Origin of the sequence: Yoonia sp. (assembly GCF_017854565.1) — a bacterium.
GTDB lineage: Bacteria > Pseudomonadota > Alphaproteobacteria > Rhodobacterales > Rhodobacteraceae > Yoonia.
The window spans coordinates 112,929-227,233 of record NZ_JAFMHJ010000001.1; the positions used below are offsets into that span (position 1 = coordinate 112,929).

Sequence of the window (114,305 nt, forward strand, 5' to 3'; positions counted from 1 at the left end):
CTGCCACGCCGCTTCCGCAGCAGCCTCCCGCTGCCCAAGTATCGCATCTTCGGCCTTCTGCGCATCTACTTTGCTGTTATGCGGTACAAGGCTGGCTTCGGTCGTGATCCACTTGCCCTTGGTCGGCCCCCAAGGTGCCTCACTCAGCTTCACCACCCGCTGAACAGGCGCGCTGCCGTTCGCCGCGTCATAAAGCGCCCGCAACTGCCTGACCTGCGGGCTGCTGTCGGCCCTATTTGCCAACTGCATCAACCGCGCCTCGCCGGGGCCCATTGTTGCCGAGCGTTCCCGCGCGACATGGCCGCCACTGCCAACAGGCCCGCGTCTTGCCGGTTGTGCCGCTCTGGGCTCGTTCGCCATCGTTGCGCGGCTCGCCATATCAACGCCACCCGTTTTCCGGTTGAAATTTCAAAATCAGTCACCGATCATTAAGCAATGCCCCATCTGCTGTTGCAACCAAATTTTCTGAAATTTCATCGCTCAAACACCGGTTTGACCCTGTTGCCCCCAGCCGCTGATTGCATTTCATTCCCCAGCGGCATATCTCAAAGGCGTTAACGCAAAAGGCATCCCATGAACTGGATTACCAACTACGTCCGTCCCACGATCAACTCGCTGTTTTCGCGACGCGAAGTGCCCGACAACCTGTGGACCAAATGTGGCGAATGCGGCACCATGCTGTTTCACCGCGAACTGGCGGACAATCTGAATGTCTGCACCAATTGCGATCACCACATGGCGATCGGCGCCCGCGACCGGCTGACCTCCATCTTCGACGGTGGCGTTTTTGTCGATGTGGCCGTGCCGGAACCTGTCCTCGACCCGCTGCATTTCCGCGACCAGAAACGGTACACCGACCGGATCAAGGACGCCCGCAAGAAAACCGGTGAAAAAGACGCGATGCTGGTTGCCGAAGGCGACATGGGCCGCACCCCGGTCGTCGTCGCGGTTCAGGATTTTTCCTTCATGGGCGGCTCGATGTCGATGTATGTCGGCAACGCCATCATCGCCGCCGCCCAGCGCGCGATCAAACTGAAACGCCCGCTGATCCTGTTTTCCGCCGCAGGTGGCGCACGCATGCAAGAAGGTATCTTGGGCCTGATGCAAATGCCGCGCACCACCATCGCGGTGCAGATGCTCAAAGAAGCGGGGCTGCCCTATATCGTCGTGCTGACCCACCCCACGACCGGCGGCGTCACCGCATCTTATGCGATGCTGGGCGATGTGCAGATCGCGGAACCCAACGCGCTGATCGGCTTTGCCGGTGCCCGCGTGATCGAACAGACCATCGGTGAAAAACTGCCCGAAGGCTTCCAGCGCGCCGAATACCTGCTTGATCACGGCATGTTGGACCGAGTGACCAAGCGGACCAACCTCAAGGACGAGCTGGTCACCATCATCCGCATGCTGACCAAGCAAAACGCCCCGATCAAAGGCGACCTGCCTGCGCCTGCAATCAAATCGGACGCCGCCGGCGAGATCGCCGCAACGGACAAAGCCAAGTGACAGCGCGCTCTGATGTGATCCTTGAAAGGATGATGGCCCTGCACCCCAAGGTCATTGACCTGACGCTGGATCGGGTCTGGCGGTTGCTTGCCGCGCTGGACAATCCGCAAAACCGCCTGCCCCCGGTGATCCACATCGCCGGCACGAATGGCAAAGGCTCGACTCAGGCGATGATCCGCGCGGGCCTTGAACAGACCGGCGCAGGCGTCCACGCCTATACCTCCCCGCATCTGGCACGGTTCCACGAACGGATCAGGCTGGCGGGCGACCTGATATCAGAGGACGCGCTGACCGAAGTCCTTGATCGCTGCTACCGCGCCAACGGCACCGACCCGATCACATATTTCGAAATCACCACCGTCGCCGCGTTGCTGGCCTTTGCCGAAACCCCCGCCGATCATACCTTGCTCGAAGTCGGGCTTGGCGGGCGTCTCGACGCGACCAACGTGATCAGCGCACCCGCCGTGACCGTGATCACCCCCGTTGATCTGGACCACCAGCAATACCTTGGCGATACCCTGCGCGAAATCGCGCGCGAAAAGGCCGGGATCATCAAACGCGGCGTGCCCTGCGTTGTCGGCCCGCAGCACGACGAATCCATGGACGTCATCGCAGATATCGCCGCACGTCTGGGCGCGCCACTGCACGCCTACGGGCAGCAATGGCATGTCACGACCGAACGCGAACGGCTGATCTTTCAGGACGAACGTGGCCTGCTGGACCTGCCGTTGCCCGCCCTGCGCGGCCCGCATCAGATCATGAACGCCGGTGCCGCCATCGCCACCCTGCGCCTGCTGCACAAAGACGAAGCCGCCTGCGACGCCGCCGTCACCGCCCCCTACTGGCCCGCCCGCATGGAGCATCTGAAAACCGGCGTGCTGGCTGATCTGGCCGCCCCCGCCGATCTCTGGCTTGATGGCGGCCACAACCCCGCCGCCGGGCACGCGCTGGCCGCCACCCTCAAACAGCTACCTGCCCGCCCGATCCACCTGATCTGCGGCATGCTGAACACCAAAGACATCGGCGGCTATCTGGCCCCCCTGGCTGCCGTCGCCCAAAGCCTGACCGCCGTCTCGATCCCCGGCGAGGCGAACACAATCCCCGCCAGCGAAACCGCCGCCGCCGCACAAAAGGTCGGGCTCACCGCCCATAGCGCCGACAGCGTGCAGACCGCGATCACCCGCATCACCGCAACGACCCCCAACGCACGCATCCTGATCTGCGGATCACTGTATCTGGCCGGGCACGTCATCCGGGAAAACGGCGGATGATCCGGGGGCTGTCCATCATCATGATGCTTTCCGCCAACCCGACGCAAGCGGCGGACTACTATTTCTGCTGGACCGGATCGAACAACTATACAATGACCGGCCAAATGACAGTCCCCGACGCGGCCCTGTCCAAACCAATCGTGACGGCCGATGACGTCACCCGCTTTAAAATCGCCGGATACCGCGATGGCAAACTGCTTGGCAAATGGGACATGGCAGCGCGGGGGCCGGACGACACATGGGTCCTGAATTTCGACCCCGCCACCAACAGCTTTCTGCCCGGCGATACCCCCCTGCTCGGCTACTCTCAGGGCTGGAACGCAAACGGCGACACCGACAACTGCGGACCGGGCGGCTTTGGCTTCAACTCCGGCGGCTACGCTCAGGATTTCTGCGTGAACAATGTCTGGATCGAAGAAAGCGGGATTGATCCGCCCACGCCCTTTCTGGTCAGCCCGACGCCCGTTGACCCATTCTGCCGGATCATCGCACCCCTAAGCTAACGATTGCCGAATCATGGGATTGACTGCGAATCACTTCATGACGTAGGGTCACAGGCAACGCGAAGCGCCGACGCAAAAGGCGCCGCTGGGCAGTCTTGGCAGGGCGAGTGGGCAGGCGTTAAGCCTGTCTTCTTGTGCGCGACGACAGGCGCCCCCCACCATAAACCTTAACACTACCTTCACATTTGCAGCGCACGGTCGATTTACCGGCGCGGGAACGTACATATGTACATACGCGCCCTGCACGGGTTCCCTACGGGATATTTACGCGCTTTTGGCCAAATAAACCTGCATTAACGCATGATTCGCGATGGCCATCGCCGCATCCGGTACACCGGGGCACCGAACGTTGCCCGTTACGCCACGTTGGGGGTGACGGACGGGTGCGTTTTGGCCATTCTCAACCAGCAACCTGGGAGGCGCGCAATGACCCGATATCCACATCTTCTGGCCCCGCTTGATCTGGGATTTACGACGCTGAAAAACCGGGTTTTGATGGGGTCGATGCACACCGGGCTTGAGGAAACGAAAGACTGGAACCGCGTCGCCGAATTCTACGCCGCGCGCGCGCGTGGCGGTGTCGCGCTGATGGTCACCGGCGGCATGGCCCCCAACCCCGAAGGCGGTGTTTTTCCAGGCGCCGCAGGGCTTTACACCGACGACGACATCACAAACCACCGCATCGTCACCGACCGCGTGCATGCCGCCGACGGCAAGATTGCGATGCAGATTTTGCACGCCGGACGCTATGCATATTCGCCCGATTGCGTCGCCCCCTCCGCCATAAAATCCCCAATCTCGCCGTTTGCGCCCAACGCGTTGGACGAGGCCGGAATCGAGAAGCAAATCAGCGATATGGTCACCGCCGCCACCCGCGCCCGACAGGCCGGTTACGACGGCGTCGAGGTGATGGGATCAGAGGGTTATTTCCTCAACCAGTTCCTTGTCACCCATACCAACAAACGCACGGATCGCTGGGGCGGCAGCTACGAAAACCGCATGCGCCTTCCCGTCGAAGTGGTGCGCCGCGTCCGCGCAGCCTTAGGCCCTGATTTCATTGTGATTTATCGGCTTTCGATGATTGATCTCGTGCCTGATGGATCGACCTGGCAAGAGGTCGTGCAGCTTGCCAAAGCCATCGAAAATGCGGGCGCGACGATCCTCAACACCGGCATCGGCTGGCACGAGGCGCGCATCCCCACCATCGCCACCTCCGTCCCCCGCCGCGCCTTCACATGGGTCACGAAAAAGCTGATGGGCCAGGTCGGAATTCCAGTCATCACCTCCAACCGGATCAACATGCCAGACGTCGCCGAAGCCGTCCTTTCGGATGGTTGCGCCGACATGGTCAGCATGGCGCGTCCGTTCCTTGCCGACGCTGATTTCGTCGCGAAAGCCATGGCCGGCACAGCCGCCGAAATCGCCCCCTGCATCGCCTGCAATCAGGCCTGTCTGGACCACACCTTCGGCGGCAAACTATCGTCATGTCTGGTCAATCCACGCGCCTGCCATGAAACCGAGCTGACCGTAGAAGCCGCTGTAACAAAAAAGAAAATCGCGATCATCGGCGCCGGGCCGGCAGGTCTTTCTGCGGCGCTGACGGCTGCGGAACGCGGCCACCATGTCACGATATTCGACAAGACGCACGAACTTGGCGGCCAACTCAATATGGCCAAACAAGTGCCCGGCAAAGAAGAGTTTTGGGGCCTCGTCGAGTACTATAAAACCATGGTCGCAAAGGCAGGGATCACCCAGCGGCTTGGCACCACGGCAACCCCCGATGACCTGACCGATTTCGACGACATCATCATCGCAACCGGCGTCGCCCCCCGCGATCCCGCGATTCCCGGCCAAGACGGCCCCAACGTGCTGTCCTACATCGACGTCCTGCGCGGCAAAGCCAAGGTCGGCCAGACCGTCGCCGTCATTGGGGCAGGTGGCATCGGGTTCGACGTGGCCGAATATCTGGTGACCGACGAAAGCCCGACCGAAAACCTGGACGAATGGTTGCAGGAATGGGGCGTCGGTGACCCCGAAGCAACACGCGGCGGCCTGCGCCCAGAGGGGCCAAAGCCAGACGCGCCAATGCGCCAAGTCACTCTGCTACAACGCAAATCCGAAAAGCTGGGCAAGCGTCTGGGCAAAACGACCGGCTGGATTCACCGCGCGGGCCTACAGATGAAAAACGTCCGGATGGTGGGTGGTGTGAGCTACGAAAAGATCGACGCCTACGGCCTGTACGTCACCTACGGCCCGGACCATGGCAGCCCGACCCTCATTCCAGCCGACACCATCGTGCTTTGCGCCGGGCAGGTTCCGGAACGGTCACTTGCCGATGCGCTGATCGCCGCCGGGCGCGCGGTTCATATCATTGGCGGGGCAGATGTCGCCGCCGAGCTGGACGCGAAACGCGCCATCGACCAGGGAACACGACTGGCCGCAACCCTGTGACGCCACAAAAAACCGCTGAATTATGGCAGGGGCCGCACGGCACGAAATGCCAACCGGGCACCGCTTCCACGCTGTGACTCCATAGAAACAAGGTGGCCAGCGGACCACCCCGCTGTTTCCGCAACCGCACCAAAGCCGACAGATACCCCGGTATTGTCAGGCATTCGTCCCATTCCTGCCTGAATTCACGCCCAATAAAGAAGGCGAACTGATTGGTTGTAGGGAACGGGTATGGATCGTCTGACGGAAATGGAAGCCTTCGCTACGGTTGTTGACCAAGGCGGGTTCACGGACGCCGCAAAAAAGATGGGGATTTCAAAGTCTGCCGTCTCGAAACACGTTTCCTCTCTTGAGGCGCGGCTGGGTGCCCGTCTTCTTAACCGTACCACCCGACGCGTCAGCCCGACCGAAATCGGCCTTGCCTACTACGACCGCGCGCGCCGCGTTCTTAACGATGCCGGCGAGGCAGACGCGCTGGTCACGTCGATGCAGTCCGCGCCGTCCGGCCTGCTGCGGATCAGCGTGGCAACCGATTTCGGGGTCAATCATCTATCGCCAGTTCTGGGCGATTTTCTTTCGGAATTCCCTGATATCACGGTAAATATGGTCCTGAATAACCGTTATGTTGAACTGATCTCCGAAGGGTTTGATATGGCCGTTCGGATCGGAGAACTGGAAGACAGTACCCTGCGCGCCCGCAAGCTGACGGAAACAACAAAGCGGATGATTGCCAGCCCCGGCTACTTTCAGGCATATGGCCGACCCGAAAAGATCGACGATCTGAACGGGCACAAATTGCTGCACTATTCCAATCAGGCGAACTCTGCCGTGTGGAAACTGACCGCGCCTTCGGGCGAGAAACGACAGGTCCGGACGGCGGGCTGGCTGACGGTGAATGATGGCCAGTCATTGCTGAACGCCTGCGTCGGCGGCCTTGGCATCGCGTATTTGCCCAGCTTTCTTTACGCGGATGCAATGCGCAACGGTCTGGTCGAAGAAGCAATTCCCGATCTGCCGGTCGAAACCCAAGGCATCTATGCTGTGTACCCTCCGGGGCGTTTTACCCAACCCAAGGTACGGGCCTTCATTGATTTTCTTGCGCATGCCTTTGCCGAAAAAGGGCCTGACATCTGGTAGGCATCCGCGACATTCCCAAGGTGCAACAACACCTCACTGGCGCGGCCCGCACTGGCCGCGCTTTTTTTTCGTAGGATGCCGCACAAGTGCCCCCCTGATCCGTTCATTCCGACGTTGATGTGATAATAACTTCGACACGCCGGTTCGCCTCGCGGCCGGCGTCCGTCAGGTTGGATGCGATAGGCGACAGATAGCCCATGCCCTCGGCCCCCAGCTGCCGGCGGCTGACACCGTAGTTGCTGATCAAGCGTTCAAGCACGGACCCGGCCCGCCGTTTGGACAGCGCAATATTTGCAACAAGCGATCCAGAAGAATCGGTGTGCCCCACCAGCGCGACCGTGCGATCCGGAAAAGCGGCCAGATAATCGGCCAGCGCCTGCAACGATGCAAACGGCCCTTCACCCAACTGCGAGGACCCCGTGTCAAATGTCAGATCGCCAAGCACCGCGTGCCCCGTCGTATCAAGACGATCAGCCAGCCCCCCAGACGCCGGTTCACTGCCCGACGCCCGCAGCGGCGGCGCCCCCGAGGTGGCCAGCCGTTCTGGCTCTTGCTGGGGTGGGCCGACGCGCGTGACCTGCACAAAACCCGCCTGCGTGGTGCGGCTTACAAACAGGCTGATGTATTCGGGGCCATCCGCGCCCATCCGTTCGGCCGACAAGAACCGAAAGTCGCCAACGTTGATTTGCATCTGTGGCGGCGGCAATGTTTCAACACCAAAACGGAAGTCAAAGCCGCCGCAGGCCTCTGTCTGGCATTCAAAAATGATCCGGAACCTGTCATTGCGCAGCTGTTCACGCAAAGGCCGCAAAAGCTGCAAGGTGGTCAACCCAGACGCCGCGATCCGCCACGCCTGCCGCGTCAACTGACCTTCGATCACCTGCGCAGGCAAGGCCCCGTTCGCCCAGATTCCGACCGGCATGGCATAGCTATCAAGATCGCTGGATGTTGCGTCCTCAAGGCTGGCGTTACTGGGGAAATCCAGCGTTTGCGCATGCGCGGCACCCGCCATGGACAAAAAAAGGCCGAGCAGCAAAAAAATCATCGCGCCTGCGCGTGGTAGCCGTCGTTGGGCCGCATGTCCGTGGCTGAGGCAATGCGGTTGCTCATGTTATAGAAACCGGCCACGGCGGCGATGTCCCAGATATCGCGGTCAGAAAAGCCGACTTGCCGCAGGGAATCGCGGTGCCTTTCTTCAATGGTGGCACTGGCCACGGTCATCAGTTCTGCAAATTCCAGCATCGCGCATTGTCGCGCATCCAATGGCGCCACCCGCCAGTTCATGACCAGCATCTCGCCCAGCTTTGGATTGCCAGACAACTGCCGCACCGCCGCGCCATGAGCGGTCAGGCAATAGTAGCATTTGTTGATTGACGATACGGCCACTGCGATCATCTCGCGCTCTAACTTTGACAGGCCGGACGCTGCCAGCATCACATCATTATAAAGCGCGGTGAACGCATTCAGCTTGCCCACGTCAAAGGCATAGGCCTGCAGCACATTTGGAATCATCCCCAATTTTTCCTGACAGACGTCAAAGTATTTCTGCGTATCGGCAGGCAGCGGATCGGCCATGGGCAGATCAAGGGCTGTGGGTTTCTCGGTCAAGGGTTCACTCCTTCAAGGTCCGATAGTGATAGTGTCCCACAACCATCATCCCGAGGGAAGCATAGAGAGTATTGGCCGCCGCATTCGCCGTTGTCGTGACAAGCGTCAGATATTCCGCGCCATGGTCACGCCCCCAAAACGCCGCCGCGCGCGTCAGGTGTTGGGCAAGCCCCTGCCGCCGGTGTCCCGGTGCGATTTCCAATGCGTGGATCATCGCGCAACCCTGCGCGATGCCGACATAGACCGTACCGGCGGGCCGGTCATTCAGCCGCCCAAGCAAGGTGGTCTTGGGATGCGGCGCGCGATCCATCACGCTGATCCGCCCCGGCCCGATGCCGCCCTGCGCCCAGACCTCTGCCTGAACGGCAAGCGGTGGCCAGACTTGAAACGTGGTCACAGCGGGCGGGCGTTGGGTCGCGATCACATCCACCGGGGCCGCATACATCGTGACCGGATCTTTGATGACATAGCCCGCGTCATCCAGCATCTGATCAAGTGCCGTATCACTTTCGCGGATCATGAACAGGGGTGTTTGCCCAAGCGCGCGCATCGCACCGGCGGCCATGTCGATGGCGTCAGGCGTCACCGGCCTGGCGGCAGTTGCCGCACTGACCCGGCTTCCGCCGCCCTGCCCATCACGGATGATCCACGGCCCGACAGTCTGCTTTGCGGCCGCTGGCCATGTCGCATCAACGACCGCATATAGCGTTGTGGGGTCAGGTCGCGTCATGCTGGAAACAGGGCGGCGAGCACGCCCATCGCGGCATCCAGCCGGGCGGCATCACTTCCACGCACCACTAGATTGGACCCATAAACACCGTCTTTTTGGAACGGATAGGACCCAACGGACAAATCGCCGAACTGCGCTGCAAAGTCCCCCAAGGGACCGGCAATATCACCTTCACCGCGCACAACCCGCAAAGTGCGCGATATCAGCGGCGCACCACCCGTAAGCGTTGGCAATATGCTTGCGACCATCGCCTGAAACACTGATGGCACACCGGCCATGACATGGACATTCTGCAGGGTGAAACCGGGTGCCGTACTGACCGGATTGTCGATCAGCGTGGCCCCCTGAGGGATTCGCGCCATCCGCAACCGCGCCGCATTCATCTCCTGTCCGGATCGGTCGTAATGCGCCTGAAGCAAGGCGCGGGCATCGCTGCGGATGTCGATAGGCGTGTCAAAAGCGGCGGCGATGCAGTCAGCGGTGATATCATCATGCGTTGGCCCAATCCCGCCGCTGGTGAACACGTGATCATAAGCCGCAGAAAGCGACTGCACGGCGGCAATAATCGCAGGGGCATCGTCGCTGACGACCCGTACCTCCTTCAGGTCGATCCCCGCCTCCGTCAGCCGTCCTGCCAGATGGTGCATATTCGCGTCGCGGGTCCGGCCCGACAGTATCTCATCCCCGATGACAAGCATGGCGGCGGTGGGGTTAGGCATGGGTGGTTCTCCTGTGCGTTTGAATGGGTTATAGGCTGCCCCTATGCTCTTTTCCACGCCCCTTGTGCCCGCCCGGCTGATCCGCCGCTACAAACGGTTTCTGGCCGACATCCGGCTTGAGGACGGGCGTGATGTGACCGCGCACTGCCCGAATCCCGGGTCCATGATGGGACTGGCGGAACCGGGCATGAGAATCTGGCTGGAACCCAACGATGACCCCCGCAAAAAGCTGAAATTCGGCTGGCGCTTGGTGGATCATGAAAACGGGCATTTCACCGGGGTTGATACATCCGTACCCAACAAGGCACTGAAGGCGGCGCTCATGGCGCGTCAGGTGCCCGGCCTGCCCGATTACACTCTGGTCCGGCCCGAGGTGAAATACGGGCAAAACAGCCGCATTGATTTCCTGCTGTCAGGCAACGGACCGGACACCTATGTCGAGGTGAAAAGCGTGACACTGTCGCGCCAACCCGGCCTTGCAGAATTCCCCGACAGCGTGACCGCACGCGGTGCCAAGCATTTGTCAGAGATGGCGAATATGGTCCGCGCGGGGCACCGCGCGGTGATGTTTTATCTGGTCCAACGCACAGATTGCAGCGCGATGACCCTCGCCACCGATCTTGACCCGACATATGCCCGCGCATTTGCGGATGCACGCGCGTCAGGGGTCACTGTTCTCGCCCAATCCTGCCAGATCACCCCACAAGAAATAACACTTGGGTCATCAATCCCGTTACGAGACTAGAACTTCACCCCCGTTTCGCTTATGCCGCTGGGGAAACACGACTAAGGAAAACCAACGTGCAGACCAACACCGGCCGCCTGACCAAAGACGGCATCCGCATTCATGAAGCCACTGATTTTGCCGGCATGCGGACCGCAGGCGCCCTTGCGGCGCAGATTCTCGATGATATCGCCGAACATGTTTTCCCCGGTCAGACAACCGGAGAGATCGACCGCCTGATCACCCAATGGGTGCAAGATGCCGGCGCGACGTCCGCCACGATTGGCTACAGGGGATATCAGCACGCCAGTTGCATTTCGGTGAACCATGTCGTCTGCCATGGTATTCCGGGCGACAAGATACTCAAGGATGGGGACATCCTGAATATTGACGTGACCGTGATCGTGGATGGCTGGTTCGGCGATACCAGCCGGATGTATGTGGCAGGCACCCTGTCACGCAAATCCGAGCGGCTGATCGAGGTCACGCATGACGCCCTGATGAAAGGGATCGAGGCCGCAAAGCCCGGCAATACCTTCGGCGACATCGGCCATGCGATCCAGCTTTATGCGGAAAGCAACCGCATGTCGGTTGTGCGCGACTTTTGCGGGCACGGGCTTGGCCGGGTTTTCCATGCGCCACCCAATGTCCTGCACTACGGGCGCCCCGGAACCGGCCCGATCCTGGAAGAGGGCATGTTCTTTACCATCGAACCGATGATCAATATCGGTCGCCCGGAAACCAAGGTACTTGCCGACGACTGGACTGCCGTAACGCGCGACAAATCGCTGTCGGCACAGTTTGAACATTCCATCGGGATCACGGCAGACGGCTGTGAGATTTTTACGCTTTCACCAGGCAACAAGTTTCACCCAACCTACCAGATCTGAAAACTGCACGCGCCGGGCGTAATTGGATTTCACGTGCTCTTTGGGTTTCGCCCACGCTCAGAAACGGGCGCGCCTTATCAGGAAGTGCATCTGTCTGTGGAAAATGCGCCAGCACAGCCAGCTTGTGGCGGACGGGCAATGCATCAAGCGCCTGTTCGCCCGGGTACAGGCTTTCGCTGGGAACGCCATTGGCGTAAATCACCGCATGTACCGACAGCAAAAGGTGGTGATAGGTCACGGCCTTTACGCCCTTCTTGACCCGAACATAGCGGCGGTCGGTCAGGCCGATGGCAGGGGCCAAAACCTCGGTGCCGTGGGCATCAATCATCAGCATCCGGTGCTGCGGTGACACCACAAGCGTTGCGGCTGGCATCGCAGGACCCATGCTACCGGGCTTAAAGGCAACCGGTTTCTGATCGGGATCTGCTCCTTTGGAGAAATCAAGCATCGTGCTGCCTGTCCACAACACCGGCTGCGGCCCATGATCAGCAGTCAGAATCTGGTCACCGACCCGCAGGGTTTCGATCAAACACGGTCCGTCTATCGTATCAATCATAGTCCCGCTGGCATAGCAGGGCACAAAGGCCGGGCCGTAGATATAACCATCGGTTGCCGCATCATATTGGTAGGAAAAACCGGCGCCCGGGTCATCCTGCACCGCATCCCCGTCGATCACACCCAACAATGTCGTCCCTGTAAAACCCGATATACCTGCGACATTGGGGGTGTTGGTCGACATGTTGAACACGATATATTCACCGGTAGCAGGGTTCACCAGCGCAATTGATTCGCGTGCGCCGCCGGAACTGCCTTCAGTCAGCAGGTTCGTGTTGGGGCTACCCGTACCGGATTCCAGCCCCCCCTCCGACGCCTCTTGCGCAAACCCCAGCGTGCCGGTAATTTCGTTGATGACCCAGAGCGTCTGACCCGGTGCCAGGATCGTTCCCGGCGGAAATGTATGGAACAGCCCGTCCTGTGGCGGGTCATCCGCGCCGCTCCCCGTCGAGTCAGACCAGGTTTGCCAGCCCGAAATATCCAGGGGGGCGCCGGTCGTATTGGTGACCGACACGAACTCATCCTCTTGGCTCGCAGCCCCATCACCGTCTGTATCAAATTCCGTGCCACCGGAATTGTCGGGCATGATCTGACCGAAAATCAATCCATCAAGACTGAGAGGCATTCACAATCTCCCTTTGAAACGCGGCACTGGCCACTATGTACCTCACTTAAACACGGCCCTGGAATGGCAAATTCGCGTCAATTGCCATCTGGGGCTAAATATCACGTCTGCCGTGCGTTGGCGATTCTTCTCGTTTCCTCATGCGAATGACTTGCAACTAATCTGCCATTCGCCCATATGGATGTTGTCGCTAGCGGTGGCGCCCTCCCACATGAAACAAAGGATGCACAATATGCACCTCATCAAGCAAGCGGCGTTTGCTGCCGCTGTTACCTTGTCCGCAACCTCTGCCTTTGGTCAGGAAGTGACCCTGCGTTTTCAGCACTTCGTCTCACCGGCAAGCGCGAATCCGACCTACTTCATGCAGCCTTGGGCCGACATGATCGAAGAACAGTCGAACGGTCGCATCAAGGTGGAACTGTACCCCTTTATGCAACTGGGTGGTGCCGCCCCCAGCCAATATGACCTGATCCGCGATGGCGCGATTGATGGCGGCTGGGTGATCCCCGGCTATCAGCCCAATCGCTTTCCCGAAGCCGAAGCGATGGAGCTGCCCTTCATGACGACCAAGTCGGGTGAAGAGGCAAGCGCCGCCGCATGGGAATTCACCCAACAATTTCTGATGGATGACTTTGCCGATGTTCACGTCATTGCCGCCCACATGCATGGCCCTGGCATTGTGCACAAACGCGGACCGGCTGTCGAAACAGTCGAGGATTTCGCCGGTCTGAAGCTGCGTGGCCCATCCCGCCCCGCGACGCTATTGCTGGAGCAATTGGGCGCCACGCCGATCGGCATGCCTGTGCCCCAATTCCCCGAGGCGCTGTCCAAAGGTGTGGTCGATGGCGGTGTCATCACATGGGAAATGTCGCCGTCTCTGAAACTGAATGAGCTGACAGACAGCCACACTGACGTGGCCGGCGACCGGGCGCTTTATAACCTCTACTTCATCTGGGCGATGAACAAGGACGTCTACGAAGGGATGCCCGACGACTTGCGCGCGATCATCGACGCCAACTCTGGCCTGATGGCCAGCATGTGGGCGGGCCGGGCACATGACACGGGCGATGTCGTCGGGCGTGACCTGATGGCAGCCGATGGCAACCAGATTGCCGCGCTGTCAGTGGCCGAAACCGACCGTATCAAGGCGCATGGTGACACTGTGACTGCAAATTGGATCGCGGAAATGGACGCCAAAGGCTATGATGGCGCCGCATTGGTTTCCGCAGCCCAAGCGGTGGTTGCTGCGAACATCGGCATCGCGAACTAGAGCCAACCAAGCGCCCATCGCGATTGCGGTGGGCGCACTTTGGATTACGTGATCCGCGCGACCACGTAATCAGCCAAGTCGATCAGCATGGTTTTCAACGGGTGGTCAGGGACCCGGCCAAGGGACACCTTGGCTTTGTCGGCCCAGCGGATCGCGTCGTCTCGCGTGCTTTCCATCGTGCCGTGTTTGGCCAACAAGGCAATCGCGTGATCAAGATCGCCATCCTCCTGCCGCCCCTTCTGAATGGTCCGCACCCAGAACGCATGTTCGTCGGCATCGGCCTGCGCGACGGCCCGGATCACTGGCAGTGTCAGTTTGCGTTCCCGAAAATCATCGCCGACGTTCTTGCCCGTGGCTTTGGTCCCGCCATAATCCAATAGGTCATCAACGATCTGGAACGCGATACCAAGCGCATCACCATAGTCATATAGCGCCCGCACGGTGGCCTTGTCCTGCCCTGCAATTTCGCCGCCCACTTCCATCGCCGCAGAAAACAGCGCGGCCGTTTTACCACGCACCACCTGCAGATAGATATCCTCGGTCGTGGCAAGATCGCTGGCCGCCGTCAGTTGAAGCACTTCGCCTTCGGCGATCGTGGCCGAGGCATTGGCGAGGATATCAAGAACCCGCATCGACCCAGTTTCAACCATAAGCTGGAATGACCGCGCAAACAGGTAATCCCCGACCAGAACGCTTGATGTATTGTCCCAAAGCAGGTTCGCAGTGGGCCTGCCGCGCCGCTGGCTACTTTCATCAACCACATCATCATGCAGCAATGTGGCGGTATGAATAAACTCAACCGTGGCGGCCAGATGGATGTGATATGGCCCGTCATACCCACAAATCCGCGCCGCCGCGAGGGTCAGCATCGGGCGCAGACGTTTGCCGCCCGCTTCGATAAGGTGGGCCGTCACCTCGGGGATGCGCGGGGCGTGTTCGGAAGCCATGCGCGCCCGAATCATGTCGTTCACGCGGGTCAGATCATCGGCCAATGCCGCAGCAAGCTGTTCGTGCGGTTTAGTGGCAGCGGCATCAAGGCTCATTAACAATTCCGTCATGTGATAGACAACGGCACGCCGTCGCCTTAGGTCTTGGATATGAAAGAGCTTTTGCGCACCAACGACCCGACTGTCATCGCCTTTGCAACCGCCCTGTTGGACAGCGAAGGTATAGACTGGTTCACCTTCGACGTAAATATGAGCGTCCTTGAGGGCAGCATTGGCATAATGCCGCGCAGGCTGATGGTATTGGACCGCGATTTGTTCATGGCCGAGGCCGTGATGCGCGACGGTGAGATTGATTTAGGCCGGTGACGACAGAACTGACAACCGACGCATTTTTGGGTGGAAAGTTGCAGATATTGCAGCCCCGCCGGGGCTACCGCGCCGGGGTGGACCCTGTGTTGTTGGCCGCGTCCATAGCTGCAAAACCCGGACAATCAGTGTTGGAGCTGGGTTGCGGCGTGGGCGTCGCATCGCTGTGTTTGGCGGCACGTCTGCCGGGGCTGACCCTGACCGGGGTGGAATTGCAGGTCGATTATGCCGCGTTGGCGCGCCGCAATGCCATGGCCAATGACGCCCCGCTGACTGTCATTACGGCTGACTTACGCGCACTGCCTGCAAAGTTGCGGCAGAAACGGTTTGATCATGTGATCATGAACCCGCCGTATTTTGACCGCGCCATGGGCACTGCGGCAACGGATCAGGGCCGCGATATGGCGCTGGGAGGCGATACGCCGCTGGCGTCATGGCTGGACATCGGCGCGCGGCGGCTCGGACCAAAAGGGTACCTTAGCATGATCCAGCGGATCGAGCGCCTGCCCGAAGTGCTTGCCGCGCTGGACGGACGGCTTGGATCGCTGATCGTCAGGCCCATTGCCGGGCGCGAAGGCCGACCGCCAGAGCTGTTCTTGCTGCGGGCCCGGCAGGAAGGGCGCGCAGCGTTTCAGATGGCCCCGGCGTTGGTCATGCACCAAGGGGCCGTGCATCTGGGCGACGCCGAAAGTTACACCGCTGCGGTCGGCAATGTTCTGCGAAACGGCGCCGCTTTGGACATTCTGCCTTAATCATTTGACAACTTTTTTGGCAGAACCTGAAAAAGTCGGAAAATTGCTGTCATGCGGCGTGACAGACCGCGCCAGATATGTTGCAATACTTTTACAAACCAACCCTGAGGAGGACCACCATGAGCTTGAGTTCGCATTTGCAGGAACTGAAGAAGAAGCACCAACACCTCTCGGAATCGGTCGAGGTGATGCAGCGCAATCCTGCGACTGATGACCTCGCCATTGCGCGGCTGAAAAAACAAAAGCTGATGCTGAAAGAAGAAATTACGCGCCTCAGCACGCATTAAGCCTCCAGACCTTGGCGCTGGCGCCAGACGCCAGTGCCGCTAACCCCGCCTGTCGGCAGGCAAACTCCGCACACAGCCGCGTAGCTGTCAGCGTAATTCGACAGAAACAAATACGCGCGCAAAACTCCGGGTTTGATGTGCAACGCGTTGTATAGGCCGGTTATGGAAAAGGGCCACGCGGTATTCGCGCAGCCCTTGCCCTGTGATCGACGCCAAGCGGATCAGATCATATATTGGCCACCATTGGCCGAGATGGTCGAGCCGGTGACAAACCCAGCATCGTCGGACGCAAGGAACAACACAACCCGCGCGATCTCGGATGCTTCGCCAAGACGCCCAACGGGGATCTGTGGCAGAATCACTTCGTTCATCACCTTCTCGGGAATCGTGCTCATCATCTCGGTGTTGATATAGCCGGGCGCGACGACGTTCACGGTGATGCCAGCGCGCGCACCTTCTTGGGCCAGCGATTTGGTAAAGCCAATATCACCGGCCTTGGCGGCGGCATAGTTGGTTTGGGCGAATTGGCCCTTTTGCCCATTGATTGAACTGATCGTGATAACCCGACCGAATTTGCGTTCGCGCATACCGGGCCAGACAGGATGCGTCATGTTGAAAACACCGGACAGGTTGGTGTCGATCACTTCTTTCCACTGCTGCGGGGTCATCTTGTGGAATGGCGCATCGCGGGTGATGCCGGCGTTGTTGACAAGAACCTCAATCGGGCCCATATCGGCCTCGACCTGCGCGATGCCTGCGGCGCAAGCGTCATAGCTGCCGACATCCCATTTATAGGTCTTGATGCCGGTTTCAGCGGTAAAGGCTGCGGCCTTTTCATCATTTCCCGCATAGGTCGCAGCAACGGAATAGCCAGCGTCCTTTAGTGCGGTTGAAATTGCGGCGCCTATTCCGCGCGAACCGCCAGTAACAATTGCAACACGTCCCATAGTCATCTCCCTGTTATTTTCGTCTGTAAAGTCTGGCGGCGCCTGCGCGGCACCGCCGTTGTCTGGATCAAGGACGTTCGACGCACATTGCAACGCCCATGCCGCCACCGATGCACAGTGTCGCAAGGCCACGCTTGGCGCCGCGACGCTTCATTTCGAACAGCAGTGTGTTCAGCACCCGGCATCCCGACGCGCCGATCGGATGGCCGATCGCAATCGCGCCGCCATTCACGTTCACGATCGCTGGGTCCCAGCCCATCTCTTTGTTCACCGCACAGGCCTGCGCGGCGAAAGCTTCGTTCGCTTCGACAAGATCAAGGTCGGCAACCGTCCAGCCAGCTTTTTCCAGCGCCTTGCGGCTGGCCATCACCGGGCCCACGCCCATGATTGACGGGTCAAGCCCTGCGGTGGCATAAGACGCGATACGGGCCAAATGCTCGATTCCGCGCTTTTCAGCGTCGGCGGCTGTCATCAAAAGGGTTGCAGCAGCACCATCATTCAGGCCCGATGCGTTGGCAGCAGTGACAGAACCATCTTTGGCAAACGCCGGGCGCAGTTTTTGCATCGCGGCCATCGTGGCGCCGTGACGAATGTATTCATCCTGATCGATGATGATATCACCTTTGCGCGTTTTCACCGTGAATGCGGCGATTTCATCAGCAAAGCGGCCAGCCTTCTGTGCAGCCTCTGCCTTGTTCTGCGAGGCAACAGCGAATTCATCCTGCATATCGCGGGTGATCTGCCACTGGTTCGCGACATTTTCGGCCGTCTGCCCCATGTGGTAGTTGTTGAATGCATCCCAAAGACCGTCGCGGATCATCGTGTCGATATAGGTCATATCGCCCATTTTATGACCCGCACGCAGGTTGGCGGCATGGGGGCTGAGCGTCATGTTTTCCTGGCCACCGGCCGCAACAATTGCCGCATCGCCCAATTGGATGTGCTGCGCCCCAAGCGCAACGGCGCGCAGGCCGGACCCACACACCTGATTAATGCTCCACGCGGCGCTTTCAATCGGAAGACCTGCGTTAATGTGCGCCTGACGGGCCGGATTTTGGCCTTGGGCGGCGGTCAGAACCTGACCAAGAATAGTTTCACTGACTTCAGATTTATCGATGCCAGCACGCGCTACCACCTCTTCCAGAATAGCCGCGCCGAGGTCATGTGCCGGGGTGTTGGCAAATGCCCCACCAAAGCTACCCACGGCGGTGCGGGCGGCGGATGCGATAACAACATTGGTCATGGATTGATCCCTTCAGGTTTATTCCCATGGCAAGGCGGCACCATATGCCCAACGGGCACGAGCAGAACCCCCTGCCGCTCACCCACTTGTTTATTGGGTTGAATGGCCTAGGGCAATGTGATTCACCCCAAATGTATAGGTTGCAATGCTGTTAGAGTTCGAACTTGGGCACGCCATAGTGATAGCCCTGCAGGCAATCGACACCAATCTGTTTCAGGAACGCCGCCTCTGCCTCGGTTTCGACGCCATCGGCAATGGCGAACATCTCGAACTGGTGCGCGACAGTAATCAAAGCTTCGGCCAACACCTGATTATCGGGGTCGTTGTGAATATTGCGGATAAAACTTTTGTCAATTTTCACCAGATCAAAGAAGAAATCCTTTAGATGGCGAAATGCCGTCAGGCCCGCCCCAAAACCGTCCAACGCAAAAGCAACACCTTTAGGTTGCATTTCCGTCATGAACCGAATGACGATTTCATGCAGCATCATCGCCGATGTCTCGCTAATCTCAAATATTAGGCGATCACCAAGATCGGCCCGATCACGCAGTCCCCGATCCAATATGCGCCGCCATTCGCCATCCCCAACCGACCGCGCTGACAGGTTGATCGACAGCCGCAAGCCCGGTTTTTGCCTAAGCAGTTTCAGCGCAAGGGCCAGCGTGACACAGTCAATCTGCCGGCCCATCCCGGTTTCTTCGATAAGCGGCATGAAATGGGCGGCGGGAATGATCCGGCCAGCATCGTCCATCAGCCGTACCAGACCCTCGTAAAAGGCAATCCGCGGTTGCGCGTCGGCGGTGATGATCGGATAGAACGCCAGCTTGGCCCGTCCGGCAGCCAGCGCATCGCGGACCAAATTCATGACATCCGCGTCGCGGCTGGCCATCGCATAGTGCAACGGATCCAAAAGGGCTTGTTCTTCGATTTCGGCGCGGCTTAGCGTGGCGTTTGACATTTGCAGGTCCCATAAAGCCCCCGCAGGATGGCGCATATCCTGCTAATAACTGATTAAGCCCCGATGGAGAAACCAATGACAGAACGCTGCGGCTGGGCTGGGCCTGAACAAATTTACATTGATTATCACGACACTGAATGGGGTGTGCCTGAATATGACAGCCGGGCATTGTGGGAAAAACTGATTTTGGATGGCTTTCAGGCGGGCCTAAGCTGGATCACGATTCTGAAAAAACGCGACAATTTTCGCGCGGCTTTTGCGAACTTCGACCCTAATACAATCGCGAATTGGGATCAGGATGACGTGGCACGGCTGCTTGCCAACCCCGGCATTATCCGCCATCGCGGCAAAATAGAAGCGACAATCAGCAATGCGCGCGCATGGCAAAATATAGAAGCAGACCAAAGGTTTGATCGGTTTCTCTGGCGATACGTCGATGGCACCCCGCTGCAAACCCGCCTGGCCGACCGGACGGAAATGCCGACACAATCGCCACTCTCTGCGCAAATTTCAAAAGACCTCAAGCAAGCCGGGTTCAAATTCTGCGGCCCGACAATCGTCTATGCCTTCATGGAGGCGACGGGCCTGATCAACAATCACCTGACCACCTGCCCGCGTCATGCCCCATGTGCGGCTCTGGCCCGGTCACCAGCGGTTTAGCGCGTCTTCGTCTGCATCCTTGGCGGCGACCCATTCGGCACCATTGACCGTCACTTCTTTTTTCCAGAACGGCGCGCGGGATTTCAGGTAATCCATCAGAAAATCTGCCGCCTCGAACGCCGCGACCCGGTGCGCAGCTGCGGTCGCAACCATCATGATCGGCGCACCCACCGCCAACGGGCCATGGCGGTGGATGACCAATGCATCCGCCAGCGACCAGCGTTCACACGCCTGCGCCACGATCCCGGCAATCGCCGCCTCGGTCATGCCGGGATAGTGTTCGATTTGCATTTCGCGCAGGCCGCCGTCCACGTCGCGGACAACACCGGTGAAACTGACAATCGCACCAACATCACTGCGACCTTGCGCAAAACCATTCAGTTCCGCGCCGGCATCGAACGGCTCTGGCTGGACGCGTACGGTCATTCAACCACCAGTCATCGGTGGAAAAAACGCCACTTCGCGCACACCTGCCAACGGCGCGTCAAACGCCGCCAGTTCTTGGTCCAGTGCAACGCGCAATGCGCTGACATCAGCAAACGCGGCAGCATAACGATCTTCGCGCGCAACAAGCTCGGCCACCAAATCAGCCACGGTTGCCGCATCGCTGTCCACCGTTTCATGCGGGATACCAATCCGTTCCCGGACCCACGCAAAATACATCACATTCATCAGCCAACATCCTTCAGATAGGGGCGCGCCTTGCTGAAATAATCCCAACCGGTCACCAGCGTCAAAATGGCCGCGACCCACAATACCGTGATCCCGGCCCACCAACTGCCCACCATACCATAGTACTTCCACAAGAGCCCCATTTCGTCGGGGATGGTCCGGCCCAATACCCCTTCGACAATCTCGGCGTTCATACCAATGGCCTGCATCCCAAAATAGTGTTCAAAAGCGCCAGTCGCAAAAAGCAGCGCAATGGCGACCATCTGCGCCGTCGTCTTCCATTTTGCCATCACGGTGACCTTCAGCGTACCAGCCGTATCACCCAAAAATTCCCGCAGGCCAGACACAAAGACTTCGCGGAACATGATCAGTGTCGCAGGCAACAGAATAAGCGGGTTCATACCCGAAAACCCGGTGATGACAAGCAGTGCAATCACAACCATCGCCTTGTCCGCAATCGGGTCGAGCATCGCACCAAGGCGGCTTTCCTGTTTCCACGCGCGCGCCAGATACCCATCCAGAAAATCCGTCAGCGCGGCCGTCACGAACAAGACCAGCGCGAACCAATCCGCCAAAGGCCGATTAAAGTATAAAAACATGATCACAAGACCCGGCGCAGCGGCCAAGCGAAGGATTGTCAAGATATTCGGCACATTCATTCTCATGTTCTTTACCTAACCCGCTTCTGCGGCGCTGACTATAACGGACATGCTACCCGCTTCTTCCGAGCACAAATATCCCCGCCGGAGGCAAATTTCTTTTCCAACTCAACCGTTTTCATGAAAATAGTCATAAATGGTCTGGGCCATGTTCCCCGATATGCCGTCAACCGCCTTGAGATCGGCAAGATCGGCACGCGCCACAGCCTTGGCCGACCCAAAATGCACCAGTAGCGCGCGTTTTCGGGTGCCACCCACGCCCGGCACGTCGTCCAACGGGGTCGCGCCAATTGCCTTTGATCGCTTCGCCCGGTGCGTCCCAATGGCAAAGCGATGCACCTCGTCCCGCATACGCTGCACAAAATACAACACAGGATCATTGTGCCGCAGCGCCATCACGGGTTTGCCGGTGCGGTGAAACTCTTCTTTTCCCGCGTCGCGGTCTTCGCCCTTGGCAATACCAACCATCGGGATATCGCCGACACCCAGTGCCTCCATGATCTCGCGCACCGCACTCACCTGCCCGGCCCCGCCATCAATCAGCAAAAGGTCAGGCCACGTGCCAAGCGTTCGTTCAGGGTCTTCTTTCAAAAGACGTTGGAACCGGCGGGTCAGCACCTCTTTCATCATGCCAAAGTCATCGCCGGGGGTCAGGTCATCGCCACGGATGTTGAATTTGCGGTACTGGTTCTTGTCAAAACCGTCAGGTCCGGCCACGATCATCGCGCCGACGGCATGGGAGCCTTGAATGTGCGAATTGTCGTAAACCTCGATCCTCTGGGGTACCTTGGGCAGATCGAACGCCTCTGTCAGCCCTTTCAGTAGGCGGCCCTGCGTCGCGGTTTCGGACATCTTGCGCGCCAGACTTTCACGGGCGTTGCGCAGCGCGCCTTGCACCAGTTCCGCCTTTTCACCCCGCTGCGGCACTATAATATCAACCTTGCGGCCCAGCTTTTCGGCCAGCGCATCGGCCATCAGATCGTCATTATCAAGACCATGCGAAAGGATCAGCATGCGGGGTGGCTCGCGGGTCGCGTAGAACTGCCCGACAAAGGCTTCCATCACCTCGCTGATATCCTCATCGCCGCTGATACGGGGATAATAATCGTGATTGCCCCAGTTCTGGTGGGCCCGGATAAAAAAGACCTGCACGCAGGCCTGCCCGCCATCCATATGCAGCGCGATCACATCGGCCTCGGGCGTGTTCTGCGGATTGATGCCTTGGACACCCTGCACCTGCGTCAGCGCCTTGATCCGATCACGCAGCGCAGCGGCCCGTTCGAATTCCATGCCATCCGAGGCGGCCTGCATCTGCGCTGCCAGCGTCTCTTGTATCGCTTTGGTACGGCCCTGCAGGAAACGCTCTGCATCGCGAACGGTTATGGCGTAATCTTCCTCTGAGATCAGGCCGACGCAGGGGCCGGAACAGCGTTTGATCTGGTATTGCAGACACGGGCGTGTGCGTGTCTCAAAATCGTTATCGGTACAGTTGCGCAGCATAAACACGCGCTGCAATTGGTTCAGCGTACGATTGACCGCACCGGCCCCCGCGAAGGGGCCATAGTAGTCGCCTTTTTCCTTTTTGGCGCCACGATGCTTTTTGATCTGCGCAAAAGCGTGCCCTTTGGCGACCAGTATATTCGGGAACGATTTATCGTCACGCAGCAGCACATTATAGCGCGGCTTCAACTGCTTGATCAGGTTCTGCTCCAGCAGCAGCGCCTCGGTCTCGGTGCGTGTGGTCAGGAACATCATTGATGCGGTTTCGCGGATCATGCGCGCAATCCGCGGCGCATGATTGCCGGGCCGGGAATAGTTGCTGACGCGCGCCTTCAGGTTGCGCGCCTTGCCCACGTACAGTACCCGACTGTCCGCATCTAGCATCCGGTAAACCCCCGGTGACGCATCAAGTGTGCGCAAATACCCCTGTATCCGGTCATAACCTGTCGTGGGTGCGGTGGTTGGCTGCTCTGTCATACGCACGCTTCTGTGATTCTAAGTTGGCTGCAATGGTAACGCAGCGGGGACAAGAGAAAAGGCATCCACTTTTTCTGTGGATAAGTCGGTGGGTTAATCTTGCAGATCGCGAAATTTCCCTTGCATTTGGCAGGGTTCAGCACTTTGCACAAAAAAAAGGCACATTTTCAAGCCGTTGAATTTGCTGTATATTTTTATTTACAGGCAGTTAACTCATTGAAAAACCGGCTAATTGTAAAGGTTTCGTGAACAACACCCCGACACGTGCACAACTTTGCCCCTGCGTCATTCCACCCCGAGCACATCGGGCGTTTCCCATGCCAGATGCTGCCCCCCGTCAACAGCGATCATTTGCCCTGTGACGGCTGGCGCATCCAGAAAATACCCCAGTGCGGCGGTGATATCGGCAATGTTCGCACCGCGCTTCAGGACAGTCGCAGACCGCTGTCGGGCAAAGTGGTCTGCGCTCTGCCGATGCCCCTGCAATGTTGGCCCCGGACCTATCCCATTGACACGCACACGGGGTGCCAGTGCCTGTGCGGTGGTACGGGTCATGGCCCATAGACCCATCTTGGCGATCGTATAGCTCATGAATTCAGGGGTCAGTTTATGTACCCGCTGATCCAGCATATTGATGACCAGCCCGCGCGCTACCGGTTCGCCGATGTCGTCAGTCAGCGGGTCAGGGACCTGTGCGGCAAACCCTTGGGTCAGCGCGAAGGGCGCGCGCAGGTTGGACTCCATATGCCGATCCCAACTGGCCCGCGTCGCCGTCGCCACCGTGTCATGCTCGAAGATGGACGCATTGTTGATCAGGCAGGTCAGCGGCCCACCCAGCGCATCGGCAGCGCGCCCGATCAAGGTTTGTGTGGCGTCTTCGTGCAGCAGATCCGCCTGAAGTGGCACTGCCTTGCGGCCCATTTTCTGCAACGCTTCTACCGTCTCGGCGGCACCGGCGGCGGAATCCGCGTAATGCACGGCAACATCATAGCCGCGCTGCCCCAGATAAAGCGCCATCGCCCGGCCCAGCCGGGCACCTGCGCCGGTCACAAGTGCCTTCATGGTCGGCCCTTTTCACACTGGCATGGCCCCTTGCCAATTCGGTAACGCTGGCATTTCGGGCATTTCGCGTCGGCCAGCCGCTGCTGTCCAGGGAACCGCCATTTCCCGAAAATGCCAAGCACGCCGATGAAGGCGAGGAACAGAAAGACCGACTTGATAATCACAGGCCATACCTTGCGAAGGCCGCACGTTCATCAATACCGGCAACTGTATTACCCACAATCTGCGCACCGAAACGGGCCAGCAGCGGGCGTTTCTGGTCGTAGCGACGGAACCGCACATTGTCGCCAAAGCGTTGTTTCATGGTCGGGACAAGATGACCGATCCCATCGACAAGGCCCGCATCAATGCCTCTTTGTCCTATAAACACCTCTCCCGTGAACAAGTCAGGGTTGTCGGCCAGTTTCAGACCGCGCCGCGATTGTACGTAGGCGATGAAAGTGGCGTGCAAATCCTCTAGCCAGCCTTTGAGCTTGGTCACGTCGGCCGGATCTTGCTTTTTAAACGGGTCGAGCATTGATTTGGATTTGCCCGACGTATGCACACGGCGTTCGATACCATAGTTGGCAATCGCCTCATGCGCGCCAAAACCAGAGCTGATCACACCGATGGAGCCTGTGATGGAACACGCATCGACAAAAATCTCGTCTGCGGCGCAGGCCAGCCAGTAACCGCCCGATGCCGCGACATCTTCGACGAAGGCGAAAACGGGGATTTTCTTTTCGTCGGCTAGCCGCCTGATCCGAGAGGCTATCAGTGACGATTGCACAGGCGATCCACCGGGGCAGTTTATTTCAAGTGCGACAGCGGCAGGTTTGCCGCGGCTAAATGCCTTTTCAATCACCGGCGCAAGGCCGGGGTTATCAAGGCCACGACCACTGTTGGCAATCGCGCCTTGCAGGCGGATCACGGCGACGACGGGGTCAGAGGTGACGAAGGGAATAAAGCGTTTCATTTTCTACCATTTAGGCCGTGCTGCGCTGGGCACAAGGTGCGTTATTGCCGGATGCGCCAGCCGGTGCGGAATATCCACCAGATTGCCGTCAGACAAATACCAGTGAACAAGGCAATAGCGCACAAGGAGAGGCCGATTGATACGTCGGCGGTACCAAAGAACGCCCAGCGGAACCCGCTGATCAAATAGACGACCGGATTGAACAATGTGATCGTTTGCCAGACTGGCGGCAGCATCGAGATTGAGTAGAAGGATCCACCCAAGAAGACCAGCGGCGTGATGATCAGCAGCGGGATAAGCTGCAGCTGTTCGAAATTCCCGGCCCAGATACCGATGATGAACCCCAGCAGTGAAAAGCTGATGCAGGTCAGCGTCAAAAAGGCGAACATTGCAAACGGATGCGCGATTTGGATGTCCACAAAAAAGTAGGCGGTGGTCAGGATGACCAGTCCGATGAACATCGCCTTCGTCGCGGCGGCACCCACGTAACCCATTGTGATTTCAAGAAAGTTTACCGGAGCCGAGAGGAGTTCGTAGATCGTCCCGATGAACTTGGGAAAGTAGATGCCAAAGCTTGCGTTGGTGGTGGCCTGCGTCATCACCGACAGCATGATCAGGCCCGGCACGATAAAGGCGCCATAGCTGACGCCTTCGACCTGTTCGATCCGGCTGCCGATGGCCGCGCCAAAGACGACAAAATACAGCGATGTGGACAAGACCGGAGAGATCAAGCTTTGCATGATTGTTCGGAAAAAGCGTGCCATTTCAAAGATATAAATGGACTTTACGGCGGTATAGTTCATGCCTGTTCCTTTACGAGACCGACAAAGATGTCTTCGAGGCTGCTTTGCTTGGTCTGGAGGTCTTTCATTTTCAACCCGCTGGCCGCGAGGTCATTGAGCAGGGTTGTGATGCCTGTCCGCTCGCCTTTGGTGTCGTAGCTGTAGGTCAGGTGTAAACCGTCGTTAGCGCGTGCTAAATCATATGATTTCAATCCCTTAGGGATTTCGTCAATGGCTTCGGCCAATTCGATCTGCAACTGCTTGCGGCCCATTTGGGCCATCAACTCGGCCTTGTCTTGCACCAACAAAATCTCGCCTTTGTTGATGACGCCGACGCGGTCGGCGATGGCTTCGGCCTCTTCGATGTAATGCGTCGTCAAAATTATCGTTACACCAGAAGCCTTTAGCCCGGCGACGACTTCCCACATATCTTTGCGCAGCTCGACGTCGACACCGGCGGTGGGTTCGTCGAGAAACAGCACGCGGGGTTCGTGGGATAGCGCCTTGGCGATCAGCACCCGCCGCTTCATTCCACCAGACAAGGTCATGATTTTACTATGTTTTTTGTCGATCAGGGACAGCTGGTCCAGCACTTTGTCGATATAGGCGTCATTGCGCGGCTTGCCGAACAGGCCACGCGAAAAGCGAACAGAGTTAAAGACGGTTTCGAACGGTTCAAGGTTGATTTCCTGCGGCACCAGCCCGATCAGATTGCGCGCTGCGCGAAACGCGGTCCGGGTGTCGTGGCCACCGACGGTGACGCTGCCAGAGGTCGGCACAGTGATGCCGCAAATGGTTGATATCAAAGTAGTTTTCCCGGCACCATTGGGACCTAGAAGCGCAAGTATTTCGCCTTCTTCGATCTCAAGGTTGACACCTTTGAGAGCCTCAAAACCCGAGGCGTAGGCTTTGCGCAGGTTTTGGACGGAAACGATTGTGGGCATGGGGGGGGACCTTTGGCTTGTTGGCGCGAACCTAGTCCGCGGGACCGCAAAGGGAAAGGGCACGTCGCAAGCGGGCGTACGCAAGCCGTACAGACAGCGTACGTACACGATATGCCCAAACCGGCGCGGGCGATGTGTCGCGGGAACACATCAGCGGTCAGGGCGCGGCACCCTAGGCGAACCCTGCGCAATGGCGTAGTATAACGTATGCGCGCGCCCCGCGCCCTGGAGTCGCGATGACACAGTCCCTTTTGCAAAACGAACCCACCGTGCGGCTGGCCGTGTTTTTCGGCCTGCTGATCGCGATGGCCGTCTGGGAGGTGATCGCCCCACGCCGTCGCATGGAAATCCCACGGTTTATTCGCTGGTCGAATAATCTGGCGCTGGTCGTGATCGACACGATGCTGGTGCGGCTGGCCTTTCCGACGCTGGCGGTCGGTCTTGCCGTGATCGCGCAGGACAAGGGCTGGGGCCTGTTTCAGATTGTCACCCTGCCCGGCTGGGTCAAGGTTGTGCTGGCGATACTGGTGCTTGATCTGGCGATTTACCTGCAACATGTGATGTTTCATGCGGTTCCGGGCCTGTGGCGCCTGCACCGGATGCACCATGCGGATCTGGAATTTGACGTCACAACGGGACTGCGGTTTCATCCCGTTGAAATACTTGCGTCGATGGCGATCAAGCTGGGCGTTGTTGCCGCGCTTGGCCCGCCCGCGATTGCGGTGTTGCTGTTCGAGGTTTTGCTGAACGGCACATCGCTGTTCAATCATGCCAACATCCGGTTGCCGGGTCGGGTTGATGCGGTGCTGCGCCTGTTTCTGGTGACGCCGGATATGCACCGGGTCCATCATTCGATCTATCGCGACGAGACAAACAGCAACTTTGGATTCAGCGTGCCGTGGTGGGACAGGTTGCTGGGCACATATATTGCCCAGCCCCGCGACGGGCACGATGATATGGTGATCGGAATCGAACAGTTTCGCACGCCGCGCGATCTTTGGCTTGATAAGATGCTGATCCAGCCGGTCATAGGCCCCGCGTCGGGCGACCCTGTGAAACCCGCCCCGCGCTAGGCCATCATGCGGGCCACATCCAGCATCCGGCACGAAAAGCCCCATTCGTTGTCGTACCAGCCGAACACCCGCACCAAGCCGCCCTGCGTGACGCGTGTTTCAGGCAGCGAGACGATCAGGCTTTCGGGCCGCGCGCGCAGGTCCGAGGACACCAGCAGTTTGTCGGTATGGCCGATGACGCCGGATTGTTGACGGATCACGTGGTGCAAGGCGTCCAACGTCGGCGCGGCGTTTAGCATCACGGTCAGATCCACCGCCGAGACGGAGGCAACAGGGACACGCACCGCTGCCGCCTCGATCCGGCCCGCGATGCCGGGCAGGACCAGATTCAGCAATTGTTGCGCCGATGTGGTCGTGGGCACCATCGACAGGGCCGCAGCCCGACTGCGCAGCATGTCGCCACGGGGTGCGTCAATCGTGGGCTGGCTGCCGGTATAGCAGTGGATCGTCGTCATCCAGCCGGTTTGCAGGCCCCATGTATCGTCCAGCAACCGGACCAGAGGGGCCAGCGCATTGGTGGTGCAGGACGCATTGGACACGATGGTCTGATCGGCAAGCAGGACTTCGTTGGCACCCAGCACCATGGTCAGATCGGCCGCGTCGGACGGGCCGGAAATAAGGATACGTCTGGCCCCCGCGCGCAGGCCACGTTCCGCGATGTCGCGGCTGTTGGCCTTGCCGGTGCATTCCAGCACCAGATCAACGCCGGACAGGTCCAGCGTGCTTGCGTCTTCGCTGCGGTAAAAAGGGATTGCATGGCCGTCGATCACCAGCGCGCCGTTTTCGTGTTCGGCGCTGCCGGGAAATGGCCCGAAGACGCTGTCATATGCGAACAGATGCGCGCACAGGTCGGGGGCGGCGATGTCATTTATGCCCACGATGTCAATCTCTGGCCACGCGCCTTTTGTCCATGCCCGCAAGACGGTACGACCGATCCGGCCAAACCCGTTGATGAATACCCGTGTCATAATTGCCCTCTGCCCTGCGGACGCGATGCTGCACCTTAATGCAGGCGGCGACAAGCCGGGTTTCAAACCGGGCTCTGAAACCGTTATATGCACCGCAACGTCGGGAATCAGGGGGCCGGAACGATCCATAAACGAGAGAATCGGTACCGACGCGGGTTAAGATAGTGTGAGTCTGATCCGGCTCCTGCGGCCGCAACCGAATTTTTCATGTTCATGATCAAATGCTTGCCTACGCAAGATGCACAAACGCAATTTGACGGTGAAAGCATCGGTTATCACTGGTAATCAGCCAAAAAATGCCTAGCACTGTTTCGGCATTAGGCGGTAATGGTGGTGAATAATCGGGATTAACGGCCACTAAACAACAAGTTGGCGTCACTTTTTGGCCCAATTTTGATGAGACTAGAAAACGTGGGCAGGCGGAAATCCGTTGAGCCACCAAGAGTTTGAGAGCTGGATGTTGAGATGGCTAAGCCACAGGTGACCGAAAACACAGACGAGGGGGAAGGCTTTGTCGATGAGCTGAAGCCGGGCACAAAGTTGATGCACGGGCAGTACACGATTGAAAGCTTCCTGAACGCGGGCGGTTTTGGTATTACATACCTTGCCCGTGACAGTCTTGACCGCAAGATCGTGATCAAGGAATGTTTTCCCGGCGCCTTTTGTCGCCGCAGCCGGTACATTGTGCAGGCCCGGTCGCGTGCCCACCAGAATGAGCTGAAGTCGATTGTCCGCCTGTTCGTCCAGGAGGCCCGCAGCCTGTCCAAGCTGAGCCACCCCAATATCGTTGGCGTGCATCAGGTATTCGAGGATAACGACACCGCTTATATGGCGCTCGACTTTGTCGAGGGGCGCGATTTGCTGGATACGATCGAAGATCCGAACCACGGCCTGACACCGACGCAGATCAAGGCCATCTTGAAGGAAGTTCTGGGTGCGATTGGTTTCATCCACGATCAGGGCATTCTGCACCGTGATATTTCGCCCGATAACATTTTGATCAACAAGTCGTTCCACCCGGTTCTGATCGACTTTGGCGCCGCGCGTGAAGAAGCGACGAAGCAAAGCCGCGTTCTGTCGGCGCTGCGGGTGGTCAAGGACGGTTATTCCCCGCAGGAATTCTATATTGCCGGCAGCGCGCAAAGCCCCAGCAGTGATCTTTATGCGTTGGCCGCGTCATTCCACCATCTGATCGCGATGGAGGTGCCGCCAAACAGTCAGGCGCGTCTGGCCGCCATCGCATCGGCCGAGCCCGATCCCTACGTGCCGCTTGCCGGTCGGTTCCCAGAGTACGAAGATGATTTTCTGGCCGCCATCGACAAGGCGCTGTGCGTCTTGCCGAAGGATCGCCTGCAGTCCGCCAAAGAGTGGCTGGACATGATGGATGGCAATCAGGGCAATGTGACGCCACTGAATGTTGGCGGCGCTGTGCCGACTGCGGCTGTCCATGCTGAAGCGCCGAAATCCAAGATGCCGTTGTTGCTTGGCTCCGCCGCGGCGGTTGCACTGTTGATCGGCGTCGGCGTGATGACCATGACCGGCGGCCAAGATGCCGCCACACCGGCACCAGCCGTTGCGACAAGCACCGCACCAACCACTGCACCAACCGCTGCACCAACCACTGCGGCACTGCCAGAGCCATCCATCGCCGCAACGGATGATGTTGCAGTCGCCATAGCAGAGCCGGAAGCCGTTGTGCCTGCGCCCGTTATCATTGCGGAACCGGCGCCTGTTGAAACACCGCCCGCGCCTGTCATCGTTGAAGATGCCGCGCCGGTCATCGTGGATGCCCCAGCGCCCGTGATCGTCGGCGGCCCGGTAATTGTTGACGACGTCGCGCCAGAGCAATTGCGCCCGACCACGCGCCCACAAAACATCGAGGTTGCCGCCCTTCCAGAGCCGGTTGCACCGCCCCTGCCAGAGCCTGTGGAAACTCCACGCCCCGTTGTGGCAGAACCTGTCGCGGGTGCGGATTTCCCCGATCAGACCGGGAACGGTCCGTCTGCGGATACGCAAACGGCTGATCTGGATTTTCCAGCGACACCAGACGCGATTGCGGCGGTGGGCACCGGTCCAGAGGTTGACATTGCCGCGATTACCCCCGGCAATGAGCTGCCGACCGCAGATGTCGCGAAAAGGTGGGCGGTGTTACTGCCGTTTGACGCAGCCTCTGCAGAGTCCAACACGATCGGTCAGGTTGGCGCCGTTTCCCCGGTATGGGTGAGCGAAGGTTTGATGATCACCTCCGTCAACGGCATACCGATTGAGAATATCGCGGAAATCTCAGCGATATTGCGCAACACCGTTTCACCCGCTCCGACGGACACAATCGAAGTGACGTTCGGCACGCTGGACCCGGCATCGGGCGCAACCGGCGCACATAGCTGGAGGCTGCAAGTTGTCGATGAAATCGCATTGTCGAGCGGTGTACGCTTCCAAACCACAAGATCCGGGTCGGATTGGCAGACGTCGGTCGTGGCTGTGCCGGCAGATGCGGCTGGTGATCTGCGGATCGGTGACGTGATGACATCGTACATCCCCACATCGGAAAACATCGCACAGCGTGAGTCACTGTTTGACATCCTCAATCGCGAAATCGACAACGGGACGGAACAGTTCATGTTTGCCGTACAGCGCGAGGGCAGCATGTGGGTTGCGTCGCTGAGCTATGCAGGCAGCGAAAACTAAACAACGGCGACAACGGCATATGAGGCCGCATCTGTGCCGTAAACTGGAAGGTAGGTAACATGAATTTCATTCGTGCAATCTTTGGTAGAAAGCGCCGCGTTTCGGACGCGCGCGCGATAAGCAGCCAAGACGCTTTAGAGCAATCGTATCGCGATACGATTGGCGCCCTGGCCGATGATCAGCAGGCCATACAGCGCCGGGCAGGGACCGCCGAAAAAGGCGTCAGCGACATCCTGACCAATATCAGCGCCAAGGTGAATGCCCAGGAAGCGCCGGCACCGGCGATGAACATCTGGGACATGGACGACGATGGCACATCAAGCGAGTTGCCGGAGATCGCGCCCGAACTGCCTTCGGCCTCGCCAGCGGCGGCATCTGCTGCGGCGTCCCGGTCGGCGGCACGGTCACGTCGGACCAAGACCCGGCTGATTGGTTTTGAAAAGTCGGACGGTGATGTTGTCGACCTGTTCAACGATGCCCCCAAGGCGGCCCCAACGCAGCGCGTCAAGTTCCCAGTGGGCTGGATCGTTGTGATCGAGGGTCCGGGCCGTGGCGAGACTTTCTCGCTCATGACAGGCATGTCGCAGATCGGTCGCGGCGAAGATCAGGCCATTCAGCTTGATTTTGGCGATAATTCGATTTCGCGCACGAACCATGCGGCCATCGTTTACGACCCCGAAAGCAAGGAATTCTTGCTGGGGCATGGCGGCAAGTCGAATATCGTGCGTCTGAACAAGAAGCCGCTGATCAGCAACGAGCCGATCAAGACCGGCGATCTTATTCGCATCGGTGAAACGGTGCTGCACTTTGTCGCGCTATGTGACCAGACATTCAGCTGGACCGATGGTTCGACCGGGGAGGACGAAGATGTGGCGATCGCCTGAACCGCGTTTTGATGTCGCTTCGGCGATCTGTCAGGGTGGACGTGATTATCAAGAAGACGCAATTGTCACCGATTTTCCCTTTGGGTCGGACAGTGGCGTGGTGGTTTTAGCCGATGGCATGGGCGGCCATGCTGCGGGCGACGTGGCCAGCAAGATCGTGGTCACCGAAGTCTATAGCGAGCTGAAGTTTCAAAGCGCGAACTTTACGGATTTCGAAATGGAAATCCCGCAGTTCCTGACGGCGGCAGCGGTCAATGCAAACAACTGTGTCCGCCAACACGTCAAGGAAAACCCTGACACACGCGGCATGGGTGCGACCCTTGTTTCGCTGGTGTTGATCGAAAACCGGATGTTCTGGATGTCGGTTGGCGACTCGCCGCTTTATCACTTCCGCGGAGGCAAGCTGAAGCAGTTGAACGAAGACCATTCGATGGCACCGCAGATCGACTTTATGGTAAAGTCCGGTTTGCTGGACCCGATTGCAGGCAAGAACCACCCGGACCGGAACTGTCTGACCTCGGTGATCCTGGGCGAACGCGTGGCCAAGTCTGACTGCCCACGGACCCCGTTCGAGTTGCAGGTCGGTGATATTGTCGTGGTGTCCAGTGACGGGCTTCAATATCTCGAAGAGCCGCATATCCAGAAGATCCTGCACCGGTATCGCCGCCGCAAGAGTGCTGAAATCGCCGGATATCTGCTTGAGGCGATTGAGGCATTGGCCGACCCCGATCAGGATAACTGCACGTTTTCGGTCATCAAGCTGAACCACAACAAGCCGGTCATCCGCGCCATCCGCGCCAAGCCTGTGGGACATATTGAAACCCACACATCGACCATTACCCGTGTGGTCAAGCAGGAAGATTTTGCGAATGACGACAGGATCGTTGCCGAGGATGCAGCCATGTACAGAGGCACTGTCGATCCGGCACAGCGCGGAAAGTTGCCGCCAGCGATCAAGGAAGTGCGGCCAGTCAAGTCAGTTGGCCCGCGCGATGACATGAACACAAGGACACAGGAGGTTGATGAGGCAGCGCCGCCGGCTAAGATAGCCGCCGGAGGTAAGTAATGTCGAATCAGTCGGTGGGGAACAAAGTTCAAGAAAAACTTGAGCAGGCAGTGGCGTCACGCCAGCTGCCTGCCAACGTGCAGGACCGTGCGGAACAACTGCTTGCGCGGCTCAAGAAACCCGTGCGCATTGGCCTGATGGGCATGCCGGGGTCCGGAAAATCAACGCTGATGAACCTGTTGGTCGGCGCAAATGTGCTGCCCGAGGGTGTACGGCTGCCGACGCTGGAGCTGTCGCATGGCGACACACCGCAGACGATCTGCACGTTGGCCGACGGGTCCAAGGTGACGTTGCCCCATGCGGATGGCGAACAGATCGCGGCGCTTGCGCCGGCGTTTGTCGAAATGCACCTGCCATTGCCCGCCCTGGGCAAGATTTCCGTGCTTGAGGTCGTTGCACCGGCGGAGGCCACGGCGATGCATCGCGCCAGCCAATGGGCCGCCAAGCGCAGTGACGTCGCATTGTGGTGTACCCAGACATTCAACGTGACAGAGCAAACGCTGTGGGCGCAGATGCCCGACATCATCAAGGACCACGGGTTCCTGATGTTGACAAAGGCGGACCTGTCGAAGGCTGATGGCCAATTGGAGACGACACTGCAAGCCGTGCAGGGTGTCGCCAAGCATGAGTTCAAACAGATATTGCCCATTGCGACCGCCGACGCGCTGGCCGCCCGCAAGCCCGATGGGACGGTGGACAAAACCAAGATGCGCAACAGTGGCGGTCTTGCCCTGATCTCGGCGGTGCTGAAGCAGGTTGATCAGGGCCGTCAGTCCGCCTTGGATATGGCCGAAATGCTGCTGCGACAGCATGCCGATGTGCTGACCCCCGCAACCAGCAGCGCACCGCCGCCAGCGGCACCCGTTGCAGAGCCTGCGCAGCCGGTCAAGAAACCAGCGATCACAATCGTTCCAACGGCCAAATCGCCGCCGCCGAAACCGCAGGTCCAGGCGGCACGGCCTGCCCCGGTGGCCGCGCCAATCAATGTGACCGGCTTGCAGCCCGCGACACGCGATGCTTATGAGCAGGTTCTGGCCTATATCGCGACGCAAAGCCTTGCCATGGTTGCGCTGGCCGAGAAAGAGGGCGACGCAGCCCCGGCGCGGATCATGGCGGAATCTGTCGCGCATATACTCTGGCTTAGCGATTACCTGAATGAACACGGCCATGAGGGCGACCCCGCGCTGGACCGCGCGCGCGCCGCTGCGATGGACGCATCGGATCTGGTGCAACTGATGCAGATGGAAAAAAGCGACAGCGCCGCTGTCGAGGCGGTAAGTTTGATGATACAGATCAAACATGAGTTGCAGGCGGAGTTGGCGGCGTAACCTTTGGCAACAGCATAAGAACTTGTGAACACAGCGCCACATTTTTGCCGTGCTGCTCTGTTCCGATAATCGCAATAAACCCAGTGTATGTCTCTCATTTGTCGAAGGGGCAGACAGATGATAAGGGTAGTACCAATAAGAATTGAGGACGGACAAGAATGAAGATGGAAGAGCTGACCAAAGGGGACGGCTACAAAGTTCCTGCAGCGCACCACCCATTCATGCGGCTTGGCCTTGAAAAGCTTGACGAGTTTCATGATGAAATCAGCGATCTGGAGCTGACGCTGGCTGATGTCGTGAAACTTGGCGGGGCCGATGCCGAAAAGAAAGCTGTGAAGCTTATCAAGCAGTTACGATCATTTGAGCCAAGCATCACCATGATTGGGCAGATCAAGTCGGGCAAGACATCGCTGGTCAATGCGATGGTCGGGCGCCCCGAACTGTTGCCTGCGGACGTGAACCCGTGGACGTCTGTTGTGACGTCGCTGCACCTGAACGCGCCGCTGCCAGTGGATGCGCCGACGGCGACGTTTCAGTTTTTCAGCCAGAACGAATGGGATCATCTGGTCGAAAATGGTGGCCGAATCGGAGAGCTTTCCAGCCGCGCGGGTGCCGACGATGAACTGCGCAAAGTCCGCGAACAGATTGCCGAAATGCGCGAAAAGACCAAACAACGGCTTGGGCGCAAGTTCGAGCTGCTTTTAGGCCAAAAACACAATTACGCCGATATCAACGACGATCTGGTCCAGCGCTATGTCTGTATGGGCGATGATTTCGAGGATCTGGATGAAGAGACCCAGCAGGGCCGCTTTGCCGATATTACCAAATCCGCCGATCTGTATCTGAGCGCCGACGCCATTCCGATGCCGATGTGCCTGCGCGACACGCCCGGCGTCAACGACACCTTTATGATGCGCGAACAGATCACGATCAACGCGCTGCGCGACAGCCGCATCTGCGTGGTGGTTCTGTCGGCGCATCAGGCGCTTAGTTCCATGGACATGGGCCTGATCCGGCTGATCGCAAACGTGAAATCGCGTGAGGTTGTCATCTTTGTGAACCGGATCGACGAATTGTCGAACCCCGCCGAACAGGTCCCCGAAATCCGCGAAAGCATTCTGGCAACCCTGGCCACGCACAACGGCCCCGAGAACCCGCAAGTCATTTTCGGCAGTGCCTATTGGGCCAACATTGCATTGTCGAAAAACCTGGACGATATCGTCGCGGAAAGCGCAGAAGCGATGTTCAACTGGGCCGAGGCATCGTTGAATGCAGAAACCGCAGGCATGGAAACCAATGAACTGGTTTGGCATTTGTCCGGCCTGCCACAGCTATTTGCGGCATTGGCCGTGCGGATCACCGAAGGCCCCGGTGCCGAGATTTTGACAGCGTCGCGCAAACGCGCGCTGAACCTCGTGGGCGGTGTGCGTGCGTCAAATTCCGTCGTATCCATGCGCCTTGAAGGCGACAAGGTCGAGGTCATGCCACATGCAGAGCTGATCACGCATCTGGACAAACTGGAAGCTGACAATCTGAAGTTCCTGAATGATCGTCTGGATATCGTGTTCCAACAATTCGGGTCCCGGGTCGATCAATCGCACAAACGGTTTCTGGACCGCGCGCTGGAATCGCTGCTGCAACATCTGGAAACGAACGGCGAAGATCAGGTTTGGCAATACAGTCCGGACGGGCTGCGGATGCTGCTGCGCACCAGCTATCAGGTGATGCGGCGCAACGTGACATCGACCTGTGAACAGGTTTTCGCAAGTGCGGCGGCAGATCTGGCGAACACCTATCGCACTGCCTTTGGTGTGTCGGTCGAGAATTTCTCGATCACGCCGCCCGCAGCTCCGGAAGTCCCGGCACCGGTGTCACTGGGGCAGACGATCGCGCTTGATCTTCAAAATTCATGGTGGAAGGGCTGGTGGAAGCGCCGAAAAGGCTATCGCGCGTTTGCCAGCGGGTTCTATGACCTGATCGAAGCGGAAACAGCACCGATTGTGGATGAACTGAAGGTCCGGCAGGCCGGTGATATCCGCGCCATGGCCGAAAACGAATTGCGCGAATTTCTGGCAGAACAGCGCGGGTTCCTGACCGATATCAGCGATAAATCCAACATTGGCGTGGATGATTTAAAGGATATTTTCGGCATCACGGCCCAGCAGGAACGCGAAGAGCTGTTCGATTTTATCTTTGAGGAACTCAGCGATGGCGCCGCTGCGGCAGAACGAGGAGCAGCGTAATGTCCGCCGAGGGTCCACGCAAACCACGCATCGCCCTGATGGGCGAATTCAGTGCGGGCAAAAGCACGCTGTCCAACCTGCTGCTGGGCGCCCGTCCGCTGCCTGAAAAGGTAACGGCGACGCGGCTTTCCCCGGTCTGGATGTCGTATGGCAACGGCGCGCCTTACCGGGTTGATGTCGATGGCACGACCGAGCCGGTATCGCTTGACCGGCTGGAAGATATCCCCGTCGAACAAACCCGCGTCATTCGGTTATTTTTGGAATGCGATATTCTGGATGTGTGCGACCTGATTGATTTTCCCGGCATTTCCGATCCGAATATGTCGTCCGACGTGTGGGAACGTGTTCTGGCCGAAGTTGACGCCGTGATCTGGTGCACCCATGCCACCCAAGCATGGCGGCAGTCAGAGGCTGCGGTTTGGGACGCAATGCCAGACGCGGTGCGGGAAAATTCTATCCTGCTGATCACGCGCTTTGACAAGCTGACAACCGATAATGACCGTCGCCGCGTGTTCAAACGGGTCCGCCGCGAAACCGAAGGTTTGTTTGGCGGAACTTTCCCGATTGCCCTGTTGCAGGCCCTGCGGGCAGGCGACGATGGTGAAAAATGGGACGCCAGCGGTGCGGGACCTTTTGTGAACCACCTGATCGACATGATCCAGACGGTATCGGCACTGGCCGCTCGGTCAAGCGTGGCATTGTATAATGTGGCCAATGGGACGACCATTCCAGAGCCTGTCGTGGTCCCTGTCAAACCCCGCCGGATCGAACGGCCATTGGATGGCGACAGACCTTCACGCCCGCGTCCTGTAACGAATGCAGATACGCAGCCTGCACCCGGTGCGGGCCGCATTATGGGCAATTCCTGAACGCTGGCTTCTTCACAGGCTTCCACAACCGCATTTTTTGACGTAGTCAGGGCATAACGAAGGCAAAAAACGGCAGGCGCAAAGAATGGTTGTGGACGAATTGGACGCACTGCAAGGCAAATTTGCGGGCTGTGAGACGCTTGCATTTGCTGACCTTTCCACACAGATGATTCTGGTGACCAGTACGGACACAAGCTATCGGCGCGAAACGCTGGACATTTTGTGCGCAGAAGCCGCGCTTGCGCTGGGAACCGCCGAGCGGCCGCAACTGGGCGTGAGCGAAAGCAATACCGCGTTTGTCGCCACCAAAAACCAGCTTCGGATTTTTCTGCGCGCCATTGAAGAACCGACGGATGTGTTGTGCTGTGTCTGCAAACCTGACGTTGACGTGGCAGCATTTCTGTCCGACGCCCGCCCGTGCCTTGAGAAGATCAGCAATGGCGCATGATATGACGAAGATCGCCCCCATGATTTCAGGAATCCGTTCGTGAGCAACACTTCAGCCATTGCCAGCAAGCTTGCCGGGCTTAGCGCCGAGGGTGGTGTTTTCACCGATGGCCAGCGGGTCATCAGCCAAGCTGGTGCGCCGCCTGCATTGGTCGCCATTTTGCGCGAAATTGACGACACCGTTCTGGAACGGACGCTGGTGTTCAACATAGGCAAGACCGCGCTTAGTCTGGTTGTCGCCGGGCGGCGCCTGCGCGGTCTGGCCGCGATGACGGGCGACATACCCGGCATGGACGATGTCGTCGGTCAGGGCCTCTCGCATGAAGACCCCGAGATATTGCGCGCCGCAGGTGCGATCATGACGCAAATCTGCAAAGGCGATCAGACGCTGACCGTGCGCAGCACCCCGGTTCGCCCCATTGGAACCAGTTCCGAGGTGGGCGTTTCCGTATCGGTGCTGGCGACGCATTGGCAGGTTGATCTTGATGCAAAGCCGCCGTCGCCGATGAGCCGTTTTCTGGCCGCCAACGCCGCCGCGATTGCCGCCAGCACCTGTGCCGTCGATGGTAATCCGCCCGAAACCCGTGGCGACACCACCACGCTCGAGGCGATTTGGGATGCGCAGCTAGCCGCGTTTCGCAGGCGCCACAAGGCGATATTGGGGCGGCAGGAAGGTCCGACGCTGGTTTGTCTCGATGCCGCACTGGATGGGCGTCCGCTTGCCCTTGCTGTGGTCGGCCCCGAAGTCTGCCTGTTTTCATATACCCGCGCCATGCTGTTGCCGCTGCTTGCCTCGTGGTTCGCAATCAATGGCCAGCCGTAAGGCGGCAACGATTGTCGTCGCGCCGACCGTTTTAACAAGGTGATCCCATTGCATCCCACAGCCGCCGCCGCACCTGTCGCGCCCGCATTCTTTGACGGGTTCGAAGAGCGGTATGTGGACACGCCGGACGGCCCCGTTTTCTGCCGCGTCGGCGGCACGGGTGCCCCGCTGCTGTTGTTGCATGGGTATCCGCAGACCTCGGCGATGTGGCACGCGGTTGCGGCTGATCTGGCGCGGGATCATCAGGTGATCTGCCCCGATTTACGGGGATATGGCAGGTCGCTGAAACCCGCGACGGATGCCAGCCACGCGCCCTACTCCAAACGTGCGATGGCCGGTGACATGATCGCGGTAATGGATGCGCTGGGGCACGACCGGTTTTTGATCGGGTCGCACGACCGGGGATCGCGCGTTGCGCATCGGCTGGCGGCAGACCACCCCGCCCGCGTCCGCGCGCTTGCCACGTTGGACATCGCACCCACCCGCGAAATGTATCGCGATGCCGACAGCGGCTTTGCCCACACCTACTGGCATTGGTACTGGCTGACGTTGCCGCATCCATTTCCCGAAACGCTGATTGGTGCCGACCCCGCCTATTTCTGGCTTTTCAAATGCGGGGCAGGCAAGGCAGGGTTAACGCCGTTTGTGCAGCAGGCGCTGGACGAATACCTGACCTGCTTTGCCGATGCGGGCGCAATCCATGGCGCCTGCGAAGATTACCGGGCCGCCGCAGCCATCGACATCGCCCATGATGATGCCGACCCCAGCAAACTGCAGATGCCGCTTTTGGCGCTATGGGGCAAGGATGGTGCGATTGAACGGCATTTCGACTGTTTGGCACTGTGGCGTGAACGGGCCGCCGATGTGCGTGGCTGGGCCGTGCCCGGCGGGCATTACCTCGCCGAAGAATGCCCCGATACTGTCATTGCGGCATGGCGCGATTTCTTTGGGCAGATCGCGCGATAGCGATAAAACAACGCCCGTTTTGCAGGCAAACGCCCCTTTGACTGGCGTACAAAGCCGCAAAGCACCCTAAACGCGACAATTTTTCGCATGGTTTCTGAGACTCGCTGCGCTGCAGCGAATACCAAATGGACGTCCATCCTTGGACATCATTTGCCGCGCAGCGGGCTTTCCTGGCAGAAACCTCCCGCTGCGCGACGACAACATCACTGTTGCGGTTCCCCGTTAACACCCACGTTGGGTCGAAGATAGGGCACCGCAGCGCCGAAACAGGGACATTTTTCCGATGACCACTAAAAAATCACTGAGTGCGTCCATCATTGCCGGCCTGCTGGCCAGCACTGGCATGGCCACCGCCCAAGACTGCGCCGCGCCGATCAAGGTTGGCGTATTGCATTCGCTGTCCGGTTCCATGGCGATTTCCGAGACGACGTTGAAAGACGTCATGCTGATGCTGATCGAAAAGCAAAACGAAGCGGGCGGCCTGCTGGGCTGTCAGATCGAGGCAGTCGTGGTTGACCCCGCGTCGGACTGGCCTTTGTTTGCGGAAAAGGCCCGCGAACTGCTGACTGTGTCCGATGTTGACGTTATCTTTGGCAACTGGACGTCAGTATCGCGCAAATCCGTGCTGCCTGTGATCGAAGAGCTGAACGGCCTGCTGTTCTATCCGGTGCAATACGAGGGCGAGGAAAGTTCGCGGAATGTGTTCTACACCGGGGCTGCCCCGAACCAACAGGCGATCCCTGCCGTCAATTATTTCCTGGAGGAACTGGGCGTTGAAAAGTTCGCGCTGCTGGGCACCGACTATGTCTATCCACGCACCACGAACAATATCCTCGAAGCTTATCTGATGGACCATGGCATTGCCGCCGAAGATATTTTCGTCAACTACACGCCGTTCGGTCAGTCGGACTGGGCCACGATTGTGGCTGACGTTGTCGCACTGGGCGAAGATGGCAAACAGGTTGGGGTGATTTCAACAATCAACGGCGACGCCAACATTGGCTTTTACAAAGAGCTGGCCGCAGCGGGCGTATCTGCCGACGACATCCCCGTCGTGGCGTTTTCCGTCGGCGAGGAAGAGCTTTCGGGTCTGGACACCTCGAACCTTGCCGGACACCTGGCTGCGTGGAATTATTTCCAGTCGGCCGACACCCCTGCGAACGCCGAATTCATTGCTGCGTGGAAAGAATTCGCCGGCCCGGACCGTGTGACAAATGACCCAATGGAGGCTCATTACATTGGCTTCAACATGTGGGTGAACGCAGTCAAGGCGGCAGGCACAACCGATGTGGATGCGGTGCGTGCCGCGATGTACGGGCAGGAATTCCCGAACCTGACCGGGGGCACAGCCGTTATGTTGCCAAACCACCATCTGGCCAAGCCCGTGCTGATTGGTGAAATTCAGGCCGATGGCCAGTTCGACATCATCAGCCAAACCACCGAAGTCGCGGGCGACGCTTGGACCGATTTCCTGCCTGAATCAGCGGTGCTCAAATCCGATTGGCAGACGCTGGGTTGCGGCATGTATAATGTCGAAACCGAGACCTGCGTGCAGCTGACGTCAAACTACTGAATGTTCGGCGGGCGCGGGATACCCCCGCGCCCATCCCTTCCCGCATATTGAAAGACCGCCATGCGCCGCGTGTTTCTTTTTCTTGCCCTGTGGCTGGGTTTCGCACCCGCGCTACAGGCCCAGGACCTGCAATCCATTCTTCAAATCCATGCAACCGAGGTCGCCGATCCCGGCCGCCGCACGGTGAACGCCGTGCTGGATGATCTGGCCGTGTCGGGTCTGTCGGGGGTCGCTGACTTTCTGGAAAGCTGGCAAGATAAAGCCGTTTGGCAACGCGCCGATGGGCAATTCTTTGTCGCCGCCGAGGCCGGCAATGATTTGCACCTCACCGACATAGTCAGCGGCGCCCAAAGCACCGCATCAAAGGCCAATTTCACCCAGATCAAGCCCAACGGCGGTGTGCGACGGGTGATTGGCACGGCTCTTGTGCAGTTTCAACTGACGGACCCCGATCTGGCACGCCGTACGACCGCCGTTGCATCCATCGCACGCAGCCCCAATGCCGACCAACTGGCCCCTTTGCTTGCCTCGATCGCGCCAGAGCCGGACGCAGACCTGCGCGCCCGAAAGGTGCAACTGGCCAATTTCCTGTCCGCCAGCTTTGCCGCCACCCCAAATGACCGGATTGCCGCGATTGACAATATGGCACAAGACACAAGCGTCGAGGCGCGCGCGGTTCTGAACCAAATTCTTACCGTGCGGCCCGGGGTGGCTGCAATGCTGCCCGACAATGAAAACGTGGCCGGTGTCTTGACGCCGGGTCAAGACATGACGCCGGACGCCGCATATTCCCTGCTGGTCGCAGCCGGTCTTGCGCCCCCACGTACCCCGCCGGGCGTGATCCGCGCCGCACTCGAGGCGCATATCGACGGTGGGCGCGTGGCCGATGTGCCCGTGGCGCAGTTGAACACCAACGCCATGCGCGAACGCGCCTATGCCGGGCTGGCCGCAGCAGGCCGCGTGCCACCACTGGTCACACCATCTGACCGTGACGCCGCAATGGCCGCCTTTGCCTTTTTTGAGATCTACGCCGAAGCAGACCCCGCAATCACAGATGCTGCAAAACGCGCCCTCGCCTCTGTTGAAACCCGCGTCGCCGCAGGCCAGACAGTGGATCTGGCACTGGATGCGCTATCGCTCGCGTCGATTTATTTTCTGGCCGCCATAGGTCTGGCGATCACATTCGGCGTGATGGGCGTGATCAACATGGCGCATGGCGAATTCATCATGATGGGCGCCTATACAGGCTATGTCGTCCAACTGTTCATCCCCGATTACACCCTGTCAATCATCGTAGCCCTGCCCCTGGCCTTTGCCGTGACATTCGGTGCAGGCGTCACGATGGAACGGCTGGTCATTCGCCATCTTTACCATCGGCCCCTGGAAACCCTGCTGGCCACTTTCGGCATTTCGATTGCTTTGCAGCAACTGGCGAAGAACATCTTTGGCACGCAAGCCCGCCCGCTGACGTCGCCTGCATGGCTTGATGGCGCATGGGTGTTCAGCGACGTGATCCAGATCAGCTACATCCGCATCGCGATTTTCGTATTGGCGCTGATATTTCTGGCACTCATCTTGTTCGTCCTCAAACGCACCCGTCTCGGGCTCGAAGTCCGCGCCGTCACGCAAAACCCCGGCATGGCCGCATCCATGGGGATCAATCCAGAGCGGATCAATATGCTGACGTTCGGCCTCGGCTCCGGCATTGCGGGCATCGCCGGTGTGGCGATCGGCCTATACGCTAAAGTCACGTCCGAGATGGGCGCAGATTACATCGTGCAATCCTTCATGACGGTGGTTGTCGGCGGTGTCGGCAATGTCTGGGGTACACTCGCCGGCGCCTCGCTGATCGGCTTTCTGCAAAAGGGGATCGAATGGCTGAACCCCTCCAACACGCTGGCCGCCCAGACCTATATGATCTTGTTCATCATCCTTTTCATCCAATTCCGGCCCAAGGGTATCGTCGCCCTCAAAGGTCGGGCAGCAGCGGATTAACGCCATGCCTCTTCCGAGTGTAAATATCCTGGGGAGGTCTGGAGGGGTGAAACCCCTCCAGCGTGGCGACGCGCAACGCGCGGCGCAAGACCTGCCCGGCAAAGGGCACCCCACATGAACAGCTTTTTCCTGCGCAACCCCTCCACACTGTGGTTCCTCATGGGGCTTGGCCTTTTCACCATCGGCGTCACGATACTGTCGGAAGCCGGGATCGGGTTCTTGTCCACGTCCTTCATCAAGATCCTGGGCAAGACCCTGTGCCTGTGCCTGATCGCCGTCGCGATGGACGTGGTCTGGGGATATTGCGGCATCCTCAGCCTTGGCCATTTCGCATTCTTCGGGATTGGCGGCTATGCCGTCGGCATGTGGCTGATGTACGCCCGCACCGAAGGGATCGTGCTTGACAGTTTGGCCGCGCAGACCATTCCACCAACCCCGCAAGAAATTTCCGACGCCATCGGCAACCAGATTTTCGGGGTTGTCGGCAGTTCGGAATTTCCGCTGGTCTGGGCCTTCGCCGACAGCCTGTTTCTGCAATTGCTTATGGTGGTGCTGGTGCCGGGGCTGCTGGCGCTGGTCTTTGGCTGGCTGGCATTTCGCAGCCGTGTCACGGGCGTGTATCTGTCGATCCTGACGCAGGCGATGACCCTGGCGCTGTCGCTTTATCTGTTCCAGAACGACAGCGGCCTGCGTGGCAACAACGGCCTGTCCGGCCTGCAGAATATTCCAGGGTTCGAAACCACGCCGCAGGCGACAATTTCGCTGGCGTTCTTTTACGCCTCCGCCCTCGCCTTGGCGTTGGGGTATGTCCTGTTCGCCTGGGTGGTGTCGGGCAAGATGGGCAGCGTGATCAAAGCGATCCGCGACAACGAATCCCGTGTGCGGTTCCTTGGCTATCATGTCGAAAGCTACAAGCTGCTTGTCTTCACCCTGACGGCCATCATCGCCGGGATCGCCGGGGCGCTTTATTACCCGCAAGCAGGCATCATCAACCCTGCCGAAATTGCGCCCATTGCGTCGATTTATCTGGCTGTTTGGGTCGCCATCGGCGGGCGCGGGCGGCTTTACGGGGCGGTGATCGGCGCAGCGTTCGTATCGCTATTGTCCAGTTGGTTCACCGGCGGTGGCGCGCCCGCGATCAATCTGGGCTTCTATACGGTGAATTGGACCGACTGGTGGCTGGTGCTGCTGGGCCTTTCGTTTGTCGCCGTCACCCTTTTCTTTCCCAAGGGCATCGGCGGGTTGTTCGACTATCTGGTGCGCAAGCCATGAGCACACTTCTGGAAGTCTCCGGTGTATCGGTCAGCTTTGACGGGTTTCGCGCCATCAATAATCTGTCCATCCAGATAGGCGAGCCAGAGCTGCGCGCGATTATCGGACCCAATGGTGCGGGCAAGACGACATTCATGGACATCATCACCGGCAAGACCAGACCCGATACGGGCCGGATAATCTGGGGCGATCAGAATATTTCGTTGCTCGGAATGTCCGAAAGTCAGATCGCGATGGCCGGGATCGGGCGGAAATTCCAAAAACCGACCGTGTTCGAGGATCAGACAGTGCGCGCCAACCTCGCCATGGCGCTGCGCAATCCACGCGGGCCATTTTCGGTGCTATTCGATCAACAAACGCGCGCCGGGGCTGATCGGATCGCAGAAATCGCCGCTGAAATCGGCCTGACCGACAGTCTGGCCCGCACGTCCGGCGCGCTCAGCCATGGTCAAAAGCAATGGCTGGAAATCGGGATGCTTCTGGCACAAGATCCGCGCCTGTTGCTGGTCGATGAACCCGCTGCGGGTATGACCAGCCAAGAACGCGCGCACACCACGGACCTGCTGAAACGTGCCGCCAAAACGCGGGCCGTCGTGGTGGTGGAACATGATATGGAGTTCGTCCGCCGTCTCGATTGCAAGGTCACCGTCCTGCACGAAGGGTCCGTCCTTGCCGAAGGCAGCTTGGATCATGTGACCGCGAACCAGACCGTGATTGATGTGTATTTGGGGCGCTAGATGCTAAAAGTTGAAAACCTGACCCTGCACTATGGGCAAAGCCAGGTCTTGCACGGGATCGACCTGCAGGCGGCCGCAGGCGAAGTCACGGCGGTGATGGGCACCAATGGCGTGGGCAAGACCAGCCTGCTCAAGGCGATATCGGGGCGGCATCCGTATTCGGGCGGGCAATTGTCGGTGAACGGTGTCGCGCTGCAACATCCATCGGCGTTTCAGGCAGCCCGCGCGGGTATCGCCTATGTGCCGCAGGGCCGCGAGATTTTCGCATTGATGTCGGTGATGGAAAATCTGGAAACGGCCTTTGCCTGCCTGCCCAAAGACCAGCACCGCATCCCGGACGATATTTTCGACCTGTTTCCCGTGCTGCGGGACATGCGCAACAGACGCGGCGGCGATCTTTCGGGGGGGCAACAGCAGCAGTTGGCGATTGCGCGCGCGCTGATGACCCGGCCCAGGGTATTGCTGCTGGATGAACCCACCGAGGGGATTCAGCCCAACATCATCCAGCAAATTGGCCGCACGATCGGCCTGCTGCGCCGCCAAGGCAATATGGCGATTGTACTGGTCGAGCAGAATTTCGACTTTGCCTACGGGCTTGCCGATCGGTTCGTTGTGATGACCCGTGGCACGGTGAAACGCCGCGCCGACAAGGCCGCGGTGACGGCGGACCAATTGTTGGCGGATGTCGCGCTGTAAGCTATTCCAGACGCGCGGGAAAACCATCGGCGCGCAGATCCGTATCCAGCAGATCCTCAAGCAATTTCACGATCATCGGCGATTGCGCGGCGCCGCCATAGGCCGCACGCGCCGCGATATAGGTTTGCTGGGTTGCGGCAACAAGATCGAGCGGCACTTCGAATTCACGGCCAAAGCCAATGGCAAAGCCAAGATCCTTGAGCGCCAGATCAATGTTGAACGCCACGTCATAGGACCCGTTCAGCACCAGCGCCCCTTCGGTTTCATGCACGAATGAATTGCCTGACGATGCCTGAATCGCGTGCCATGCCTGTGCAAGGTCAAGGCCGCCACGTTTGGCCAGCATCAACGCCTCGCCGCACGCCTTGAGGTGAACAAAGGCCAGCATGTTGGTGATGACCTTGATGATCGCGGCAGAGCCAAGGGGACCCATGTGGAAAACCCGGTCGCCCATTGCCTGCAGCGCGGGCAGATGCGTATCGAACATGTCTGTGTCACCCCCAGCCAGCATGGTGATCTTGGCTTGGGCGGCCAGATGCACACCACCCGTCACCGGCAGCTCCATCATGCGAATGTTCCGGGTGGCGGCACGCGCAGCCAGCCGCAGCACATCGTCGCGGCCAAGGGTCGACATTTCGATCCAATGGCTGTCGGGGCGCATGACGGGCAGGATTTGTTCCAGCACTATTTCGGTGACCGTCGGCGATGGCAGGCAGGTGATGACATGATCGACCCCCGCGGCAAGTGTCGTCGGGTCGTCGGCCCATGTAGCCCCCAGCGCGATCAGCGGATCAGCGGCGGATTTATTCAGATCGGTGACAGTGACCGCAAAACCGCCGCGCAACAGGCAGGCCGCGCAGTTCGCGCCAAGATTGCCCAGACCGATATAGCCATAGTGCATGGAAATTCCTTTAGTGAAAGTAGATGTTATAGTCGGCGCGGATGGCCGCATCGACGGCAGGATCGACCTGTATTTGCGCCCTTGCAAGGATATCATTCTTGCGCGCTATGGCCTTGTCCAGCAGCATGGGGCGTCCGGCCTCGACCCATTCCTTGGGGCTCATCCGGTTGCCCAAAGCGGGGTAGATGTATTCGGTTTGCATCAGCTTGAGCGTCTGATCGGACCCAAGATAGTGGCCGGGGCCACCAAGGCAGACAGCCTTCATTGCGTCGATTGACGTCGAATCTTCGGTCACGTCGATGCCCCGGATCGTGCGCAGAACCTGACCCAGAATATCGTCGCCCAACACCAGCGATTCAAGGCAGAACCCCAGCAGGGACGCGTGCATTCCAACGGATTCGTAGACCATATTCAGGCCCGAAAGCCCCGCAAGGACATTGGTAATCCCCTGCTCCCATCCGGCCTGCATGTCAGGCAGCTTGGCGTCGGATATCCCTGCCGCCGCGCCGCCCGGCAGATCGTAGAACCGGTGCATCTGGGCACAACCGGCGGTCAGCAGCGCCTGTTCGGCCGACCCGCCGGACATCGCGCCGGTCCGCAGGTCCGACACGAAAGGCCATGTGCCAAAGACGGCGGGATGCCCCGGCGCCATCGCGTTCACGTAGACGACACCGGCCAGGCATTCGGCCATCGCCTGAACGATGGCAAGCGCGATGGGGGCTGGTGCCGTCGCCCCCGCCTGTCCGGCAGACAGCAGCAACACCGGCATGCCACCCCTGATGCAATGCTCCATCGCGATGCAGCTTTCCTCGGCGAATTTCATGGGTGGGACGACGAAACAGTTCGAGTTGGAGATGAAAGGGCGCGCGCGCCATGCCGCCTCGCCGCCGGCAATACGGTGGATCATATCGAAACCGGGGGCGACATGGTGCGGGTCGCTGAACGACGTGCCGACGTGTTTGGTGGTGCCCGCACAACAAGCGTAGATCGTGTTCAGGTCCATTTCAAGGTTATCAACCACATCACGGCAGACCATGGCGCGCTGGAAAAAGTGTACATTATCAAGGTTATGAGTGATGCGGGCGGCATCGAACAGGTCTTGGGCGGTGCTATCGCGATAGGTATTCGTTGCCAGATCGACGATATGCACAGCCGCGCCAGCCGTGCCAAAATGGACGTTGGACCCGCTGAGGTGCAGGTCATGTTTCGGATCGCGCCCGTGCAGTGTGATGTTGCGCGCAGCAAGCGCCAGCATGTCTTCGACCAAGGCGCGGGGGAACCGCAATCTGCCGTCATCGCCCAGGATCGCCCCCGCTTTGGTCATGATCTCGACCCCGGATGGTGGGGCTTGCGACAAGCCGATTTGTTCCAACGCATCAAGCGCTGCGGCATGGATGCGCGCGACACCGGCGTCGGTCAGCGGCTTGTATTGCCCGCCCGGCATGCCCGCCCGCACGGGGCGCATATTATCCGGCAAAGGTGCGCTGCGCAGCGCGACGCGGGCGGCCCGACCGCCACTGCGAGATTTGGTAAGTACGGTGTCCGACATGGCGTGATCCCCCAATATCATCGCAGTATTGCGCCGGCCCGCACGCAGATCAATTCGCCGTTTCATATGATATTGATCGGCATTACCGATTAGTGCAAAGTGCAGCCATGCAGATTGAATTGATCGAAACCTTTCTGGACCTGTGCGAGACGCAAAGCTTTAACCAAACGGCGGATCGGATGGGGGTGACGCAGTCCACCGTATCGGGGCGGATAAAATCGTTGGAAAAGACGGTCGGGCGGCGGCTGTTCCGGCGATCTCGTTCGGGGACCGCGCTAACCACCGAAGGGCTGCGGTTTGAACCCCACGCCCGCAGTTTGCGGCACGGCTGGGCAACCGCGCTGAATGCCACGCGCGACAGCGGGATCGCCGGTGTCACGATGCGGATCGGCGTGCAGCATGACCTGATCGGCGTGGCCCCCAGCCAGTTGATCGGGCGATTCCGCGCCGCCCTGCCCGAGACGGTATTTTTCTTCGAGGCCGATTATTCCGCACAGATGTGTGCCGATCTGGTGGCCGGCACACAGGATGTCGCCGTGCTTTATTCACCCAGAATGCACCCGGACCTGCATTTTGAAACATTGGGCGAAATCAACTATGTCATGGTATCGACAACGACGGACCGTTTGGCGGATGTGCGGGCCGACACGTATATTCTGGCAAACTATGCCCCGGCATTTGCCGAAGCGCACGCGGCGGCGTTGCCCAGCCTGACGCGGGTGTCCCTGTCGATTGGGCAAAACGCGGCGATGGTGGATTTGCTGACGTCGCTCTCGGGCGCGGCCTATGTCCTGCCGCATTCAGCAGCCGCGTTGGTCGCGGCCGGTGCCGGTTTTTATGTGCAGGATGCCCCGCCAATATCGCAACCGATCTTTGCCGGGATCACGATGCGCAATCGGCACCGGGCGGCCTATCGCAAGCTGATGCGTCTGGCACATGACCAGTTTGGCCCCAAGACGCAGGGGCGTCCAAAGGCGTAGGGGTTGCCGCCGCGTCTGTGCGTCGCGACGGCGTTGGGCATCAATGGGCCAGAAACACAGCCGCAGTTTCCTGTTCGATCATCGTGCGGGTGGTCCCGCCGAAAACGGATTCGCGCAGACGGGTATGCCCATAGGCACCCATCACAATCAGATCGGCCGCATCAAGGCTGGCCCGATCCAGAATGACCCCGCCAAGCTCATCGCCGTTCGTCTGATATTGCTGAACGGTGACGTTGCAGCCGTGATGGCTGAGCCATTTTGCAAGGTCCGCACCGGGTTCTTCGCCATCCTCGCCCTCTTTCCTGACGGCATCAAAGGTCGCGATGGTGACCTTTTTCGCAGAAAGCAACATCGGCAGCGCCGCGTGAACGGCACGGGCGGCCTGCTGGCTGTTGTTCCACGCGACGAACACGTGTTCGGGCGACAGCGGCTTGGCCGTTTGACGCGGATTGATGATCACACCCGTCGGGGACTGGAACAAAATCCCATACAGGATCGTGCGAAACGCATCCCCGTTTTCGCGCATGTTGTCCTGCATCACGGCGACATCGCACAGCATCGCATGCGGGGCGACCATCTCATCCAAAGTTGCCGGAAAAGAGCAGATTACGCCCGCCTCGCCGGACACGCCTTGCACGGTGAAGAAATGGTTACTTTTCTCGCGCTGATCGGCAAGATCCTGGGCCAGCGCCTGACGCTCTTCGACCCAACTGTGCGGGATTTCAACCGCGCCATAGGGCATGCCGCCATAAGCATAGGCCGGGATCGGTTTGATCGGACCGATATGCAGGACAGACAGATGCGCGTTCTGCTTGGTCGCCGCATCCACCAGATATTCCAGATCGGCGGTTGTACCAGACGGCCCTTGCAGGACGAGGATGGTTTGGTTCTTCATGACAGGCTCCTTTGCATGACCTTGTTAATGTCCTAAGCGCTTTGCCCGTCACGCGAATTGACCTGCATCAATAGGCACCTTTTTGCCTGCGATAGCGTGCCTGCAAACAAGGAAAAGAGCGTCGGGCATGGCTGGTGAGGATTTCTATAAGGTTTTGGGCGTGGCCCGGACTGCCAGCGCGGACGACATCAAGCGTGCGTATCGCAAGCTGGCGCGCAAATATCATCCCGATGTACACAAAGGTGCCGGCACAGCCGAGAAATTTCAGGCCGTCGGCAATGCGTATGACGTGCTGCGCAACCCCGAAAAACGGGCGGCCTATGATGCGTATGGCGCGGATTGGGAAAACCCGCCACGCCCCGCGCAAGAAGGACAAAACTGGGACGGCGGTTTTGGCTTTGCCCGCGAAGACATGAGCCGGGCCGATGCGGGTGTTTTTCGGGATTTCTTTGATGCCTTCGGGTCGCGCGGGGGGTTTTCACGGCCATCCCCCCAACAGGCGCGTCTGGCGCTTGATCTCGAGGATGTGTTCGCCGGTGCGCGCAAGATCGTCGGGCTGCGGATGCCGGAAATGGACCCGCAAGGCCGGATGCATTGGCGCGATCACAAGGTCGTCGTGAACGTGCCCAAGGGTATTGGCGAAGGCCAGCATCTGCGCCTCAAGGGTCAGGGTGCCGAAGGGGCCGATTTGATCCTCGAGATCGCGCTGAACCCGCACCCGATCTTTCGGGTGGATGGCCGCGACATCAGTGTCGATCTGCCGATCACACCCTGGGAGGCGGCGTTGGGCGCCCGTATTGCCATGCCCACACCGGGCGGCAAGGTGCAAGTCAAAGTGCCGCCCAACGCCCGCAGCGGACAGCGCTTGCGCCTGAAAGGGCGCGGAATGCCGGGGGCCGTGCCCGGCGATCTTTATGCGTCTTTGTTGATCGTGAACCCACCGGTCAAGACAGCCAAGGCGCGGGAATTCTACGAACGTATGGCGGGGGAACTAAAGTTTGATCCACGCAAAGATCAGGGAGCTTGAGGAGATGAGACTGGCAAATCGCGAGCATATCGAAGTGATTGAAACGCTGACGCTGACAGAGCTGAGCGCGTTCTGCCATGTGCAGGCCGACTGGGTCACGTCGCTGGTTGATTACGGCGTATTGGACCCGTTGGGCGGTGACGCGGCGGATTGGCGGTTTTCGCCGCCCAATGTGCTGCGCGCCCGCAAGGCCCGCCGATTGACCCATGATCTGGGTCTGAACTTGGCCGGTGTGGCGTTGGTTCTGGATCTGATCGAGGAACGCGACGCATTGGCGCGCAAGCTGGCGCAGTTGGGTTACTGACGCACCGGGGCGCGCCCGCAACGGCGCCGCGCCCCGTTTCGCGCTACTTGTCGACGATTTCAACTTTGCGCAGGGCAGCCTTTGCCGTGGCGGGTTTGCGGATTTGCAGCTTGAGCACGCCGCCTTCGAATTCAGCGGTCACCGCCTCGTCATCGGGGGCAAAGCCCAGCGGGATCGTGCGCTGAAACCGGCCATAGCTGCGTTCGACAAGGCGGTAATTCTTGTCTTTCTCTTCGCGCTTATCCTCTTTTTCGCCTTTCAGCGTCAGCAGTTCACCATTGATCGTGACGTCGATGTCATCCTTGGTGACACCCGGCACCTCTGCGGTGATTTCCAGCATGTCATCGGTTTCCGACAGGTCAATGGCGGGCACCATCTGGCCCGAAACACCCAGACGAAACGCCGTGTCGCGGGTCATCGGGTTGAAACGGAATCGGTCAATCACGCGCTCCATCTCTTGCTGCAGCGTCTCAAAGAAGGGCTGTGGGTTGTTGGGTTGCAGAGCGATCTGGTTATCCATGACGATTCCTTTCGGTTGGGGTTGATGCCGGCAGGGATACAGTTTCACCCCGAAAATTGATTGATTTTAGTCAATTGGGCGGCCCTTGGGCTGCGCTAGAAAGGGCGCAACCGAAATCAGCGAGGTCATGCCATGTGGAAATTCATCCTGATACCGCTGATCGTAATGGCAGGCATGGCCGACGCCGAAAGCGTCACCACGACGAACGGCACCGACACGTTCACCGCCGGGTCCACGATCATGCAAAGCTATAACGCCACGGGTGATGTATTTGTCGCCGGTGATGTCGTCACGACCGCAGGTCAGGCCGGCGGCGACGTGCATGTCGCGGGTATGGACGTGGATTTCAACACCGCGACGGACGCGGATTTATACGCCATCGGGGCGACCGTGACGATCCGTGCCAATGTCGCCCAAGACGTCACCGCGATCGCCTATAGCGTGCGCCTTGCGCCCGAGGCGGCGGTGGGCGGCAATGCGCGCCTTGCCGGGCGGGCGGTGATCATTGACGGTCCCATCGCCGGGGCGCTGTCGGTTGCCGCGGGCGAGGTCACGCTGAACGGCACGATCGCTGGCGACGCGCGGATCACGGCAGAAACGATCAGCTTTGGCCCCGACGCCAAAATCCTTGGCCTTCTGACCTACGCCAGCGAAGAGCAGATGCGCATCCCCGAACGTGTGATCCCCGCCGACCGTGTCCGCCATGAAACATTGGACAGTGGGCGCATGTGGGACGAAATAAACCGCACATGGGACAAAGCCGAAATGCCGATGATGCCGACGTTCATGTCGCTGTTCGGGTTCTTCTTGATCACGCTGGCGTTCTTTGTGCTGATTGGCAGCATTTTCCTGACGTTCACGCCCAAGATCATCGCCAGCATGCGCCGCGAGGTTGCAGACCGGCCCGGACATATCTTTCTGCTTGGTATTCTGGGGCTGTCGATGCTGTTCGGGCTGGTGCCGATCACCGCGCTGACCATCGTCGGACTGCCGTTTGTGCCCTTCGCGATCTTGCTGATCCTTCTGGCCTGGACGCTGGGCTATGTGCTGGCCGCCTATGCCATTGCCATGCGCGTGATGGCGCTACTGGGCGGGGCCGAGCATCCGCCATTGCTGATCCGGCTGCTGATTCTGGTGGTTGCCGTTTGTATCGTGACGCTGCTGAACTTTATCCCGTTCGTGGGGTGGATCATCAACTACACGCTGGTGTTGCTGGGTATCGGCGCCATGACCAGCGCGCTTTTCAACTGGCTGATTGGCAACCCAGGTTACGCATTCGACGTCGATATGAAGCCGATCACCCCCCAAGAACCAACCACAGGAGCCTGACCATGACACGTACGATACATGTCTTTGACCGCACGGTGCATGAAGCCCACGATTGGGTGAACGAACTGACGGGGCGGCTTGACTGGACCAGCGAACGGGATGCGCTGCGCCTGTTGCGCACCGTGATGTGCCGGGTCCGTGACCATCTGCCGGTCAATGAAATGGCGCAATTTTCGGCACAGCTGCCGATCATATTGCGCGGTATGTTCTATGAAGGATGGCAGCCCAAACTGACCCCCGTGCACGAACGCCGTGCCGCAGATTTTATCGACACCATCCAGCAGGACGTTGGCGATATCCTCGACTATCGCGGGCCCGCCGACATCACGGCGGTTTTCAAACTGATCAACGCGCGGATTTCACGCGGCGAGGTAGAGGATGTGCGCGCAAACCTGCCCGCACAACTGCGTGATATGTGGCCGGAACCCTGATGTCCGGCTCGCCGTGGGTGACTATATGTCACCTTCGGCAACGGCCAAAAGATCACGTGGTTTCAACACGATAACCGTATGCACCCGATCAAGCGCGATCACATTGCTTTTGCGCAATTGGGTAAACGTCCGGCAGACCGTTTCCGTGGTCAGCCCCAGAAAATCAGCGATATCCGATCTGCTCATGGGAAGATCGAACTGGGTGAATTGGCCAAGGTCGGTGCCGACACGTTCCGACAGGATGCACAGAAACGACGCGACCCGTTCGCTGGCCGATTTGCGCCCCAGCATCAAAAAATGATCCTGCATCGCGCTGATCTCGCGCAGGGCCGCCTGTAGCAGACGGGTACGCAAGGCCGCATCGCCTTTGTTGCTTTCCAATGCGGATCGGTTGTGTACCACAACGGCCGCTGCCCGCAGCACATCGCAGTCCGTGTGATAGCGCCCGTCACTGGGAAAGCCCACGACGTCGCCGGGATAGCCAAAAGCGATGACCTGCCGCCGCCCATCTTCCAGCACACGCGTCAGGCGCAAAACGCCGCTGACGACTTCGTAGATATTGCGTGCATCCTGACCTTCGTGAAACAGGTGCTTGCCCGGTTGCAGCCGATGCAGGTGCCGCATGCGCGACGCCGCGCCAGACTCGGAAATCGGCTGCCGTTCGAGATGGTCGTTTGGTCGTGTAACGTACATTGCCGTTGCCCCCAGTTGCATAAGCCACCGTTATGGGGTTAAAGTGTCGCAGGCCTTTTATCGTGATCGTATTCAATTGTATTAATTTGTATCATTGAATTTGCTACGTTCAATTATTCGGTGTCGTAACGATTTAACACCCGAGACCGATCCTAATCCACGGTGGTGTTCATGCCCGATACGAACATTCTAGTCGTTGACGACGACCCAAAGATCCGCACGTTGTTGCGTCGCTGTCTTGAGGGCGAAGGATATCATGTGCACGAGGCGTCTGACTTGGCGTCAACCCTGGCGATGGTCAAAACCGTGCAGCCCGATCTGGTCACGCTTGATCTGCAACTGGGGTCTGATGATGGCTTTGACATCGCCCGGCAAATCAGGACCTTTTCACAGGTCCCGATTATCATGGTCACCGGCAAGGATGATGTCATCGACCGCGTCGTCGGCCTTGAGATTGGCGCGGATGACTATATCACCAAGCCGTTTCACCTGCGCGAGGTGGTGGCGCGGCTGAAATCGGTTTTGCGTCGTGCGCAACAGGCCCATTTTGCCGCAGACGACACGCCTCCGGCTAAAGACCCCGCCAAGGTGCTTTGCTTTGATGGCCTGAAGGTCACGCTGGACCGTTTTGCGCTGATCGGTCGCGACGATAGCCCGATTGAGCTGACAAGCGGCGAATTCAAACTGCTGCGGGTGTTTCTGGAACGCCCCAAACGCACCCTGTCGCGCGAAATGCTGATGGATAAGGTTGGCGGCATTGAATGGGCGCCGCTGGATCGCACGATTGACAATCAGGTGGCACGCCTGCGCAAAAAGATCGAACGGGACCCCGCGCACCCGCGCCTTATCTCGACGGTGCGCGGCATCGGCTATGCGTTTTCCTGCGAGGTGACGCGGGCAAACGATCAGTCGCCAGCCAATATGGACTGAAGCGTTTCGGCCAGATGGGCCTGACCATGCGGCTTTTGCAGTATTGCGAAGACTGACGCGCTGTTATCGGGATTTGCGGCATACCCGGATGTCAGAAGTATCTTGATGGTCGGGAACGCCTCCTGCACTTTGATCGCAAGGTCATACCCGCTTAACATGCCGGGCATCACGACATCGGTAAACAAAAGGTCGACCTGCAGGCCCGATTGCAGCATCGCGAATGCGGTGTCGCCGTCCGGTGCCTCAAAGGAGCGATAGCCCAGCGCGCGAATACGCCTGACCGACAGGGACCGCACCAATGGATTGTCGTCAACGATCAGGATGGTCCGGTCCCCGCACGAAAGCGGGACAGCGCGCGGCGTGGTGTCAGCGACACTGCGGGCGGCGATATCCGGTAAAATCGGAAAATATAGCGCGAATGTGCTGCCCATGCCGGGGTGGCTCTGCAATGTGATGTACCCGCCCGATTGCCGCAAGAACCCATAGACCATGGCCAGACCAAGCCCTGTACCCTTGCCCGGCGGTTTGGTCGTAAAGAATAGCTCGAAGGCGCGGCGTTGCACATCGGGCGGCATGCCATCCCCGGTGTCGGTGATCGACAGGCGCACATAGGCACCCTGTGCGACGTCGGCTTCCTGCGGCATCCGCGTGTCGTCAATGACGGCCACTTGCGTCTGCAACGTCAGCTTGCCACCGTCGGGCATGGCGTCGCGGGCATTCAGCACAAGGTTCACGACGGCTGTCTGCAACTGGGTCGGGTCAACCGCAATCAAAGGCAGGTCTGCGGCCAGATCGACATAAATCTGGTAATCGGCACCCAGCGTCCGCTTGAGAATCGCCAATGCGCGTTCGCACCCCTGGTTCAGATCAAACGCCTCTGTCTGCAGATCGCCGTGCCGGGAAAATACCGTCAGCCGCGCCGTCAGGTCCGCCCCCATCGTGGCGGCCTCAAGGGCATCGGCCAACATGCTTTGGCCGTCATCCCCCGTGACCTTGGATTGAAGCAGTTCAAGATTGCCGATGATGACGGTCAGCAGGTTGTTGAAATCATGCGCGATACCGCCCGTCATCTGCCCCAGCGCATCCATCCGCTGTGACTGCGCCAGCGCATCCTCGATCACGCGCCGTCCGGTCAGATCATGCAGGATCGCAATAAAGATCGGCTCTCCCTCGGCGTCCGTCCGGCCCACCGAAATGTGCAGGGGAAACAGCGTGCCGTCCTTGCGTTTGCCGTCAACCTTGCGGCCAGTTCCGATGATCCGCGCGTCGCCTGTCACCAAATGATGCGACATGTAGCCATCATGCCGCAAGGCGACCGCATCCGGCATCAGATCATTCACGGACAGACCAGCAAGCCGGCCCACGTCATACCCGAACAAATCCTCGGCTGCGGTGTTCGCCCTTGCGATCATCCCGGCCCGATCGGCCACCAGAATGGCATCAACGGCGGCATCAAAAACCGCGCCAAGCAGTGTTGCGTCCTGAAAGGAGCTGTCAATCATTGTGTGACACTGCCTGACAGTTCACCCTATGCACAAGCATAGATTGATCGGTTGTGCGCAAGGCCGCCACCCAAAGGCTTGGAACCGACCGATTGTTCAGGAAAGTCCGGGGAACATCGGAGGGGGGGGTCATGCCACTTGGGACGGCGCCGTCTGTAGCGTTTGCAGCAGGCTCAGATAGCCGATCAGGTCGGAAAGCGTGATAACGCCGCGCAATTGGCCGTCTGAAACCACCAGAAACTTGCGCTGCGGCCCTGTGGCGATCCGGCTCAGCACCGCTTCGGCGTTGTCGGTTGGCGCCACCATATTGTTGGCACGTGCCTCGACATAGACGTCACCGACAGCGGTCCGCGGCCAATGTTCGCGGTCAATCTTGCTCAGCACCGCGACATCAATGTAGCCCAGCACGCGCGTGCCTTCGACCACGGGCACAAAGCCGACGCGCCGCGACAGGATATAGTGATCAACCAGCGTCTGCAGCGTTTCATCCGGCGAAATGGTCAGCGGACGGGGCGTCATGATCTCGCTGACGGTTTTGTCGCGCAGCGCAGCGTGGATCCGCATGTTTTGATAGGCGTTTTTACCCGAAGCCAGTATGAAAAGACCGATAATCACAATCCACAGCCCCCCGAACTGTCCCGAGACGACGACATCCAGCGACCCAAGGCCGATCAGCAAATAGGCAAACACGCTTCCGATTGCCGTCGCTTTTTCGGTCGCGCGCAATTGGTCGCCCGAACGGTTCCACAACACCGCCCGCAAGACACGCCCGCCATCAAGCGGGAACGCGGGCAGCATGTTGAATATCCCAAGGATCAGGTTGGCCAGCGCCATGTATGACAGCAGCGCAAGAATGCTCGCTGGCATTTCAGCGACCTGAGCGACCGCCGCTGCGATCCAGAACACAAACGCCAGTGCCAGACTGGCCGCAGGCCCGGCAAGCGCAATCCAGAATTCAGTGCCCGCAGTCGGCGGTTCGCTGGCCAACTCGGCCACGCCGCCAAAGATGAACAACGTGATCCCCTTGATCGTGACACCGCAGCGCCGCGCGACAAGCGAATGTGAAAGCTCGTGCAGGATCAGCGAGGCGAACAGCCCCAGCATCGCCAAGACCGCCAGCACGACAATCTGGCTGGTCGACGCATCGGGAACAACGCTGGGAAAATAGCCCCCTGCGAGACTCCAAACGACCAAGGCGGCGATGAAGAACCAGCTGACATCGACCTTGATATCATATCCAAACAGCGAAAATATCGTCAAACCTCTGAGCGGCATGGTGAGTTCCCTCGCTTTTGCTCAACTTACAATGTGTTATCGGGTGCCCGATTGATTTGTGTCACTTTGGACTGCGGGCAGCCGCCACCCGCGTCACCCTGCGCTTGATCAAGATCAATGGGCGGCACCGCCAAGCGCATTAGTTTTCCCAAATCATAACCCAGCAAAGGACGGCACCATGGCCAAAAAGACGCAAACCCCCGACACCGATGACCCGATGACCATGGCCCTTGAGACGATGCAGGACGCCGGTCTGGGGTCGTTTGCATGGATGGGCACCACATGGACCGAGGCGATGTCAGATATGGGCAGCGAGGTTCTGAATTTTATCGCCAGCCGGTACAGTGAAGATGTGAAAACCCAACACGAAATGTTGCACTGCAAATCGCTGACAGAACTACAGCAGGCTCAGGCGGCGTATCTGGAACGCGCCTATGTGCAATATACGGTTGAGGCCGGCAAGCTGCTCAAGCTGGGAACCGAAGCGTTTCCACAGCTACCGACCAAGACCAAAGCAACGCCGCTTTAGTCGGTCAACGTATGACGCAGGACAATGCGCTGGCCCGGTGACAGGTTGTCATTGGGGTGCATGACCACCGCATCCCCGGCCACCAGACCATCCAGCACCTGTGCAAACTGGCTGCCACGCCGCCCCAGCGTGATGGCCCGTTCGCGTGCGATATCGCCGTCTGCGACAAAGACGGTCCACGTCTCCCCACGCTTGAAAACCGCGCTCAGCGGGACCTGAAGCGTATCGTCGGTCTGCCATTCGATAATCCGCAGGAAAACCGCAAATCCGTCGCCCAGCGCGGGCCGCTCTTCGGGTGCGGATGTGATGTCAAAGGTGGCATCGACCCGCTGCTCTTCGATCCCAAGCGCCGAAATTTTGGTCCGCGCAGCCGGTGCGATCTGCACCAGCGTCGCGCTCAGCGCATGATCCCCGCCCCAACGCTCCACGACGGCAGAGGCGCCGGGGCTGATGCGCACGGCATCGCTGGACAACAGGTCGGCGACAATCTCAAGCTGGGATGGGTCACCGATGCTTAACAGCGGTGCGCCGGTGCTGACGGGCCGTTCGCTTGCGCTGGTCAAGGTCAGGACAACGCCATCCGCCGGTGCCATGATCTGCAAGCAACAACTTGGATCGGTCGCGGCCAGCGGGTCGGGCACCTGCAGCATCGTTTGCAGCCGGATCAACGTGCTGTTGGCCATATCAATGCGCGCCGACGCGGCGGCGACGGTTGCATTGGCAACGGCAAGACGCTCTGCGGCAGCTTCAAGCTGGGTGATTGATGCAACGCCGCGCTGCACCAATATCTGGGTCCGGTCGAACTGTGATTGGGCCAGACGTTTGTCATCCACGGCCTTGGTCATATCTGCCTGGGCGACGCGCAATGCCGCCTCGGCCTCTTGGACGCTGGCTTCGGCCTGTAGCTGGCTGCGGCTGTCCAGCAGGCCAGAGGTCGCCGGACGCACCGTCGCGACAACGGTTTCACCCGCGATCACCGGGTCCCCCACGGCCACCGGCGACCGCAATGCGGTGCCCGCGATCGGGCTGGCCACGTCATAAATATCGCGGATCTGCGTCACGCCGTCGGCATTGATCGTGACCCGCAGCGGGCCGCTGGCCACATGATGCAGATCGACCGGCACCGGATCAGGCCGAAAGGCGACATAGGCCAGCCCGACCATCACAGCGACACCCGCCGCCGTCAGAATAATTGTGCGCGGTTTCCAGGACATGGGCTATTCCCTTACTTTCATGACAGTGACGAGGCTTTGTTTGTCCAGACGGCGCCGCACGATCATGACCGACGCAAACGCGGCCAACAGCACGACCAGACTGGCTTTTGCAAAAATGGCAGGGCGCAGGACCAGCGGAATATTGTACAGATCACTGGTAAAGCCATTGGCCATTGCCGCCGCGATTTGCGCGCCCAGCAGCCAGCCCAGCGGCTGCGCCAAAAGCGCCAGCAGCATGGTTTCACCGATCAGGATGTAAGAGACTTCGCCACGGGTAAAGCCAAGAATACGCAGGCTGGCTAGTTCACGCGACCGTTCCGACAACAAGATGCGCGCGCCGTTGTACGCGACACCTACGGTGATCAACAACGAAATGACGATGTAGACAGTGTTCATCGCCACCACGTTTTCCTGAATCGTATCCAGAAACGACCGGCGGCTGTCGGACATCATGACGATGCCGGCCAGATTGGGAATATCCTTGACTGCGGCATGAAGGTCCGCAACCGCGCTGTCGTCCAGCGACACGTTCACCACCGTGTAACGCGGCGATTGCCGCAGCAGGCGATTGACATAGACCACGTCCATATAGGCCCCAAGGCCAAAGTATTGATCGACAATGCCGGTCAGCGTCACCGTGAATACTTCCTTCCGCCCGCTCAGGAACGCAACGGCCAACGGATCGCCAACCCGCAGGTGCAGTTCTTCTGCCAGCCGCACGGACAACACGATACCGCCGGACGGCACGTTGATCTGTGCGCCGCTTTTGTCGATGATACGGCTCAGGTCCACATCGGGCGGTCGCGCCTCGATGGCGACACGTTTTTCATAGGGGCCATTGCGCAGAATGACCGGGTGGTATTGCTGGCCCTCGGCTTGCAGCACCGCAGGCAGTGCGGCGGCCGTTGCGATCACGCTTTGCGGCATGTCGTGGGACAGCACCAGCATCGCATCCTGACGGTTGGTTTCGTAAAATGCGCTATCCACGATCTTGTCCAGCGCATCGTTAAAGAACGATGGTGCCACAACCGTCGCCACCGCCAGCGCAAGCCCCAGCGTCGTCAGCCCGCTGCGCCACGGCCACCGCAACAGGCTGCGCAGGATCATGACCGTTGGCTGGCTCAGGCGCAGCGTCGCCATCGCCCGGTCCACAAACGACCGTTTGAACTGCGGCGGTGCGGGGGGCAGCATGGCCACGGCGGGTGCCAGACGCGCCGCCTGCAACGCGCTTTGCGCCGCGCCCAGCGTCGTGGTCAGCAGGGCCGCCGCGCCCGACATCGCATAGACCCAAGGCGACGTGCCGAAAATCAGAAACGGAAAATCGAAATAGCGCGCGTATTGCATCGCCAACAGGCGCGCCAGCCACGTGCCCGCCACCCAACCCACACCGATACCGACAAACGCGATCAGCGCCGCCAGCATCAGATAGTGCATGCAAACCTCCAGATCAGAGTATCCAATCGCCTTCAAAAGCCCGATCTGGCTGCGTTCCAACGCCACGATCCGGCCCATGACCATACTGACCAGAAACGCCGAAATGCCGAAAAAGATTGGCGGCAGGACCGACGCCATCATGCGCAACTGTTTGATTTCCGCGTCGATAAAGCTGTCGGATTGTTGCAGGCTGCGGTCATATGCGCCCAACCCGCCATAGGGATCAAGCACCGCATCGACCCGGTCGATCACCGTCTTGGTATTGGCACCGGCGGTCAGCTTCAGGGACACGTCGTTAAACGCCCCCGTCATGTCAAACGCAGCCGCGACCGCAGGCTCTGACATCCACAAAATCCCAAAGGTCGCATTGTTGGGCATCAGCGCGCCGGGGCCGATAGTATAGATGAATTCAGGCGAAAGCGCGGTGCCGGTGATCGTCAGTTGCCGCTTTTGTCCGTTCAGGTTGGCAAAGAAATGGTCCCCCGGCACAAAACCGTTTTCAATCGCAAACGGGGCATTCACGACCACCTCGGTCGTCGAGGTGGGCGCCGGAAACCGCCCAGTGCGCAACAGCGGCACATTCACGCGCGGTTGTCCGTCTATGGGCAGCGACAGGATGCGCCCGGTCGCGCTTTCCACAACCCCCGGCAAGTCCAGAACCGCATGGCCGGTAATCCGCGTTTCAACCGCCCAGACGCCGTCAATCGCAGCCAATTCTGCCGTCAGGCTTTCGGGCGCGCGCCGCACATCGCTGAACACATCGGCAAAACGGTTGCGTTCGTAATAAGTCTGCCGCGTTTCGCCCAGCGCATTATACATCCCCACAGCGGTCAACAGGATCGCCACACCGCACGCCAGCACAAGGGCAATCGCCACTGCCTGCTTCCAAAGGCGCGCAAAATCGCGGACCAGCTTTTTGTCCAGCGCGTGCATCACCATGTGATATCCGCCGGGGCAATGCGTTTGTCATTCACCAGCACATTGCTGATCTTGCCGTCCTGAAACTGAATCACCCGATGGGCCATCCGCCGAATTTCAGCGTTATGGGTGATGATGACGGTCGTGGTGCCAAAGCGTTCGTTGATATCCTGCAGCACCTCAAGCACCTGCACCCCGGTCGTGCTGTCCAGCGCGCCGGTCGGTTCGTCACACAGCAGGATTTCGGGCCGCTTTGCGATAGCGCGGGCAATGGCCACGCGCTGCTGTTCGCCGCCCGACATTTCGGACGGGAAATGGTCGATGCGTTTGCCCAGACCCACCAGTTGCAGCGCCTCTTCGGCGGGCATCGGATCGGTTGACACATCGGTCACCAGTTGCACATTTTCGCGCGCGGTCAGGCTGGGCACCAGATTATAGAATTGAAAGACAAACCCCACATGATCGCGCCGATACCGCGTCAGGCCGCGGTCCGACATCTTGGTCAGTTCGGTGTCGCGAAACCAGACCCGCCCTTCGGTGGCATGATCCAGCCCGCCAAGAATATTCAAAAGTGTCGATTTGCCACTGCCCGATGGCCCCAAAAGCACGGTCAATTCGCCTGTATAAAGCTCCAGATCGACCCCGGCGAGGGCAAAGACCTTGACCGCGCCGGTCTCGTAGACCTTCGTTACACCCTGCGTTCTGAACACGACCTCAGGCATGGACCGGACCATTGCGCGCGCCACGGGTGCCGCCGGTTTGCCCTGTGGTTTGCCCTGTGGTTTGCCCTGTGGTTTGGATACAACGAAACATATCAACCTCATCCAGTAATCCATCACGACAGTCGCCGAACGGCCCCCCCAAGACATTGACGTATATCAATGAAGGCAGGGGGCCGCCTGTTATGGTGGAATCAAGATGCCCGTGGGCGATCCACGGTACCTGCATCATGCAAAGGAGATCAAAAATGGCCACTAATGTTGGAACAGTAGACCGGTTTATTCGGTTTGTGGTTGGAATTGCCTTGTTTATCGCGCCGCTGCTGAATTTCATGGGCACCGGAAGCAGTGCGGTTGTCGCCTATGTGCTGATGGGGATCGGCGCGATCTTGGTCCTGACCTCTGTCATGCGGGTCTGTCCGATTTATAGGGTGCTTGGCCTTTCAACATTCAAGGCCTGACGCGCCCATGGATATCCGGCGCATTGCCGCAGATTTTGCTGTCAGCGATCAGTTGACGGCAAATGATGTCGCGCAGGCCCATAGCCTTGGGTTCCAAAGCATCATCTGCAATCGTCCCGATGGCGAAGACGTCGCGCAGCCGCTGTTCGAAAGCATTGCCGCCGCAGCCTACAACGCCCTTCCCAAGCCCGTTTTGGCCTATTGCAAAACCGGCACCCGCAGCGCCACAACCTTTGGTTTGGCGTTTCCCAACGGCCGCTAGGGCCGATTGACAAGGATCAACCAGACGCTTTGCGCGTCATCTAGCCTTGGTGCGACAGACCCTGCCCAAAGGATGCAAAAATGGTTGATCCGTCGCAAACCCAGACCGTCAGCGCGTCAAAAGACCGATTTCCGTCGGCATTCACCATTCTTTTTGCCCTGATCGTGATCGTCGCCGCGTTGACTTGGGTTATCCCCGCGGGTCAATACGACCGCGCCGAAGACACCGTCCTTGGCCGCAACATGCCCTTGCCCGGCACCTACAAGCTGGTGGAAAGCGCACCCCAAGGCTGGCTGGATGCGTTGCGTGCGCCCATCGCGGGGTTCTACGATCCCGCGACCTACACTGCCAACGCGATTGATGTTTCGCTGTTCGTGCTGGTTATCGGCGGTTTTCTGGGCGTGGTGAATGCCACAGGCGCGATCAACAGCGGCATTGCGGCGGCCATGCGCCGGATGGAAGGGCGCGAAAAATGGATGATCCCGATCCTGATGGCGCTGTTTGCGGCAGGCGGCACAACCTACGGCATGGCCGAGGAAACGCTGGCTTTTTATACCATCCTTATTCCCGTGATGATTGCCGCCGGTTATGATGCCGTCACCGGGGTTGCGGTGATCATGCTGGGGGCGGGCATTGGTGTGCTTGGGTCCACGATCAACCCTTTTGCGACAACGATTGCGTCCAATGCGGCGGGTATTGCATTCACCGACGGGCTGATGCTGCGGCTGGTCATGCTGGTGCTTGGCTGGGCGATCTGCGTCGCCTTTGTGATGCATTACGCAGCCAAGGTCAAAGCCGACCCAAACCGGTCCATCGTCGCTGACCGGGCCGACGCCAATCTCCGGCATTTTCTGGGGGGCCAAAGCAAAGCGCCCGATCCGCTGACCGGTAATCAGATGATTATCCTGCTTTTGTTTGCCGCCACCTTTGCCCTCATGATCTGGGGTGTCGCCCTGCAGGGCTGGTGGATGGCCGAAATGTCGATGCTGTTTCTGGGGGCTGCCATTGTCATCGGCGTCGTTGGGTGGATCGGCGAAAAGCCGTTTGTCACCGCCTTTGTCGATGGCGCAAGAGACCTGCTGGGTGTCGCCCTGATCATCGGGCTGGCGCGCGGGATCGTGGTGGTGATGGACGCGGGCCGGATCACCGACACGATCCTTTTCAATGCCGAACAGGCTATCGCGGGCACATCCGAAGTGATGTTCATCAATGCCATGTACTGGACCGAAGTCGCGATGAGCTTTCTGGTGCCATCGACCTCTGGGTTGGCTGTTCTGTCGATGCCGATCCTTGCGCCGGTATCCGATTTTGCGGGCGTCGATCGTGCGATGGCCGTCACCGCCTATCAATCGGCTTCGGGGATCGTGAACCTGATCACCCCGACCTCTGGCGTGGTTGTGGGCGGGCTTGCCATCGGGCGGGTCCCCTATGACCGTTGGCTGTGGTTTCTGGCGCCGCTGCTGCTGGTTCTGACACTGCTGATCATGACACTTCTCAGCATTGGGGTGATGATATGACCGCCCTTGGCGTCCATTCAGAGGTCGGAAAACTGCGCAAAGTGATCGTGTGCCGCCCCGGTCTTGCCCATGATCGGCTGACGCCCGCAAACTGTGACGCGCTGCTGTTCGATGATGTGTTCTGGGTCGCTCAGGCCCAGCGCGACCATGCTGACTTTTGCCAAAAGCTCAGCGATCAGGGCACCGCCGTTCTGGAGGTGCATGATCTGCTCGCTGACATCCTGGCCGAAAAATACGTGCGCGACGTGATCCTTGAACAGATGGTGACGGCCAATGTCGTGGGCGTCGCCATGCTGGACGAAATGCTGGGCTGGTGCGAGGGAATGCCCGCCGCCGACCTTGCCCGCTATCTGATCGGCGGTATCGCGGTGCATGACCTGCCGTTCAAGCCAAACGGCATGACCGCTGCGGTGCTGGGGCCGACCGGGTTTTTGCTGCAACCCCTGCCGAACATGATTTTCACCCGCGATACATCGGCCTGGGTCTATGGCGGCGTCACGCTGAACCCGATGCATTGGCCCGCCCGTCAGCGCGAGACGGTATTGATGTCAGCGATCTACCGGTTTCATCCGCTGTTTCAAGACGACACGCATATCATTTGGGAAGGTGATACCGCCCCCGGCCCCCGCGCGTCCCTGGAAGGGGGCGATGTGATGCCGATCGGCAAGGGCGTCGTGCTTGTCGGTGTCAGTGAACGCACGATGCCGCAGGCCGCAGGGCAACTGGCGCGCGCGCTGATTGATACGGGCGATGTGACGCGGGTGATCGGATGCGCGATGCCTGCCGCGCGGACGTCAATGCATCTGGATACGGTTTTCACCCTGTGCGACCGCGACGTCGCCACCAGCTTTGTCGACGTGGCGCAGGCGCTGCGCTGCTTTTCGATCCGGCCCGGTGACCGCGATGGCACCCTGGATATCCGCGCCGAAGACGCTGGTTTCTTTGATGTCGTCACGCAGGCGCTGGGCGTGCCAAAGCTGCGGATCGTGCCGACCGGCGGCGACAGCTATGAACAGGCGCGCGAACAATGGGACGATGGCAACAACGTGGTCGCCACCGGGCCGGGCACCGTTCTTGCCTATGACCGCAACACCCACACGAACGCCCTGCTGCGCAGCGCTGGCATCGAGGTGATCACCATACACGGCGCCGAACTGGGCCGGGGGCGCGGGGGCGGCCATTGCATGACCTGCCCCATACAGCGCGACCCGTTGGAGGATTGACATGACAGACAAGCTACACGGTCGCAGTTTTCTGACATTGCGCGACTTTACCCCAGCCGAGATCACACATCTTCTGGACCTTGCGGCGCTGCTGAAAGCCGCCAAAAAGGCAAGACACGAACAGCAATACCTCATCGGTCGCGAGATCGCCCTGATCTTTGAAAAAGACAGCACCCGCACCCGCGCCGGGTTCGAGGTGGCCGCCTACGATCAGGGCGCCCATGTGACGTACCTTGGGCCATCGGGGTCGCATTTGGGCAAAAAGGAAACGGTCAAAGATACCGCGCGCGTGCTGGGCCGGGTTTACGATGCGATTGAATATCGCGGGTTCGGCCATGTGAATGCCGAAGATCTGGCGAAATGGTCCGGCGTCCCGGTTTACAACGGCCTGACCGACAGCTTTCACCCCACACAGATTCTGGCCGATCTGCTGACCATGCGCGAGCATAGCAAGAAAGCCTACAAGGATATCGCCTTTTGCTTTTTGGGCGATGTCGGCAATAACGTCGGCGGCAGCCTGATGCTGGGCGCGGTGAAAATGGGTATGGATGTGCGGCTTTGCGGGCCAAAGGCACAGTGGCCAGACCCTGACCTGCTTGCCGAAGCCCGCGATATTGCCGCGCAAACCGGCGCCCGCCTGACCGTGACCGCCGACGTCAAGCAAGGCGTGACAGGCTGTGATTTCATCCACACCGACGTTTGGGTGTCGATGGGCGAGCCGGACACAGTATGGGCCACCCGCATCGCTGCACTTTTGCCCTATCAGGTGAATGCCACGCTGATGGCGATGACCGGCAACCCGGACGCCAAATTCATGCATTGCCTGCCCGCGTTCCACAATACCGATACCGAAGTCGGCGCCCGCGTCGCCCGCGCCCACGGTCTTGACGCGCTGGAAGTCACCGACGACGTGTTCGAAAGCCCGGCGTCCATCGTCTTTGATCAGGCCGAAAACCGGATGCACACGATCAAGGCGGTGCTTGTCGCCACCTTGGGGGACTAGACCATGCGCGTCGTCGTCGCGCTTGGCGGTAATGCGATGCTGCGCCGGGGTGAACCGATGACCGCCGCCAATCAGCGCGCCAATATCCGCCGCGCCGCTGTCCCGTTGGCGGGGTTGGTGCGGGCCGGTCATATGTTGATCATCACGCACGGCAATGGCCCCCAGATCGGCATGCTGGCCAAGGCCGAAACCGGTTGGCCCCTTGATGTGCTGGGGGCCGAAACCGAAGGCATGATTGGTTTCGTCATTGAACAGGAACTGGAAAACGCGCTGGATCACGCGCATCCCGTCGCCACGATGCTGACGCAGGTGCTGGTTGATCCCGACGATCCGGCCTTTCGGGCGCCCACCAAATTCGTCGGCCCCATGTGGACCCACGCCGAGGCCAAGGCAATGGCCGCCCCCCGTGACTGGACCATTGCCCAAGATGGCAAAGGCTGGCGACGGGTCGTGCCTTCGCCCATGCCGATGGGTATCCCAGATATCCGGGCGCTGAGACTTTTGGTCGATAACGGGGTGATTGTCATCTGCGGCGGCGGTGGCGGCATCCCGATTGCACGGGCGGCCAACGGCACCTATCATGGTGTCGAAGCGGTCATCGACAAGGACCACCTGAGCGCGCTTTTAGCCAAAACGCTGGCGGCCGATGCGCTGCTACTGTTGACCGATGTCGATGCCGTCTACCAGAATTTTGGAACGCCCGATGCCACTGCGATTACGACCATGACCCCGACCCAGGCCGCCGCATTGCCATTGCCCGCAGGCTCCATGCGGCCAAAGGTGTTGGCCTGCTGCAATTTCGTGACCGCAACAGGCGGCATTGCCGCCATTGGCAAGCTGGCAGATGCAGCGGACATCCTTGCGGGTCGGACCGGAACGCGCATTGTGGCGCAGGCCGAATGACGCGCCACCCCCATATTGAAATCGCTGACGACACGATGCGCCTGAGCGGCGATATGTTGATCAGCGATATCGAAGGTATCGCCGGGGCCAACGTGCCGTCAGGCACGATCAGCGTCATCGACATCACACAGGTCGGCCGGATGGATACCGCTGGCGCATGGGCGGTTGTCTCGCTGGAACGGCGGATTGGCGGCGGCGGTTCGAAACCCATGGTCACCGGCGCATCGCAAGCGCAGGCAGGACTGCTTGCCACCCTGCGCGAACACATGCCCCAGGACGCCGCCGTGCCGTCGCACAAAATCTCGGTCGCCGACAGGCTCGAAGCATTCGGGCGCGCAACCACGCGCGCTGCCCACACGGCCATCGCCATGACCGGGTTTCTGGGGCAGGTCGTCGCCACGATGTTTGGCCTGATCCTGCACCCCAAACGCATCCGCTGGATCGCAATCGTGCATCACATGCAGCAGGTCGGCCTGAACGCGGTGCCGATCGTGTCACTGATGGCGTTCTTGATTGGCGTCGTGCTGGCCTTTCAGGGGGCGGCGCAACTGCGGCAATTCGGGGCAGAGGTGTTTGTCGTCGATCTGATCGCCATTTCGATCCTGCGCGAACTGGGCGTGCTGTTGACGGCGATCATCGTCGCGGGCCGCTCTGGTTCTGCGTTCACGGCGGCCATCGGGGCCATGAAAATGCGCGAAGAGATCGACGCGATGAAGACCCTTGGCGTCGATCCGATAACGGTGCTGGTCGTGCCACGGGTGCTTGCGCTGATCCTGATGCTGCCGGTTCTGGGGTTGATTGCCAATGTGTCGGGCCTGATCGGCGGCGCCATCATGTCGTGGATCGAACTGGGTGTATCGCCCAGCGTATTCAAGGCGCGGTTTGTCAGCGATACCGACGTCTGGCACTTTGGCGTCGGTATGATCAAGGCGCCGTTCTTTGCGCTGATCATCGGCATTGTCGGCTGCTACGAAGGGATGCAAGTGAAAGGCGACACTGAATCACTGGGCGAATTGACCTCTGTATCGGTGGTTCTGTCAATTTTCCTCGTCATCGCAGCCGACGCCCTGTTTTCGATCTTTTTCGAAATTGTCGGGGTATGACCATGGGTGACCCGATTATCAGCGTGCGCGGTCTTGTGACGCGCTTTGGCACGCATACCGTCCACGACGGGCTGGACCTTGACGTGCGGCGGGGCGAAATCATCGGCATTGTCGGCGGTTCCGGCACGGGAAAATCGGTGCTGTTGCGCGCGGTGGTCGGCCTTTTGAAACCCGCCGCAGGCGAGATCCGGGTGTTCGGAGAAAGCGTGCGCGACACCCCCGAACTGCAATACCGTCAGTTGCGCAAACGCTGGGGCGTGATGTTTCAGGGCGGCGCGCTTTTTTCATCGCTCAACGTCCAACAAAACGTCGAAGCGCCGATGCGCGAACAACTGGACCTGTCCCCGCAAACCCGCGCAGCCCTTGCCGCGATCAAGGTGCGCATGGTCGGCCTGCCAGAAAATGCGCTAGGTCAAATGCCGTCAGAACTGTCCGGCGGCATGCGCAAACGGGCGGGATTTGCCCGCGCCATTGCATTGGACCCCGAAATCGTGTTCCTTGACGAACCGACGGCGGGGCTTGATCCGATCGGCGCTGCGGCTTTCGATATCCTGATTGCACAACTGCGGGCCGCGCTTGGGTTGACTGTATTTTTCGTGACGCACGACCTTGATAGCCTCCACGCGATCTGCGACCGTATAGCTGTTCTAGCCGAAGGGCGGGTGCTGGCCACCGGCACGATGGCCGAAATGCAACAGATCGACCATCCGTGGGTACAGGCCTATTTCAAAGGGCCACGGGCACGCGCCGCACTGGTGCAAAAAAGGACAGCCTGATGGAAACGCGCGCCCATTTCATCGTGATCGGGTTGTTTACAATTCTCGGCATCATTGGCGGGCTGGCGTTTTTTATCTGGCTGGCCAGCGTGCAGATCGACCGCCAATACACGCAATACGGGGTATTGTTCAACGATGTGTCGGGCCTCGATCAATCCGCCGACGTGCTGTTTAACGGGGTCAGTGTCGGTCGGGTGGTTGATATCCGCATCTGGGAAGAAGACCCCGGCCTTGTCTACGTCGGGATCGAGATTGATTCAGATACCCCGGTGCGGGTCGACACCATCGCGCAGCTTGAAACGCAAGGCGTCACCGGCGTTGCCTACATCGCCCTGTCGGGTGGGTCGCGTGACGCCGCGCGCCTGAATGGCTCGGTTGCGCAGCCGCCGATCATCGCATCGCGCCGATCGACAATGCAGTCGCTGGTCAACAGCGCGCCCGATATCCTCGCCGATGCGGCACAGCTTGTAGAGCAACTGCAGGACATCACCGGCCCGGAAAATCGCGCATACGTCAGAAGCATTCTGCAAAACGTGGACGCCGCAACCGCAGAACTTGACGCGGCCCTAGCCGATTTTTCCGACATCGCAAGAACAGTCAGCGATGCGACCGCCCAAATCACCGTATTCACTGATCGTCTGGACGAGATTGGTGCATCGGTGCAATCCACCCTCGCGTCGGCAGATGGCACGTTGGCGTCAGTCGCCAAAACCTTTGAAGACGCAGACGCCGTGATTGCCGCAATGAAACCTGCGGTCGAAAATGCCGATGCCGCTTTTGCGTCGATGGACGCCTTCATCACCGACGATCTGTCACCCCTGACGGATACCGTGACAACGACCTTGGCCAACACGGACACCGCTTTGGCCAGCGCCGATCAGGCGTTTGTGTCGGCAGACCGGATCATGGCAAATGATCTCGGGCCGGTATTGACCGATCTGCGCACCGCCCTGACACAAATCACCGAGGCCACGTCAACCATCACGGCAGATGCCCCCGCAATCATCGCCGACATTCGCAACATCGTGGCCGATGTCCAAAACGCCGTGACCGCCGCCGCGCCGGGCATGCGCGATTTCGGCCAGCTTGGCGGCGAAGCGCGCGCGCTTGTCCGGTCGATCAACGCCCTTGTCCGCGACATCGCCCGCGACCCCGCCCGCTTCTTTCTTGATAACCGTGTCCCCGATTATCGGAGGTAATAAGATGACCCAGCCACGTCTGACCCGCCGCATGACGCTTCTTGGGGCGCTGTGCCTGCCGGGCTGCACCGCGTTGACCACGCTCAATCAGGCCGCCATTCCCCGCGACACCTACGATCTGGCGCCCGCACCGCCCACGGGTCAGGGACCGCGCACATCGCGGACCTTGCTGGTGCTGGAACCCAGCGCCGCCGCCGCCATCGCCACCGACCGGATTTTGATCAAACCCGATGTGTTGTCAGTGACCTACTTGCCGCAGGCCCGGTGGTCAGATGATGCCCCGTTGATGGTGCAATCGCTGCTGGTCCGATCCTTGTCCGCCGCTGGCCAGTTCGGCTATGTTGGCGCGGCGGGTTCCGGGCCCGTGCCCGATGTGGTGCTGCTGACGCGCATTGATCAGTTCGGTGTCGACGTTCTGGCCGATGGCGGGTTTCAGGCAAATATTGCGCTTCAGCTGACCGTACTGCGCGACCGCGACCAACGCATCGTCGGGTCCCGCAGGTTTCAGGGCGCCATGCCCGTCACCGATGACAGCGCGACAAACATCGTCAGGGTATTTCAACAAATCACGAACATCATTCTCGCCGAGGCCGTCATCTGGGTCGGGTCAACCGCCGCGCGCAGCTAGGCCGCACATCGTTTCACCACCTGCGCACCAGTTTCGAAAAATATCCGGATCAGTCTGAAACTTTTTTCCAGACGGTCCCGTGTCTCAAGGGTCGCACAACATCGGTGCGGCGTTTTGAGGATCGTGAAAATGGCGCCACCGGATACCCAACGCGCAGTGGCCCAGCCCGATCATCGGGATGTGTCCGTGCGCGCAGGCCAGCCATGGCCGGTCCGCGTCATATCCGGCGAACCGCACTATGCGCCCGCCCGCCACCGCATGCGCTGCAAAGCACGCGGGCAGCGCCTGCAACAGCTTCCCAATGTCGATCTGTTCGCAATGCCAACCGAGCCCGACAGCATCGGCACGCGCCAAATCACCGATACACCCCGAACCCGGCAGGGCAGTAAATTGCGCAGACCCGCCGCCGCCCTTGGTGCGCTGGTCGTTGCCGGATTGGCCCTGTCGGGCTTCGTGGGCGACGACAGCCCGATCCGTGTCGCAACCACGGTTGTCGCGCCCGCAGGTGGCACCGCCGATCAGACCACCGCAATCGCGCTGGCCGCGACCGAAACAGCCCCCGCCCTGCCGCAAATACCATCGTTGACCGCGCCGGTTCCGGGCCCGGCAACCGCATATACGCACGTCGGCCCGCCATCTGCACCGGTTTTGGATACCCAGCAACGCGATCTTCCCACGCCGCCCGAAACAGCCCCCACCCCACGGTTGGCCGTGTTTGCCGACCCCGCAGTCCGGGGCAGCCTGCCGCGGCTGGTCGAACCGGCAACCGCACCAAATTCTTTTCGCTGTCACGGCTGCACGGCGCCGCAACCGGCATTTCAGGACATCACACTTGAAATCCACACCGCACAAACAACGCCAACCGACACGGTATCTGCGCTGGTCCGACCCCTTGGGTTCAACAGCGTCACCCAGACGGCGCACCCCATCACGGTCCTGAAAAATCAGGTTCGTTTTTACCACACGACCGATGCGGCTGCGGCAACGGCACTCGCCACACGCTTTGACGCCACGCTCGTTGACCTCACCTGGTACGCCCCGGCGCCGCCCATAACCAAGATCGACCTGTGGCTCGCGCCCGGAAACTAACCACGGAACCCAGCACCGACTTACGCAGGTCACGCCGTGCGGCACGACAAAACGACCTGCAATAACCAGTTCAAAAAGGACGAATACCAATGACATACCTCAAAGCAGCCCCCTTCATGATCGTCATGGCGATGATGGCGGGCACAACCACCGTCAGCGCACAGGAAGCGCCCCAAGCCACGACGCTGATCACCGAACAAGCCGCCGATTCGCCATGGCTCAAGGTCTACTTTTCATCGGGCAGCGCCACGATTGCCCCCGATCAGGCCGCCACGCTGGACCGCGCCGTGCGCACATTCCGCGAAGGCGACCCATTTGTGATGATCGTCGCGGGTAGCGCCGACAAGGTGGGCGACCCCAGCACGAATCTCGAATTATCACTGCGCCGCGCAAGCGTCGTTGCCGCCGCTTTGACGAACCGTGGCATTCCGATCGACCGCCTGCAGGTCCTGGGCCGCGGCACGAGCGAGCTAAAAGTCGCAACCGGCGACGGCGTGCCCGAAGAAGAAAACCGCGTCGTCGAGATTAGCTGGCGCTAATGCAATACCTCGCCCTCGCCCTGACCGTCGCCTTGTCATTGTGTCCAGCCGGAAGCTGGGCACAAGCGACAGGTGCCGATGCATTTTCCCAACGCGACTTTGCCACCGCTCAGCGCCTTTGGCAGCAAGAAGCCGCAGCCGGTTCAGCCGACGCAATGCTGGGCCTTGGCCTGCTGGCTGACCGTGGATACGCTGCCAGCCGCGACTTTGCGGTCGCATTCGACTGGTATCTGCAAGCCGCCGAAATGGGTCTCGCCGAGGCGCAATTCAATATCGCCGTGATGTATGACGCAGGTCTGGGCCGTGACCGCGATGCGGTGCAAGCCGTCGTCTGGTACACACGCGCCGCGCTGCGCGGACACCCGCGCGCGCAATATAACCTTGGACTTTTGTACGAAATCGGTGACGGCATCGACGCAAATGCAAATCTCGCCGGGTATTGGTTCCACAAGGCGGCATCGACCGTGCCCGCCGCCGCCGCCAAAACGATCGCCCCCGACCCACGCCCCACCAACGTGGCTTTTCCCAACATCCTGTTCGCACGCGTTGGCCCAACCACGGTCGAGATCATCTGGACCGCGACCCCCGCCATGAACCCGTCCTATGTGGTCGAAATCATGGATGGTGCCGACGATGAGGCGCCCGTTTTCCGGCGTGCCACGCAAGGCTCGGGTCTGTTGCTGGATGACGTCACCGTGCAAACGACTGCCATTTGGCGCATCGTCAACCTGTCAGCCGACGCCGCCGATTACGCGGCCACCCCATGGCAAGGCTTTGCCAACGACAGCGCCCCCAAGGGCCGGATCACCTTCGTCGTCGATGACGCTCTGCCGCAAATGGCCGCGGCTGTGACCATCTTTGCCGATGATCTGCGCTCGTCAGGCTATTGGGTCACGCTACGCAATACCCCCCTGCGCGGCACCGATGACAAACCCGAAACCTTCATCAGCTACGGCTTCGCGGCGGACAAAACCATGGCCGAGACCGTGTCGCGCTACCTACCCGGATCGCCGGACCAATCCCGGCCAGCACAGCCCACGGACACCGTGCAGCCCGGCGAAATCGTGGTGAACCTGGCCGCGCTGTGATGCACCGGAACACTGGTGCCATACGTCAACGTCCAATCGCGGCCACGCGCAACGCCACCCCAGCTTTCTTGCACCGGGACGTCACGGTGCGCGGACAAACGCGACATCGGCAGGCACCATCGGCCATCTGCGATACCGCAGCGCGGGGTCTATGTGGCCGCCGTCACGGGCCTGCATGCCCGCCCGATAATCGGCATGCCCATCCAGAACTTTCAGGAAAGTATCTGCGCTGCGGTCACGCGAACCCTGCCGCAAAGATGTCCTGCCGCGTTCGTTCGACAAACCGATTTCGGCACAGAAATGGCACCCTGAATCATCCCTTACCTGCCCCCTTTGATCCACCGAAAAGAACCGCCGGTGCAGCAATGCAGCGGTCGCGCGTGTCGTCGGCCCCTCAAGACCAAAATGATTTGACGACCGCCAGGGCAAACCAGTCGAAACGACAAAGCCGCGCCTTTTATCCGCCGGAAAAGGCACCGTTAAACCCTGCCGAAAACATGTCGCCTTGCGCCGGAACACCCTCTTGGACCCGTGCATAAAAAACAAGTTCCTGAACCGGGCAAAGTCCGGCCTGATCACCTGTCGCCCTGGCGGCCACAATGCCACCAGCACGGCGCAGACCAGCCACCGGTGATGCCTGCCCCAAACACAGTCGCCCATGACCAAACGATAGGCCACAAATGATCACCATCTGCGCCGCCTAACGCACGATGAATTCGGCGTGCAACGCACCACTCGCCTTGATGCTTTTCAGAATATCTATCATGTCCCGCGGTGCCACGCCCAGCGCATTCAAACCGGCGACCACTTCGCTCAGTGATGTGCCGCCACGGACCTCAGCCAGACCGATCCCCGGCTCATCCACAATCGCGGCATTGGTACGCGGAACGATAACCGTTTCACCAGACGCAAATGGATTGGGTTGTGCAACCAGAGGGGCCTCTTGAATCCGCAGGGTAAGGTTGCCTTGGCTTACGGCAACGCGGCTGATCCTGACATCTTCACCCATGACAATCGTGCCAGAGCGTTGGTCAACAACCACGCGGGCCCGGCGTTCCGGCTCAACAAGGATATTTTCGATACGGCCAAGGGCATGCGCAGGCGACGGCATCCGCGTTGCAATGATATTCATTTCCACCGTGCCTGAATCCAGCATCACGGCAACCGGACGGCCAAAGTTCTGGTTGATCGCCTGTTCGATACGGCCTGCTGTGGTAAAATCCGGTGTGCGCAGGGCCAACCGCAACGTCGTCATCCCGCCAAAATCAAACTGGACTTCGCGCTCGACTGTCGCGCCGGACGGGATCACACCGGCAGTCGGCACACCCTGCACCACCGTAGCGCCATCACCCGTTGCCGAAGCTCCCCCAGCTATGATGGTCCCCTGCGCCACCGCATAAATATCACCGTCCGCCGCGTTCAATGGTGTCATGATCAGCGTTCCACCCAACAAGCTGTTGGCATCACCGATAGCTGAGACTGTCACATCGACCGGACTGCCCGCACGGGCAAACGGCGGCAGGCTGGCAGTCACTAGAACGGCGGCCACGTTCTTTGGGCGAAACTGCTCTCCCGTCACGTTGACGCCGAGCCGCTCCAAGATATTGCTCAAAATCTCCTCGGTAAATGGCGAGTTGCGCAACCCGTCACCTGTGCCATTCAGACCCACGACCAGCCCGTACCCCACCAAGTCATTCGATCGCACGCCGTCGAACTCGACCAGGTCCTTGATCCGGATGGGCGACGCGATCCCGGCGTTTGGCAGGGCAAGAACAATCAGCGCGATCAGCGCCCACAACACTTGCATCAAATATATCCCAACAGGCTGAGCTTTGACATCCGCGCGGTCACCGTAAAATGCGTTTCAAGCTGTAACTGAACGCTTTGCAGCCGCGATGCTGTATCGAATGGGTCCGCAGAAATGAGGTCGTTCTTTGAAATGGCCAGCGCCGTCCGCTGGGCGTTCATTTCAACCATTCCGCGATCAACGCTCTCTTCGACAAATCCGATACGCGCTTGCACCGCAATCAGGCCGCTTGCGCCCGCGAATAGCCGAACGCCCGCGTCGCGCAGCAAGCCCGACTTCGTTTGATTATCCAGCCCTGGCAGATCATTTGCCACAGCCGCATAGGCTGCCGATTTGAGGACGTCCCTGACTGCCGGGTCATTCGCCCGCGCATCAATCCCAACCACCTTGTTTTCCGTCACCCGCCTTTGCACCGCAGGTCCCGCGTCACCCAAATATCCCATCGTTGCGAACCCGCCCGCAGGGTCATCGAACCAGTAATCTATCGCTGTTTCGATTGCAGCCTGCGTCGTCGCACCGCCGATGAATGTCTGCAAATCTGCCATCATATCATTGGCCGAAGCAAGCGGAGGGCCATCAACCGCAGCGCCGCCCATCAGGGCACGATCTGCCAATTGCGTGTTCAGGGTGCTGACCATGGTATCAAAGGCACCGCGGGCGGCGCGGCCAGCCTCATCCACCTGCGCCGTCGTACTGCTGCTGCTAAGCAAGAGCAGTTGCGCGCTTGTTTCATTACGGCTCGCGTCAAGCTTATCCAGCACGATCTGGACACCGACGAGCGTCTGGCGCGTTTCACTTGCCGTTTGCAAATAGCCATCCAACTGGGTCAGACTGTAGTTAATGCCAGAAAACTGTGTGGTTTGACCATCCAGATGGGCGGTAATATCCGCCACGCGGCCCGTCGACATGCTTTTGGCAAGACTGGACAGCTCGGTCTTGATCGCACCACTATTGCGCATCGCGTTGAACTGCTGGGCCATGTCACCTACTGAAACAACTGGCATTTCTAAATCTCCATCAAACGTTGCATCATGAACTCGACCGTCTGGATGACCTTGGCGTTGGCTGCATAGGCCTGCTCAACACGCAGCAATGTCTGCAACTCGATGTCGGTATCGACGCCATTGGCCAGTTCGGCCCCATGCAGCATATCCCAGCGTGCCGCAGTAAAACTTAGCTTCTCTTCCGCGACCAAGCGGGTAACGCCAACGTCAGCCACGAAATCAGCTACCCGACCTGCCGCACCTCGCGCGGCCGTGCCGGGCAGATCCGCGCGCGACGTGCCCAACGCCGTAATCCAACGATCAATTTGGCTGGCATTGCCCGACGGTCCGGGTGCCACAGCATTCAAACCATCCCGCAAAAGGTTTAACAGGCCCCCCTGGGTGGGATCGATCGCGGCATTGATCGTAATGCGCCCGGCAAGACCAACCGTATCGGCAAGATTCAGCGGCCCGCCCTGATCCGTCAAAAGCCCGATGTCGCCCGGGGCAAGCGTCGGGTCTGTCGTCGCGTCTTCAAACCGGGCAATCAGATCACCGGCAATGCCGTCAAGCCCCGCCTGCACATCGACGAGCGTGCCATCGCGCATCGCAAATGACGCGCCCAACGATCCACCATCCAGTCGTCCGATGCCCGTGGCCGGATCCAGCGGCACACCGTCCACGGTAATTCCCGACAAAGCCCCCGAGACCAGGGTCATGTCCGCCGTTATGGTCGGAGTCACTTGAAATCCGAACTGGGCGGCGCGGCCATCAAGTAGCGTCGTGCCCGTCGTCGTCATCAAGCCGATACTGCCGTTGCTGCGGGTGATTTCCCGCACCGGCACAATTTCGGCGATCTGATCAACCACCTTTTGCCGTGCATCAATTAGCGCCGAAGCGTCATTGCCAACAGAATTGATCCGCGAGATATCCGTGTTCAACGCCTTCACCTGTAGCAACGCGTTGTTGAGCGTCTCGATATCGCGGCCAATGGCGACATCCGCCTCCTGACGCAGTGACTGCACCGCATGCGCGTTCGCTCTCAGGGTCGCGGTCACATCATCCAGCCGCGTCACCACACCAGCCAGCCGGGTTTCTGATGCAGGATCGCTGCTCGCGTTGATCAGCGCACGTTCGAAAGCCGCCAATCGCGCATTCAGCCCGGCGGCGTCATCGGGACCGCCCAGCGTCTGCTCCAAACGGGTCAGCGTGCTGACACCACGTTCTTGACCACTTAGCGCGGCATCGGCGAGCCGCCGATCTGCCAGCAAACCGACATCGACGAAGCGGGTGATGTTTGCAATGCGCACCCCCCCGCCGACATTGCCAACCTGTACCGCCTTCAGCTCAACAGCGCGGCGACCATAACCATCGGTCAACGCATTGGACAGGTTGGATGACACGACTTCGGCCATACGCGACGTCGCCGTCAGACCGGTAAGTGCGTTGTTGAGTGCGCTGGAAATACTCATCTATCATCCATCCTTGTCAGGTTAACGCTTGATATTCGTTGTTTCCTGCAACATTTCATCAACAGTCTGGATCACCTTGGCGTTTGATGAATACGCGCGCTGCGTTTGAATCAGGGCAGTCAGTTCACCAGCCACATCCGTCGCGGATTCTTCGCGGGCATAGCTTACGATATCACCGGTCGGCCCATCGCCTGCGTCCCACAAGAAAAACGTGCCACTTTCCGGAGTAACGCGGTAGCTTTGCTGATCCAGGGCTTCCAATCCATTGACGTTCGGCACATCAACCAGCGGGATCTGGTAAAGGACCCGGTTGATCCCGATATCAAAAGAAGCCCGCACAAAACCGTTCTGGTCTATCTCGATCGAGGTAAGACTGCCCACCGGCGTGCCGTTCTTGGAAATCGAAACAGGCGCGAAAGCGTCAGACAGTTGTGTCAATCCGATCGAACTGCCAAGCGCGCCAATGTTAATCTCCATCGGGCCACCATCGACAGCAATCGTCAGGGCGCCCGTCAATGGGTCATAGGGGCCACCACTTGTCGTTGCCACTGCGGCCAGCGTACCGCCGCCTCCACGCGTGGCGTCGAATTGCAGCACATATTCACCGACAATGTCTGGAATGCCGTTCAGATCGACATCCGATTCGCTATCGCGAATGACCAGGCTCCACTCATTCGATGCCCCGGTTGCAGGGACCGTCGGCGTGAATGAAAAGCTCAGGTTCGATGACGCACCAAGGTTGTCGAAATATTCCACCGACAGCGTTTCCACGTCACCGATATCGCCCGCGCGCGTGGAAGTTGCCGGCAGGTTCACCGACAGATCAACTCGCGTTGTCGCCTCACCCGCGAATTGGTTGGCGTTAATCTGGATCGGCACCAGACCATCAATCGAATCGCGCGGATAATTGGGAATTGTACCGTCTGCCGCAGCGGGCACACCCAGCAAGACAAGCCCGCCGACACTGCGCAAATAACCCTGCGCATCAGGTCGGAAGGATCCCGTCGTCGTCAAAAACAAAGGGTTTTCGCCGTTGCCCACAGACATTGATGCCTCGGACGTTACCGGCAACATGCCACGCCCACGCACCGCAAGATCTGTTGGGTTTGACGTTGAAACCAGCGCACCGCGTTCATCAATCAAACGCGCGGTTGACGTGCGGACACCGACCGCCGAATACGTTCCGCGACCGCTTTCAATGACCATCGACTGAAAATCAGTCACCGCGCGCTTGTACCCATAGGTCGAAGAGTTCGAAATATTGTCGGAGATTGTGGCGAGCCGCGAGGCATTCGCGGACAATCCGGAAACACTGGCATTCATGGAAGAGGAAATCGTCATGGCTGAGCCTTTCTGCATCGGGGGATGACATCTGATTACCACCTTGCCTAAGGGGTCAGGCTTAACGCCGCCCTAACGGATCAAATCCAATGCAATTTTAGGATCAACGCCCTGACCGCAACAGCACGACCTCGACCCGGTTATTGCGCATCGCCGTGGGGTCGGCCACGGCGGGCACACGGTCACCGGCACCGGTCAGGCGGGCAATGCGGCCGGGGTTCAGCCCCCCGTCTTCGAGGATAATCCGCATCTGTGCGGCGCGGCCGGTGGACAGTTCCCACAGGGGGTTATCCAATTGCAGAACCGACTTTGCGCGCAGATGCCCCTTGATCGCGATGGGGTTGCTGACGCTTTGAAACAAGCGCCCCAATATCGCACCGATTTCGCGGGTCACCGGCCGTGGGGTCGCGCTGTTCGCTTCAAACAGGCTTGCCCCAGGCAGATCAAACAGTTCGATCACCAGTCCCTCGTCGGTCAAACGGGTCACGATATGCCGCAGCGCCCGATCTGACAGCATGCTTTCACCGCCAACACCCATCAGCACCGCCTCAAGGTCGCGCAGTGCCGCGACCTGGGCGGCCATTGCCGCCTCCCCCGCAGCGTCACTTTCGGACAGCACAGGGTTCGCCCCAATCGTCGGCTGGTTTATTCCGGTCCCGCTTTGGGCAAGGATTTGCTGGGTGAATATATTGTCACCGCCAAAAGCCCCCGAACCGCCCCCCGACACCCGGTTGATCGCAATCGTCGGTGCAAAATAATCGGCAAGGCCTTTGCGCTGCTGTTCCGTCGTCGCATTCAACAGCCACATCAACATGAAAAACGCCATCATCGCCGTCACAAAATCGGCATAGGCCACCTTCCATGCGCCACCGTGATGGCCCCCACCCGCCACCACCTTCTTGCGTTTAATAATTATCGGAGCGTTCGATCGCGCGTCCATATCACCACCTCGGTTTTGACTCCGGTCAAGGCGTAACTGATCGGATGTAAAGGCGCCCTTAATGTGAAAATTCGACAGAAATGCCACCCTTTTGGGCAGGCTCCGCCATCGCAGCGGCCCCCGGTGTCAACACACGACGGCAGCGGCACCCAACAGAACATTGATCTGCATCTTGATCCGCTTGCGATCATCGCGCGTGACAAGAATGGCCCGCACAAGTGCAACGAACGCCGGACCAAAATCTGCGCGCCCTTCAAACCTGCGCAAATCGCCTTCGATCACCAGCAAATCGGCGTTGACGTCGCGCAACGCGTCCCACTGCGCCTGCAACGCATCATTCATCGGAAGCGTCTGATCCGCTATGTCCTGCAGCCGCGCAATCTGGCAAACGATGTTCGATTGCTCTGCGGGGCCGCGCGCCTGTGCCGACCTCAGGCGGAGGATGATCAGCCGGTCAATCAGATCAGCCGGGGCCATCGGCACAAGAATTTCATTCATCAGCAACCTTCCAATCCGGCCCGGCCAGCCACCGCGATACGGCGCCCAGAGGGCCAAGCGCACAGATCATAGCAGCACATTCTTTCCAGAGCGTATCCAATCAAACCGAATAATGACCGCGCCACTGTGCAGATTGCCGGAACCGCTGGTGCAATCATGTGAAAACAGCCGCCAAACCCGACCAGTGACACGATGGCGCAGTGTCCATTTACCTTTACACTTGCCCCGCCCATATATGTCTAGCTAAACTGACATTATGAGTGTCATGTCAGGCTTACATACCCCCACGCAGACCCGCCGCTGGCCCGAACCCCGCGCGGCGCTGCGGCTGATCAAACCCGTTACATGGTTCCCACCCATGTGGGCCTACCTGTGCGGGGTGGTGTCATCCGGGGCAAACCCCTCTGGCCAATGGTTTTTCGTCGTCCTTGGCGTGATCCTTGCCGGGCCAATCGTGTGCGGCATGTCGCAAGCGGCGAACGACTGGTGCGACCGCCATGTGGACGCCATCAACGAACCTGACCGCCCGATTCCATCCGGGCGCATTCCCGGGCGCTGGGGGCTTTATATTGCACTGGCCATGACGGCCCTGTCGCTTTTGGTCGGCTACCAGCTTGGCCCATGGGGGTTCGGCGCGACGATCCTTGGCGTCACCGCCGCATGGGCTTATTCGGCCGAACCGATCCGGGCGAAAAAATCGGGCTGGTGGGGGCCGGGCCTGTGCGGACTGGCCTACGAAACACTGCCATGGATCACCGGCGCCGCAGTCGTTTCGGCCAGCGCGCCGACGATCGAAAACATCACCATCGCCACCCTCTACGGCCTTGGCGCACATGGCATCATGACACTCAACGATTTCAAAGCCATCGAAGGCGACCGGCAGATGGGCCTGCGCTCGCTCCCGGTGGCGCTCGGGCCGGACCGCGCGGCCAAGGTCGCCTGCTGGATCATGGCCCTGCCTCAGGTCATCGTGATCGGCCTGCTGACCTATTGGGACAAACCGTTCCACGCCCTGGGCGTGGCTGCGATGCTGGCCGTGCAGCTTGGCGCGATGCGTGTCCTGCTGCGCGATCCCCAAGGCAAAACCCCATGGTATCAAGGCATGGGTATCGTGTTTTACATCAGCGGCATGATGATCGCCGCCACCGCCCTGCGTGGCATCGGAGGCTAAATGACACTCTCATGGTTCCAAATCGTCCGGCTTGGCCTTGTGCAAATGGCGCTTGGCGCGATCGTCGTGCTGACGACGTCAACGCTCAACCGGTTGATGGTGGTCGAACTGTCCCTGCCCGCCGTGCTGCCCGGCCTCTTGGTGGCGCTGCATTACGGCATCCAGATGACGCGCCCGCACTGGGGCTTTGCGTCCGACGCGGGGGGCCATCGCACCAGATGGATTATCGGCGGCATGGCGGTGCTGGCAGCGGGGGCGCTGATGGCCGCGTTTGGCGTGCTTGCACTGGAAACATCGTTTGCCACGGGCATGCTCATCTCAATCGTGGCCTACGCGCTGATCGGCCTTGGCGTCGGGGCGTCCGGCACATCGCTTTTGGCGCTGCTGGCCACCACCACCGCGCCACACCGCCGCGCCGCAGCCGCCACGATCACCTGGCTGATGATGATCTTCGGCATCGCGGTGACGGCGGGCGTGGTCGGCGCGCTGATCGACCCATACACGCCCCAACTGCTGATCAAGGTGGTCAGTGTTGTGGTCATCGGTGCCGTTGTCGTCACAATCATCGCCGTCTGGGGCGTCGAACGTCACCTGATCGCCGTGCGCGAACCCGACGCCACGCCATTCCGTCAGGGGCTGACCGAAGTCTGGCAGGAACGCAAAGCGCGCAATTTCACCCTGTTCGTATTTTTGTCGATGACCGCCTACTTCATGCAGGAACTGATCCTTGAACCCTACGCGGGCCTTGTGTTCGGCTATACCCCCGGTCAATCCACGTCCCTTTCGGGTGCCCAGAACGGCGGCGTTTTTGTCGGCATGCTGACCGTCGGCATTATGGCCACCGGCCTGAAAATCGGCGCATTGCGCAACTGGGTCATGGCGGGTTGCGTCGGTTCTGCCGGTGCCTTGGCGATGATCACGTTCCTCGGCCCTATAGGGCCGGGCGCACCCCTGATGCCTGCGGTCGTGGTGCTTGGCTTTTTCAACGGGATGTTTGCCGTCGCCGCGATCGGTGCGATGATGGCACTGGCCGGCCAAGGGCGCAGCCAACGCGAAGGCACCCGCATGGGGCTATGGGGCGCGGCCCAGGCGGTCGCTGCGGGGTTCGGCGGGCTGGCCGGGGCGGCCATGGTCGATATCCTGCGCCTCACACTGACAGACGCCCAGGCCTTTGGATCGGTCTTTATCTTCGAAGCCGCACTGTTCATCGCCGCCACCGCGATGGCGGCCAAAATCATGGACCGGCCCCTGCCGTCCGCCACCCTTGTTCCAGGAGAATGACCATGCAGTATGATGTTGTCGTCGTGGGCGGCGGGCCGTCGGGTGCCACGGCGGCCCTTGACCTCGCCCGCTCTGGGCACACCGTTGCCATGCTGGACCGGGATGGTCGGATCAAACCCTGTGGCGGTGCCATCCCGCCCCGGCTGATCGCCGATTTCTGCATCCCCGATGCCATGATCGTGGCCAAGGTGAACACCGCGCGGATGATCTCGCCCAGCGGGCGGCACGTCGATATCCCCATCGAGGACGGCTTTGTCGGCATGGTGGATCGCGAACATTTCGACCCTTTCCTGCGGCAACGCGCGGTCGATGCGGGCGCAATCCACCATACCGGCACCTTTACCAAGATCACCCGCGACAGCGCCGGCACCCATGTGCATTACCGCGACAAGATCACCGGCGAAGACCGGCAGCTTGCCACCAAAATGGTCATCGGCGCCGATGGGGCACGGTCCAAAGTCGCGGCGCAATGCGTGCCCGGCGGCGACAAGATCCCCTACGTCATCGCCTATCATGAAATCATCGAGGCCCCGTCCCTCAGCGCGACGTATGACCCCAAACGCTGCGACGTGATCTACGACGGCAAAATCTCGCCGGACTTCTACGGCTGGGTGTTCCCGCATGGCGGACAGGCCAGCATCGGCATGGGATCACTGGTCAAATCGGTCGACGTCAAAAAAGCCACCGCCGACCTGCGGGCCAGCGCGGGCCTGACCGACTGCAAGACCATCCGCCGCGAAGGCGCGCCGATCCCGCTGCAACCACTGGATCGCTGGGACAATGGGCGCGATGTCGTGCTGGCCGGTGACGCGGCGGGCGTTGTGGCGCCATCCTCGGGCGAAGGTATCTATTACGCCATGGTCGGCGGGCGGGTTGCAGCCACGGCAGCGGCGGCCAAACTCAAAACCGGACGGATCAAAGACCTGCAACTGGCGCGCAAATTGTTCATGCGCGAACACAAACAGGTGTTCAGGGTTCTCGGCGCGATGCAAAACGCGTATTATCGCAGCGACGAACGCCGCGAGCGGTTTGTGTCGCTTTGCCACGATGTGGACGTACAAAAGCTCACGTTCGAGGCATATATGAACAAGAAACTGGTAAAGGCCCGGCCCATGGCGCACCTGAAAATCGGCATCAAGAACCTCGCGCATCTGACGCGACTGGTGTCCCCGCTGCACATATGACGGTCATGATCCCGGCCTGGGTGAACGGCACACTGCAACCCGTGGAAAAACTGGAGGCCCATCAAAAGGGTCTCAAACACAAGGCCGTCAGCGTTTTCGTGATGAACAAGGGCCGCGTCCTGATCCAGCAGCGCGCCATGCACAAATACCACACGCCGGGGCTTTGGGCGAACACCTGCTGCACCCATCCCGACTGGGACGAAGACCCCGCCGATTGCGCCGTGCGGCGTCTGGACGAAGAACTGGGGATCACCGGCCTGTACCCGTGCCACCGCGACCAGATCGAATATCGCGCGGATGTGGGCGGAGGCCTGACAGAACACGAAGTCGTCGAAATCTACGTGGCTGACGCGCCCGGCACGCTCAAAATCACACCCGACCCAGACGAGGTGATCGCGACCCGCTGGGTGGACTTTTACGAACTCTGCGCCGATGTCGCCCGGCATCCGATGCAATACACCCCTTGGCTGCGGATCTATCTGCAAGACCATACCGCCACGATTTTCGGTCATCTGATGCGTGCGGGCTAACGCGCCCCCCTTTTCGTCTGTCCGATTCCGGTGTTTATGGGATCAGCGGATAAGGGGAATGGAACATGGCGCTTTGGGTCTTTGGATATGGGTCACTTTTGTGGAACCCCGGCTTTACCCCCGCACAGGCGGTCACGGCCCGCCTGCCCGACTATCACCGCAGTTTTTGCATGCTGTCGATTCACCACCGCGGCACCGAAGATGACCCCGGACTGGTGCTGGCGCTGGATGCGGCCCCCGGCGGGCAATGCACCGGCGTTGCGTTCCAGATTGCCGAAGCCGAACAGGATCAGGTGCTTGCCGCCCTGCGCGAACGCGAACTCATCTCATCGGCTTACGTCGAACACCACGTCGATCTGATCGCCGACACCGGTGAAACGATACGTGCGCTGGCCTATGTCATCGACCCTGACCATGTGCAATACTGCCAGTTCAGCCTTGAAAAACAGGCTCAAATGATCGCCCGCGCGATTGGCGGTCGCGGGCCCAATACCGAATACCTGTTCAACACCGCCGCACATCTGGCCCAGCTTGGGATCACCGACAATGACATGGCTTGGCTGGTGGACCGTGTGCGTGCTTTGGCGGCAACATAGGCGCGCCGCGATTTTATTTGGGTTTTGACGCGACGGGCCTTATGATCCAATGCGTATAACAAGTTAACGAACAAGAGGAATCCCATCCGTGTCGGACAAACGGGAACCCAAGGCAGTGACGCAGTTTTCACAACCCATCCGCCAAATTCTGTTCATGCTCGTCGTGCTTGGGCTGATCGGGGCAGGTTTTTACCTTGGGCTGGATCAGATCACCGCGATTTATAAATCAAATCCGTATCTCAACGGGGTGATTTTGGGCGTCTTCTTTCTGGGCGTGCTGTCGTGCATCAATCAGGTTTTCCTGCTGATCAACTCGGTCCGCTGGATCGAACATTTCGCACGCGACACCGGTGGGCACAGCTTTACCAAAGCGCCGTCGCTTCTGGCACCTTTGGCGACCTTGCTGCGGTCGCGCGGTGCCCGCACACAGGTCTCGTCCAGCTCGGGCCGCTCCATCCTTGATTCCGTGGCGCAGCGGATAGACGAAGACCGCGAAATCACCCGGTACATCGGTAACGTCTTGATTTTCCTTGGCCTTTTGGGCACATTCTATGGCCTTGCCACGACCGTGCCCGCGCTGGTCGAAACCATCCGCTCGCTTAACCCCGCCGAAGGCGAAGATGGCGCCGACATCTTTGCCCGCCTGCAATCGGGCCTCGAAAGCCAGTTGGGCGGGATGGGCACAGCCTTCTCCAGCTCGCTCCTCGGCCTTGCAGGTTCTCTTGTCGTGGGGCTGCTCGAACTTTTCGCGGGCCATGGCCAAAACCGCTTCTACCGCGAACTCGAAGAATGGCTGTCCACCATCACCCGCCTTGGCTTTGAAGGCGGCGAAGATGGCGCCACTGGCGACACCGGGGCCATGTCCGGCTTTGTCGACCAACTGGGCGAACTGATGGACACGATGCAGATGATGATGGGTCAGAACGATGCGGAGCGCGAACAGACCGACGGGCGTTTTGCCAGCCTTGCCGCCTCTGTTGAACAGCTTGCTCTGACCAGCCGGGACACGAATAACAACGATCTGCTGACCCGCGTCGCCGAAGGCCAGGAGGCGCTGATCAAGAAAATCAGCGACAATGGCATGGATGGCATCGACGCCGAAAGCCGGATGCGCCTGCGATCCATCGACGTGCAGTTGCTGCGGATATTGGAAGAAATGTCCGCCGGACGTCAGGAAAGCATCGGCGACCTGCGTATGGACCTCGCCAATCTGGCCACAGCGATCAAAGACAGGGGTTGATCCATGGCGCTCAGCCGCAGATCATCAAACCGCTTTCAAAACGCCATCTGGCCCGGCTTTGTCGACGCCATGACCGGGCTTTTGCTGGTGCTGATGTTCGTACTGACCATCTTCATGGTGATCCAATTCGTACTGCGCGAAACCATTACCGGGCAAGAAAGCGAACTCGACCAACTCAGCATCGAAGTTGCCGCACTTGCCGCGACACTTGGCCTTGAGCAGGACCGCAACACGGCCCTGACCGCGACCCTCAACGCCACTCTGGCCCAAGCCGATCAGCAGGCCAGCCGCATCGCCGCCCTGATTTCCGAACGGAACGCCCAAGACCTCGCCTTGGCACAGGCCCAGACCCGGATCACCGGGTTTGAGGCGCAGGTCGCCGGCCTGTTGGCCGAACGCGCCGACACCTTGAACAGCATCACCGGGCTGGAAGCAGAACAATCGCGGCTGATGACCGAACGCGAGGCGCTCAACCTCGCGCTCGCCCAAGCCCGCACCGAAATCGACGCCGAAACCGAGGCCGCACGCCTTGCCGCCGCCCGCCGCGAAGCATTGCAGGCACTCGTCGCCGACCTGCGCACCGAAGCATCGCAAAACGCAGAACGCATTTCCGACCTTGAAACCGCCGGCCTGACCGACTCCGCAGCCGCAGCCGCCCTGCGCGAACGGCTCGCCAATGCCGACACGGAACTGACCGCGATGACCCTCAACCTCGAACAGCAGCGCCGCAAGGCCGAGGAAACCCTGACCCTGTTAGCCGCCGCACGGGCCGCCCGCGCGGAAATTGATGCGATCCGCGCCACGCTGCAAAGCGACAACGCCGATCTGAACGCCCAACTCGCCGATGCCCTCGCCGCCCTGTCGCGGGCCCAGGGCAACCAAACCGCCACCATCACCGAGGCCGAACGTCAGGCCGCCCTGCTTGCGGTGGCCAATCAGGCGTTGTCCGAACAACAGGCACTTTCGGCCCAAAGCCAGCGTCAGGTCACCTTGCTCAACGAACAGATCACCGAACTGCGTCGGCAGGTCGGCAACCTGCAATCACTGCTCAACCTCGCCGAACAATCCGACCTCGAGGCGCAGGTCCAGATCGAAACGCTCGGTAGTCAGCTCAACACAGCCCTCGCCCGTGTCGTATCCGAAGAACGACAGCGCCGCGCGTTGGAAGAGGCCGAGCGCATCCGCCTCGAAGCCGAAACCGCCCGCCTTCAGGCCGAAGCCCAAGACCTCGCCCGGTTCAAATCCAATTTCTTCGGCCAACTCCGCGAGGTCCTCGAAGGTCAGGACCGCATCCGCATCGAAGGCGACCGCTTTGTGTTCTCCTCAGAGGTGCTGTTTGAACCAGGCCGCGCCGAACTTTCCGCTCAGGGTCAGGCCGAAATAGCCAATATCGCCGACATCCTGCGCCGCATCGCCGATGATATCCCACCGGGGATCGACTGGGTTATCCGCGTCGATGGCCATACCGACAACATCCCCGTCGGTGCCAACAACCGCTATGCCGACAACTGGGAACTCAGCCAAGCCCGCGCACTGTCCGTGGTCCGCTTCATGTCTCAGGATCTGGGCATCCCACCCGATCGGCTTGCCGCCAATGGGTTTGGCGAATACCAACCCCTGAACCCCGATGACACCCCAGAGGCCCGCGCACAAAACCGCCGGATCGAACTAAAGCTGACAGAGCGGTGACAAACCGCGCGTATGCCGCCCCGCGTCGCAGGCAATTGGGGTCCGTTTGATCGTCTGAAAGACCCTGCTGATCCGTCAACGCAGGGCCGGGATCCACCGCAACGGTTTTGACCACATGCGACCGTTGGCAAAAGCTGCAATTCTCGGAAGCCGCCATAGGTCGGTCTTTCCTGAATGGGGCACATGCAGCAACGCACAAAAAAAACCCGCCCTAGCAATGCCGGGGCGGGGTCATTATCGCAATGTCGGCATGATCAATCTGCGGTCAGCAGCGGCGGCTTGTTACCGCTCCCGGTGATCCGGCCTTGCTCTGGTGCCTCGAACTTCAGTTCCAGCTTGCCAGCTTTCACCCCGACCTTGACGATCCCGCCTTTGGTTAGCTTGCCAAACAACAGCTCTTCGGCCAGCGGCTTTTTGATGTGTTCCTGAATGACGCGGCCCAACGGGCGCGCACCCATTTTCACATCATAACCTTCATCGGCCAGCCATTCGGCAGCGGCACCCGTCATCTCGATATGCACATTGCGGTCGAGAAGCTGCGCCTCAAGTTGCAGTACAAATTTCTCGACCACCTGCATGATCACCGGCTTTGGCAGCGCGCCAAAGCTGATAACCGCATCCAGACGGTTGCGGAATTCGGGCGTGAACGTGCGCTCAATCGCGGCTGTATCCTCGCCGGTGCGGGTTTCACGACCAAAGCCCAGGGCGTTTTTCGACATTTCAGCCGCACCCGCGTTCGATGTCATGATGATGATCACATTGCGGAAATCTGTGGTCCGGCCATTGTGGTCGGTCAGCTTCCCGTGATCCATCACCTGCAACAGGATGTTGTAGACATCAGGATGCGCCTTTTCCATTTCGTCCAGCAGCAGCACGCAATGTGGGTTTTGGTCCACACCATCCGTCAGCATACCACCCTGATCAAACCCGACATACCCCGGAGGCGCACCAATCAGGCGGCTCACCGCGTGCTTTTCCATGTATTCCGACATGTCAAACCGCAGCAATTCCACACCCAGCGTATCCGCCAACTGCTTGGCCACCTCGGTTTTACCCACACCGGTTGGACCCGCAAACAGGTAGTTCCCGATGGGCTTTTCAGGTTCACGCAGGCCGGCACGCGCCAGTTTGATCGCCGATGCCAACGCCTCGATCGCCTTATCCTGCCCGAACACAACGCGCTTCAGCGACTTTTCAAGATCTCTCAGAATCTCGGCATCGTCCTTGGACACGCTCTTTGGCGGAATACGCGCAATCTTGGCCACGACAGCCTCGATCTCTTTGATGCCAATCGTCTTGCGACGCTTGCTTTCGGCCACCAGATGTTGCGCGGCACCGGCCTCGTCGATCACGTCGATCGCCTTGTCCGGCAGCTTGCGGTCATTGATATAGCGCGCCGACAGTTCCACTGCGGTTCTGATCGCATCGGCGGTGTATTTGATGTGGTGATGCTCTTCGAAATAGGGCTTCAGACCTTGCAGGATCTTGATCGAATCCGGCACGGATGGCTCCAACACGTCAATCTTCTGGAACCGACGCGCCAATGCACGGTCCTTTTCGAAATGCTGGCGGAATTCCTTGTAGGTGGTGGACCCCATGCACCGCAGCTTGCCGCCCTGCAACGCAGGCTTCAGCAGGTTGGACGCATCCATCGCACCACCGGACGTGGCGCCAGCCCCGATCACCGTGTGAATTTCGTCGATGAACAGAATCGCATCCTTGTGCTCCTCCATCTCGGTCATCACCGCTTTCAGGCGCTCTTCAAAATCACCGCGATACCGCGTGCCCGCCAGCAGCGCGCCCATATCCAACGAATAGATCGTTGCATTGGCCAGCACCTCTGGCGTTTCGCCGTTGATGATCTTGAACGCAAGACCTTCGGCAATCGCCGTTTTGCCCACGCCCGGATCACCCACCAGCAGCGGGTTATTCTTGCGGCGGCGGCACAGCACCTGAATACAGCGTTCCACCTCATGCGCGCGCCCGATCAGGGGATCGACATCCCCCTTCGCCGCCTTTGCATTCAGATCGACACAGTATTTCGCCAGCGCGCTTTCCTTGTCGATGCCTTCACTGCTTGCAATGGTTTCATGTTCTTCGGGCGATCCCGTCACCGGGCGCTGTTCGCCAAATGCAGGGTCCTTGGCCACACCATGCGCGATGAAATTCACCGCGTCGTAACGGGTCATGTCCTGTTCTTGCAGGAAATAGGCCGCATTGCTTTCACGCTCCGCAAAAATCGCGACCAGCACATTGGCGCCCGTCACCTCATTGCGGCCAGATGATTGCACATGAATCGCGGCGCGCTGGATCACCCGCTGAAACGCGGCTGTCGGTACGGCCTCTGACCCTTCGACGTCGGTGATCAGGGTCGAAAGATCATCTTCGATGAAATCCTCCAGATCCTTGCGCAGCTCGTCCAGGTTCACTGAACAGGCGCGCATGACGCGGGCGGCATCGGGTTCGTCGGTCAACGCCAGCAGCAGATGCTCCAGCGTGGCAAGTTCGTGTTTGCGCGCATTCGCAAGGGCAAGTGCCCCATGAATGGACTGCTCAAGTGTGGTCGAAAATGATGGCACCTTGTGTGCTCCTTCACATCGGGGGCGGGGCGGGCTGCATCAGCCTGACCAACCGTGGCCTCTTATCCTTAAAGTTTGGTGTTAGCCGGGAACCTTCAAGGGCTTTTTCTCAAATCGCTTCACTATTTGCCTGAAATAGCTGCAAAGCGGTTATTTTCATCTGCTCTGATCACGTTCTCACATCTTCGTGGTCAAAATTTGTCTTTCCGCGCTCGGATTTCGGCAAAAACATCCGCATCGGACGCATCTGCCATCCTCAGCACCGCCTTCAGGGTGGGGTCATCAGCACGCAGGAAAGGGTTCGTTCGCATTTCTTCGTCTAGCGTCGAGGGCACCGTTGGCCGGCCTGCAGCACGCGCCGCTTTGATCCCCTCACTACGAGAGATAAGCGCTGCGTTCGCCGGGTCAAGGGACAGCGCGAAACGCGCGTTGTTTTCAGTATATTCATGACCCGAACAAATCATCGTATCCGCAGGCAAAGCACGCAGTTTCTTCATGCTAACCCACATTTTGGCCGGTGTCCCTTCAAATAAACGGCCACAGCCCAGCGCCATCAAACTATCCGCCGTAAACGCCAGTTTCGCGTTCGGCATGTGATAGGCGATATGGCCAACGGTATGCCCCGATACGTCCAGAACATGGGTCGGCAACCCGCAAATATCAATCACATCCCCTGCGGCCACCTCCAGATCAAGCGGCGGCAACCGGTGCGCATCGACGGCGGCACCGATCACGCGCGCGCCATCGCGCAGGGCCGCCACGGCATCAATATGATCGCCATGATGATGGGTGATCAAAATATCGGTCAGGGTCCAGCCACGGGCGTGCAATGCATCCTTGATCGGCTGCGCTTCGGGCGCATCAATCAGGGCCGTCTGGCCCGTCGCGTCGTTGTGAACCAGAAACGCGTAATTGTCAGACAGGCACGGTACCGTTACCAGCGTAATGTCAGGTTGTTCGTTTGGCATGGCAATGTCGCTCGCTCTTGCTATTGTTTCCCCACAGCTTTGCCCAAAGGACCGGGAACCGCAATGCATCTGGACGTGCAGGACCTGCGAAACTTCTACTACCGCAGCGCGCTTGGGCGGGCGGCGCAAAAGGTGATCCGCGACGAGATGACCCAGATCTGGCCAGAGGCCAAAGGCCAGATGGTCGTCGGCTTCGGCTTTTCGGTGCCTCTTCTGCGGCCCTACCTCAAAAACGCACGGCGCGTGATCGGCCTGATGCCCGGTCCCCAAGGGGTCATGCCCTGGCCACCCGACGGCAAAAACGTCAGCGTGCTGTGCGAAGACACGCGGTGGCCGATTGAAACCGGGCATGTGGACAAGCTGGTCCTGATGCACGGGCTGGAAACCACCGATGACCCCGCCGCTCTGCTCGATGAGGCGTGGCGCGTGCTTGGCCCCGGTGGGCGGGCCATGATCATCGTGCCCAACCGGGCGGGCCTGTGGTCGCGCTCTGACGCGACACCCTTTGGTTACGGGCGCCCCTATTCGCTGGGGCAACTCGACACGCAATTGCGCAAACAGCGCTTTGTCATCGAACGGTCGCTCTCCACCCTGTATCAGCCGCCATCGCACGGGCGGTTCTGGCGCAAATCGGCACGTCTGATGGAACGGATCGGCCATAACATCCCCATCATTGCCGCAGGCGGTGTGCTGATCGTCGAAGTCAGCAAGCAGATGGCCGTCCCCACCCGTCCCGGCCTGACAGAGGCCGTCCGCCGTCCCCTGCGCGCCCTCGAAGGCATGACCAAGCCCAAACCAAAACCCGAACCGGCCTAGCATGGGTGAAACCCCCCTCGCAAATCGTCCAGATTGCAACTAAACGCTCCCAATGAATACACCTGCCCCCTTTGAAATCTTCATGGTCGCCACCCCCGGCTTCGAATCCGCGCTTTGTGCAGAGGCGCTGGAAAACGGCTTTGACGGCGCGACCGTGACCCAAGGCGGCGTGACCTTCACCGGCACGTGGCCCGATGTCTGGCGCGCCAATCTGCAAATGCGCGGCGCCACCCGGATTCTTGCGCGCGTCGGCACCTTCATGGCCTTCCATCTGGCACAGCTCGACAAACGGTCACGCAAGTTCCCGTGGGGCGACATCCTGCGTCCCGACATCCCCATCCGGGTCGAAGTGACATGTACAAAATCCAAAATCTACCACGCAGGCGCGGCCAGCCAACGCATCGAAACCGCCCTGCGCGAAAGCTTTGGTGCCACAATCGCCGCGGATGGCCCGATCAGCCTCAAGGTGCGCATCGACGATGATCGTGTAACGCTCAGCGTCGATACCTCGGGCGAAAGCCTGCACAAGCGCGGCCACAAAGAAGCGGTCGGCAAGGCACCGATCCGCGAAACCCTTGCCGCCCTGTGCCTGCGGCAATGCGGCTATTCCGGGATCGAACCCGTCGTTGACCCGATGTGCGGCTCTGGCACCTTCATCATCGAAGCCGCCGAAATCGCGGCGGGCCTTTTCCCCGGTCGGACCCGGCATTTCGCCTTTGAACAGCTTGCCACCTTCGCGCCCGCCGCATGGGCCGCCATGCGCCAAAGCACGCCGCGCCCCACATCCCTGCACTTTTACGGCTCTGACCGCGACGCGGGTGCCGTCAGGATGAGCAGGGACAACGCCGAACGCGCAGGCGTCAGCGATTTGACCACCTTCGAAAACCTCAGCGCAAGCGACCTTCAGCCACCGCCGGGGCCACCGGGCCTTGTCATCTGCAACCCGCCCTACGGCGGACGCATCGGCAACCCGAAACTGCTGTTCGGGCTTTACGCCAGCTTTGGCCAAACCTTGTCCGCGCGGTTCAAAGGCTGGCGCATCGGCATCATCACCAGCGAACCACCGCTGGCCAAGGCCATGGGCCTGCCGTTCAAACCCAAAGGCGCGCCCATCCCGCATGGCGGCCTCAAGGTCTGGCTCTTCCAGACCGACAAGCTGCGGTAGGGCGGGGTTCTCCCCGCCGCTCCGAACCTTGACAATCCTTAACACACGGCCCCGCACGCGGCATTAACGGCGCAAATACATGCCCTGCGTACGTACGCGATCCAGACGGTTTCCGCACCCGGTCTGTACGGCGCAAAGACCTGCAAACACAGGCGTTAACCTATGATTCGCCGCGACCGCCGACCGATAACCGGATCAGGCGACACAACGCGCGCTACACCCGGCTGCGCGTCTTGTGCAAATCAATGCCCGCCGCCTGCATCGCCATCGCCGCGATATCCACCGCCGTCAGCCCGGCCTCTGCATACATCGCATCAGGCGCGGCCTGCTGAATATAGCGGTCCGGCAGTGTCATCGTGCGGATCTGACAGCGCCCATCCAGCAATCCGTCATTGGCCAAATCATGCAGGACCATGGCGCCGAAACCGCCCTGCGCGCCCTGTTCCACCGTCACCAGCGCCTTGTGATGGCGGATCAATTGCCGGATCAGCGCGCGGTCCAGCGGCTTGGCAAATCGCGCATCAGCGATCGTCACGGACACACCCTGAGCCTGCAGCGCCGCCGCCGCCTTGCGACATTCACCCAGATGTGCCCCGAAAGAAAGCAAAGCAATATCAGTGCCTTCCTGTACAATCCGGCCCTTGCCGATCGCGATAACATCGCCGCGCTCGGGCAGCGCCAGCCCCACGCCTTCGCCGCGCGGATAGCGAAACGCAATCGGCCCCGCGTCGTAGGCGGCGGCGGTGCGGACCATATGCATCAGCTCCAACTCGTCGCCCGCAGCCATCACCACCATATTGGGCAGCGCGGTCATATAGCCGATGTCAAACGCCCCCGCATGGGTTGGGCCATCGGCCCCGACCAGCCCCGCCCGATCAATCGCGAAACGCACCGGCAAATTCTGCAAGGCCACGTCATGCACCACCTGATCGTAGCCACGCTGCAGGAATGTCGAATAGATCGCGCAAAACGGCTTCAGCCCGCTCGCGGCCATCGCGGCGGCAAAGGTCACACCATGCTGTTCGGCGATACCGACATCGAACACCCGGCTTGCAAACCGCTGCCCCATAATATCCAAACCCGTCCCCGAAGGCATCGCAGCCGTCACCCCAACGATGCTTGGATCGTGCTGCGCTTCCACGCTCAGGGCCGTGCCGAACACCTTGGTATAGCTTGGCGCATTGGGGCGGGATTTCGACTGTTCCCCGCTGGCCACGTTGAACTTTGACACCCCATGACCGCGATCCGCGCTTTTCTCGGCAGGGGCGTAACCCTTTCCTTTTGTTGTACAAACATGGATCAGGACCGGACCCGTGGCGCGGGTGCGCGCCGCCCGCAGGACGGGCAAAAGCTGCGACATGTCATGCCCGTCAATCGGGCCGACGTAACTGAAACCCAGCGCCTCGAACAACGTCCCGGACCCGGCTGATGGCATGCCCATCACCAGCTGACGCGCCCGGCGGGCATGGTCGCGCAATGGCCCCGGCAAGGCCGCCTCGAACCCTTCGGCCATCTTGTGCAATTCACCCACAGGCGACGCATAAAGACCCGACAGGTATTTCGACATCGCACCCACCGGCGGGGCGATCGACATCTCGTTATCGTTGAGAATAACAAACAACCGGCGCCCCTCGGCACCGGCATTGTTCATCGCCTCATAGGCCATCCCGGCGCTGATCGACCCATCACCGATCACGGCAATCGCATCGCCCGTCGGCATGCCCATGTCGCGCCCGACGGTGAACCCCAAAGCTGCGGAAATCGAGGTGCTGGAATGCGCCGCGCCGAACGGATCATAGTCGCTTTCAGTCCGTTTGGTAAAGCCCGACAGCCCGCCCTCCTGACGCAACGTCCGTATCCGGTCACGGCGCCCGGTCAGCACCTTATGCGGGTAACATTGGTGCCCCACGTCAAAGATCAGCTTGTCCCGCGGGGTGTCGAAAACCGCATGAATCGCCACAGTCAACTCGACGACGCCAAGCGATGACCCCAAATGCCCGCCAGTTTCAGATACCGCCGAAATCACCTCGGCGCGGACATCATCGGCCAGATTTGCCAATGCCGTGTCATTCATCCGCCGCATGTCTGCCGGACCTGTGATGCTATCCAAAAACGGGGTTGCGGGGCGATTGATCATGACAGCACCTTTGAAATAAAAAAGCGTCGCAAGGGGGGGGAACCCCACTTGCGACGCCAGTCTCCTGTAGCCAACAGGAAGGGAACTGAGGCCCGAGCCTCATGACGGATCAACCAGACAGGATGACCCGACAGCGAAGAACCGGACAGCAGCGTCGCGCGCCGTCTGGCCCAATCTCCTCAGATATACGTGGTCTGCACCGCTTCGATCGTCAGCGACGACAGTGGGGTCGGGTCCGCCGTATCCCGGCTTTCCGCAGGCAACGCCCGCCCGATCCCCGCAATCACCGCAATCACAAACCACACGGCCAGCACGAACACCGCCGCCATACCCGCGCCTTTCAGCATCAAAAGCGTGACATCGGCAGCCAGCCTGCTTTTCTCGCTCATCTCGAGGAGGTTTTCGTTTTTCATCATCTCTCTCCTTAGTTCATTGGCGCATAGCCGTGGACCTGCGCCCAGACGAACCAGTTATCCACGACAGTACCCGACAACAGGATGCCGATACCGCCGCACAGTGGGGTCAGAACCGCAAACCACCATGCCCAACGGTGGATACCTTCCATCGTGGCGTTAAAGCCCATGGTCCAGCGCCAGAACAGCGCCGCGCGTTCCGCCGCCGTACCACGGTCGACGATCTGCTCGATCTCACGCTCGCCGCCAAAACGGCTGACCGCCAGAATGGTCGCACCATGCATCGCAAACAGCAGGGCAGACCCATAAAGAAAGGCAATCGAAAGAGCGTGGAACGGGTTGTAGAACAGGTTGCCATGGGTGATCGAAAACAGGTTGGTCCAGTCCAGATGCGGGAAGATGCCATAAGGCACGGCCTCTGACCATGATCCCATCAGCACAGGCCGGATCAGGCCCAGAACAAAGATCAACCACAGCAATGCGGCAAACGCCCAGGCCACATGCATCCCCATGCCCAGCGCCTTGGCCCGTGTATAGGTCCGCACCCACCACGCGCAGCAACCGATCAGGAAAAAGGAGCTGGCGATCAGCCACCATCCACCCTCGGCCAGTGGCGCAAAGCCAAGCCCGTATTCAGGGCCCGGAGGCTCCAGCGCCAGCCAGAACAAATCGCGCAGGAACACGCCCGGACTGTAATCAACCTGCGCCCAAAAGTTCATGCCAATGATAAAGAACCACGCAGCAAAGCACACAACCGCGACCATCCCATACGACCCAAGATGGACAGGCCCGACCTGCGCATTGCCAAACGTGCCCAGCAGGCTGGAAAAGCGTGCGCCGGTGGTCCGTTCGCGCATGGTATCGGCGTCGGCGGCAATGCCCATTTCGGCCGGGCCCTGCACTTGGACCTGCGTAAAGATATTCTGATATTCAGCCATTTTCATACCCTCCTACAGGTCTACCCACCAAGGCAGTTCATAATACCAATCCCACCATACGATCCATTCGTCGAACCAGATGGTGCCGGAAATCACGATGCAAACCGCACTCCAGAAACCGGCCATCAGCGCCAGAAACAGACCCAGACGGTGAATACCCAACGGCCCGATCGAATAGCCGATCAAATCACGAAAATATGTGTCTTCGTGATCAGGACTGCGGATTTCCTGGCCTTTGCCGGGGTTGACTGCAGACAAGACCAACGACCCGTGCAGGGCCAACGCCACCGCCGTGATCCAAAAGAAACTGATCGCGATCATATGGGCCGGATTGTAGTGAAAGTTGCCGTAGGCGTAGCCCACGTTATTCACCCAATCGAGGTGGCTGAAGATACCATAGGGAAAACCATGTCCCCACGCGCCCAGCAAAAGCGGACGGATCACCACCAGCGTCACATAGGCCAGGATCGCCACGCTGAACGCAAAGGGCACATGATACCCGATGCCCAGTTTGCGGCAAATCTCGACCTCGCGCAGGGCCCAGCTGACAAAGGCGCCGATGGCGCAGATCGTGATGATTTGCCACAAGCCCCCCTCAAGCAAAGGTGCAGCCCCAAGACCGACGTCAAGCGACGGTGGGTCGATGGATATCAGCCACGGGTTCCATGTCGGGCCTTGACTGGCCCCGTAAAAAATCAAAAGCGTGCCAAGTGCGGCGAAAAAGAACGTCGTGACCCCGAAGAAGCCCACGTAGAAAGGCCCCACCCAGAAGTCGAACAGATCACCGCCGACCAGCGTCCCGCCACGGACGCGGTATTTTCGCTCAAAGCTGAGTTGCGCCATCTTCCTACTCCATTCATGGACAGGCCCGGTCGCCCCGCCGGGCGCGCCCTGTCGTCGTCAAAATAAGTGTTTGCTGCGGGCGGAACGGACCCCCGCCCGCAGCTTTTTTCGTTGTCCCAAAGGACCGATTACATGCCGTCGCCGAATGCGAGCGTGAACCAGTTTGTCTCTGGGTTGCTCAGCAGGACGAGGTGAATCATCGCAGCAAGCAAGAACAGGAAAACGCCCTGTGCCACGAAAACGCGGCGTGGGTCGAAAACCAGCCAGATCTTGTAGAACTGTGCCATGTGCTATTCCTTTCCTACCAGCTGAACCAAGGAAGCTTGATGTACGTCAGTATGTGAGCGACCACGGCAACCGCCGTGAAGATCGTGAACCCGCTCATATATACTGTGTGCAGTTCTTGGGCCTGCTCGTCAGTGAGACCTGTGAAGGACAGGTCAGATTTGTCAGCCATGCTTTGTCTCCAAAATAAAGTACTGACGCCGCGCACCCCCCGCGGCCGGGTTACGACAGAAGCTCATCCTCTGCCCTCTTTCGCCACTCCGGGGGGAATGGCGAACCTCGTATGCCCCGTGGGGCAAATGTCGTGCCTGCGTGTCATGCGCTGAAGATATGCGGCGTAATGATCCGGGCCTGCGTCCAGGCCTTGGCGATCGGGCCCTTTTCAGGCAGCTCCATCCGGCGGGCCGCGGTCAACGTCCACGTCAGGAACGCCAGCGGCAGGGTCGCCAGAAAGATCAGCCCGAAATAGGCGTAGTATTCGCGCTTCGGGGGCGCCTGTCTGACCCGCAGCATAGGTGTATCAGTTGTAAAATCAGTCATTTGCGTCCTCCCAAGGATGGTTGCAGTGTCTCAACGGTCTCCAGCACGACTCTGTCGTTACCGGCGTCGAGTGCTGCGCGTTCTGCGGCGTCGCGCAGTGTTTTCGCAGCGGAAATACGTGTCAGGATCGGATGCGTCGCCACAATCTCATCCAGGCGGGCCTGCGCATCGACATCCCACGGGAAATCGCGGCGCAGCGGCGTCAGCGTGGCATCGGTCGCATCCATATCTGTGCCCAGCGGCAGGATATGAAACAGTGCATCAAACAGGCCGTTGCAGACCTCTTGCAGCACATAGGTCGCCCCCGCATAACCCATGAACGGCGTGCCGGTCGCACGCCGGATCGCGGCGCCCGGAAAGCTGGCGGGAATAAACACGGGGCTTGGCCCATGCCCGGCTTTCATCTCGGCCAGATACATCTTTTCATTGATCGACCCCATGACGATCAACGGGCGTTTGCTGTGCAGCATCTGCCGCACTTCTTCATTGTTGGTTTTCTTGCCGCGACACCGCGCGACGGCAAAGGCACAGGGAAAACCCAGATCGCCCTCAAGATAATGGCGAATACCACGGGCATAGGTTTCACTGGCGACAATGGCGAATTCCGCCGTCGCAAAGAAATCCTGCGTCACCGACCGCCACAAATCCCAGACCGGCTTGATCGTCGAATGTTTTTCACGCTCGATAAACGGCTCGGGGTCCAGCCCCAGCACATCGCCCAGCCTGCGCAGGAATTTCGTCGTTGAATCAATCCCGAACGGCGCTTGCAGATAGGGCTTGCCCAGCACTTCGCACAGGCCCCGGCCAAATTCGCGGTACATGCAGATATTCACGTCCGCATTCACCAGATTGCGCATTTCAGCCACATGGGCACCCAGTGGCATCACCATATTGACCTCGGCACCGATACCTTCGACCAGACGCCGGATTTCGGCCAGATCAGATGGCATGTTGAACGCGCCATACATCGGCCCAAGGATATTGACGCGGGGCGCAGCACCCTCGATCCGCTTTTTCTCGGGCGGCATCCGGCCCTTGGTCATGCCAAATTCGGTGAAAATCCAGGTCATCGCCCGGTCCGCACATTCCCACTGATCCTCATCAATGGTGCGCGGCAAAAAGCGTTGGATGTTGGTGCCCTGCGGCGTCACACCGCCGCCGATCATCTCGGCGATGGACCCGGTGACGACAACGGCGGGCAGTGCAGGGTCCAGCACCTGCCAGGCACGTTTCATCGCCTCTTCCGTTCCCTCGCCCATCTCGGTTTCACCCAGACCGGTCACGACAATCGGCAGCTCATGCGGCGGCAGGCCATCGGTATAATGCAACACCGACGTCACAGGCAGATTTTCACAACCCACAGGTCCATCAATGACCACCTGCAAGCCTTTGACCGCGCAGAACGCGTAAACAGCACCCCAATAACCGCCCGCACGATCATGATCCGTGACCAGCATCAGATCATCTCCTGCGCTTTGGCGGCACGCGCCAATTTATCCAGCTTCTTTTGATGCTGCGCGCGGAAGTCAGGCCGCAGGTTCGGGGACCCTTCCCAGACGCCGGCGGTATCCGCTGTGCCGACACCTTCAAAAAAGGCGCGCATTGTGTCCATCTTCTGTTTGCCGGCAATCGCGGCATTGACGACCTGCGCCAACGATCCCGCACCAGCGGGCCCCATCAAAGGCCGCGCAGAGATCAAGTTTGTGAAATACAGCGACGGGATCGCGCGCTCTTTCGCATGCTGCACCACGGGCGTTGTGCCAATCGCCAAATCAGGCTTGATTGCATCGACCGCAGCCAGATCATCCTCAAGTGACGCGCGGTATTTCACCTTCACACCCTTGGCTTGCAGCCATTCCGCATCCGCGCGGGACCATTCCGTCTTGGGGCACGCGGTGCCGACATATGGCACATCCGCGCCGCTTTCGATCAGCAGACGCGCGACCAGCAATTCAGATCCTTCATACCCCGACAGCGTGACGGTGCCGTTGATCGGCGACCCGGCCAATGCCGCTTTGATCGCAGGCAAGAACGCATTTTGCGCGGCTGCGATCTGATCGGGACTGACGTTATAGGCGTCGCCAATCGCGGCAAGCCAATCCGCCGTGCCATCATGACCAACCGGGGCAGAGCCGACAACCTTGCGGCCTGCTGCCTTGAATTCACGGATGCTGGCCGTATAGAACGGATGGATCGCCGCAGCGACACCACAATCAAGCGCGGCATAAAGCTCGCGCCATTCACGGGTCGGAACCACCGGGCCAGCGGCCAGACCCATTGGGGCCAACATCGCGCCAATCATCATTGGATCAGCCGGGAACATCTCGCCCAACAGGGCCAAGGCCGGGCGATCCGACTTGCCGCCAACAGGCCGCGCAACCGGGCCCGCCTTGATCTCTTCGCGGGCATAATTCAGCATGGCACCCGCCAGCACGTCCTTTGCCTCCGCGTGGGTTGGAATACCAAATCCGGGCACGTCGATGCCGACAATGCGCACCCCGTTGATTTCACGCGGTAGCAACCGCAGCGGCACACCAGACGCGGTTGGCACACACAGGTTCGTCACCACAATCGCGTCATAGCGATCAGGGTCGGCCATATCATCCACGCTTTCGCGGATATCCTCGAACAGCTTGCCGGTCACCAACGTCTCGGAATTGAACGGGACATAGCCAACAGACCGGCGGGCACCATAGAAATGCGACACAAATGTCAGGCCATAGACGCAACAGGCCGAACCCGACAGCACCGTGGCGACGCGCTTCATCCGCAAGCCGACGCGCAGCGACCCAAAGGCGGGGCACATGCTTTGGGGCTGATCATGGGGACCTCGTGGATAATCCTTGGCGTATTGATCAAGGATATCAGACTTGCCAGCCGCACGGGCCGCCGCTTCCATCGTGGCAGCCCCAGCGGTACACCCACCGGCCAACGCGATCTGGGCATCCCCACCGGGCGGCTGATCACGCGTCACACCCGCGATGATCTGCACATCGCCAGCCGCATCATAGCTGACTTCGTATCCCTGCGTGCCAGCATCATGCGTCATCGTAAATGACCTCGAGGCTTTCTTTGGGCATCGCGTTCTTGCCGCGCATATCGGTGTCGGTGGCAGGCACCAACTGGTAATCGCCGCCGGTATCCTTGGCATCGAAAAGACCCAGCAAACCATCTTGATCCAGGGGCGTGGGCCGGACGGGCGGGGCGATGCCAACGGCATCGGCCAGACCCTCAAACATCGTGCCCCATTGGCTTTCATGCGTGCCAACGATCTGATAATTCGCTGATTTCTTTCTCAGGTCGTCGTTTTGCGGGATGGCGGCAAGCACGGGAATACGGACCGCGTCGGCGAACGCCTGTGCCTCTCCGGTTCCGTCATCCTTGTTAATGACAAGTCCCGCAACCCCGACATTCCCGCCAAGCTTGCGGAAGTATTCGACCGCAGAACAGACATTATTCGCCACATAAAGTGATTGCAGATCGTTTGACGCGACCAGAATGACTTTTTGCGCCATGTCGCGAGCGATCGGCAGGCCGAAACCACCGCAAACCACGTCGCCCAGAAAATCCAGCAGGACGTAATCAAAGTCCCAGTCGTGAAAGCCCAGTTTTTCAAGAAGCTCGAACCCGTGGATGATACCCCGCCCACCACAGCCGCGACCCACTTCGGGACCACCCAGTTCCATCGCAAACACACCGCCGCGCTTGAAACAGACATCGCCGATGGCAACCTCCTCACCCGCCAGCTTTTTTTTCGCACTGGTTTCGATGATCGTCGGGCACGCCTTGCCGCCGAACAGCAGGCTGGTCGTGTCCGACTTGGGATCACAGCCGATCAGCAGCACGCGTTTTCCCATTTCGGCCATCATGTGCGACAGATTGGCCAGCGTGAATGACTTGCCGATGCCGCCCTTGCCATAGATCGCGATAATCTGGGTTTTCGACGTCGGCGGGCCGCTGGGCACCGCAAGCGTCGGCTCTTCATGCGCCTCGTCCCGCAAACGTTGATCAAAATCCTTCAGGTTCGGAATTTCGTCCTTCATGCGGTTCCCCAGTTCAAAATCATTTTCAGGCAGGCCGGATCGGTAAAGGCGGTGGCATAAGCCGCAGCCGCCGCCGTCGCGGGCTGTTCATGCGTGATCAAATCCCCCAGCAAGAGGGTCCCATCCTCGACCAGCGCTTTGGTCGCAACCATGTCATCGGCGGTCCATTCCGCGCTGATGCGAAACCGCGCCTCTTTCATGAATGCAGGCGGATATGCGAATTGCAGCGGTGCCGTATAGAACCCGGCAAGCACAATCTCCCCGCCCTTGGCCAACCGACCAATCCATGCATTCAGCAGGTCACCACGGCCCGACGCATCATAAATCGACATGTAATCGCGGCGCGTATCGGCGTCAGGTGTCTTGACCTCATAGCCGCTGGCGCCGCCCATCCGGATCGGATCGACCTCCCACACCGTGGGGGCAGGGGCACCGGCGGCGATGGTCAAACGCGCCAACAAACGGCCCAGAACACCGTGACCGATGATCAGATCAGGCACCGCCTTGTGCGGACCCGCCATCGCATGACGCGCGGTCGCCGCCAGCGCCAGCAACGCACCGCCGGCACCCAGACCACGATCAATGCGCGTCACCCGCGACGCTTTGGTGACCACGGTCGCGGACGCGGCACCAAACAGGCCGTATGCGCCGTCATAGCAATTTGCGCCCGGCACAAAGACATGCTCGCCAATGCGAAACCCGCTGGCCGCACCAGCCTCGACCACCTCGCCGGCGGCCTCGTAGCCGGGAATCAACGGATAGCCCATGCCCGGAAAGGGTGGCATTTCGCCGGTCCAGAACAACTTTTCCGTACCCGTGGAAATTCCAGAATGCTTGATCGCGACCACCACATCGTCAGCGGTCGGCGGGATTATCCCGACGATATCAAGCGCCAGTTGCCCGGGCGCACTCAGAATAACGGCCTTGGTTTCCAACGGTCTCTCCCTTGTGTCGTCACCGGCGCCACGATGCGCGTGCGACACTCTGTCCTTGGTGTCAGTCTAGCTGGACATTGCGTTCTGTCAATTACTTTAGACACATAAAGTGTCAACTTTACCTGACACCCACCAGAACCGAGGTCACAAACGGGCGCGCTGTGCGGGGCTGGGTGATCGCGCCAAAGCCCGCCTGCGTCAGCAGTGTCCTGATTTCTGCGGCAGATCTGGCGCGGCCCGTCCGCATCGCCATGCAATACAGCGAAAAATAAGCATCCCCCGCGCGTTGCGGCTGTGCGCCACCTGTCATCGGCTCTGAAATCAGGATGCGGCCACCAGCGGGCAACGCGGTGTAGACAGCCCGCAACAAATCGGCGACCGTTCTGTCGGAATGGTCATAAAGCACCCGCACGAGGCTGATCATATCCGCGCCGGATGGCAGCGGATCATCCCGAAACGATCCTGCCACGATATCGGCGCGGTCCTGCATCCCGGCCGCATCGAATCGTTCCCGTGCTGCAGGGGCAACAGCAGGTAAATCGAACAGTGTCACCGCCAGCCCCGGATGGGCCAAGCCGACAGCCGCCAAAAACGCACCCGTGCCACCACCCACATCCATCAGCCGGGTAACGCCACTCAGGCGCACCGCGGCAAGCGTATCTTCGGCCACCAGCACCTGACTGTCGGCCATCAGTTGCGAATAAGTGGCCGTGACCTGCGGGTCCGTCGCACCTCCCGCGCCGAAAACATAGGGCCAGAATGTAGCAAGTTCCGTCGCGGTCTCGCCCCGGAAAAAGGCAACAGGATCAATAAGATCACGGTATAGCACATCATGGTGCGCGATCATGCCCGACAGGCCCGGAACCCCCGCCAGCGCGGCGCCACGGGTGGTCAGCGCATAACACCCCGCGCGCCGCCGCCTGAGCAGGCCAATCGCCACCCCACCCGACAGCAGGACCTGCATCCGGTCATACGGCACCCGCGTCGTTCGGGCCAAATCGGCAATCGACAATTCCCGGGCCAGCAACATCTGCGGTATCTCCAGCTTTACCAGCGCCTGCAAAATCTGGGAATGGCAAAAGCCCGCGACCAGATCGAACATCGCCGCGCCCTCGGTGCGGACAATGCGCCGGGTCAATGGAAACCGCGCAGCCCATTTCTGGAATCCGCGCGACGCAACAAGCCGCGTCAGGAATGATGCAGGGCGGCCCTGAACCGGGTCAGGCGTTGCCTGCACGCGCGGCAGATCAACATCCGCCATTACTCACCTGCGACAGTGGGCCGGTTTCGTGCGCCGGCGGGCACCAGTTTATCAGCATAGGCGCGCACCATCTGGGCCAACGCCGCCTCGCCCGGACAGGCCGGGATCGACGAAATCGCGCCGCCAAGGATATCATCGAACCGCTGCACCGCGCCGCGCACGCCAAACGACGCCACCGCGTTGGGTCGCCCGTGCAGGTCATCCTGCCCCGCAGGCTTGCCCAGCGTCGCCTCATCACACAACGCATCACGCAGGTCATCGGCAACCTGGAACGCCTCGCCCAGTCGCGCGCCCAGTTCTTCCCACGGCTCCGCATCCTGCCCGGCAGCCACTGCACCCATCTGGGTCGCCGCAATGAATAACGCGCCGGTTTTGGCCTGATGATAGGCCGAAAGGTCAATATTTGTTTCGCTTTCCCAACCCTGACCAGCGCAAATGCCAAACGGCATGCCACTGCGTTCGCCCAGAATTTCAATCAGCCCAAGCGCGCGCACCGGCACGTCAGCCGCCGCAGCCGTCAAAACCTGAAACGCCATGATAATCAGACTATCGCCCGCCAAAACGGCGAGCGGCTCTGAAAACGCGCGATGTACAGCGGGCTTGCCGCGCCGCAGATCCGCATCGTCAAAGCAAGGCAGATCGTCATGCACAAGGCTCGCACAATGCATCAATTCCAAGGCCACCGCCGCCGCATCCGTCAGCATCGTGCGATCATCGCCACAGGCCATCGCAACCGACATCAGGATCGTCGGCCTGATCCGCGCACCGCCGGGCGTCACGGCATAGCCCAGCGCCGCAGCCAGCTTTGCCGGGGCGACACCGCCCTGCCCGCGCTGAATGGCCGCCGTCATGGCCACCTCGATCCGGTCCGCGATTTTCATAGCGATCTCCTTTTACAATCCATAGTGTCCATTTCGGTTTACATGTGTCAATGTAAATAAACATGGACACTCAGAGTCTCGACATCGCATGAAGACCACCAAACCCAGAGCCGTCATCGTCGGCGCAGGCATCGCCGGGCTCGCAACGGCGCTGCGGCTTAGCCATCGGGGGTGGGATGTCACCCTCCTTGATATGCAGGCAGCGCCCGGCGGCAAGATGCGCACAGTCGCGTCCGCCGCAGGGCCGGTGGACGCTGGCCCGACCGTCCTGACGATGCGCCCCGTGTTTGACGCGCTTTTCGCCGATGTCGATGAGGTGCTGACTGATCATGTCACACTCAACCCCCTCGAAACACTGGCCCGCCACTATTGGGATGATGGTGCCACGCTTGACCTGATGGCAGACCCGCAGGCAAGCCATGCCAACGTCACCGCGACCTTCGGAGCCAAAGCCGGCACCCAATTCGCGGCCTTCTCGGCGCGGGCCAAGCGGCTGTTTGATGCTTTTGACGCGCCCATGATGCAAACCAGTGTGCCTGATCCATGGGCCGTGGCGAAAACCGTCGCCAGCCACCCCCGCCTGATCCGCGACATGGCCCCACATCAAAGCCTCGCCGCGCTCTTGCGGCGATCATTCAGCGATCCGCGCCTTGCGCAGCTGTTCGGGCGCTACGCGACATATGTCGGCGGATCACCCTACGCGTCCCCTGCGATTCTTGCCTTGATCTGGCAGGCCGAGGCGCGGGGCGTCTGGACGGTCGCCGGTGGCATGCACCAATTGGCCACCGCCATCGCAGGGCTTGCCGCCGCCCGCGGCACCGTCTTTCGCTATAATACCACGGCGGTGCGCGTCACCCGGCAGGGCGGCAAAATCACCGGCGTCGAAACCCATGGCGGCCATATTCCCGGCGATATCGTGGTGTTCAACGGCGATCCCCGCGCCTTGGAAACCGGGCTGTTGGGCGAAGGCCCAAAAGCCGCCGTTCCCGCGACCGCCACAGCAGCGCGTAGCCTGTCGGCCTATGTACACGCCTTTGCCGCCGCACCCGACGGGCCACCGCTGGCCCATCACACCGTCTTTTTTGGCCGCGACCCAAAGGCGGAATTCACGGCCCTTGCCAAAGGCGAAATGCCGCAAGACGCCACACTCTATCTATGCGCCCAAGACCATGGCCAAGCCGCCCCGGATGCCACCCAACGGTTCGAGATCATCATGAACGCTCCGCCCGTCCTGTGCGACCCAAAAAAGGAAAAAGCCAAATGTCAGACCCTGATTTTCGACCGTTTCCGCCAGTTCGGCCTCCAGTTCAGCCCACAACCGGGACCACAGACCCTCACAACCCCATGGGGGTTCGACACGCTGTTTCCGGCCAGCCAAGGCTCTCTTTACGGGCGCAGCCCACATGGCATGATGGCGGCGTTCAAACGCCCGACAGCGCGCACGGCGATGCCGGGGCTATACCTGTGCGGGGGCGGGGCGCATCCGGGGGCGGGGGTCCCGATGGCTGTGCTCTCCGCCCGGCACGCGGTCGCGGCGATCATGACGGACCATGCTTCCACCTTGACGTCCCGCCAAACGGCTACGCCTGGTGGTACGTCGATGGGATCAGCGACTGCGGAACCAAAGCGGTCTCTGTCATAGGGTTTATCGGCTCGGTCTTTTCGCCATGGTATGCATGGTCCGGGCGACGCGACCCGGCCAACCACTGCTGCATCAACGTGGCCACCTATGGCAAAGGTGGGCGGTTCACGATGACGGACCGGGGGCGCGCCGCGCTCAAGACAGCGCCGAACACGTTGCAAGTCGGCCCGTCGTCAATGCATTGGACCGGACGCGATCTGGTCATCGACATTGACGAAATCAGCGGCCCACCGATGATCAGCCGGGTGCGTGGCCAAATCACCGTCACGCCCCGTGCCGTGACATCCGTGGAACTGCCCCTTACCCCGGATGGCGCCCATATATGGCGTCCGTTCGCGCCGTCATCCGACATTACCGTCGATCTGGAAGCCAAGGGCTGGCAATGGTCCGGCCACGGCTATTTCGACGCCAACTTTGGCACCCGCGCGCTGGAACAGGACTTTTGCTTCTGGACATGGGGCCGTTACCCGACCAAGGCGGGGGCCACCTGCATCTATGACGCCGTGCGGCGCGACGGCACCACGCTCGACGCCGCCATCGCCTTTGACGGCGCGGGCCGCGCGCAAACCGTCGATGCCCCGCCGCGCACCCGCTTCAAACGCTCGCTCTGGCAGGTCAAGCGTGAAACCCGCGCCGACCCCGGCGTGATGCCCAGACAAGTGCTGCCCATGCTGGACGCACCTTTCTATTCCCGCTCTGCCGTGCAAACCCAACTGAACGGAGAAGTCGTAACAGGCGTCCACGAAGCCCTCGACCTGAACCGCTTCGCCTCGCCTTTGCTGAAACCCATGTTGGCCGTCAGGGTGCCCCGGCGGCGTGGCTGGCACAACGACCGGACATAGCGGCGTAGGCACCGAACAATCCGCAGACCCGCCCCTCGATCCAAGGAACGCGCCTGTGCCAGCCGTCTGTCTGCATGCGCGCATCAGCCCCCAAGCGTCACAATCGCCCCGCCCGCTGCCCGTGCATCATCCGCATCATGCGTCACCATCAGCACCGGAAGCGCACGCGCCCTTGCACGGGCAAAGACCAGTTCGCGCACCTGTGCGCGCAATGTCGCATCAAGCCGCGAAAACGGCTCGTCCAGCAGCAGCGCGCAGGGCTCTGACAATAGCATCCGCATCAGCGCGACGCGGGCCTTTTGACCACCCGAAAGCGTCGCGGGATCACGGTCCGCAAACCCGCCAAGCCCGACCTCATCCAGCGCCTCCTCAACCTTGGCCAAACGCGCGACGGCCGTGCCGCCGGGCAGCAGGCCAAAGCCCAGATTTGCGCCCACCGACAGATGCGGAAACAGCAGATCATCCTGAAACAAAATGCCCACGCGGCGTTTGTGCGGCGGGGTGTGGGTGATTTCGTGCCCACCCAGCCAGACCTGCCCGACGGCGCTGAAATCAGGGGCAAGCGTGCCGATAATATACGCGAGCAGCGTCGATTTACCCACGCCGGACGGCCCCATCACCGTCAACACATCGCCCGGCGCGATATGATGATCGACCGCCAGCAGCGGCTTGCCGCCCTTGGAAATGGTCACATTCCGCAATGTTAGACCCTTATCCATGTCGCAAACCCCTTCTGTTGCGCCAGACCAACGCCGGGATCAGCAGCGCCAGCGCAAAGGGCACCAAAGCGGCCCCCGTCTGCATCAATCCATAAACCCCGATGGCACGGCGGTCACCGCCCGACGCCAGTGCCACGGCCTCGGTCGTCAATGTCGCCACGCGGCCCCCGCCAATCAGCAGCGTCGGCAAATATTGCCCGACCGACACGGCCAACCCCACCGCCAAGGCGGTCAGGATCGGCCGCAGCAACATCGGCAACCGCACCCGCCACAACACGCCGTCCGGGCTTGATCCCAGTGCGGCGGCGATCGTGCCCATCCGGGTATCCCACGCACGAAACGGGTCCGCCAGCGACAGGAAAACATAAGGCAGCACAAATACCAGATGCGCCAGCATCACAGGGACACGCCCCACATCCGCGCCAAGGTTCAGCAGCATCGTCTGCAGCCCCGGCAAGAACGCCGTTTGCGGAATAAGCAACGGCAGGTAAAGCAACCAGACAGCGCCGCCGCCGAACCGCAAACGGTAGCGATATTCCGCTTCCAGACACCCGATGGTCAGCAGCAACGCCGCGCTGGCCACGGTCACCGCGATCAATGCCGTCTCGCCCAATGCCGCCAGCGTGCCGGGACCGTGCCGCATCCAATTGCGCAACGTCAGCTCATCGGGAAACGCATCCGGGAACCCCCAGTAGCCCGCAAACGACCAGATCGCCAGCACCACAAGGCCCAGTAAAATCGCCAGCGCCGATGCCGCCCCAAACCCCAGCGCCGATTGCGCCACGATCACGTCCAGCTTGCCCCGCGCCCCGGTCGCAATCCAACGCCGCCCCGCCGCCGCAACGATCAACTCGGCCAATCGCCACGCGCCCAGCGCCCCCATGACAAGCGCCAGTTGCAGCAGCGCCCCCGCCGCAGCCTGCAACCGCATCGCAAGGTCAGGATCAGACATCCATTTGACGATCTGCACCGACAACGAAGGCGGGGTGTTCGGCCCCAGGATCACAGCCACATCCACAACCGACATCGCATAGGCCAGCACCACGTAGATCGGCGGCCTGATCTGGGCGTAAACGCGCGGAAAAACGGTTTTCAGCCACCCGGTCAATCGCCCGTAACCCAGCGCTTGGGCGATGGTGACGCTGCGCTTGGCATCCGTCTGCCCAAGGGCGGCAAGGGTAATCAGCAGCAGAAACGGCACCTCTTTCACGATCAACCCGGCGGTCATCGTCAGCCCCCAACTGTCCTGCACGATCAGCAGATCCAGTGGCCGTTCCCACCCTGTGATGCCCGGCGACAAAAGCCGCGCAATCCACCCCGAAGGCGCGATCAGGAACGCCAGACCAAACGCCGCCGCCGCATGGGGCACCGACAGCAGCGGCGACAACATCCGCTCCAGCACCCGGAAAACGCGGGTCCCCGACCAGCCTGCCGTAATCAACACCACAATCAGCAGTGAAACCGCCGTGGCTACGATCCCGGTGCTCAGCGACAGCATGACGGCACGCGGCAGCCCGGCCCAACCAAACAGGTCCCGAAACGGGTCCAGCGACGGACCGACCAAACCGGCAGCAGGCAAATGGCCAAACGCCGGTAGGAACGTCCCGATCAGCCCCGCCCCGACCGGACCAAGCATCGCCAGCAATGTCAGGACCGGCAGAAACGGAAGCGCCCGACGATACGTCACAAGGCGCACCAAAGCCCCGGGATTTCCCCGAGGCCTCGTTGGTCAAATACAGTCACCCGACGCTATTGCGACACGCCATAGCGGGTCATCCAGTCATCGGCGATCCGGGTCATCCAGCTGGGGTGCGGTTCGGCCTGCACGCTGCCCAATTCAGCAGGCGACAAGGTGGCGATGCCCAACTCCAGCGCATCAAACAACGCGCGATCATCCGCCGACAGCGCATCCATGTTCAGCACCGTACCATAGCCAAGGATCGCGGGATCCTGCGCACGCGCCTGCGCTTCGGGCGACAAAAGGAAGTTCGCGACAACCATCGCCCCCGCCTTGGACCCCGAATTATACGGCACGGCAACAAAGGATGCGTTGCCGATGGTGCCCTTGTCCAAAACAAAGGTCCGCACCGTGTCGGGCAATTCGTAATTCGCAATCGCCGTCGAAGCCGCACCGGGGCTGAACGAAATCGACAAATCCAGCTCGCCATCCGCAATCAACGGGAACATCGCCGTGCCCGTCGCGGGATACGCCTTGCCTTCGCGCCACAGGTTCGGCGTCAACGTATCCAGATACGCCCACAGCGGCGCTGTCACCGCGTCATATGTCGCGTCCGTCACCGGAACCGCCAGAACGGACGGATCAGGCAAGATATCGACCAGCACCTGCTTCAGAAACGTCGTACCCAGAAAATCCGGTGGCTGCGGATAGCTGAACCGCCCGGGGTTCGCCTGTGCCCACTCCAGCAGGGCCTGCATCGACCCCAGACGCGCGGGCATATCGGCGGTGTCATGCACAAACACGACCTGCGCCATGGCCCACGGGCTTTCGAAACCCTCGACGGGGACGGTAAAATCGGTCTGCACCGTCTTGCCCTCGGCATCGACGATGGCCCAGTTCGGCAGTTGTTCGGCATAGGGGCCAAACAGCAGATCCGCCTCTTTCATCGCGGCAAAGTTGGCGCCGTTGATCCAGATCATATCAATTGCGCCATCGTCGTTTTCGCCTGCCTGCTTTTCGGACAGCACACGCGTCACCGCATCCGCCGTATCCGTCAGCTTCACATGCTCAAGCGTCACGCCGTACTCTTCGGCCACGCGGGCACCAACCCACGCAATG

General features: G+C 60.0%; 112 protein-coding genes (2 of these 112 cut by a window edge). 58 read left to right on the forward strand and 54 right to left on the reverse strand.

The window, feature by feature from the left end; genetic code table 11:
- A protein-coding gene (locus QZ196_RS00595; RefSeq protein WP_296422788.1) for a hypothetical protein crosses the window boundary here: on the reverse strand, window positions 1-378 show its 5' portion. Its footprint begins 327 nt before the window's first position; 378 of the gene's 705 nt are visible here — the first part of the coding sequence; it begins with the start codon at window positions 376-378; its stop codon lies off the left edge, out of view.
- Window positions 379-573: 195 nt separating this feature from the next.
- Here QZ196_RS00595 and accD point away from each other — a divergent pair, with 195 nt between their 5' ends.
- The 5 genes from accD to QZ196_RS00620 all read left to right on the forward strand — a co-directional run bounded on the left by accD (window position 574) and on the right by QZ196_RS00620 (window position 6,868).
- Entirely contained in the window at window positions 574-1,506 is a 933-nt protein-coding gene (gene accD / locus QZ196_RS00600) for an acetyl-CoA carboxylase, carboxyltransferase subunit beta (RefSeq protein WP_296422790.1), read from the forward strand.
- A 29-nt stretch (window positions 1,507-1,535) separates the two neighbouring features.
- Window positions 1,536-2,777, forward strand: coding sequence for a folylpolyglutamate synthase/dihydrofolate synthase family protein (locus QZ196_RS00605; RefSeq protein WP_296423036.1), 1,242 nt, complete (start codon window positions 1,536-1,538; stop codon window positions 2,775-2,777).
- Entirely contained in the window at window positions 2,774-3,280 is a 507-nt protein-coding gene (locus tag QZ196_RS00610) for a hypothetical protein (protein ID WP_296422792.1), read from the forward strand. Before QZ196_RS00605 ends, QZ196_RS00610 begins: the two co-directional genes overlap by 4 nt.
- A 426-nt stretch (window positions 3,281-3,706) precedes the next feature.
- Window positions 3,707-5,731, forward strand: a complete 2,025-nt coding sequence (locus QZ196_RS00615; RefSeq protein ID WP_296422794.1) for an NADPH-dependent 2,4-dienoyl-CoA reductase — start codon at window positions 3,707-3,709, stop codon at window positions 5,729-5,731.
- 231 nt (window positions 5,732-5,962) lie between these two features.
- Window positions 5,963-6,868, forward strand: a complete 906-nt coding sequence (locus QZ196_RS00620) for a LysR family transcriptional regulator (RefSeq protein WP_296422796.1) — start codon at window positions 5,963-5,965, stop codon at window positions 6,866-6,868.
- Window positions 6,869-6,971: 103 nt separating this feature from the next.
- Here the strand turns inward: QZ196_RS00620 and QZ196_RS00625 are convergent, their stop codons facing one another.
- From QZ196_RS00625 to QZ196_RS00640, 4 genes are read right to left on the reverse strand one after another with little or no spacing between them, the layout of a single operon-like run.
- The gene (locus QZ196_RS00625) at window positions 6,972-7,913 is read right to left on the reverse strand and encodes an OmpA family protein (protein ID WP_296422798.1); all 942 of its coding nucleotides are present in this window, start codon (window positions 7,911-7,913) and stop codon (window positions 6,972-6,974) included.
- The gene (locus QZ196_RS00630; RefSeq protein WP_296422799.1) at window positions 7,910-8,476 is read right to left on the reverse strand and encodes a peroxidase-related enzyme; all 567 of its coding nucleotides are present in this window, start codon (window positions 8,474-8,476) and stop codon (window positions 7,910-7,912) included. The genes QZ196_RS00625 and QZ196_RS00630 overlap by 4 nt, the downstream gene beginning before the upstream one ends.
- 4 nt (window positions 8,477-8,480) lie before the next feature.
- Window positions 8,481-9,206, reverse strand: coding sequence for a GNAT family N-acetyltransferase (locus QZ196_RS00635; RefSeq protein ID WP_296422802.1), 726 nt, complete (start codon window positions 9,204-9,206; stop codon window positions 8,481-8,483).
- Complete coding sequence (locus QZ196_RS00640; protein WP_296422804.1) at window positions 9,203-9,925, reverse strand: molybdopterin-binding protein; 723 nt, start codon at window positions 9,923-9,925, stop codon at window positions 9,203-9,205. Before QZ196_RS00640 ends, QZ196_RS00635 begins: the two co-directional genes overlap by 4 nt.
- A 43-nt stretch (window positions 9,926-9,968) precedes the next feature.
- On the opposite strand from QZ196_RS00640, the gene sfsA reads away from it, so the two are divergent.
- Both sfsA and map read left to right on the forward strand, forming a co-directional pair.
- Window positions 9,969-10,670, forward strand: a complete 702-nt coding sequence (gene sfsA, locus QZ196_RS00645) for a DNA/RNA nuclease SfsA (protein ID WP_296422806.1) — start codon at window positions 9,969-9,971, stop codon at window positions 10,668-10,670.
- 56 nt (window positions 10,671-10,726) lie between these two features.
- Window positions 10,727-11,539, forward strand: coding sequence for a type I methionyl aminopeptidase (gene map / locus QZ196_RS00650; protein WP_296422808.1), 813 nt, complete (start codon window positions 10,727-10,729; stop codon window positions 11,537-11,539).
- Here the strand turns inward: map and QZ196_RS00655 are convergent.
- Window positions 11,493-12,719 (reverse strand): Hint domain-containing protein, encoded by a 1,227-nt coding sequence (locus QZ196_RS00655; protein ID WP_296422810.1) that lies wholly within the window; start codon window positions 12,717-12,719, stop codon window positions 11,493-11,495. The genes map and QZ196_RS00655 overlap by 47 nt on opposite strands.
- 232 nt (window positions 12,720-12,951) lie before the next feature.
- Here QZ196_RS00655 and QZ196_RS00660 point away from each other — a divergent pair, with 232 nt between their 5' ends.
- Window positions 12,952-13,989: a TRAP transporter substrate-binding protein gene (locus tag QZ196_RS00660; protein ID WP_296422812.1), complete on the forward strand. Its 1,038-nt coding sequence runs from the start codon at window positions 12,952-12,954 to the stop codon at window positions 13,987-13,989.
- Between the two features lie 44 nt (window positions 13,990-14,033).
- Here the strand turns inward: QZ196_RS00660 and QZ196_RS00665 are convergent, their stop codons facing one another.
- Window positions 14,034-15,032, reverse strand: coding sequence for a polyprenyl synthetase family protein (locus QZ196_RS00665; protein WP_296422814.1), 999 nt, complete (start codon window positions 15,030-15,032; stop codon window positions 14,034-14,036).
- Window positions 15,033-15,086: 54 nt separating this feature from the next.
- Here QZ196_RS00665 and QZ196_RS00670 point away from each other — a divergent pair, with 54 nt between their 5' ends.
- From QZ196_RS00670 to QZ196_RS00680, 3 genes are all read left to right on the forward strand, one after another.
- Window positions 15,087-15,302 carry a DUF2007 domain-containing protein gene (locus QZ196_RS00670; protein WP_296422816.1) on the forward strand — a complete coding sequence of 72 codons (216 nt, stop codon included), beginning with the start codon at window positions 15,087-15,089 and terminating at the stop codon, window positions 15,300-15,302.
- A complete protein-coding gene (locus QZ196_RS00675) occupies window positions 15,299-16,054 on the forward strand; it encodes a methyltransferase (protein WP_296422818.1) in 756 nt (251 codons plus the stop codon). Before QZ196_RS00670 ends, QZ196_RS00675 begins: the two co-directional genes overlap by 4 nt.
- Before the next feature lie 119 nt (window positions 16,055-16,173).
- On the forward strand, window positions 16,174-16,341 hold the full coding sequence (locus tag QZ196_RS00680; RefSeq protein WP_296422820.1) for a YdcH family protein: 168 nt from the start codon (window positions 16,174-16,176) through the stop codon (window positions 16,339-16,341).
- Between the two features lie 221 nt (window positions 16,342-16,562).
- Here QZ196_RS00680 and phbB read toward each other — a convergent pair whose 3' ends face one another.
- The 3 genes from phbB to QZ196_RS00695 all read right to left on the reverse strand — a co-directional run bounded on the left by phbB (window position 16,563) and on the right by QZ196_RS00695 (window position 19,489).
- The gene (phbB, locus tag QZ196_RS00685; protein ID WP_296422821.1) at window positions 16,563-17,288 is read right to left on the reverse strand and encodes an acetoacetyl-CoA reductase; all 726 of its coding nucleotides are present in this window, start codon (window positions 17,286-17,288) and stop codon (window positions 16,563-16,565) included.
- Between the two features lie 67 nt (window positions 17,289-17,355).
- Window positions 17,356-18,531 carry an acetyl-CoA C-acetyltransferase gene (locus QZ196_RS00690; RefSeq protein ID WP_296422823.1) on the reverse strand — a complete coding sequence of 392 codons (1,176 nt, stop codon included), beginning with the start codon at window positions 18,529-18,531 and terminating at the stop codon, window positions 17,356-17,358.
- Window positions 18,532-18,682: 151 nt separating this feature from the next.
- Entirely contained in the window at window positions 18,683-19,489 is an 807-nt protein-coding gene (locus QZ196_RS00695) for an EAL domain-containing protein (protein WP_296422825.1), read from the reverse strand.
- Between the two features lie 75 nt (window positions 19,490-19,564).
- Here QZ196_RS00695 and QZ196_RS00700 point away from each other — a divergent pair, with 75 nt between their 5' ends.
- The gene (locus QZ196_RS00700) at window positions 19,565-20,149 is read left to right on the forward strand and encodes a DNA-3-methyladenine glycosylase I (protein WP_296422827.1); all 585 of its coding nucleotides are present in this window, start codon (window positions 19,565-19,567) and stop codon (window positions 20,147-20,149) included.
- Here the strand turns inward: QZ196_RS00700 and QZ196_RS00705 are convergent.
- The 8 genes from QZ196_RS00705 to QZ196_RS00740 all read right to left on the reverse strand — a co-directional run bounded on the left by QZ196_RS00705 (window position 20,135) and on the right by QZ196_RS00740 (window position 27,200).
- Window positions 20,135-20,575, reverse strand: coding sequence for a molybdenum cofactor biosynthesis protein MoaE (locus tag QZ196_RS00705; protein ID WP_296422829.1), 441 nt, complete (start codon window positions 20,573-20,575; stop codon window positions 20,135-20,137). The two genes, QZ196_RS00700 and QZ196_RS00705, sit on opposite strands and share 15 nt — an antisense overlap.
- Window positions 20,576-20,821, reverse strand: a complete 246-nt coding sequence (gene moaD, locus QZ196_RS00710) for a molybdopterin converting factor subunit 1 (RefSeq protein ID WP_296422831.1) — start codon at window positions 20,819-20,821, stop codon at window positions 20,576-20,578.
- Window positions 20,821-21,486, reverse strand: a complete 666-nt coding sequence (gene pgsA / locus QZ196_RS00715; protein WP_296422833.1) for a CDP-diacylglycerol--glycerol-3-phosphate 3-phosphatidyltransferase — start codon at window positions 21,484-21,486, stop codon at window positions 20,821-20,823. The genes moaD and pgsA overlap by 1 nt, the downstream gene beginning before the upstream one ends.
- Before the next feature lie 102 nt (window positions 21,487-21,588).
- Window positions 21,589-23,457, reverse strand: coding sequence for an excinuclease ABC subunit UvrC (gene uvrC / locus QZ196_RS00720; RefSeq protein WP_296422835.1), 1,869 nt, complete (start codon window positions 23,455-23,457; stop codon window positions 21,589-21,591).
- Between the two features lie 285 nt (window positions 23,458-23,742).
- Complete coding sequence (locus QZ196_RS00725; protein WP_296422838.1) at window positions 23,743-24,519, reverse strand: SDR family oxidoreductase; 777 nt, start codon at window positions 24,517-24,519, stop codon at window positions 23,743-23,745.
- A 160-nt stretch (window positions 24,520-24,679) separates the two neighbouring features.
- A complete protein-coding gene (locus QZ196_RS00730) occupies window positions 24,680-25,474 on the reverse strand; it encodes a S49 family peptidase (RefSeq protein ID WP_296422840.1) in 795 nt (264 codons plus the stop codon).
- 41 nt (window positions 25,475-25,515) lie between these two features.
- Window positions 25,516-26,277 (reverse strand): ABC transporter permease, encoded by a 762-nt coding sequence (locus tag QZ196_RS00735; RefSeq protein ID WP_296422842.1) that lies wholly within the window; start codon window positions 26,275-26,277, stop codon window positions 25,516-25,518.
- Window positions 26,274-27,200 carry an ABC transporter ATP-binding protein gene (locus tag QZ196_RS00740; protein ID WP_296422844.1) on the reverse strand — a complete coding sequence of 309 codons (927 nt, stop codon included), beginning with the start codon at window positions 27,198-27,200 and terminating at the stop codon, window positions 26,274-26,276. The genes QZ196_RS00735 and QZ196_RS00740 overlap by 4 nt, the downstream gene beginning before the upstream one ends.
- Window positions 27,201-27,436: 236 nt before the next feature.
- On the opposite strand from QZ196_RS00740, the gene QZ196_RS00745 reads away from it, so the two are divergent.
- Window positions 27,437-28,273, forward strand: coding sequence for a sterol desaturase family protein (locus QZ196_RS00745; RefSeq protein WP_296422846.1), 837 nt, complete (start codon window positions 27,437-27,439; stop codon window positions 28,271-28,273).
- Here QZ196_RS00745 and QZ196_RS00750 read toward each other — a convergent pair.
- A complete protein-coding gene (locus QZ196_RS00750) occupies window positions 28,270-29,241 on the reverse strand; it encodes a glyceraldehyde 3-phosphate dehydrogenase NAD-binding domain-containing protein (protein ID WP_296422848.1) in 972 nt (323 codons plus the stop codon). The genes QZ196_RS00745 and QZ196_RS00750 overlap by 4 nt on opposite strands.
- Window positions 29,242-29,706: 465 nt before the next feature.
- Between QZ196_RS00750 and QZ196_RS00755 the strand changes: the two genes are divergently transcribed.
- From QZ196_RS00755 to urtE, 14 genes are all read left to right on the forward strand, one after another.
- Window positions 29,707-31,929: a serine/threonine protein kinase gene (locus QZ196_RS00755; RefSeq protein ID WP_296422850.1), complete on the forward strand. Its 2,223-nt coding sequence runs from the start codon at window positions 29,707-29,709 to the stop codon at window positions 31,927-31,929.
- A gap of 59 nt (window positions 31,930-31,988) precedes the next feature.
- The gene (locus tag QZ196_RS00760) at window positions 31,989-32,813 is read left to right on the forward strand and encodes an FHA domain-containing protein (protein WP_296422852.1); all 825 of its coding nucleotides are present in this window, start codon (window positions 31,989-31,991) and stop codon (window positions 32,811-32,813) included.
- A complete protein-coding gene (locus tag QZ196_RS00765) occupies window positions 32,797-33,879 on the forward strand; it encodes a protein phosphatase 2C domain-containing protein (RefSeq protein ID WP_296422854.1) in 1,083 nt (360 codons plus the stop codon). The genes QZ196_RS00760 and QZ196_RS00765 overlap by 17 nt, the downstream gene beginning before the upstream one ends.
- On the forward strand, window positions 33,879-35,207 hold the full coding sequence (locus tag QZ196_RS00770; RefSeq protein WP_296422856.1) for a hypothetical protein: 1,329 nt from the start codon (window positions 33,879-33,881) through the stop codon (window positions 35,205-35,207). Before QZ196_RS00765 ends, QZ196_RS00770 begins: the two co-directional genes overlap by 1 nt.
- Window positions 35,208-35,365: 158 nt before the next feature.
- Window positions 35,366-37,450 (forward strand): dynamin family protein, encoded by a 2,085-nt coding sequence (locus tag QZ196_RS00775; RefSeq protein ID WP_296422858.1) that lies wholly within the window; start codon window positions 35,366-35,368, stop codon window positions 37,448-37,450.
- Entirely contained in the window at window positions 37,450-38,319 is an 870-nt protein-coding gene (locus tag QZ196_RS00780) for a dynamin family protein (protein ID WP_296422860.1), read from the forward strand. The genes QZ196_RS00775 and QZ196_RS00780 overlap by 1 nt, the downstream gene beginning before the upstream one ends.
- Window positions 38,320-38,404: 85 nt before the next feature.
- Window positions 38,405-38,767, forward strand: a complete 363-nt coding sequence (locus QZ196_RS00785; protein WP_296422862.1) for a hypothetical protein — start codon at window positions 38,405-38,407, stop codon at window positions 38,765-38,767.
- 39 nt (window positions 38,768-38,806) lie between these two features.
- The gene (locus QZ196_RS00790; protein WP_296422864.1) at window positions 38,807-39,589 is read left to right on the forward strand and encodes a hypothetical protein; all 783 of its coding nucleotides are present in this window, start codon (window positions 38,807-38,809) and stop codon (window positions 39,587-39,589) included.
- A gap of 48 nt (window positions 39,590-39,637) precedes the next feature.
- The gene (locus QZ196_RS00795; RefSeq protein WP_296422866.1) at window positions 39,638-40,555 is read left to right on the forward strand and encodes an alpha/beta hydrolase; all 918 of its coding nucleotides are present in this window, start codon (window positions 39,638-39,640) and stop codon (window positions 40,553-40,555) included.
- Between the two features lie 283 nt (window positions 40,556-40,838).
- On the forward strand, window positions 40,839-42,128 hold the full coding sequence (gene urtA / locus QZ196_RS00800; RefSeq protein ID WP_296422868.1) for an urea ABC transporter substrate-binding protein: 1,290 nt from the start codon (window positions 40,839-40,841) through the stop codon (window positions 42,126-42,128).
- 60 nt (window positions 42,129-42,188) lie between these two features.
- Window positions 42,189-44,123 carry an urea ABC transporter permease subunit UrtB gene (gene urtB / locus QZ196_RS00805; RefSeq protein ID WP_296422871.1) on the forward strand — a complete coding sequence of 645 codons (1,935 nt, stop codon included), beginning with the start codon at window positions 42,189-42,191 and terminating at the stop codon, window positions 44,121-44,123.
- A 114-nt stretch (window positions 44,124-44,237) separates the two neighbouring features.
- Entirely contained in the window at window positions 44,238-45,395 is a 1,158-nt protein-coding gene (gene urtC / locus QZ196_RS00810; protein ID WP_296422872.1) for an urea ABC transporter permease subunit UrtC, read from the forward strand.
- On the forward strand, window positions 45,392-46,132 hold the full coding sequence (gene urtD / locus QZ196_RS00815) for an urea ABC transporter ATP-binding protein UrtD (RefSeq protein WP_296422874.1): 741 nt from the start codon (window positions 45,392-45,394) through the stop codon (window positions 46,130-46,132). Before urtC ends, urtD begins: the two co-directional genes overlap by 4 nt.
- Window positions 46,133-46,828 carry an urea ABC transporter ATP-binding subunit UrtE gene (gene urtE / locus QZ196_RS00820; RefSeq protein ID WP_296422876.1) on the forward strand — a complete coding sequence of 232 codons (696 nt, stop codon included), beginning with the start codon at window positions 46,133-46,135 and terminating at the stop codon, window positions 46,826-46,828.
- 1 nt (window position 46,829) lies between these two features.
- On the opposite strand, the gene QZ196_RS00825 is transcribed toward urtE, so the two are convergent.
- Together QZ196_RS00825 and QZ196_RS00830 are read right to left on the reverse strand one after the other, a co-directional pair.
- Window positions 46,830-47,729 (reverse strand): NAD(P)-dependent oxidoreductase, encoded by a 900-nt coding sequence (locus tag QZ196_RS00825; protein ID WP_296422877.1) that lies wholly within the window; start codon window positions 47,727-47,729, stop codon window positions 46,830-46,832.
- 10 nt (window positions 47,730-47,739) lie between these two features.
- On the reverse strand, window positions 47,740-49,278 hold the full coding sequence (locus tag QZ196_RS00830) for a trimethylamine methyltransferase family protein (RefSeq protein ID WP_296423038.1): 1,539 nt from the start codon (window positions 49,276-49,278) through the stop codon (window positions 47,740-47,742).
- 107 nt (window positions 49,279-49,385) lie between these two features.
- Here QZ196_RS00830 and QZ196_RS00835 point away from each other — a divergent pair, with 107 nt between their 5' ends.
- Window positions 49,386-50,258, forward strand: coding sequence for a LysR family transcriptional regulator (locus QZ196_RS00835; RefSeq protein WP_296422880.1), 873 nt, complete (start codon window positions 49,386-49,388; stop codon window positions 50,256-50,258).
- Between the two features lie 40 nt (window positions 50,259-50,298).
- Here the strand turns inward: QZ196_RS00835 and QZ196_RS00840 are convergent, their stop codons facing one another.
- A complete protein-coding gene (locus QZ196_RS00840; RefSeq protein WP_296422882.1) occupies window positions 50,299-51,153 on the reverse strand; it encodes a universal stress protein in 855 nt (284 codons plus the stop codon).
- Between the two features lie 127 nt (window positions 51,154-51,280).
- On the opposite strand from QZ196_RS00840, the gene QZ196_RS00845 reads away from it, so the two are divergent.
- Entirely contained in the window at window positions 51,281-52,180 is a 900-nt protein-coding gene (locus QZ196_RS00845) for a DnaJ C-terminal domain-containing protein (RefSeq protein ID WP_296422883.1), read from the forward strand.
- 4 nt (window positions 52,181-52,184) lie between these two features.
- Window positions 52,185-52,484, forward strand: coding sequence for a chaperone modulator CbpM (locus QZ196_RS00850; RefSeq protein ID WP_296422885.1), 300 nt, complete (start codon window positions 52,185-52,187; stop codon window positions 52,482-52,484).
- Window positions 52,485-52,527: 43 nt separating this feature from the next.
- Here QZ196_RS00850 and QZ196_RS00855 read toward each other — a convergent pair whose 3' ends face one another.
- On the reverse strand, window positions 52,528-53,004 hold the full coding sequence (locus QZ196_RS00855; RefSeq protein ID WP_296422887.1) for an Hsp20/alpha crystallin family protein: 477 nt from the start codon (window positions 53,002-53,004) through the stop codon (window positions 52,528-52,530).
- Between the two features lie 132 nt (window positions 53,005-53,136).
- Between QZ196_RS00855 and QZ196_RS00860 the strand changes: the two genes are divergently transcribed.
- Window positions 53,137-54,333 carry a hypothetical protein gene (locus QZ196_RS00860; RefSeq protein ID WP_296422890.1) on the forward strand — a complete coding sequence of 399 codons (1,197 nt, stop codon included), beginning with the start codon at window positions 53,137-53,139 and terminating at the stop codon, window positions 54,331-54,333.
- 2 nt (window positions 54,334-54,335) lie between these two features.
- A complete protein-coding gene (locus QZ196_RS00865; protein WP_296422892.1) occupies window positions 54,336-54,764 on the forward strand; it encodes a DUF2267 domain-containing protein in 429 nt (142 codons plus the stop codon).
- Between the two features lie 21 nt (window positions 54,765-54,785).
- Here QZ196_RS00865 and QZ196_RS00870 read toward each other — a convergent pair whose 3' ends face one another.
- On the reverse strand, window positions 54,786-55,457 hold the full coding sequence (locus QZ196_RS00870) for a helix-turn-helix domain-containing protein (RefSeq protein WP_296422893.1): 672 nt from the start codon (window positions 55,455-55,457) through the stop codon (window positions 54,786-54,788).
- A 171-nt stretch (window positions 55,458-55,628) separates the two neighbouring features.
- Here QZ196_RS00870 and QZ196_RS00875 point away from each other — a divergent pair, with 171 nt between their 5' ends.
- On the forward strand, window positions 55,629-56,387 hold the full coding sequence (locus tag QZ196_RS00875; protein ID WP_296422897.1) for a response regulator transcription factor: 759 nt from the start codon (window positions 55,629-55,631) through the stop codon (window positions 56,385-56,387).
- Here QZ196_RS00875 and QZ196_RS00880 read toward each other — a convergent pair.
- On the reverse strand, window positions 56,363-57,889 hold the full coding sequence (locus QZ196_RS00880; protein ID WP_296422898.1) for a PAS domain S-box protein: 1,527 nt from the start codon (window positions 57,887-57,889) through the stop codon (window positions 56,363-56,365). The genes QZ196_RS00875 and QZ196_RS00880 overlap by 25 nt on opposite strands.
- Window positions 57,890-58,018: 129 nt before the next feature.
- Complete coding sequence (locus QZ196_RS00885) at window positions 58,019-59,164, reverse strand: site-2 protease family protein (RefSeq protein WP_296422900.1); 1,146 nt, start codon at window positions 59,162-59,164, stop codon at window positions 58,019-58,021.
- A 178-nt stretch (window positions 59,165-59,342) separates the two neighbouring features.
- Between QZ196_RS00885 and QZ196_RS00890 the strand changes: the two genes are divergently transcribed.
- Entirely contained in the window at window positions 59,343-59,693 is a 351-nt protein-coding gene (locus QZ196_RS00890; protein WP_296422902.1) for a phasin family protein, read from the forward strand.
- On the opposite strand, the gene QZ196_RS00895 is transcribed toward QZ196_RS00890, so the two are convergent.
- Genes QZ196_RS00895 through QZ196_RS00905 form a run of 3 tightly spaced genes read right to left on the reverse strand, consistent with a single transcriptional unit; the run spans window position 59,690 to window position 63,981 of the window.
- Complete coding sequence (locus tag QZ196_RS00895) at window positions 59,690-60,907, reverse strand: HlyD family efflux transporter periplasmic adaptor subunit (RefSeq protein ID WP_296422904.1); 1,218 nt, start codon at window positions 60,905-60,907, stop codon at window positions 59,690-59,692. The genes QZ196_RS00890 and QZ196_RS00895 overlap by 4 nt on opposite strands.
- 3 nt (window positions 60,908-60,910) lie before the next feature.
- Complete coding sequence (locus QZ196_RS00900; protein ID WP_296422905.1) at window positions 60,911-63,280, reverse strand: ABC transporter permease; 2,370 nt, start codon at window positions 63,278-63,280, stop codon at window positions 60,911-60,913.
- A complete protein-coding gene (locus QZ196_RS00905) occupies window positions 63,274-63,981 on the reverse strand; it encodes an ABC transporter ATP-binding protein (RefSeq protein ID WP_296423040.1) in 708 nt (235 codons plus the stop codon). The genes QZ196_RS00900 and QZ196_RS00905 overlap by 7 nt, the downstream gene beginning before the upstream one ends.
- Before the next feature lie 245 nt (window positions 63,982-64,226).
- On the opposite strand from QZ196_RS00905, the gene QZ196_RS00910 reads away from it, so the two are divergent.
- The 13 genes from QZ196_RS00910 (at window position 64,227) to QZ196_RS00970 (ending at window position 75,769) form a co-directional block, all read left to right on the forward strand.
- Window positions 64,227-64,439, forward strand: coding sequence for a DUF2892 domain-containing protein (locus QZ196_RS00910; RefSeq protein ID WP_296422907.1), 213 nt, complete (start codon window positions 64,227-64,229; stop codon window positions 64,437-64,439).
- Between the two features lie 7 nt (window positions 64,440-64,446).
- Window positions 64,447-64,701 (forward strand): sulfur transferase domain-containing protein, encoded by a 255-nt coding sequence (locus QZ196_RS00915; RefSeq protein ID WP_296422909.1) that lies wholly within the window; start codon window positions 64,447-64,449, stop codon window positions 64,699-64,701.
- An 80-nt stretch (window positions 64,702-64,781) separates the two neighbouring features.
- Window positions 64,782-66,218 (forward strand): YfcC family protein, encoded by a 1,437-nt coding sequence (locus QZ196_RS00920; protein ID WP_296422911.1) that lies wholly within the window; start codon window positions 64,782-64,784, stop codon window positions 66,216-66,218.
- On the forward strand, window positions 66,215-67,441 hold the full coding sequence (locus QZ196_RS00925; protein ID WP_296422913.1) for an arginine deiminase: 1,227 nt from the start codon (window positions 66,215-66,217) through the stop codon (window positions 67,439-67,441). The genes QZ196_RS00920 and QZ196_RS00925 overlap by 4 nt, the downstream gene beginning before the upstream one ends.
- A gap of 1 nt (window position 67,442) precedes the next feature.
- Window positions 67,443-68,444 (forward strand): ornithine carbamoyltransferase, encoded by a 1,002-nt coding sequence (gene argF / locus QZ196_RS00930; protein WP_296422915.1) that lies wholly within the window; start codon window positions 67,443-67,445, stop codon window positions 68,442-68,444.
- Window positions 68,445-68,447: 3 nt separating this feature from the next.
- Window positions 68,448-69,347 (forward strand): carbamate kinase, encoded by a 900-nt coding sequence (locus QZ196_RS00935; protein WP_296422917.1) that lies wholly within the window; start codon window positions 68,448-68,450, stop codon window positions 69,345-69,347.
- On the forward strand, window positions 69,344-70,450 hold the full coding sequence (locus QZ196_RS00940) for an MlaE family lipid ABC transporter permease subunit (RefSeq protein WP_296422920.1): 1,107 nt from the start codon (window positions 69,344-69,346) through the stop codon (window positions 70,448-70,450). The genes QZ196_RS00935 and QZ196_RS00940 overlap by 4 nt, the downstream gene beginning before the upstream one ends.
- 2 nt (window positions 70,451-70,452) lie before the next feature.
- Entirely contained in the window at window positions 70,453-71,226 is a 774-nt protein-coding gene (locus QZ196_RS00945) for an ABC transporter ATP-binding protein (protein ID WP_296422923.1), read from the forward strand.
- Window positions 71,226-72,425, forward strand: coding sequence for an MlaD family protein (locus QZ196_RS00950; protein WP_296422925.1), 1,200 nt, complete (start codon window positions 71,226-71,228; stop codon window positions 72,423-72,425). The genes QZ196_RS00945 and QZ196_RS00950 overlap by 1 nt, the downstream gene beginning before the upstream one ends.
- 4 nt (window positions 72,426-72,429) lie before the next feature.
- Window positions 72,430-73,053, forward strand: coding sequence for an ABC-type transport auxiliary lipoprotein family protein (locus tag QZ196_RS00955; RefSeq protein ID WP_296422927.1), 624 nt, complete (start codon window positions 72,430-72,432; stop codon window positions 73,051-73,053).
- Between the two features lie 129 nt (window positions 73,054-73,182).
- Entirely contained in the window at window positions 73,183-74,142 is a 960-nt protein-coding gene (locus tag QZ196_RS00960) for a hypothetical protein (protein WP_296422929.1), read from the forward strand.
- Between the two features lie 89 nt (window positions 74,143-74,231).
- Window positions 74,232-74,681, forward strand: a complete 450-nt coding sequence (locus QZ196_RS00965; RefSeq protein WP_296422931.1) for an OmpA family protein — start codon at window positions 74,232-74,234, stop codon at window positions 74,679-74,681.
- The gene (locus tag QZ196_RS00970; protein WP_296422933.1) at window positions 74,681-75,769 is read left to right on the forward strand and encodes a tetratricopeptide repeat protein; all 1,089 of its coding nucleotides are present in this window, start codon (window positions 74,681-74,683) and stop codon (window positions 75,767-75,769) included. The genes QZ196_RS00965 and QZ196_RS00970 overlap by 1 nt, the downstream gene beginning before the upstream one ends.
- An 81-nt stretch (window positions 75,770-75,850) precedes the next feature.
- Here the strand turns inward: QZ196_RS00970 and QZ196_RS00975 are convergent, their stop codons facing one another.
- The 7 genes from QZ196_RS00975 to QZ196_RS01005 all read right to left on the reverse strand — a co-directional run bounded on the left by QZ196_RS00975 (window position 75,851) and on the right by QZ196_RS01005 (window position 82,810).
- Window positions 75,851-76,024, reverse strand: coding sequence for a hypothetical protein (locus QZ196_RS00975; RefSeq protein ID WP_296422935.1), 174 nt, complete (start codon window positions 76,022-76,024; stop codon window positions 75,851-75,853).
- 445 nt (window positions 76,025-76,469) lie between these two features.
- Window positions 76,470-77,576: a flagellar basal body P-ring protein FlgI gene (locus tag QZ196_RS00980; RefSeq protein WP_296422937.1), complete on the reverse strand. Its 1,107-nt coding sequence runs from the start codon at window positions 77,574-77,576 to the stop codon at window positions 76,470-76,472.
- Complete coding sequence (locus tag QZ196_RS00985; protein WP_296422939.1) at window positions 77,576-78,580, reverse strand: flagellin; 1,005 nt, start codon at window positions 78,578-78,580, stop codon at window positions 77,576-77,578. The genes QZ196_RS00980 and QZ196_RS00985 overlap by 1 nt, the downstream gene beginning before the upstream one ends.
- A 2-nt stretch (window positions 78,581-78,582) precedes the next feature.
- Window positions 78,583-80,031: a flagellar hook-associated protein FlgK gene (gene flgK, locus QZ196_RS00990; RefSeq protein WP_296422941.1), complete on the reverse strand. Its 1,449-nt coding sequence runs from the start codon at window positions 80,029-80,031 to the stop codon at window positions 78,583-78,585.
- Between the two features lie 21 nt (window positions 80,032-80,052).
- Window positions 80,053-81,372: a flagellar hook-basal body complex protein gene (locus tag QZ196_RS00995; protein WP_296422943.1), complete on the reverse strand. Its 1,320-nt coding sequence runs from the start codon at window positions 81,370-81,372 to the stop codon at window positions 80,053-80,055.
- A gap of 103 nt (window positions 81,373-81,475) precedes the next feature.
- Entirely contained in the window at window positions 81,476-82,312 is an 837-nt protein-coding gene (locus tag QZ196_RS01000) for a flagellar motor protein MotB (RefSeq protein ID WP_296422944.1), read from the reverse strand.
- A gap of 126 nt (window positions 82,313-82,438) precedes the next feature.
- Window positions 82,439-82,810, reverse strand: a complete 372-nt coding sequence (locus QZ196_RS01005) for a hypothetical protein (RefSeq protein WP_296422946.1) — start codon at window positions 82,808-82,810, stop codon at window positions 82,439-82,441.
- A 256-nt stretch (window positions 82,811-83,066) separates the two neighbouring features.
- Here QZ196_RS01005 and chlG point away from each other — a divergent pair, with 256 nt between their 5' ends.
- The 7 genes from chlG to QZ196_RS01040 all read left to right on the forward strand — a co-directional run bounded on the left by chlG (window position 83,067) and on the right by QZ196_RS01040 (window position 90,501).
- Complete coding sequence (gene chlG / locus QZ196_RS01010) at window positions 83,067-83,981, forward strand: chlorophyll synthase ChlG (protein WP_296422948.1); 915 nt, start codon at window positions 83,067-83,069, stop codon at window positions 83,979-83,981.
- On the forward strand, window positions 83,982-85,262 hold the full coding sequence (locus tag QZ196_RS01015) for a BCD family MFS transporter (RefSeq protein ID WP_296422950.1): 1,281 nt from the start codon (window positions 83,982-83,984) through the stop codon (window positions 85,260-85,262).
- 2 nt (window positions 85,263-85,264) lie between these two features.
- A complete protein-coding gene (locus tag QZ196_RS01020; RefSeq protein ID WP_296422952.1) occupies window positions 85,265-86,446 on the forward strand; it encodes a geranylgeranyl diphosphate reductase in 1,182 nt (393 codons plus the stop codon).
- Complete coding sequence (gene idi / locus QZ196_RS01025; protein ID WP_296422954.1) at window positions 86,443-86,976, forward strand: isopentenyl-diphosphate Delta-isomerase; 534 nt, start codon at window positions 86,443-86,445, stop codon at window positions 86,974-86,976. Before QZ196_RS01020 ends, idi begins: the two co-directional genes overlap by 4 nt.
- A 65-nt stretch (window positions 86,977-87,041) precedes the next feature.
- Window positions 87,042-87,572 carry a gamma-glutamylcyclotransferase gene (locus tag QZ196_RS01030; RefSeq protein ID WP_296422956.1) on the forward strand — a complete coding sequence of 177 codons (531 nt, stop codon included), beginning with the start codon at window positions 87,042-87,044 and terminating at the stop codon, window positions 87,570-87,572.
- A gap of 154 nt (window positions 87,573-87,726) precedes the next feature.
- Window positions 87,727-88,812 (forward strand): biopolymer transporter ExbB, encoded by a 1,086-nt coding sequence (locus QZ196_RS01035; RefSeq protein WP_296423041.1) that lies wholly within the window; start codon window positions 87,727-87,729, stop codon window positions 88,810-88,812.
- 3 nt (window positions 88,813-88,815) lie between these two features.
- The gene (locus QZ196_RS01040) at window positions 88,816-90,501 is read left to right on the forward strand and encodes a peptidoglycan -binding protein (protein WP_296422958.1); all 1,686 of its coding nucleotides are present in this window, start codon (window positions 88,816-88,818) and stop codon (window positions 90,499-90,501) included.
- A gap of 254 nt (window positions 90,502-90,755) precedes the next feature.
- Here QZ196_RS01040 and clpA read toward each other — a convergent pair whose 3' ends face one another.
- Entirely contained in the window at window positions 90,756-93,080 is a 2,325-nt protein-coding gene (gene clpA, locus QZ196_RS01045) for an ATP-dependent Clp protease ATP-binding subunit ClpA (RefSeq protein WP_296422960.1), read from the reverse strand.
- Between the two features lie 191 nt (window positions 93,081-93,271).
- A complete protein-coding gene (gene gloB / locus QZ196_RS01050) occupies window positions 93,272-94,048 on the reverse strand; it encodes a hydroxyacylglutathione hydrolase (RefSeq protein ID WP_296422962.1) in 777 nt (258 codons plus the stop codon).
- 63 nt (window positions 94,049-94,111) lie between these two features.
- Between gloB and QZ196_RS01055 the strand changes: the two genes are divergently transcribed.
- Entirely contained in the window at window positions 94,112-94,864 is a 753-nt protein-coding gene (locus tag QZ196_RS01055) for a class I SAM-dependent methyltransferase (protein ID WP_296423043.1), read from the forward strand.
- Between the two features lie 52 nt (window positions 94,865-94,916).
- Window positions 94,917-96,029 carry a class I SAM-dependent RNA methyltransferase gene (locus QZ196_RS01060; RefSeq protein ID WP_296422964.1) on the forward strand — a complete coding sequence of 371 codons (1,113 nt, stop codon included), beginning with the start codon at window positions 94,917-94,919 and terminating at the stop codon, window positions 96,027-96,029.
- A gap of 214 nt (window positions 96,030-96,243) precedes the next feature.
- Here the strand turns inward: QZ196_RS01060 and dxs are convergent, their stop codons facing one another.
- From dxs to QZ196_RS01125, 13 genes are all read right to left on the reverse strand, one after another.
- The gene (gene dxs / locus QZ196_RS01065; RefSeq protein WP_296422967.1) at window positions 96,244-98,166 is read right to left on the reverse strand and encodes a 1-deoxy-D-xylulose-5-phosphate synthase; all 1,923 of its coding nucleotides are present in this window, start codon (window positions 98,164-98,166) and stop codon (window positions 96,244-96,246) included.
- Window positions 98,167-98,345: 179 nt separating this feature from the next.
- The gene (gene pufX / locus QZ196_RS01070; RefSeq protein WP_296422969.1) at window positions 98,346-98,579 is read right to left on the reverse strand and encodes an RC-LH1 core complex protein PufX; all 234 of its coding nucleotides are present in this window, start codon (window positions 98,577-98,579) and stop codon (window positions 98,346-98,348) included.
- Window positions 98,580-98,590: 11 nt separating this feature from the next.
- Window positions 98,591-99,517, reverse strand: coding sequence for a photosynthetic reaction center subunit M (gene pufM, locus QZ196_RS01075; protein WP_296422970.1), 927 nt, complete (start codon window positions 99,515-99,517; stop codon window positions 98,591-98,593).
- 12 nt (window positions 99,518-99,529) lie between these two features.
- On the reverse strand, window positions 99,530-100,360 hold the full coding sequence (gene pufL, locus QZ196_RS01080; RefSeq protein ID WP_296422971.1) for a photosynthetic reaction center subunit L: 831 nt from the start codon (window positions 100,358-100,360) through the stop codon (window positions 99,530-99,532).
- A 128-nt stretch (window positions 100,361-100,488) separates the two neighbouring features.
- Complete coding sequence (pufA, locus tag QZ196_RS01085; RefSeq protein ID WP_296422973.1) at window positions 100,489-100,647, reverse strand: light-harvesting antenna LH1, alpha subunit; 159 nt, start codon at window positions 100,645-100,647, stop codon at window positions 100,489-100,491.
- A 14-nt stretch (window positions 100,648-100,661) separates the two neighbouring features.
- Window positions 100,662-100,817: a light-harvesting antenna LH1, beta subunit gene (gene pufB / locus QZ196_RS01090; protein ID WP_296422975.1), complete on the reverse strand. Its 156-nt coding sequence runs from the start codon at window positions 100,815-100,817 to the stop codon at window positions 100,662-100,664.
- A gap of 143 nt (window positions 100,818-100,960) precedes the next feature.
- The gene (gene pufQ / locus QZ196_RS01095; RefSeq protein ID WP_296422978.1) at window positions 100,961-101,185 is read right to left on the reverse strand and encodes a cytochrome PufQ; all 225 of its coding nucleotides are present in this window, start codon (window positions 101,183-101,185) and stop codon (window positions 100,961-100,963) included.
- The gene (bchZ, locus tag QZ196_RS01100; protein ID WP_296422980.1) at window positions 101,182-102,642 is read right to left on the reverse strand and encodes a chlorophyllide a reductase subunit Z; all 1,461 of its coding nucleotides are present in this window, start codon (window positions 102,640-102,642) and stop codon (window positions 101,182-101,184) included. The genes pufQ and bchZ overlap by 4 nt, the downstream gene beginning before the upstream one ends.
- Window positions 102,642-104,234: a chlorophyllide a reductase subunit Y gene (gene bchY, locus QZ196_RS01105; protein ID WP_296422981.1), complete on the reverse strand. Its 1,593-nt coding sequence runs from the start codon at window positions 104,232-104,234 to the stop codon at window positions 102,642-102,644. The genes bchZ and bchY overlap by 1 nt, the downstream gene beginning before the upstream one ends.
- A complete protein-coding gene (locus QZ196_RS01110; protein ID WP_296422983.1) occupies window positions 104,224-105,228 on the reverse strand; it encodes a chlorophyllide a reductase iron protein subunit X in 1,005 nt (334 codons plus the stop codon). The genes bchY and QZ196_RS01110 overlap by 11 nt, the downstream gene beginning before the upstream one ends.
- Complete coding sequence (bchC, locus tag QZ196_RS01115; protein WP_296422986.1) at window positions 105,225-106,163, reverse strand: chlorophyll synthesis pathway protein BchC; 939 nt, start codon at window positions 106,161-106,163, stop codon at window positions 105,225-105,227. The genes QZ196_RS01110 and bchC overlap by 4 nt, the downstream gene beginning before the upstream one ends.
- Before the next feature lie 118 nt (window positions 106,164-106,281).
- Window positions 106,282-107,424: a methyltransferase gene (locus QZ196_RS01120; protein ID WP_296422988.1), complete on the reverse strand. Its 1,143-nt coding sequence runs from the start codon at window positions 107,422-107,424 to the stop codon at window positions 106,282-106,284.
- A complete protein-coding gene (locus tag QZ196_RS01125) occupies window positions 107,424-108,305 on the reverse strand; it encodes a polyprenyl synthetase family protein (protein ID WP_296422990.1) in 882 nt (293 codons plus the stop codon). The genes QZ196_RS01120 and QZ196_RS01125 overlap by 1 nt, the downstream gene beginning before the upstream one ends.
- An 88-nt stretch (window positions 108,306-108,393) precedes the next feature.
- Here QZ196_RS01125 and crtD point away from each other — a divergent pair, with 88 nt between their 5' ends.
- Both crtD and crtC read left to right on the forward strand, forming a co-directional pair.
- Window positions 108,394-109,947, forward strand: coding sequence for a 1-hydroxycarotenoid 3,4-desaturase CrtD (gene crtD / locus QZ196_RS01130; RefSeq protein ID WP_296422993.1), 1,554 nt, complete (start codon window positions 108,394-108,396; stop codon window positions 109,945-109,947).
- Window positions 109,911-110,789 (forward strand): carotenoid 1,2-hydratase, encoded by an 879-nt coding sequence (gene crtC, locus QZ196_RS01135; RefSeq protein WP_296423045.1) that lies wholly within the window; start codon window positions 109,911-109,913, stop codon window positions 110,787-110,789. The genes crtD and crtC overlap by 37 nt, the downstream gene beginning before the upstream one ends.
- Before the next feature lie 83 nt (window positions 110,790-110,872).
- Here the strand turns inward: crtC and QZ196_RS01140 are convergent, their stop codons facing one another.
- The 3 genes from QZ196_RS01140 to QZ196_RS01150 all read right to left on the reverse strand — a co-directional run.
- Window positions 110,873-111,508 carry an ATP-binding cassette domain-containing protein gene (locus QZ196_RS01140; RefSeq protein ID WP_296422995.1) on the reverse strand — a complete coding sequence of 212 codons (636 nt, stop codon included), beginning with the start codon at window positions 111,506-111,508 and terminating at the stop codon, window positions 110,873-110,875.
- A complete protein-coding gene (locus QZ196_RS01145) occupies window positions 111,501-113,144 on the reverse strand; it encodes an ABC transporter permease subunit (protein ID WP_296423048.1) in 1,644 nt (547 codons plus the stop codon). Before QZ196_RS01145 ends, QZ196_RS01140 begins: the two co-directional genes overlap by 8 nt.
- A 113-nt stretch (window positions 113,145-113,257) precedes the next feature.
- Window positions 113,258-114,305 carry the 3' portion of an ABC transporter substrate-binding protein gene (locus QZ196_RS01150; protein ID WP_296422997.1) on the reverse strand. 152 nt of this gene lie beyond the right edge of the window, so 1,048 of the gene's 1,200 nt are visible here — the last part of the coding sequence; its start codon lies beyond the right edge, outside the window — the gene reads right to left on this strand; it ends in the stop codon at window positions 113,258-113,260.

Bases quoted from the DNA above. Each gene is read 5' to 3' on its own strand.
- QZ196_RS00760 (WP_296422852.1), top strand. From the start codon at position 31,989: ATGAATTTCATTCGTGCAATCTTTGGTAGAAAGCGCCGCGTTTCGGAC.
- QZ196_RS00705 (WP_296422829.1), bottom strand. From the start codon at position 20,575: ATGACCGTACGCGTCCAGCCAGAGCCGTTCGATGCCGGCGCGGAACTG.
- bchZ (WP_296422980.1), bottom strand. From the start codon at position 102,642: ATGCTGGTCACGGATCATGATCGTGCGGGCGGTTATTGGGGTGCTGTT.
- chlG (WP_296422948.1), top strand. From the start codon at position 83,067: ATGAGTGTCATGTCAGGCTTACATACCCCCACGCAGACCCGCCGCTGG.
- QZ196_RS00995 (WP_296422943.1), bottom strand. From the start codon at position 81,372: ATGACGATTTCCTCTTCCATGAATGCCAGTGTTTCCGGATTGTCCGCG.
- QZ196_RS00915 (WP_296422909.1), top strand. From the start codon at position 64,447: ATGGATATCCGGCGCATTGCCGCAGATTTTGCTGTCAGCGATCAGTTG.
- phbB (WP_296422821.1), bottom strand. From the start codon at position 17,288: ATGGGACGTGTTGCAATTGTTACTGGCGGTTCGCGCGGAATAGGCGCC.
- uvrC (WP_296422835.1), bottom strand. From the start codon at position 23,457: ATGACAGAGCAGCCAACCACCGCACCCACGACAGGTTATGACCGGATA.
- pufA (WP_296422973.1), bottom strand. From the start codon at position 100,647: ATGGCACAGTTCTACAAGATCTGGCTGGTTTTCGACCCACGCCGCGTT.
- QZ196_RS00940 (WP_296422920.1), top strand. From the start codon at position 69,344: ATGACGCGCCACCCCCATATTGAAATCGCTGACGACACGATGCGCCTG.
- pufX (WP_296422969.1), bottom strand. From the start codon at position 98,579: ATGAAAAACGAAAACCTCCTCGAGATGAGCGAGAAAAGCAGGCTGGCT.
- QZ196_RS00960 (WP_296422929.1), top strand. From the start codon at position 73,183: ATGGCGCCACCGGATACCCAACGCGCAGTGGCCCAGCCCGATCATCGG.
- QZ196_RS00855 (WP_296422887.1), bottom strand. From the start codon at position 53,004: ATGGATAACCAGATCGCTCTGCAACCCAACAACCCACAGCCCTTCTTT.
- QZ196_RS00870 (WP_296422893.1), bottom strand. From the start codon at position 55,457: ATGTACGTTACACGACCAAACGACCATCTCGAACGGCAGCCGATTTCC.
- QZ196_RS00910 (WP_296422907.1), top strand. From the start codon at position 64,227: ATGGCCACTAATGTTGGAACAGTAGACCGGTTTATTCGGTTTGTGGTT.
- QZ196_RS00840 (WP_296422882.1), bottom strand. From the start codon at position 51,153: ATGAAGAACCAAACCATCCTCGTCCTGCAAGGGCCGTCTGGTACAACC.
- QZ196_RS00615 (WP_296422794.1), top strand. From the start codon at position 3,707: ATGACCCGATATCCACATCTTCTGGCCCCGCTTGATCTGGGATTTACG.
- QZ196_RS00900 (WP_296422905.1), bottom strand. From the start codon at position 63,280: ATGGTGATGCACGCGCTGGACAAAAAGCTGGTCCGCGATTTTGCGCGC.
- pufB (WP_296422975.1), bottom strand. From the start codon at position 100,817: ATGGCTGACAAATCTGACCTGTCCTTCACAGGTCTCACTGACGAGCAG.
- QZ196_RS00965 (WP_296422931.1), top strand. From the start codon at position 74,232: ATGACATACCTCAAAGCAGCCCCCTTCATGATCGTCATGGCGATGATG.
- QZ196_RS00955 (WP_296422927.1), top strand. From the start codon at position 72,430: ATGACCCAGCCACGTCTGACCCGCCGCATGACGCTTCTTGGGGCGCTG.
- pgsA (WP_296422833.1), bottom strand. From the start codon at position 21,486: ATGAGAATGAATGTGCCGAATATCTTGACAATCCTTCGCTTGGCCGCT.
- QZ196_RS00740 (WP_296422844.1), bottom strand. From the start codon at position 27,200: ATGCCCACAATCGTTTCCGTCCAAAACCTGCGCAAAGCCTACGCCTCG.
- urtC (WP_296422872.1), top strand. From the start codon at position 44,238: ATGAACAGCTTTTTCCTGCGCAACCCCTCCACACTGTGGTTCCTCATG.
- QZ196_RS00730 (WP_296422840.1), bottom strand. From the start codon at position 25,474: ATGAAACGCTTTATTCCCTTCGTCACCTCTGACCCCGTCGTCGCCGTG.
- QZ196_RS00825 (WP_296422877.1), bottom strand. From the start codon at position 47,729: ATGCACTATGGCTATATCGGTCTGGGCAATCTTGGCGCGAACTGCGCG.
- pufM (WP_296422970.1), bottom strand. From the start codon at position 99,517: ATGGCTGAATATCAGAATATCTTTACGCAGGTCCAAGTGCAGGGCCCG.
- QZ196_RS00625 (WP_296422798.1), bottom strand. From the start codon at position 7,913: ATGATTTTTTTGCTGCTCGGCCTTTTTTTGTCCATGGCGGGTGCCGCG.
- accD (WP_296422790.1), top strand. From the start codon at position 574: ATGAACTGGATTACCAACTACGTCCGTCCCACGATCAACTCGCTGTTT.
- QZ196_RS00660 (WP_296422812.1), top strand. From the start codon at position 12,952: ATGCACCTCATCAAGCAAGCGGCGTTTGCTGCCGCTGTTACCTTGTCC.
- QZ196_RS00950 (WP_296422925.1), top strand. From the start codon at position 71,226: ATGGAAACGCGCGCCCATTTCATCGTGATCGGGTTGTTTACAATTCTC.
- QZ196_RS01055 (WP_296423043.1), top strand. From the start codon at position 94,112: ATGCATCTGGACGTGCAGGACCTGCGAAACTTCTACTACCGCAGCGCG.
- QZ196_RS00880 (WP_296422898.1), bottom strand. From the start codon at position 57,889: ATGATTGACAGCTCCTTTCAGGACGCAACACTGCTTGGCGCGGTTTTT.
- QZ196_RS00985 (WP_296422939.1), bottom strand. From the start codon at position 78,580: ATGCCAGTTGTTTCAGTAGGTGACATGGCCCAGCAGTTCAACGCGATG.
- QZ196_RS00690 (WP_296422823.1), bottom strand. From the start codon at position 18,531: ATGACCAATGTTGTTATCGCATCCGCCGCCCGCACCGCCGTGGGTAGC.
- urtE (WP_296422876.1), top strand. From the start codon at position 46,133: ATGCTAAAAGTTGAAAACCTGACCCTGCACTATGGGCAAAGCCAGGTC.
- QZ196_RS01125 (WP_296422990.1), bottom strand. From the start codon at position 108,305: ATGAAAATCGCGGACCGGATCGAGGTGGCCATGACGGCGGCCATTCAG.
- pufQ (WP_296422978.1), bottom strand. From the start codon at position 101,185: ATGACTGATTTTACAACTGATACACCTATGCTGCGGGTCAGACAGGCG.
- urtB (WP_296422871.1), top strand. From the start codon at position 42,189: ATGCGCCGCGTGTTTCTTTTTCTTGCCCTGTGGCTGGGTTTCGCACCC.
- pufL (WP_296422971.1), bottom strand. From the start codon at position 100,360: ATGGCGCAACTCAGCTTTGAGCGAAAATACCGCGTCCGTGGCGGGACG.
- QZ196_RS00670 (WP_296422816.1), top strand. From the start codon at position 15,087: ATGAAAGAGCTTTTGCGCACCAACGACCCGACTGTCATCGCCTTTGCA.
- QZ196_RS00935 (WP_296422917.1), top strand. From the start codon at position 68,448: ATGCGCGTCGTCGTCGCGCTTGGCGGTAATGCGATGCTGCGCCGGGGT.
- QZ196_RS00775 (WP_296422858.1), top strand. From the start codon at position 35,366: ATGAAGATGGAAGAGCTGACCAAAGGGGACGGCTACAAAGTTCCTGCA.
- urtA (WP_296422868.1), top strand. From the start codon at position 40,839: ATGACCACTAAAAAATCACTGAGTGCGTCCATCATTGCCGGCCTGCTG.
- QZ196_RS00695 (WP_296422825.1), bottom strand. From the start codon at position 19,489: ATGTCAAACGCCACGCTAAGCCGCGCCGAAATCGAAGAACAAGCCCTT.
- QZ196_RS00920 (WP_296422911.1), top strand. From the start codon at position 64,782: ATGGTTGATCCGTCGCAAACCCAGACCGTCAGCGCGTCAAAAGACCGA.
- QZ196_RS00830 (WP_296423038.1), bottom strand. From the start codon at position 49,278: ATGTCGGACACCGTACTTACCAAATCTCGCAGTGGCGGTCGGGCCGCC.
- urtD (WP_296422874.1), top strand. From the start codon at position 45,392: ATGAGCACACTTCTGGAAGTCTCCGGTGTATCGGTCAGCTTTGACGGG.
- QZ196_RS00750 (WP_296422848.1), bottom strand. From the start codon at position 29,241: ATGACACGGGTATTCATCAACGGGTTTGGCCGGATCGGTCGTACCGTC.
- QZ196_RS01005 (WP_296422946.1), bottom strand. From the start codon at position 82,810: ATGAATGAAATTCTTGTGCCGATGGCCCCGGCTGATCTGATTGACCGG.
- QZ196_RS00780 (WP_296422860.1), top strand. From the start codon at position 37,450: ATGTCCGCCGAGGGTCCACGCAAACCACGCATCGCCCTGATGGGCGAA.
- QZ196_RS00725 (WP_296422838.1), bottom strand. From the start codon at position 24,519: ATGAAGGCACTTGTGACCGGCGCAGGTGCCCGGCTGGGCCGGGCGATG.
- crtD (WP_296422993.1), top strand. From the start codon at position 108,394: ATGAAGACCACCAAACCCAGAGCCGTCATCGTCGGCGCAGGCATCGCC.
- QZ196_RS00610 (WP_296422792.1), top strand. From the start codon at position 2,774: ATGATCCGGGGGCTGTCCATCATCATGATGCTTTCCGCCAACCCGACG.
- flgK (WP_296422941.1), bottom strand. From the start codon at position 80,031: ATGAGTATTTCCAGCGCACTCAACAACGCACTTACCGGTCTGACGGCG.
- QZ196_RS00770 (WP_296422856.1), top strand. From the start codon at position 33,879: ATGTCGAATCAGTCGGTGGGGAACAAAGTTCAAGAAAAACTTGAGCAG.
- QZ196_RS00885 (WP_296422900.1), bottom strand. From the start codon at position 59,164: ATGCCGCTCAGAGGTTTGACGATATTTTCGCTGTTTGGATATGATATC.
- QZ196_RS00865 (WP_296422892.1), top strand. From the start codon at position 54,336: ATGACACGTACGATACATGTCTTTGACCGCACGGTGCATGAAGCCCAC.
- QZ196_RS00735 (WP_296422842.1), bottom strand. From the start codon at position 26,277: ATGAACTATACCGCCGTAAAGTCCATTTATATCTTTGAAATGGCACGC.
- QZ196_RS01110 (WP_296422983.1), bottom strand. From the start codon at position 105,228: ATGAAGGACGAAATTCCGAACCTGAAGGATTTTGATCAACGTTTGCGG.
- sfsA (WP_296422806.1), top strand. From the start codon at position 9,969: ATGCTCTTTTCCACGCCCCTTGTGCCCGCCCGGCTGATCCGCCGCTAC.
- QZ196_RS01040 (WP_296422958.1), top strand. From the start codon at position 88,816: ATGGCGCTCAGCCGCAGATCATCAAACCGCTTTCAAAACGCCATCTGG.
- QZ196_RS01030 (WP_296422956.1), top strand. From the start codon at position 87,042: ATGGCGCTTTGGGTCTTTGGATATGGGTCACTTTTGTGGAACCCCGGC.
- QZ196_RS00980 (WP_296422937.1), bottom strand. From the start codon at position 77,576: ATGCAAGTGTTGTGGGCGCTGATCGCGCTGATTGTTCTTGCCCTGCCA.
- QZ196_RS01015 (WP_296422950.1), top strand. From the start codon at position 83,982: ATGACACTCTCATGGTTCCAAATCGTCCGGCTTGGCCTTGTGCAAATG.
- QZ196_RS01140 (WP_296422995.1), bottom strand. From the start codon at position 111,508: ATGGATAAGGGTCTAACATTGCGGAATGTGACCATTTCCAAGGGCGGC.
- QZ196_RS00875 (WP_296422897.1), top strand. From the start codon at position 55,629: ATGCCCGATACGAACATTCTAGTCGTTGACGACGACCCAAAGATCCGC.
- argF (WP_296422915.1), top strand. From the start codon at position 67,443: ATGACAGACAAGCTACACGGTCGCAGTTTTCTGACATTGCGCGACTTT.
- QZ196_RS00905 (WP_296423040.1), bottom strand. From the start codon at position 63,981: ATGCCTGAGGTCGTGTTCAGAACGCAGGGTGTAACGAAGGTCTACGAG.
- QZ196_RS00845 (WP_296422883.1), top strand. From the start codon at position 51,281: ATGGCTGGTGAGGATTTCTATAAGGTTTTGGGCGTGGCCCGGACTGCC.
- moaD (WP_296422831.1), bottom strand. From the start codon at position 20,821: ATGAATGTGATGTATTTTGCGTGGGTCCGGGAACGGATTGGTATCCCG.
- gloB (WP_296422962.1), bottom strand. From the start codon at position 94,048: ATGCCAAACGAACAACCTGACATTACGCTGGTAACGGTACCGTGCCTG.
- QZ196_RS00890 (WP_296422902.1), top strand. From the start codon at position 59,343: ATGGCCAAAAAGACGCAAACCCCCGACACCGATGACCCGATGACCATG.
- QZ196_RS00895 (WP_296422904.1), bottom strand. From the start codon at position 60,907: ATGTCCTGGAAACCGCGCACAATTATTCTGACGGCGGCGGGTGTCGCT.
- dxs (WP_296422967.1), bottom strand. From the start codon at position 98,166: ATGATCAATCGCCCCGCAACCCCGTTTTTGGATAGCATCACAGGTCCG.
- QZ196_RS00605 (WP_296423036.1), top strand. From the start codon at position 1,536: ATGATGGCCCTGCACCCCAAGGTCATTGACCTGACGCTGGATCGGGTC.
- QZ196_RS00620 (WP_296422796.1), top strand. From the start codon at position 5,963: ATGGATCGTCTGACGGAAATGGAAGCCTTCGCTACGGTTGTTGACCAA.
- idi (WP_296422954.1), top strand. From the start codon at position 86,443: ATGACGGTCATGATCCCGGCCTGGGTGAACGGCACACTGCAACCCGTG.
- QZ196_RS00925 (WP_296422913.1), top strand. From the start codon at position 66,215: ATGACCGCCCTTGGCGTCCATTCAGAGGTCGGAAAACTGCGCAAAGTG.
- bchY (WP_296422981.1), bottom strand. From the start codon at position 104,234: ATGACGCATGATGCTGGCACGCAGGGATACGAAGTCAGCTATGATGCG.
- QZ196_RS01145 (WP_296423048.1), bottom strand. From the start codon at position 113,144: ATGCTTGGTCCGGTCGGGGCGGGGCTGATCGGGACGTTCCTACCGGCG.
- QZ196_RS01000 (WP_296422944.1), bottom strand. From the start codon at position 82,312: ATGGACGCGCGATCGAACGCTCCGATAATTATTAAACGCAAGAAGGTG.
- QZ196_RS00835 (WP_296422880.1), top strand. From the start codon at position 49,386: ATGCAGATTGAATTGATCGAAACCTTTCTGGACCTGTGCGAGACGCAA.
- QZ196_RS00970 (WP_296422933.1), top strand. From the start codon at position 74,681: ATGCAATACCTCGCCCTCGCCCTGACCGTCGCCTTGTCATTGTGTCCA.
- QZ196_RS00640 (WP_296422804.1), bottom strand. From the start codon at position 9,925: ATGCCTAACCCCACCGCCGCCATGCTTGTCATCGGGGATGAGATACTG.
- QZ196_RS00755 (WP_296422850.1), top strand. From the start codon at position 29,707: ATGGCTAAGCCACAGGTGACCGAAAACACAGACGAGGGGGAAGGCTTT.
- QZ196_RS00860 (WP_296422890.1), top strand. From the start codon at position 53,137: ATGTGGAAATTCATCCTGATACCGCTGATCGTAATGGCAGGCATGGCC.
- QZ196_RS00655 (WP_296422810.1), bottom strand. From the start codon at position 12,719: ATGCCTCTCAGTCTTGATGGATTGATTTTCGGTCAGATCATGCCCGAC.
- QZ196_RS01060 (WP_296422964.1), top strand. From the start codon at position 94,917: ATGAATACACCTGCCCCCTTTGAAATCTTCATGGTCGCCACCCCCGGC.
- QZ196_RS01120 (WP_296422988.1), bottom strand. From the start codon at position 107,424: ATGGCGGATGTTGATCTGCCGCGCGTGCAGGCAACGCCTGACCCGGTT.
- QZ196_RS00850 (WP_296422885.1), top strand. From the start codon at position 52,185: ATGAGACTGGCAAATCGCGAGCATATCGAAGTGATTGAAACGCTGACG.
- QZ196_RS00785 (WP_296422862.1), top strand. From the start codon at position 38,405: ATGGTTGTGGACGAATTGGACGCACTGCAAGGCAAATTTGCGGGCTGT.
- QZ196_RS00700 (WP_296422827.1), top strand. From the start codon at position 19,565: ATGACAGAACGCTGCGGCTGGGCTGGGCCTGAACAAATTTACATTGAT.
- QZ196_RS01020 (WP_296422952.1), top strand. From the start codon at position 85,265: ATGCAGTATGATGTTGTCGTCGTGGGCGGCGGGCCGTCGGGTGCCACG.
- QZ196_RS00945 (WP_296422923.1), top strand. From the start codon at position 70,453: ATGGGTGACCCGATTATCAGCGTGCGCGGTCTTGTGACGCGCTTTGGC.
- QZ196_RS00765 (WP_296422854.1), top strand. From the start codon at position 32,797: ATGTGGCGATCGCCTGAACCGCGTTTTGATGTCGCTTCGGCGATCTGT.
- QZ196_RS00665 (WP_296422814.1), bottom strand. From the start codon at position 15,032: ATGAGCCTTGATGCCGCTGCCACTAAACCGCACGAACAGCTTGCTGCG.
- QZ196_RS00635 (WP_296422802.1), bottom strand. From the start codon at position 9,206: ATGACGCGACCTGACCCCACAACGCTATATGCGGTCGTTGATGCGACA.
- QZ196_RS00745 (WP_296422846.1), top strand. From the start codon at position 27,437: ATGACACAGTCCCTTTTGCAAAACGAACCCACCGTGCGGCTGGCCGTG.
- QZ196_RS00680 (WP_296422820.1), top strand. From the start codon at position 16,174: ATGAGCTTGAGTTCGCATTTGCAGGAACTGAAGAAGAAGCACCAACAC.
- QZ196_RS01035 (WP_296423041.1), top strand. From the start codon at position 87,727: ATGCTCGTCGTGCTTGGGCTGATCGGGGCAGGTTTTTACCTTGGGCTG.